The organism is Methylobacterium sp. NPDC080182, assembly GCF_050281105.1.
GTDB lineage: Bacteria > Pseudomonadota > Alphaproteobacteria > Rhizobiales > Beijerinckiaceae > Methylobacterium.
The window spans coordinates 164850-273868 of sequence record NZ_JBNNWO010000001.1 but is presented as its reverse complement, the minus strand read 5'-3'; the positions used below and the strand labels follow the sequence as shown (position 1 = coordinate 273868).

The 109019-nt window shown below is 72.2% G+C and carries 117 protein-coding genes and 1 pseudogene (2 of these 118 cut by a window edge); 50 read left to right on the top strand and 68 right to left on the bottom strand.

What is annotated here, in order from left to right:
- Positions 1–406, top strand: the final stretch of a protein-coding gene (locus ACQKQD_RS01410; protein WP_427507288.1) for an ABC transporter ATP-binding protein. Its footprint begins 518 nt before the window's first position; only the last 406 of its 924 coding nucleotides appear in the window; its start codon lies beyond the left edge, outside the window; the stop codon is at positions 404–406.
- Between the two features lie 261 nt (positions 407–667).
- Positions 668–2269 (top strand): gamma-glutamyltransferase, encoded by a 1602-nt coding sequence (gene ggt / locus ACQKQD_RS01405; RefSeq protein ID WP_427507287.1) that lies wholly within the window; start codon positions 668–670, stop codon positions 2267–2269.
- Positions 2270–2449: 180 nt separating this feature from the next.
- On the opposite strand, the gene prfB is transcribed toward ggt, so the two are convergent.
- Positions 2450–3578, bottom strand: a protein-coding gene (gene prfB / locus ACQKQD_RS01400) for a peptide chain release factor 2 (RefSeq protein WP_100250568.1) whose coding sequence is annotated in 2 segments (ribosomal slippage) — positions 2450–3508 and positions 3510–3578 — 1128 coding nt in all. Because the reading frame shifts where the segments join, the coding sequence is not laid out codon by codon here.
- A gap of 211 nt (positions 3579–3789) precedes the next feature.
- Here prfB and ACQKQD_RS01395 point away from each other — a divergent pair.
- Entirely contained in the window at positions 3790–4125 is a 336-nt protein-coding gene (locus tag ACQKQD_RS01395; protein ID WP_100250567.1) for a DUF3140 domain-containing protein, read from the top strand.
- A 21-nt stretch (positions 4126–4146) separates the two neighbouring features.
- Here ACQKQD_RS01395 and ACQKQD_RS01390 read toward each other — a convergent pair whose 3' ends face one another.
- The 4 genes from ACQKQD_RS01390 to ACQKQD_RS01375 all read right to left on the bottom strand — a co-directional run bounded on the left by ACQKQD_RS01390 (position 4147) and on the right by ACQKQD_RS01375 (position 6681).
- The gene (locus tag ACQKQD_RS01390) at positions 4147–4506 is read right to left on the bottom strand and encodes a hypothetical protein (protein WP_020090817.1); all 360 of its coding nucleotides are present in this window, start codon (positions 4504–4506) and stop codon (positions 4147–4149) included.
- A gap of 113 nt (positions 4507–4619) precedes the next feature.
- Positions 4620–4832 (bottom strand): hypothetical protein, encoded by a 213-nt coding sequence (locus tag ACQKQD_RS01385; RefSeq protein WP_020090818.1) that lies wholly within the window; start codon positions 4830–4832, stop codon positions 4620–4622.
- 134 nt (positions 4833–4966) lie between these two features.
- On the bottom strand, positions 4967–6184 hold the full coding sequence (locus tag ACQKQD_RS01380; protein WP_026604561.1) for an LL-diaminopimelate aminotransferase: 1218 nt from the start codon (positions 6182–6184) through the stop codon (positions 4967–4969).
- Between the two features lie 110 nt (positions 6185–6294).
- The gene (locus ACQKQD_RS01375) at positions 6295–6681 is read right to left on the bottom strand and encodes a hypothetical protein (RefSeq protein WP_427507286.1); all 387 of its coding nucleotides are present in this window, start codon (positions 6679–6681) and stop codon (positions 6295–6297) included.
- Positions 6682–6897: 216 nt separating this feature from the next.
- Between ACQKQD_RS01375 and ACQKQD_RS01370 the strand changes: the two genes are divergently transcribed.
- Positions 6898–8679: a PHA/PHB synthase family protein gene (locus ACQKQD_RS01370; RefSeq protein WP_427507463.1), complete on the top strand. Its 1782-nt coding sequence runs from the start codon at positions 6898–6900 to the stop codon at positions 8677–8679.
- Between the two features lie 181 nt (positions 8680–8860).
- On the opposite strand, the gene ACQKQD_RS01365 is transcribed toward ACQKQD_RS01370, so the two are convergent.
- A complete protein-coding gene (locus tag ACQKQD_RS01365) occupies positions 8861–10180 on the bottom strand; it encodes an OmpP1/FadL family transporter (protein ID WP_427507285.1) in 1320 nt (439 codons plus the stop codon).
- Positions 10181–10593: 413 nt separating this feature from the next.
- On the opposite strand from ACQKQD_RS01365, the gene ACQKQD_RS01360 reads away from it, so the two are divergent.
- The 3 genes from ACQKQD_RS01360 (at position 10594) to bioB (ending at position 13867) form a co-directional block, all read left to right on the top strand.
- The gene (locus ACQKQD_RS01360; RefSeq protein WP_132368103.1) at positions 10594–11478 is read left to right on the top strand and encodes a fumarylacetoacetate hydrolase family protein; all 885 of its coding nucleotides are present in this window, start codon (positions 10594–10596) and stop codon (positions 11476–11478) included.
- 228 nt (positions 11479–11706) lie between these two features.
- A complete protein-coding gene (locus tag ACQKQD_RS01355; RefSeq protein ID WP_427507284.1) occupies positions 11707–12822 on the top strand; it encodes a methyl-accepting chemotaxis protein in 1116 nt (371 codons plus the stop codon).
- A gap of 31 nt (positions 12823–12853) precedes the next feature.
- Complete coding sequence (gene bioB / locus ACQKQD_RS01350) at positions 12854–13867, top strand: biotin synthase BioB (protein ID WP_020090825.1); 1014 nt, start codon at positions 12854–12856, stop codon at positions 13865–13867.
- 35 nt (positions 13868–13902) lie between these two features.
- Here the strand turns inward: bioB and ACQKQD_RS01345 are convergent, their stop codons facing one another.
- From ACQKQD_RS01345 to mnmA, 4 genes are all read right to left on the bottom strand, one after another.
- Positions 13903–15390, bottom strand: a complete 1488-nt coding sequence (locus ACQKQD_RS01345) for a sensor histidine kinase (protein ID WP_020090826.1) — start codon at positions 15388–15390, stop codon at positions 13903–13905.
- A 210-nt stretch (positions 15391–15600) separates the two neighbouring features.
- The gene (locus tag ACQKQD_RS01340) at positions 15601–16404 is read right to left on the bottom strand and encodes a TVP38/TMEM64 family protein (protein ID WP_020090827.1); all 804 of its coding nucleotides are present in this window, start codon (positions 16402–16404) and stop codon (positions 15601–15603) included.
- Positions 16401–17054 (bottom strand): class I SAM-dependent methyltransferase, encoded by a 654-nt coding sequence (locus tag ACQKQD_RS01335; RefSeq protein ID WP_056531444.1) that lies wholly within the window; start codon positions 17052–17054, stop codon positions 16401–16403. The genes ACQKQD_RS01340 and ACQKQD_RS01335 overlap by 4 nt, the downstream gene beginning before the upstream one ends.
- A gap of 25 nt (positions 17055–17079) precedes the next feature.
- Positions 17080–18234: a tRNA 2-thiouridine(34) synthase MnmA gene (mnmA, locus tag ACQKQD_RS01330; protein ID WP_020090829.1), complete on the bottom strand. Its 1155-nt coding sequence runs from the start codon at positions 18232–18234 to the stop codon at positions 17080–17082.
- Positions 18235–18569: 335 nt separating this feature from the next.
- Between mnmA and ACQKQD_RS01325 the strand changes: the two genes are divergently transcribed.
- The 8 genes from ACQKQD_RS01325 to ACQKQD_RS01290 all read left to right on the top strand — a co-directional run bounded on the left by ACQKQD_RS01325 (position 18570) and on the right by ACQKQD_RS01290 (position 26628).
- Positions 18570–20030 (top strand): flagellar hook-length control protein FliK, encoded by a 1461-nt coding sequence (locus ACQKQD_RS01325; protein WP_427507283.1) that lies wholly within the window; start codon positions 18570–18572, stop codon positions 20028–20030.
- Between the two features lie 89 nt (positions 20031–20119).
- Positions 20120–20806: a flagellar hook assembly protein FlgD gene (locus ACQKQD_RS01320; RefSeq protein ID WP_020090831.1), complete on the top strand. Its 687-nt coding sequence runs from the start codon at positions 20120–20122 to the stop codon at positions 20804–20806.
- Positions 20807–20897: 91 nt separating this feature from the next.
- Positions 20898–21173, top strand: coding sequence for a DUF1153 domain-containing protein (locus ACQKQD_RS01315; RefSeq protein WP_007569077.1), 276 nt, complete (start codon positions 20898–20900; stop codon positions 21171–21173).
- 369 nt (positions 21174–21542) lie between these two features.
- Positions 21543–23174, top strand: a complete 1632-nt coding sequence (gene fliF / locus ACQKQD_RS01310) for a flagellar basal-body MS-ring/collar protein FliF (protein ID WP_427507282.1) — start codon at positions 21543–21545, stop codon at positions 23172–23174.
- Positions 23175–23199: 25 nt separating this feature from the next.
- On the top strand, positions 23200–24258 hold the full coding sequence (gene fliG / locus ACQKQD_RS01305; protein WP_020090834.1) for a flagellar motor switch protein FliG: 1059 nt from the start codon (positions 23200–23202) through the stop codon (positions 24256–24258).
- Positions 24255–24866 (top strand): FliH/SctL family protein, encoded by a 612-nt coding sequence (locus tag ACQKQD_RS01300; RefSeq protein WP_427507281.1) that lies wholly within the window; start codon positions 24255–24257, stop codon positions 24864–24866. The genes fliG and ACQKQD_RS01300 overlap by 4 nt, the downstream gene beginning before the upstream one ends.
- A 10-nt stretch (positions 24867–24876) precedes the next feature.
- A complete protein-coding gene (gene fliN / locus ACQKQD_RS01295; RefSeq protein WP_012321962.1) occupies positions 24877–25209 on the top strand; it encodes a flagellar motor switch protein FliN in 333 nt (110 codons plus the stop codon).
- A 57-nt stretch (positions 25210–25266) separates the two neighbouring features.
- The gene (locus tag ACQKQD_RS01290; RefSeq protein ID WP_020090836.1) at positions 25267–26628 is read left to right on the top strand and encodes a sigma-54 interaction domain-containing protein; all 1362 of its coding nucleotides are present in this window, start codon (positions 25267–25269) and stop codon (positions 26626–26628) included.
- A gap of 112 nt (positions 26629–26740) precedes the next feature.
- On the opposite strand, the gene ACQKQD_RS01285 is transcribed toward ACQKQD_RS01290, so the two are convergent.
- Positions 26741–27025, bottom strand: coding sequence for a hypothetical protein (locus tag ACQKQD_RS01285; RefSeq protein WP_427507280.1), 285 nt, complete (start codon positions 27023–27025; stop codon positions 26741–26743).
- Between the two features lie 103 nt (positions 27026–27128).
- Positions 27129–28439, bottom strand: coding sequence for a capsule polysaccharide transporter (locus ACQKQD_RS01280; RefSeq protein WP_020090838.1), 1311 nt, complete (start codon positions 28437–28439; stop codon positions 27129–27131).
- A gap of 446 nt (positions 28440–28885) precedes the next feature.
- On the opposite strand from ACQKQD_RS01280, the gene ACQKQD_RS01275 reads away from it, so the two are divergent.
- Genes ACQKQD_RS01275 through fliP form a run of 3 tightly spaced genes read left to right on the top strand, consistent with a single transcriptional unit; the run spans position 28886 to position 30982 of the window.
- The gene (locus ACQKQD_RS01275; protein WP_427507279.1) at positions 28886–29071 is read left to right on the top strand and encodes a hypothetical protein; all 186 of its coding nucleotides are present in this window, start codon (positions 28886–28888) and stop codon (positions 29069–29071) included.
- Between the two features lie 55 nt (positions 29072–29126).
- Positions 29127–30194: a lysylphosphatidylglycerol synthase domain-containing protein gene (locus ACQKQD_RS01270; protein ID WP_056531434.1), complete on the top strand. Its 1068-nt coding sequence runs from the start codon at positions 29127–29129 to the stop codon at positions 30192–30194.
- 29 nt (positions 30195–30223) lie between these two features.
- Positions 30224–30982, top strand: a complete 759-nt coding sequence (gene fliP, locus ACQKQD_RS01265; RefSeq protein ID WP_427507462.1) for a flagellar type III secretion system pore protein FliP — start codon at positions 30224–30226, stop codon at positions 30980–30982.
- A gap of 19 nt (positions 30983–31001) precedes the next feature.
- On the opposite strand, the gene ACQKQD_RS01260 is transcribed toward fliP, so the two are convergent.
- From ACQKQD_RS01260 to ACQKQD_RS01245, 4 genes are all read right to left on the bottom strand, one after another.
- A complete protein-coding gene (locus tag ACQKQD_RS01260; RefSeq protein ID WP_427507278.1) occupies positions 31002–31481 on the bottom strand; it encodes an AAA family ATPase in 480 nt (159 codons plus the stop codon).
- Positions 31478–34909, bottom strand: coding sequence for a hypothetical protein (locus ACQKQD_RS01255; RefSeq protein WP_427507277.1), 3432 nt, complete (start codon positions 34907–34909; stop codon positions 31478–31480). The genes ACQKQD_RS01260 and ACQKQD_RS01255 overlap by 4 nt, the downstream gene beginning before the upstream one ends.
- Before the next feature lie 137 nt (positions 34910–35046).
- On the bottom strand, positions 35047–35736 hold the full coding sequence (locus tag ACQKQD_RS01250; RefSeq protein ID WP_056531428.1) for an invasion associated locus B family protein: 690 nt from the start codon (positions 35734–35736) through the stop codon (positions 35047–35049).
- Between the two features lie 102 nt (positions 35737–35838).
- Positions 35839–36015 (bottom strand): hypothetical protein, encoded by a 177-nt coding sequence (locus ACQKQD_RS01245; RefSeq protein WP_427507276.1) that lies wholly within the window; start codon positions 36013–36015, stop codon positions 35839–35841.
- 375 nt (positions 36016–36390) lie between these two features.
- On the opposite strand from ACQKQD_RS01245, the gene ACQKQD_RS01240 reads away from it, so the two are divergent.
- Positions 36391–37836, top strand: coding sequence for a homospermidine synthase (locus tag ACQKQD_RS01240; protein WP_427507275.1), 1446 nt, complete (start codon positions 36391–36393; stop codon positions 37834–37836).
- 181 nt (positions 37837–38017) lie between these two features.
- Here the strand turns inward: ACQKQD_RS01240 and ACQKQD_RS01235 are convergent, their stop codons facing one another.
- The 3 genes from ACQKQD_RS01235 to ACQKQD_RS01225 all read right to left on the bottom strand — a co-directional run bounded on the left by ACQKQD_RS01235 (position 38018) and on the right by ACQKQD_RS01225 (position 40542).
- Positions 38018–38911, bottom strand: coding sequence for a transporter (locus tag ACQKQD_RS01235; RefSeq protein ID WP_427507274.1), 894 nt, complete (start codon positions 38909–38911; stop codon positions 38018–38020).
- 141 nt (positions 38912–39052) lie between these two features.
- Entirely contained in the window at positions 39053–39904 is an 852-nt protein-coding gene (locus ACQKQD_RS01230) for a metallophosphoesterase (protein ID WP_427507273.1), read from the bottom strand.
- Between the two features lie 32 nt (positions 39905–39936).
- Complete coding sequence (locus tag ACQKQD_RS01225; RefSeq protein ID WP_091676268.1) at positions 39937–40542, bottom strand: cation transporter; 606 nt, start codon at positions 40540–40542, stop codon at positions 39937–39939.
- 189 nt (positions 40543–40731) lie between these two features.
- Between ACQKQD_RS01225 and croR the strand changes: the two genes are divergently transcribed.
- From croR to ACQKQD_RS01190, 7 genes are all read left to right on the top strand, one after another.
- On the top strand, positions 40732–41205 hold the full coding sequence (gene croR, locus ACQKQD_RS01220; RefSeq protein ID WP_020090850.1) for a 3-hydroxybutyryl-CoA dehydratase: 474 nt from the start codon (positions 40732–40734) through the stop codon (positions 41203–41205).
- Between the two features lies 1 nt (position 41206).
- Complete coding sequence (locus tag ACQKQD_RS01215) at positions 41207–42034, top strand: TrmH family RNA methyltransferase (protein WP_427507272.1); 828 nt, start codon at positions 41207–41209, stop codon at positions 42032–42034.
- A 186-nt stretch (positions 42035–42220) separates the two neighbouring features.
- Positions 42221–43222 (top strand): helix-turn-helix domain-containing protein, encoded by a 1002-nt coding sequence (locus ACQKQD_RS01210; RefSeq protein WP_427507271.1) that lies wholly within the window; start codon positions 42221–42223, stop codon positions 43220–43222.
- Positions 43223–43454: 232 nt separating this feature from the next.
- On the top strand, positions 43455–45044 hold the full coding sequence (gene crtI / locus ACQKQD_RS01205; protein ID WP_427507270.1) for a phytoene desaturase family protein: 1590 nt from the start codon (positions 43455–43457) through the stop codon (positions 45042–45044).
- 44 nt (positions 45045–45088) lie between these two features.
- Positions 45089–45508, top strand: coding sequence for a DUF2141 domain-containing protein (locus ACQKQD_RS01200; protein ID WP_427507269.1), 420 nt, complete (start codon positions 45089–45091; stop codon positions 45506–45508).
- 4 nt (positions 45509–45512) lie between these two features.
- Positions 45513–46490, top strand: coding sequence for an ABC transporter ATP-binding protein (locus tag ACQKQD_RS01195; protein WP_427507268.1), 978 nt, complete (start codon positions 45513–45515; stop codon positions 46488–46490).
- Entirely contained in the window at positions 46487–47695 is a 1209-nt protein-coding gene (locus ACQKQD_RS01190; protein WP_091926493.1) for an ABC transporter permease, read from the top strand. The genes ACQKQD_RS01195 and ACQKQD_RS01190 overlap by 4 nt, the downstream gene beginning before the upstream one ends.
- 26 nt (positions 47696–47721) lie before the next feature.
- Here the strand turns inward: ACQKQD_RS01190 and ACQKQD_RS01185 are convergent, their stop codons facing one another.
- The gene (locus ACQKQD_RS01185) at positions 47722–48222 is read right to left on the bottom strand and encodes a cache domain-containing protein (RefSeq protein ID WP_427507267.1); all 501 of its coding nucleotides are present in this window, start codon (positions 48220–48222) and stop codon (positions 47722–47724) included.
- A gap of 55 nt (positions 48223–48277) precedes the next feature.
- Positions 48278–48592, bottom strand: a complete 315-nt coding sequence (locus tag ACQKQD_RS01180; protein WP_427507266.1) for a hypothetical protein — start codon at positions 48590–48592, stop codon at positions 48278–48280.
- Positions 48593–48789: 197 nt separating this feature from the next.
- On the opposite strand from ACQKQD_RS01180, the gene ACQKQD_RS01175 reads away from it, so the two are divergent.
- From ACQKQD_RS01175 to ACQKQD_RS01160, 4 genes are all read left to right on the top strand, one after another.
- Positions 48790–49638 (top strand): type 1 glutamine amidotransferase, encoded by an 849-nt coding sequence (locus ACQKQD_RS01175; RefSeq protein WP_427507265.1) that lies wholly within the window; start codon positions 48790–48792, stop codon positions 49636–49638.
- Positions 49639–49735: 97 nt separating this feature from the next.
- Positions 49736–51265: a phytoene desaturase family protein gene (locus tag ACQKQD_RS01170; RefSeq protein ID WP_427507264.1), complete on the top strand. Its 1530-nt coding sequence runs from the start codon at positions 49736–49738 to the stop codon at positions 51263–51265.
- Positions 51266–51360: 95 nt separating this feature from the next.
- Complete coding sequence (locus tag ACQKQD_RS01165) at positions 51361–52119, top strand: lysophospholipid acyltransferase family protein (protein ID WP_091926490.1); 759 nt, start codon at positions 51361–51363, stop codon at positions 52117–52119.
- Positions 52120–52186: 67 nt separating this feature from the next.
- Positions 52187–53323, top strand: a complete 1137-nt coding sequence (locus ACQKQD_RS01160) for a glycosyltransferase (RefSeq protein ID WP_427507263.1) — start codon at positions 52187–52189, stop codon at positions 53321–53323.
- A 45-nt stretch (positions 53324–53368) separates the two neighbouring features.
- Here the strand turns inward: ACQKQD_RS01160 and ACQKQD_RS01155 are convergent, their stop codons facing one another.
- Together ACQKQD_RS01155 and cutA are read right to left on the bottom strand one after the other, a co-directional pair.
- A complete protein-coding gene (locus ACQKQD_RS01155; protein ID WP_244435367.1) occupies positions 53369–53947 on the bottom strand; it encodes a hypothetical protein in 579 nt (192 codons plus the stop codon).
- 364 nt (positions 53948–54311) lie between these two features.
- Positions 54312–54665, bottom strand: coding sequence for a divalent-cation tolerance protein CutA (cutA, locus tag ACQKQD_RS01150; RefSeq protein ID WP_091926487.1), 354 nt, complete (start codon positions 54663–54665; stop codon positions 54312–54314).
- Positions 54666–54808: 143 nt separating this feature from the next.
- Here cutA and ACQKQD_RS01145 point away from each other — a divergent pair, with 143 nt between their 5' ends.
- Together ACQKQD_RS01145 and ACQKQD_RS01140 are read left to right on the top strand one after the other, a co-directional pair.
- Entirely contained in the window at positions 54809–55576 is a 768-nt protein-coding gene (locus tag ACQKQD_RS01145; protein ID WP_020090865.1) for an NAD kinase, read from the top strand.
- Positions 55577–55578: 2 nt separating this feature from the next.
- Positions 55579–56061, top strand: a complete 483-nt coding sequence (locus ACQKQD_RS01140) for a GNAT family N-acetyltransferase (protein ID WP_026604573.1) — start codon at positions 55579–55581, stop codon at positions 56059–56061.
- A gap of 10 nt (positions 56062–56071) precedes the next feature.
- Here ACQKQD_RS01140 and ACQKQD_RS01135 read toward each other — a convergent pair whose 3' ends face one another.
- The 6 genes from ACQKQD_RS01135 to ACQKQD_RS01110 form a co-directional block, all read right to left on the bottom strand.
- On the bottom strand, positions 56072–56272 hold the full coding sequence (locus tag ACQKQD_RS01135; protein WP_026604574.1) for a hypothetical protein: 201 nt from the start codon (positions 56270–56272) through the stop codon (positions 56072–56074).
- A gap of 37 nt (positions 56273–56309) precedes the next feature.
- Positions 56310–56678 (bottom strand): DUF6481 family protein, encoded by a 369-nt coding sequence (locus ACQKQD_RS01130; RefSeq protein ID WP_026604575.1) that lies wholly within the window; start codon positions 56676–56678, stop codon positions 56310–56312.
- A 124-nt stretch (positions 56679–56802) separates the two neighbouring features.
- Positions 56803–57012: a cold-shock protein gene (locus ACQKQD_RS01125; RefSeq protein WP_020090869.1), complete on the bottom strand. Its 210-nt coding sequence runs from the start codon at positions 57010–57012 to the stop codon at positions 56803–56805.
- A gap of 371 nt (positions 57013–57383) precedes the next feature.
- Positions 57384–58523 carry a beta-ketoacyl-ACP synthase gene (locus ACQKQD_RS01120; protein ID WP_427507262.1) on the bottom strand — a complete coding sequence of 380 codons (1140 nt, stop codon included), beginning with the start codon at positions 58521–58523 and terminating at the stop codon, positions 57384–57386.
- A gap of 7 nt (positions 58524–58530) precedes the next feature.
- Entirely contained in the window at positions 58531–59010 is a 480-nt protein-coding gene (locus tag ACQKQD_RS01115; protein ID WP_056527639.1) for a 3-hydroxyacyl-ACP dehydratase FabZ family protein, read from the bottom strand.
- A gap of 22 nt (positions 59011–59032) precedes the next feature.
- Positions 59033–59341, bottom strand: coding sequence for an acyl carrier protein (locus tag ACQKQD_RS01110; protein WP_010683687.1), 309 nt, complete (start codon positions 59339–59341; stop codon positions 59033–59035).
- Between the two features lie 278 nt (positions 59342–59619).
- On the opposite strand from ACQKQD_RS01110, the gene ACQKQD_RS01105 reads away from it, so the two are divergent.
- A complete protein-coding gene (locus ACQKQD_RS01105; protein WP_427507261.1) occupies positions 59620–60738 on the top strand; it encodes an AI-2E family transporter in 1119 nt (372 codons plus the stop codon).
- A gap of 13 nt (positions 60739–60751) precedes the next feature.
- Here the strand turns inward: ACQKQD_RS01105 and ACQKQD_RS01100 are convergent, their stop codons facing one another.
- Positions 60752–61243 carry a thermonuclease family protein gene (locus ACQKQD_RS01100; protein WP_020090874.1) on the bottom strand — a complete coding sequence of 164 codons (492 nt, stop codon included), beginning with the start codon at positions 61241–61243 and terminating at the stop codon, positions 60752–60754.
- A gap of 223 nt (positions 61244–61466) precedes the next feature.
- On the opposite strand from ACQKQD_RS01100, the gene ACQKQD_RS01095 reads away from it, so the two are divergent.
- Entirely contained in the window at positions 61467–61760 is a 294-nt protein-coding gene (locus ACQKQD_RS01095; RefSeq protein ID WP_020090875.1) for a hypothetical protein, read from the top strand.
- Positions 61761–61787: 27 nt separating this feature from the next.
- Here the strand turns inward: ACQKQD_RS01095 and ACQKQD_RS01090 are convergent, their stop codons facing one another.
- Positions 61788–62468 carry a L,D-transpeptidase gene (locus ACQKQD_RS01090; RefSeq protein WP_020090876.1) on the bottom strand — a complete coding sequence of 227 codons (681 nt, stop codon included), beginning with the start codon at positions 62466–62468 and terminating at the stop codon, positions 61788–61790.
- 171 nt (positions 62469–62639) lie between these two features.
- Between ACQKQD_RS01090 and ACQKQD_RS01085 the strand changes: the two genes are divergently transcribed.
- Positions 62640–63080, top strand: coding sequence for a VOC family protein (locus tag ACQKQD_RS01085; protein WP_020090877.1), 441 nt, complete (start codon positions 62640–62642; stop codon positions 63078–63080).
- Here the strand turns inward: ACQKQD_RS01085 and ACQKQD_RS01080 are convergent, their stop codons facing one another.
- Positions 63081–63524 carry a cyclic nucleotide-binding domain-containing protein gene (locus tag ACQKQD_RS01080; RefSeq protein WP_020090878.1) on the bottom strand — a complete coding sequence of 148 codons (444 nt, stop codon included), beginning with the start codon at positions 63522–63524 and terminating at the stop codon, positions 63081–63083.
- A gap of 61 nt (positions 63525–63585) precedes the next feature.
- Here ACQKQD_RS01080 and ACQKQD_RS01075 point away from each other — a divergent pair, with 61 nt between their 5' ends.
- Entirely contained in the window at positions 63586–64419 is an 834-nt protein-coding gene (locus ACQKQD_RS01075; RefSeq protein ID WP_100250539.1) for an electron transporter, read from the top strand.
- A 17-nt stretch (positions 64420–64436) separates the two neighbouring features.
- On the opposite strand, the gene ACQKQD_RS01070 is transcribed toward ACQKQD_RS01075, so the two are convergent.
- Positions 64437–64643, bottom strand: a complete 207-nt coding sequence (locus ACQKQD_RS01070; RefSeq protein ID WP_020090880.1) for a hypothetical protein — start codon at positions 64641–64643, stop codon at positions 64437–64439.
- A 240-nt stretch (positions 64644–64883) separates the two neighbouring features.
- Between ACQKQD_RS01070 and ACQKQD_RS01065 the strand changes: the two genes are divergently transcribed.
- Positions 64884–65072, top strand: a complete 189-nt coding sequence (locus ACQKQD_RS01065; RefSeq protein WP_010683678.1) for a general stress protein — start codon at positions 64884–64886, stop codon at positions 65070–65072.
- 164 nt (positions 65073–65236) lie between these two features.
- Here the strand turns inward: ACQKQD_RS01065 and ACQKQD_RS01060 are convergent, their stop codons facing one another.
- A complete protein-coding gene (locus tag ACQKQD_RS01060) occupies positions 65237–65500 on the bottom strand; it encodes a hypothetical protein (protein WP_020090882.1) in 264 nt (87 codons plus the stop codon).
- 576 nt (positions 65501–66076) lie between these two features.
- The gene (locus ACQKQD_RS01055; protein WP_012321915.1) at positions 66077–66880 is read right to left on the bottom strand and encodes a response regulator; all 804 of its coding nucleotides are present in this window, start codon (positions 66878–66880) and stop codon (positions 66077–66079) included.
- A gap of 174 nt (positions 66881–67054) precedes the next feature.
- Here ACQKQD_RS01055 and ACQKQD_RS01050 point away from each other — a divergent pair, with 174 nt between their 5' ends.
- The gene (locus ACQKQD_RS01050) at positions 67055–67393 is read left to right on the top strand and encodes a NepR family anti-sigma factor (protein ID WP_244435369.1); all 339 of its coding nucleotides are present in this window, start codon (positions 67055–67057) and stop codon (positions 67391–67393) included.
- A 150-nt stretch (positions 67394–67543) separates the two neighbouring features.
- Here ACQKQD_RS01050 and ACQKQD_RS01045 read toward each other — a convergent pair whose 3' ends face one another.
- A complete protein-coding gene (locus ACQKQD_RS01045) occupies positions 67544–67720 on the bottom strand; it encodes a DUF1328 domain-containing protein (protein ID WP_007568853.1) in 177 nt (58 codons plus the stop codon).
- A 205-nt stretch (positions 67721–67925) separates the two neighbouring features.
- Here ACQKQD_RS01045 and ACQKQD_RS01040 point away from each other — a divergent pair, with 205 nt between their 5' ends.
- The gene (locus tag ACQKQD_RS01040) at positions 67926–68102 is read left to right on the top strand and encodes a hypothetical protein (protein ID WP_170855067.1); all 177 of its coding nucleotides are present in this window, start codon (positions 67926–67928) and stop codon (positions 68100–68102) included.
- A 270-nt stretch (positions 68103–68372) separates the two neighbouring features.
- On the top strand, positions 68373–69251 hold the full coding sequence (locus ACQKQD_RS01035) for an MBL fold metallo-hydrolase (protein WP_427507461.1): 879 nt from the start codon (positions 68373–68375) through the stop codon (positions 69249–69251).
- 13 nt (positions 69252–69264) lie between these two features.
- On the opposite strand, the gene ACQKQD_RS01030 is transcribed toward ACQKQD_RS01035, so the two are convergent.
- Entirely contained in the window at positions 69265–70044 is a 780-nt protein-coding gene (locus ACQKQD_RS01030; protein ID WP_427507260.1) for a DUF1499 domain-containing protein, read from the bottom strand.
- Between the two features lie 67 nt (positions 70045–70111).
- Positions 70112–71947, bottom strand: a complete 1836-nt coding sequence (locus tag ACQKQD_RS01025) for an AsmA family protein (RefSeq protein ID WP_427507259.1) — start codon at positions 71945–71947, stop codon at positions 70112–70114.
- Positions 71948–72251: 304 nt separating this feature from the next.
- On the opposite strand from ACQKQD_RS01025, the gene ACQKQD_RS01020 reads away from it, so the two are divergent.
- Positions 72252–72992 (top strand): CoA transferase subunit A, encoded by a 741-nt coding sequence (locus ACQKQD_RS01020; RefSeq protein ID WP_020090888.1) that lies wholly within the window; start codon positions 72252–72254, stop codon positions 72990–72992.
- Between the two features lie 24 nt (positions 72993–73016).
- Positions 73017–73679 carry a 3-oxoacid CoA-transferase subunit B gene (locus tag ACQKQD_RS01015; RefSeq protein ID WP_042671934.1) on the top strand — a complete coding sequence of 221 codons (663 nt, stop codon included), beginning with the start codon at positions 73017–73019 and terminating at the stop codon, positions 73677–73679.
- A 361-nt stretch (positions 73680–74040) separates the two neighbouring features.
- On the opposite strand, the gene ACQKQD_RS01010 is transcribed toward ACQKQD_RS01015, so the two are convergent.
- The 17 genes from ACQKQD_RS01010 to ACQKQD_RS00930 all read right to left on the bottom strand — a co-directional run bounded on the left by ACQKQD_RS01010 (position 74041) and on the right by ACQKQD_RS00930 (position 90884).
- Positions 74041–74334: a formate dehydrogenase subunit delta gene (locus ACQKQD_RS01010; protein WP_056527622.1), complete on the bottom strand. Its 294-nt coding sequence runs from the start codon at positions 74332–74334 to the stop codon at positions 74041–74043.
- 9 nt (positions 74335–74343) lie between these two features.
- Positions 74344–77205 carry a formate dehydrogenase subunit alpha gene (fdhF, locus tag ACQKQD_RS01005; protein WP_427507258.1) on the bottom strand — a complete coding sequence of 954 codons (2862 nt, stop codon included), beginning with the start codon at positions 77203–77205 and terminating at the stop codon, positions 74344–74346.
- Positions 77206–77215: 10 nt separating this feature from the next.
- Positions 77216–78775 (bottom strand): formate dehydrogenase beta subunit, encoded by a 1560-nt coding sequence (locus tag ACQKQD_RS01000; RefSeq protein ID WP_427507257.1) that lies wholly within the window; start codon positions 78773–78775, stop codon positions 77216–77218.
- On the bottom strand, positions 78772–79245 hold the full coding sequence (locus ACQKQD_RS00995; protein WP_010684574.1) for a formate dehydrogenase subunit gamma: 474 nt from the start codon (positions 79243–79245) through the stop codon (positions 78772–78774). The genes ACQKQD_RS01000 and ACQKQD_RS00995 overlap by 4 nt, the downstream gene beginning before the upstream one ends.
- Positions 79246–79645: 400 nt before the next feature.
- A complete protein-coding gene (locus tag ACQKQD_RS00990; RefSeq protein ID WP_020090894.1) occupies positions 79646–80302 on the bottom strand; it encodes a glutathione S-transferase family protein in 657 nt (218 codons plus the stop codon).
- 96 nt (positions 80303–80398) lie between these two features.
- On the bottom strand, positions 80399–80863 hold the full coding sequence (locus tag ACQKQD_RS00985; RefSeq protein ID WP_020090895.1) for a cytochrome c-type biogenesis protein: 465 nt from the start codon (positions 80861–80863) through the stop codon (positions 80399–80401).
- A complete protein-coding gene (locus ACQKQD_RS00980; protein WP_427507256.1) occupies positions 80863–82863 on the bottom strand; it encodes a heme lyase CcmF/NrfE family subunit in 2001 nt (666 codons plus the stop codon). The genes ACQKQD_RS00985 and ACQKQD_RS00980 overlap by 1 nt, the downstream gene beginning before the upstream one ends.
- 10 nt (positions 82864–82873) lie before the next feature.
- Positions 82874–83386 (bottom strand): cytochrome c maturation protein CcmE, encoded by a 513-nt coding sequence (gene ccmE, locus ACQKQD_RS00975; RefSeq protein ID WP_020090897.1) that lies wholly within the window; start codon positions 83384–83386, stop codon positions 82874–82876.
- 198 nt (positions 83387–83584) lie between these two features.
- A complete protein-coding gene (gene ccmI, locus ACQKQD_RS00970; RefSeq protein WP_234081931.1) occupies positions 83585–85072 on the bottom strand; it encodes a c-type cytochrome biogenesis protein CcmI in 1488 nt (495 codons plus the stop codon).
- A gap of 219 nt (positions 85073–85291) precedes the next feature.
- Complete coding sequence (locus ACQKQD_RS00965) at positions 85292–86710, bottom strand: ATP-binding protein (protein ID WP_020090899.1); 1419 nt, start codon at positions 86708–86710, stop codon at positions 85292–85294.
- 15 nt (positions 86711–86725) lie between these two features.
- Positions 86726–87886: a 2-methylaconitate cis-trans isomerase PrpF family protein gene (locus ACQKQD_RS00960; protein ID WP_427507255.1), complete on the bottom strand. Its 1161-nt coding sequence runs from the start codon at positions 87884–87886 to the stop codon at positions 86726–86728.
- Positions 87883–88560, bottom strand: a complete 678-nt coding sequence (locus ACQKQD_RS00955; RefSeq protein WP_012321897.1) for a response regulator transcription factor — start codon at positions 88558–88560, stop codon at positions 87883–87885. Before ACQKQD_RS00955 ends, ACQKQD_RS00960 begins: the two co-directional genes overlap by 4 nt.
- Positions 88561–88595: 35 nt before the next feature.
- Positions 88596–88967 carry a PepSY domain-containing protein gene (locus ACQKQD_RS00950; protein WP_020090901.1) on the bottom strand — a complete coding sequence of 124 codons (372 nt, stop codon included), beginning with the start codon at positions 88965–88967 and terminating at the stop codon, positions 88596–88598.
- A 197-nt stretch (positions 88968–89164) separates the two neighbouring features.
- A complete protein-coding gene (locus ACQKQD_RS00945) occupies positions 89165–89383 on the bottom strand; it encodes a hypothetical protein (protein WP_427507254.1) in 219 nt (72 codons plus the stop codon).
- A 1-nt stretch (position 89384) separates the two neighbouring features.
- Positions 89385–89729 carry a hypothetical protein gene (locus ACQKQD_RS00940; RefSeq protein WP_427507253.1) on the bottom strand — a complete coding sequence of 115 codons (345 nt, stop codon included), beginning with the start codon at positions 89727–89729 and terminating at the stop codon, positions 89385–89387.
- 54 nt (positions 89730–89783) lie between these two features.
- Positions 89784–90317 carry a hypothetical protein gene (locus ACQKQD_RS00935; protein WP_427507252.1) on the bottom strand — a complete coding sequence of 178 codons (534 nt, stop codon included), beginning with the start codon at positions 90315–90317 and terminating at the stop codon, positions 89784–89786.
- Between the two features lie 60 nt (positions 90318–90377).
- Positions 90378–90884, bottom strand: coding sequence for a phage tail tip lysozyme (locus ACQKQD_RS00930; protein WP_427507251.1), 507 nt, complete (start codon positions 90882–90884; stop codon positions 90378–90380).
- A 79-nt stretch (positions 90885–90963) separates the two neighbouring features.
- Between ACQKQD_RS00930 and ACQKQD_RS00925 the strand changes: the two genes are divergently transcribed.
- Positions 90964–91524, top strand: a complete 561-nt coding sequence (locus ACQKQD_RS00925; RefSeq protein WP_427507250.1) for a GDSL-type esterase/lipase family protein — start codon at positions 90964–90966, stop codon at positions 91522–91524.
- A gap of 37 nt (positions 91525–91561) precedes the next feature.
- Here ACQKQD_RS00925 and ACQKQD_RS00920 read toward each other — a convergent pair whose 3' ends face one another.
- Entirely contained in the window at positions 91562–92818 is a 1257-nt protein-coding gene (locus tag ACQKQD_RS00920) for a DUF2793 domain-containing protein (protein WP_427507249.1), read from the bottom strand.
- Between the two features lie 31 nt (positions 92819–92849).
- Complete coding sequence (locus tag ACQKQD_RS00915; RefSeq protein WP_427507247.1) at positions 92850–96758, bottom strand: baseplate multidomain protein megatron; 3909 nt, start codon at positions 96756–96758, stop codon at positions 92850–92852.
- A gap of 75 nt (positions 96759–96833) precedes the next feature.
- On the opposite strand from ACQKQD_RS00915, the gene ACQKQD_RS00910 reads away from it, so the two are divergent.
- Positions 96834–97136 carry a type II toxin-antitoxin system RelE/ParE family toxin gene (locus tag ACQKQD_RS00910; protein ID WP_427507246.1) on the top strand — a complete coding sequence of 101 codons (303 nt, stop codon included), beginning with the start codon at positions 96834–96836 and terminating at the stop codon, positions 97134–97136.
- Positions 97136–97420 carry an addiction module antidote protein gene (locus ACQKQD_RS00905; RefSeq protein ID WP_056527585.1) on the top strand — a complete coding sequence of 95 codons (285 nt, stop codon included), beginning with the start codon at positions 97136–97138 and terminating at the stop codon, positions 97418–97420. The genes ACQKQD_RS00910 and ACQKQD_RS00905 overlap by 1 nt, the downstream gene beginning before the upstream one ends.
- Here the strand turns inward: ACQKQD_RS00905 and ACQKQD_RS00900 are convergent.
- Genes ACQKQD_RS00900 through ACQKQD_RS00890 form a run of 3 tightly spaced genes read right to left on the bottom strand, consistent with a single transcriptional unit; the run spans position 97351 to position 99427 of the window.
- Positions 97351–97899 (bottom strand): NlpC/P60 family protein, encoded by a 549-nt coding sequence (locus tag ACQKQD_RS00900; protein WP_427507245.1) that lies wholly within the window; start codon positions 97897–97899, stop codon positions 97351–97353. The two genes, ACQKQD_RS00905 and ACQKQD_RS00900, sit on opposite strands and share 70 nt — an antisense overlap.
- Complete coding sequence (locus ACQKQD_RS00895; protein ID WP_427507244.1) at positions 97896–98771, bottom strand: DUF2163 domain-containing protein; 876 nt, start codon at positions 98769–98771, stop codon at positions 97896–97898. The genes ACQKQD_RS00900 and ACQKQD_RS00895 overlap by 4 nt, the downstream gene beginning before the upstream one ends.
- A 14-nt stretch (positions 98772–98785) precedes the next feature.
- Positions 98786–99427, bottom strand: a complete 642-nt coding sequence (locus tag ACQKQD_RS00890; protein WP_427507243.1) for a phage distal tail protein, Rcc01695 family — start codon at positions 99425–99427, stop codon at positions 98786–98788.
- A 390-nt stretch (positions 99428–99817) separates the two neighbouring features.
- On the opposite strand from ACQKQD_RS00890, the gene ACQKQD_RS00885 reads away from it, so the two are divergent.
- Positions 99818–100735 carry a TauD/TfdA dioxygenase family protein gene (locus tag ACQKQD_RS00885; protein ID WP_427507242.1) on the top strand — a complete coding sequence of 306 codons (918 nt, stop codon included), beginning with the start codon at positions 99818–99820 and terminating at the stop codon, positions 100733–100735.
- An 18-nt stretch (positions 100736–100753) separates the two neighbouring features.
- Here the strand turns inward: ACQKQD_RS00885 and ACQKQD_RS00880 are convergent, their stop codons facing one another.
- From ACQKQD_RS00880 to ACQKQD_RS00850, 7 genes and pseudogenes are all read right to left on the bottom strand, one after another.
- Positions 100754–101332 (bottom strand): phage tail tape measure protein, encoded by a 579-nt coding sequence (locus tag ACQKQD_RS00880; RefSeq protein ID WP_100250518.1) that lies wholly within the window; start codon positions 101330–101332, stop codon positions 100754–100756.
- A 9-nt stretch (positions 101333–101341) separates the two neighbouring features.
- Positions 101342–101506 (bottom strand): annotated as a pseudogene (locus ACQKQD_RS00875) (phage tail assembly chaperone); the annotation flags it as partial.
- 53 nt (positions 101507–101559) lie between these two features.
- Positions 101560–101907, bottom strand: coding sequence for a gene transfer agent family protein (locus ACQKQD_RS00870; protein WP_056527568.1), 348 nt, complete (start codon positions 101905–101907; stop codon positions 101560–101562).
- Positions 101908–101912: 5 nt separating this feature from the next.
- Positions 101913–102323: a phage major tail protein, TP901-1 family gene (locus tag ACQKQD_RS00865; RefSeq protein ID WP_020090917.1), complete on the bottom strand. Its 411-nt coding sequence runs from the start codon at positions 102321–102323 to the stop codon at positions 101913–101915.
- Positions 102324–102334: 11 nt separating this feature from the next.
- Positions 102335–102763, bottom strand: a complete 429-nt coding sequence (locus ACQKQD_RS00860) for a DUF3168 domain-containing protein (protein ID WP_427507241.1) — start codon at positions 102761–102763, stop codon at positions 102335–102337.
- Complete coding sequence (locus ACQKQD_RS00855) at positions 102760–103113, bottom strand: head-tail adaptor protein (RefSeq protein WP_091926462.1); 354 nt, start codon at positions 103111–103113, stop codon at positions 102760–102762. The genes ACQKQD_RS00860 and ACQKQD_RS00855 overlap by 4 nt, the downstream gene beginning before the upstream one ends.
- Positions 103114–103136: 23 nt before the next feature.
- Positions 103137–103700, bottom strand: coding sequence for a head-tail connector protein (locus ACQKQD_RS00850; RefSeq protein ID WP_427507240.1), 564 nt, complete (start codon positions 103698–103700; stop codon positions 103137–103139).
- A 25-nt stretch (positions 103701–103725) separates the two neighbouring features.
- Between ACQKQD_RS00850 and ACQKQD_RS00845 the strand changes: the two genes are divergently transcribed.
- From ACQKQD_RS00845 to dps, 3 genes are all read left to right on the top strand, one after another.
- A complete protein-coding gene (locus ACQKQD_RS00845; RefSeq protein WP_427507239.1) occupies positions 103726–104487 on the top strand; it encodes a S1 family peptidase in 762 nt (253 codons plus the stop codon).
- A gap of 149 nt (positions 104488–104636) precedes the next feature.
- Positions 104637–105548, top strand: a complete 912-nt coding sequence (locus tag ACQKQD_RS00840) for a S1 family peptidase (protein WP_427507238.1) — start codon at positions 104637–104639, stop codon at positions 105546–105548.
- A gap of 126 nt (positions 105549–105674) precedes the next feature.
- Positions 105675–106220, top strand: coding sequence for a DNA starvation/stationary phase protection protein Dps (dps, locus tag ACQKQD_RS00835; RefSeq protein WP_012321876.1), 546 nt, complete (start codon positions 105675–105677; stop codon positions 106218–106220).
- 149 nt (positions 106221–106369) lie between these two features.
- On the opposite strand, the gene ACQKQD_RS00830 is transcribed toward dps, so the two are convergent.
- Positions 106370–108025 carry a porin gene (locus ACQKQD_RS00830; RefSeq protein WP_427507237.1) on the bottom strand — a complete coding sequence of 552 codons (1656 nt, stop codon included), beginning with the start codon at positions 108023–108025 and terminating at the stop codon, positions 106370–106372.
- A 702-nt stretch (positions 108026–108727) separates the two neighbouring features.
- Here ACQKQD_RS00830 and ACQKQD_RS00825 point away from each other — a divergent pair.
- Positions 108728–109019: the 5' portion of a hypothetical protein gene (locus ACQKQD_RS00825; RefSeq protein WP_056532261.1), read on the top strand. The gene runs 281 nt beyond the window's last position; the window shows 292 of its 573 coding nt (coding positions 1–292); the start codon lies at positions 108728–108730; its stop codon lies beyond the right edge, outside the window.

Below are 109019 nucleotides of genomic sequence, written 5' to 3'. Positions count from 1 at the left end.
CGCCCTGAAGCCCAGCTTCATCGTCGCCGACGAGCCGATCGCGGCGCTCGACGTCTCGATCCAGGCGCAGGTGGTGAACCTGCTGCAGGACCTGCAGGACGAGATGGGCCTGTCCTACCTGTTCATCTCGCACGACCTGCGGATGGTGCGCTACCTCTGCCACCGGGTCGCGGTGCTCTGGCGCGGGCGGATCGTCGAGCTCGCCGAGGCCGACGCGCTCTACGAGGATCCGCGCCACCCCTACACGCGCCGCCTGCTCGCCGCGGTGCCGGTGCCGCACCCGGCCGAGGAGCGCGCCCGCCTCGCCGCGCGCGACCTCGCCAGCCACGACCAGCCGCCCGACGGGCCGCTCACCGAGGTGGCGCCTGGGCACTGGGTGGCGCTGCCGAGAGGGCAGCACGCGTGATCGTCCAGGCGATCCTCGATCGGAACAACCGGTCAGCCCGGCCTCCGCCGTCATCACGAGCGCAGCGAAGTGACCCAGGGCAGCGCGAGGTTGCTCAGCGTTGCGCCGACTGGATTGCTTCGCTGCGCTCGCAGAGACGAGGCGGCGAAGCCATCCGTCATGGACGAGGCCGCGCCGTCATCTCCGTCACCGCCTCATCCCGAGGTGGCGATATGCATCAAGCGGTGATTCTTTAAGTCGCCCAGCAGAGCAGGACATCCCGTGAGAGACTTCTCCGCCCCCGGCCGCTCCCCGGTCTACGCCGCCAACGCCGCGGTCGCGACCTCGCACCCGCTCTCGACGCTCGCCGCCATCGAGGTTCTGCGCTCCGGCGGCAACGCCATCGATGCCGGCATCGCGGCGGTCGCCGTGCAGTGCGTAGTCGATCCGCTCATGACCGGCATCGGCGGCGACTGCTTCGCCCTCTACGCCCCCGCGGGCGCCACGAAGCCCATCGCCCTCGACGGTTCGGGCCGGGCGCCCGCCGCCGCCATGCCCGACTGGTACGCCGAGCACGGCGTCACCATCACGCCGACCTCGCCACACGCCGTGACGGTGCCCGGCGCGGTCGCGGCCTGGGATCTACTCGTGCGCGAGCACGGCACCCGGTCCCTCGGCGAGCTGCTCCAGCCGGCGATCCGCTACGCGGAGGACGGGTTCGTCGTGCAGCAGCGGGTCGGCTGGGACTGGCTGCGCGGCGCCGAGCGCGTCGCCACGGATCCGTACGCCGCCGAGACCTACCTGCCCGGCGGCGAGGTGCCGGCGATCGGCAGCGTCGTCCGCCTGCCGAAGCTGGCGGCGACGCTCCGGACGATCGCCGAGGCAGGCGCGCGCGCCTTCTACACGGGGCCCGTCGCCGAGGACATGGTGAGCCGGCTGAACGCCCTCGGCGGCCTGCACACGCTGGACGACTTCGCCGCCGCGCGGCCCGACGTGGTCGCACCGGTCTCGACCCGCTACCGCGGCTACGACGTCTACGAGTGCCCGCCCGCCGGCCAGGGTCTGGCGGCGCTGATGATGCTGAACGTGCTGTCGCACTACGACGTCGGCGCGCTCTCCGACCTCGACCGGCTCCACCTCTTCGCCGAGGTCTGCAAGCAGGGCTACCATCACCGCGACGTGCTGTTCGGCGACGCGGCCCTCGCCAACGTGCCGGTCGAGCACCTGCTCTCCGACGCCTGGAAGGCCGCCGCCCACGGCGCGATCGACATGGGCCGGGCCCGCGAGCCGGAGATCTATCCCGAGATCGCCCGCGAGATGGCCGAGGGCCGCGCCCATAAGGACACGGTCTACCTCTGCGTGGTCGACCGGGACGGCAACGCGCTGTCGCTGATCAACTCGATCTTCCAGGGCTTCGGCTCCGGCATCCTGGCGCCCGAGAGCGGCGTGCTGCTGCACAATCGCGGCCTGTCGTTCCGCACCGAGGGCGGCCACCCGAACAGCGTCGGGCCGGGCAAGCGGCCGATGCACACGATCATCCCCGGCATGCTGATGAAGGACGGGCAGGCGGTCGCGCCGTTCGGCGTCATGGGCGGCCATTACCAAGCCATGGGCCATGTCGAGCTGCTGTCGGGCCTGCTCGACCGGGGCCTCGACGTGCAGGAGGCCCTCGATGCCCCGCGCAGCTTCGCCTACGGCGGCAGCCTGGAGGTCGAGGGCGGGATCTCCGACGCCGTGATGACGGGGCTGGTCGAGCGCGGCCACCCGGCGATCCGCGCGCCGCTGCCGCTCGGCGGGGGGCAGGTCATCTGGATCGACCGCAAGGCCGGCACGCTGGCGGCCGGATCCGACCCGCGCAAGGACGGGGCGGCGCTGGGGTATTGAGAGGCGTGGGAGGATGGGCGCCCCGGCGCTCATCCTTTGGCCTCAACGGCGCTCTCTGTCAGCACCGCCGTCATTGCGAGCGGAGCGAAGCGATCCAGGGTCGCGCCACGCTGATCGATCGCGCGCCGCCCTGGGTCACTTCGCTGCGCTCGTGATGACGGGGAGGCAGCTCACGCCGCCTCAGTCGATATCCTCGACCGCCTCAACGCCGCCGTAGACCCGCTGCGCGAGCGAGGCCTCCATGAACGGGTCGAGGTCGCCGTCGAGCACCTCGTCCGGATCGGTGGACTGGGTGCCGGTGCGCAGGTCCTTCACCAGCTGATACGGCTGCAGCACGTAGGACCGGATCTGGTGGCCCCAGCCGATATCCGTCTTGGCGGCGGCCTCGGCGTTGGCCTTCTCCTCGCGCTTCTTCAGCTCCAGCTCGTACAGGCGGGCGCGCAGCATGTTCCAGGCGGTTGCCCGGTTCTTGTGCTGCGAGCGCTCCTGCTGGCACGCGACCACGATCCCGGTGGGGTTGTGGGTGATGCGCACCGCCGAGTCGGTGGTGTTGACGTGCTGGCCGCCGGCGCCGGACGACCGGTAGGTGTCGATCCGGCAGTCGGATTCCTTGATCTCGATCTCGATCCGGTCGTCGATCACCGGGTAGACCCAGACGCTGGCGAAGCTGGTGTGCCGCCGGGCGCTGGAATCGTAGGGCGAGATCCGGACCAGACGGTGCACGCCGGACTCGGTCTTGAGCCAGCCGTAGGCGTTGTGGCCCTTGATCAGGAGCGTGGCGCCCTTGATCCCGGCCTCCTCGCCGTCGGTCATCTCGACGACCTCGACCTTGTACTTCCGGCGCTCGGCCCAGCGGGCATACATGCGCTGGAGCATGTTGGCCCAGTCCTGGCTCTCGGTGCCGCCGGCCCCGGCATGGACCTCGAGATAGGTGTCGAAGCCGTCGGCCTCGCCCGACAGAAGCGTCTCGACCTGCCGGCTCGCGGCCTCCTTCTCGACGGCCAGGATCGCCGCCTCGCCCTCGCGGATCGAGGATTCGTCACCCTCCATCTCGCCGAGCTCGATCAGCGTGGCGCCGTCCTCAAGGTCGCGCTCGAGCTTCTTGATCGCCGTGACGGCCTCGTCGAGCTGCTGGCGCTCGCGCATGACCTTCTGGGCGGCCTCGGCGTCGTTCCAGAGGTCGGGGTCCTCGGAAGCCGCGTTCAGCTCCGCGAGGCGTTTATCGACTGTATCCCAGTCAAAGATGCCTCCTCAGCAGCCCTATAGACTGCTTGGCGGCATCCGAGGCTTGCTCGATCTCGGCGCGCATCTGGCTTTTCGGGAATGGGGTGTGGGGAGAGAATGGAAGCTCGTCGGGTCGGGGTGATACCCCCCGGGACCCGGCCTGTAAACGCTTCCCCGCCACGTCGCCCGCCACGTCGCCCGTTGCCCGTGCGGCGCCCGACCGCAGGGATGGCGGCGAGCCGGCGAGCCTCGGGCGCGTTGTCGGGGACGAGCGACACGGCCCGGGAGGCAGGCGGATGGCGGACGATCACGCGGCGACGTGGAAGGACTTCAACGAGGCCGTCAACATGACGCCGGCGGCGCTGAAGAAGCACCTCGACAGCGCGGCGAGCCGGGAGGTCGGCCAGAAGAAGGACGGCGGCGAGTCGACCGGGCACGAGATGGGCCGGCGGATCCTGGCGATCAAGGACACCAAGAAGGCCGACCTGACGGACGACGACTACGCCGCCATGCGCAAGGTCGTGGGCTACGTCCACCGCCATCTCAAGCAGGGCGGCGAGGCCCGGAAGGACCCCGACTCCCCGTGGCGGATGTCGCTGATGAACTGGGGCCACGATCCGCAGAAGGATTGAGGCCCCGGAACGCCCGGCGGCTCAGTAGCGCGGCGGCACGATGTAGGACGGAGCGATCACGTACTCCCGCGGCCGCTTGCGCGCGCCGAACCGCCCCTCGGTGATCTGGTCGTTGTAGTAGTCGAACCCGGTGTAGCCGAAGCCGCCGCCGTTCATCACCTCGGCCACCGGCACGGCGGGCTGGGCGAGATCGGGCCGGCCCGGCGGCACCACCACCTGGCAGCAGCCCTCGGTCTGCAGGACCGTCGGGCCGTTCGGGGCGGTGAACACGAAGGCTCGGGGCTGGTAGGGCGCCGGCGGGTATGCGGCGTCGGAGGCCGAGGCGCCCTGCCCCGCCAGGAGGGCGAGCAATCCGGCGGCGATCAGGGTCTTGGTGCTCACGCGATGCTCCGTCAGGGGGCCGGGCGGGCCGGCATCTGGCCTACAGTCTAGCTGATCGCGGGCGGCTTGTCCGGCCCGTCCGAATCGACCGGTTACCGAAATTCCGGGCGGGTTCAGCCCCGCGCGCGCAGCACGACCTGCGGGCTCGCCGGGACGGGGCGGCAATCGGTCGTGAAGGCGTTGACCGGTAACGGCTTCGAGTCGCACGCGTACACGTCCGCCGGCCCTGGCGCAGGGATCGGGTCCCGGGCGATGATCGGGTTCGGCGCGCAGGCCGAGGCCGCGGCGGCGAGCAGCAGGGCGGCGATGAGGTTCAGGCGGCGCATGCGAGACTCGGGACGCGGGAAGACCCCCGCACCTGACCCTGGCCATCGCGCCCCGCGCTGACAAGCGCCGGCGCGGGGCGCCGACACCTTTGACGGCGTCTGTCGCCCCGCGGCAACAATTTGCGCGGGCCGGTCTAGCCGGTCCGGGCCATCGGCAGGACGTTGTGCAGCGTCTTGTCGGTGCCGTCGAAGAACCGGCGGATATTGCGCGCCGCCTGCCGGATGCGCTGCTCGTTCTCCACGAGCGCGATGCGGACGTACTCGTCACCGAACTCGCCGAAGCCGATGCCGGGCGCGACCGCCACGTCGGACTTCTCCAGGAGCAGCTTGGAGAATTCGAGGCTGCCCAGTTCCCGGTACCGCTCGGGGATCGGCACCCAGGCGAACATCGACGAAGCGGGCGACGGGATGGTCCAGCCGGCCTTGCCGAAGGACTCCACCAGCGCGTCGCGACGCTTCCTGTAGATGCTGCGCATCTCGTGGATGCAATCGTCCGGGCCGTTGAGGGCGGCCGTCGCGGCGACCTGGATCGGCGTGAAGGCGCCGTAATCGAGGTAGGATTTCACCCGGGTGAGCGCCGCGAGCAGGCGCTCGTTGCCCACCGCGAAGCCCATCCGCCAGCCGGCCATCGAGTAGGTCTTCGACAGCGAGGTGAACTCCACCGTGCAGTCGATGGCGCCGGGCACCTGCAGCACCGAGGGCGGCGGGTTGTTGTCGAAATAGACTTCCGCGTAGGCGAGGTCCGACAGCAGGATCAGCTCGTGCTGCTTCGCGAAGGCCACGAGGTCGCGGTAGAAGTCGAGGCTCGCCACGTAGGCGGTCGGGTTCGACGGGTAGCAGACGACCAGCGCCACCGGCTTCGGGATCGAGTGGCGCATGGCCCGCTCCAGGGCGGGGAACATCGCCGGCGTCGGCTCGGCCGGCACGGAGCGGATGACGCCACCGGCCATCAGGAAGCCGAAGGCGTGGATCGGGTAGCTCGGGTTCGGCACCAGCACGACGTCGCCCGGCGCGGTGATCGCTTGGGCCATGTTGGCGAACCCTTCCTTGGACCCGAGTGTCGCCACCACCTGGGTGTCGGGGTTCAGGGTCACGCCGAAGCGCCGCTGGTAATAGCCCGCCTGCGCCTTGCGCAGGCCGGCGATGCCCTTGGAGGCCGAGTAGCGATCCGTGCGCGGCCGCCCGGCCGTCTCGCACAGCTTGGCGATGACGTGCTTCGGCGCGTCCAGATCCGGGTTGCCCATGCCGAGATCGATGATGTCGGCGCCCTGCGCGCGGGCGGCAGCCTTGATCCGGTTGACCTGCTCGAAGACGTAAGGCGGCAGTCGCTTGATGCGGTGGAAGTCGGTCATGGGCGTGTCCATCGGCGCGTCCCGGATCCGGCGTCTCTCGTCTGGGCCGGTCGGGCGAACCACGTGCTCTAGCAGAGTTGCGGGCCGCCGCCGACCCTGAAAAAGGGCCGCTACTGCGACGCCGCCGAAGCCGGCTTGACGGTGGCGGCCGCGCCCCGCCCGGCGCTCTCGGCGGCCCGCCCCCGGGCCTCGTTGCGGCCGCGGGCACCCTCCAGCTCCGCCTCCAGGGCCTTCTGGCCCGTGACCGACTTGGCCCGGACCGGCCGCTTCGGCGCGTCGACGCCCACCGGCATGAAGTCGGGCTGCGCCTTGCTGCGGGTGTCCGTGACGAAATCCGGGGCCGCGACGACCCGCGGCCCGTAGCCTGCATCGGAGGCCAGCGAGCGGACGACGTCGCCCGAGCAGGCCCCGAGCGCGCCGACCAGCACGCCCAGGCCGGCCGCGCGCGTCAGGCGGCGCAGCGGACCGGCGCGATGCGGGCGGATAGCGGGGTTCAAAATGGCACGATCCATCGTCACATGCGTATGAAAAGATCGGCCGGATGTTTCGGCGACGTCCTGAGCCGGGCTGGCGAAAACTCTGGCTCGCTCCTTATTTTGTCGGAAACGAGGCCCGCGCCATCGGGTCAACAGATGAAGCACAGGGAGGCACGTTTGACGAGCCCGCAGGCGCCGGATCGGACCGCCCCTCCGAAGTCGGTCTCGAACGGCGCGATGCCGGACGGCACGGTCGCCCCGATGCCGGATTTCGAGGCGATTTCCCGCAATGCCGGTCAGTTCGTCGAGGCGATGGGGCGCAACGTCGCCCGCCTCCTCGGGCCCGAGGGCCAGGCGGCCGCACCCGGCAGCGAGATGAACGAGGCGGCCAAGGTGCTCGGTCAGGTGGCCGAGACCTGGCTCGCCGATCCGAACCGCAGCGCCGAGGCTCAGGCGCGCCTGTCGCAGGCGTTCCTGTCGCTCTGGGGCTCGACCTACCTGCGCCTGCAGGGCCAGCCCGCCGATCCGGTGGCGCTGCCCGAGCCCCGGGACGCGCGCTTCGCCCACGCCGAGTGGACGACCAACCCGTATTTCGACTTCCTCAAGCAGGCCTACCTGCTCGCCACCCGCTGGGCGGAGAGCCTCGTCGATGAGGCCGAGGGGCTCGACGCGCACACGCGTCACAAGGCACAGTTCTACCTGCGCCAAGTGACCAGCATGCTGTCGCCCTCGAACTTCCTGCCGACCAACCCGGAGCTGATCCGCCACACCCTGCAGGAGAGTGGCGCCAACCTCGTCCGCGGCCTCAAGATGTACGAGGAGGATCTGCAGGCCGGCGGCGGGCAGCTGCGGGTGCGCCAGACCGATCCGAGCGGGTTCGAGGTCGGCCGCAACATGGCGGTCACCCCCGGCGAGGTGGTGTTCCGCAACGACCTGATCGAGCTGATCCAGTACGCGCCGACCACCGAGACCGTGCTGCGGCGCCCGTTCCTGATGGTCCCGCCCTGGATCAACAAGTTCTACATCCTCGACCTCAACCCCCAGAAGAGCTTCTTCAAGTGGATGGTCGATCAGGGGCTGACGGTCTTCTGCATCTCCTGGGTGAACCCGGATACGCGCCACGCCGACAAGGACTTCGAGTCCTACATGCGCGAGGGGATCGAGGCGGCCATCGACGCGATCGGCGTCGCCACCGGCGAGAACGAGGTCACGGCCGCGGGCTACTGCGTCGGCGGCACGCTGCTCGCCGTGACGCTCGCCATGCAGGCCGCGACCGGCAACCGCCGGATCAAGAGCGCGACGCTGCTCACCACGCAGGTCGACTTCACCCATGCGGGCGACCTGAAGGTCTTCGCCGACGAGGAGCAGATCCGCCAGGTCGAGGCGCGCATGGCCGAGCAGGGCTATCTCGAGGGCGCCCGGATGGCGAACGCCTTCAACATGCTCCGGCCGAACGACCTGATCTGGCCCTATGTCGTGAACAACTACATCAAGGGCAAGGCGCCCTCGGCCTTCGACCTGCTGTACTGGAATTCCGACGCCACCCGGATGCCGGCGGCCAATCATTCCTTCTACCTGCGCAACTGCTACCTCGACAACACGCTGGCGCAGGGCCGGATGGTGCTGGGCAACGTCCGCCTCGACCTCAGGAAGGTGCAGGTTCCGATCTTCAACCTCGCCACCCGCGAGGACCACATCGCGCCGGCGCTGTCGGTCTTCGAGGGCTCCAAGGTGTTCGGCGGCAAGGTCGATTTCGTGCTCGCGGGCTCGGGCCACATCGCCGGCGTGATCAACCCGCCGTCCAAGCCGAAATACGGCTACTGGACCGGCGGCCCCGTGAAGGGGACGCTGGAAGAGTGGATCAGGGCCGCGGTCGAGACCAAGGGCTCGTGGTGGCCCTACTGGTTCCAGTGGATCGAGGCGCAGGCGCCGGAGCGGGTGCCTGCCCGTCAGCCGGGCGGCGACGCGCTCCAGTCCCTGGGCCCGGCGCCCGGCACCTACGTGCGGATGCGCGCCTGAGGCGCGCGACGCGCTCGGATCGATGGGTGATGGGCCGCGACGATCACGGCGCCGCCCCGTCATCACGAGCGGAGCGACGTGACCCAGGGCGGTTCGACATCTGTCAGCGTGGCGCCGTCCCGGATTGCTTCGCTGCGCTCGCAAAGACGGCGGCAGCGAAGCAACCAAACAGAGCGGGCCGTCAGTACTTCCGCACGAGCGGGGCCGGGGCGGGGGCCGGGGCCGGCGGGGCGCCGAACACGTAGCGGAAGCCGACCGAGACGATGTCGGCGCTGGAATCCACCACGCCCGCGAAGGCGATATTGCTGATGTTGTAGTCGCGTCCGACGCCCGCGAGGATCCGCGACCGGTCCAGGAAGAAGTGCGAGTAGGCGAGGTTCAGCGTCAGCTGCTGGCTCCAGCGGTAGCTCGCGCCGACCGAGACGTTGTACCGGTCGCCGTCCGGCAGGCGCACCGATCGGTTCCGGAAGTCGATGGGCGAGGTCTCGTAGGCGAAGCCGGTCCGCAGCGTCAGGTTCGGCGAGGCGTCGTACTCGGCGCCGATCGCGTAGGTGAACCCGTCCTTGTAGTTCAGCGGCAGGTTGTTCACCGGCAGCCCGATCGTCTTCGACACGATGCCGATCGTGCCGAGCCTCGACCAGTTATCCCACTCGAAGCCGAGATTCACCCGCGCCACCGGCGAGACCGCCTGGGTCAGGCCGACGCTCAGCTTGTCGGGGGTGTTCAGCCGCGCGCGGACCTGACCGGCGAGCGGCGCCAGGGCGACGAGCGGCACGCCGATCGAGCCGTCGATGTCGTGGTGCACCGAGGAGCGGTACCCGATGCCCAGCACGGTCCCGTCGCGGGGCGTCAGCGTGGCGCCGGCGGTGAAGCCCGCCCCCCAGGATTCACCCTTGAGGAAGGAGCTCGGATACGCGGTCGGCAGGATGCCGGGGATCGGCAGCGCCTGCCGCAGCGTCAGGCGGAAATACTCGATGTTCGGGCCGGCCGCGATCGAGAGCCACTCGTTGACCTTGAAGCCGATGACCGGATTGATCGCCAGCGAGAAGATCCGCGACGAGCGTCCGTAGACCTCGCCGGCCCACACGTCCCGCGGCTTGGTCACGAGGCCGAACGGGGCTCCGGTGGAGAGGCCGAGCCAGAGGCGGTCGTTGAGCTGGTAGGAGGTGGCGCCCGCCGGCACGACCGCGCCCTGACCGATCTCGCCGGAGCCGCCCAGCCGCGCGAAGCCCGGATTTGTGCCGGCCTCCGGGCGGATCGTGGAGGACAGACCGATATAGGTGAAGTTCTGCTCCGCGACGAAGCCCGGGTTCATCGTGATCGTCGCGGGATTCCAGAAGATCGACGAGACGCCGCCCGATCCCGAGGCCGCGCCCGCGAAGGCCAGCCCCTGGGCCTCGGTGCTCTGCTCCCGGATCCCGAACGCTCCCGCCTGCACCTGCCCGGCGCCGAGGATCACCGCCGTCGCCGCCAGCATCGCAGCGCGAACCGTCCCGCCCATCTCTTCCCCCAAGCCTTCTCGTTCTGCTGGGCGCCGTCGATTATTCGAGACCCGTTATGCGGCGACCTTTCGTGCATGGTGCCGGTTTAAGGGGCAGAACCGCAATGACCCCGATCATTTTCGGTGCCGAATGGAATAGCAGTAGAGCAGCAGAGGTAAACGGTGCCTTCACGCGCGAAAGCGCGTGGTCAGCGGAGCTTTTCAGTTTTGATCTGAACTGTTCTTCCGAGACGGCGACAGGAACAATAAATCCATACGTCGCTGACCCTGCACTTTTCCGCCGTCCTGTGGCCCGGCTGCGACACCCGACGGGCGGACGCGTAGCCCCGTCCGGCCTTGCACCCGGGTCGAGGCCCGGCCATGGTCCCGGCGTCCGGCGCAGACCGGTTCAGGGAAGGATGAGGAGTGCGGCCATGAAGCTCTTCCGGCACGGCCCGAGCGGCGACGAGAAGCCCGGCCTCGTGGATGCCAGCGGGGGGCTGCGCGACCTGTCGGGCATCGTGCGCGACATCGCCGGGCCGGCCCTCGCGCCCGACTCGCTGGCGCGGCTGCGCGCCCTGGATCCCGAGACCCTGCCGAAGCTGTCCCCGGACGTGCGGCTCGGCCCCTGCGTCGGCGGCACCCGGAACGTCGTCGCCATCGGCCTGAACTTCGCCGACCACGCCGCCGAGACCGGCTCGCCGATCCCCGCGGAGCCGATCATCTTCAACAAGGCCCCGTCCAGCCTGTGCGGGCCGAACGACACGGTCATCATTCCCAAGGGGTCGCACAGCACCGACTGGGAGGTGGAGCTCGCCGTGGTGATCGGGCGGCGCGCCAGCTACGTCCACGCCAACGAGGCGCTGAGCTACGTTGCGGGCGCCTGCATCTGCAACGACGTCTCCGAGCGCGAGTGGCAGATGAACCGCGGTCCGACCTGGACCAAGGGCAAGAGCGCGCCGACCTTCGGCCCCCTCGGGCCCTGGCTGGTGACCCTCGACGAGATTCCGGACCTGAAGAACCTCGCCATGAGCCTCGACGTGAACGGCGAGCGCCGTCAGACCGGCTCGACCGCAACGATGATCTTCGACGTTCCCCAACTCGTCGCCTACGCGTCGCACTTCATGCTGCTGGAGCCGGGCGACGTGATCACCACCGGCACGCCGCCGGGCGTCGGCCTCGGCATGAAGCCGCCGCGCTACCTCAAGGCCGGGGACGAGATGGTCCTGCGCATCGACCGGCTCGGCGAGCAGCGGCAGAAGGTCATCGCCTTCGACGACTGGACCGCCAAGGTCTCGGCCGGCGAGCCGACGCACTGACAGACGGGCTGACAGACGGGCTGCCGCCCGCGTCCGGGCGGCGGCCCCGCGTCCAGGCAACGTCATCGATATTGGCGAGCGCCCGGCACCCGCGACCGACGGGATTTATATACTCTCGATTGAATTATGGATTGATTTTAGTATTGTAATTTATATCGCGGACCTTGATCGGTTAAGACTGTATTATATTATAGCTGCAAAATGCCCGCCTCGTCGATCGGGCCCGGCATGACTGCGAAAACTGATTTCCCCAATGACCGGACCTCCGGATCGGAGTCCGAGCCGCCGACCCTCAGGTCGATCGAGATCCTGGCCGATGCCGTCAAGCAGGCGGCGCAGGAGAAGACCGGCCGGATCCGGCGGATCACGGCGCAGACCAAGATCCTCGCCCTCAACGCGCTCATCGAGGCCGCGCGCGCCGGAGATGAGGGACGCGGCTTCGCGGTCGTCGCCCAGGAAGTGCGCGCCCTCGGCGAGTCCGTGGACGTCATCGCCGGCGAGCTGGAGCTTCACCTGTCCGGCCGCATCGTCGAGCTGCAGCGCACCGTCGAGACGATGGCGGGCCGCGTCCAGGGAGAACGCCTGGTCGATCTCGCGCTCAACGCGGTCGAACTGATCGATCGCAACCTCTACGAGCGGACCTGCGACGTGCGCTGGTGGGCGACCGACGCCGCCGTCGTCGCCTGCGCGGCCGATCCCGGCCCGGCCGCGGCGGCCTTCGCGGGCGACCGCCTCGGCATCATCCTCTCGGCCTACACGGTCTATCTCGATCTCTGGATCTGCGGCCTGGACGGCCGCATCCTCGCGACCGGCCGCGCCGATCGCTACCCGGGACTGCAGGGCCGGAGCGTCGCGGGCGAAGCGTGGTTCCGGGAGGCGCTCGCCCTGGAGAGCGGCGACGCCTTCGTCTGCGCCGACGTGCGGCAGGAGGATGCGCTGGGCGGCGCGCAGGTCGCCACCTACGCGGCGAGCGTGCGGGCGGGCGGTCAGGCGACCGGCGCACCGCTCGGCGTCCTGGCGATCCACTTCGACTGGGCGCCGCAGGCCCACGCCATCGTTTCGGGGATCCGGGTCGCGCCGGAAGATCGAGGGCGCACCCGCGCCCTGCTGGTCGATGCCGGCGGCCGGGTGCTGGCCGCCTCGGATCAGGTCGGTCTCCTGACCGAGCGGGTCTCCTGCCGGATGGACGGCGAGACGAGCGGAGTCGTGCGGGATCCGCGGTCGGGCACGGTCACGGCGTACCATCGGACACCGGGATACGAGACCTATTGCGGGCTGGGCTGGTACGGCATGATCGTCCAGACCGACCCCTCGGTGGGAGGTTCGGGCGCGAGGCCCGCTTGATTTCTGTCCGCCGATCCGGCTCAAACACCGCATGAGCGCGACTTCCCTCCCCGGTTCCCAGCAGCCCGACCTCGGCGACATCCGCCACGACTGGAGCGTGGCGGAGATCCGCGCGATCCACGACCTGCCGCTGATGGACCTCGTGTTCCGGGCCGCGCAGGTGCACCGCCGGCACAACGACCCCGCCGACATCCAGCGGGCGTCTCTCCTGTCGATCAAGACCGGCGGCTGCCCGGAGGATTGCGCCTACTGCCCGCAATCGGCCCATCACAAGGGCGCGGGCGTCGCGCGCGAGCGGCTGATGCCGGTGGAGACGGTGCTGGCCGAGGCGGCCGCCGCCAAGGCCGCCGGCGCCCAGCGCTTCTGCATGGGCGCCGCGTGGCGCCAGCCGAAGGACGGCCCGGAATTCGACGCGGTGCTCGCCATGGTGCGCGGCGTGCGCGGCCTCGGCATGGAGGCCTGCGTGACGCTCGGCATGCTCACGCCCTCGCAGGCCGGACGCCTCGCCGAGGCCGGGCTGACCTCCTACAACCACAACCTCGATACCGGGCCGGATTTCTACGAGGACATCATCTCCACCCGCACCTACGACGAGCGCCTGCAGACCCTCGCGAACGTCCGCGAGGCCGGGATCGGCGTGTGCTGCGGCGGTATCGTCGGGATGGGCGAAGGTGTCACCGACCGCGCCGCGATGCTCCAGGTTCTGTCCAACCACGCCCCCCATCCGGAAAGCGTGCCGATCAACGCCCTCGTGGCGGTGCCCGGCACCCCGCTGGAGGACCAGCCGGCGGTCGACCCGTTCGATCTGGTGCGCATGTGCGCCACGGCGCGGATCGTGATGCCGCGCTCCCGCGTGCGGCTCAGCGCCGGCCGCAAGAGCCTCACCCGCGAGGCCCAGGTGCTGTGCTTCCTCGCCGGCGCCAACTCGATCTTCTACGGCGAGCGGCTGCTCACCACCGCCAATAACGGGCAGGACGACGACGCGGCGCTGCTGGCCGATCTCGGCATCCGGGTCGGGGAGCCCGTCAGGGCCGCGGCCGAGTAGCGGCAGCGGGGCACCGTCTCGCGGGTCCGGTCCCGTCAGCCCTCCGGCAGCACGATCCGGAAGCGCGCGCCGCTCAGCCCCTCGGCCTCGCAATCGTCGAGGGTGAGGGTGCCGCCGTTGATCCCGATCAGCTCGGCGGCGATCGGCAGCCCGAGGCCCGTGCCACCGGACCGCATGGATCCCTGGAACGGCGCGAACAGGTTCTCCCGCGCGCGCGCCGGGAGACCGGGACCGTTATCGGCGACCAGGATCGTGACCCGGCCCGGTGCCGCGCGGGCGGCGACCACGCTCACGGCGGCCTCCGGCACGGCCGCCCCGTCCAGCGCCTGCACGGCATTGCGCACGAGGTTGGCCAGCGCCCGCCCGAGCTGCTCCGGATCGGCCTGCACGGAGAGATCGCCCGCCGCGACCTGGACGCTGACCGGATGCGCCGCCAGCGCGGCGAGATCCGGAAGCTCCGCGAAGACCGGTGCCAGCGGCGTGCTGGTGAGGAGCGGCGCCCGCTCGGAGACGCGCCCGTAGGCGAGGGTCGCCTCGCAGAAGCGGATCGCGCGGGCCAGCGTCCCGACGAGGCGGGGGGCCACGCGCTGCACGGTCGGATCCTCGGTCCCCTCCAGGCGGTCGCCCAGGAGCTGCGCGCCGGTCAGCAGGTTGCGCAGTTCGTGGCTGATCTTGCTGACCGCCAAGCCCAGTTCGGCGAGTCGCCGCTTCTGCCGGAGCTGGTCGGCGAGGCTGCGCTGCATCCGCCCGAGCGCCCGCTCGGCCTGGCCGATCTCGTCGCTGCGGCGGGACGGCGCGATGATCCGCCCGGCATCCTCCGGATCATCCGCGAAGGCCGTGATGCTGGTGGCGAGCCGCCGCACGGGGCGCACGATCAGCACCTGCAGCACCACGAAGACGAGACCGGCGGCGGCCGCCGCGATGATCAGCGAGGAGACCAGCAGGCGCAGCGCGTAGTCGATCATGGCGGTGCGCAGCGGCGCCTCGTCGAGCAGGATCTCGACCCGGTCGAAGCCGATGCCGCCCTCCCCGACCACGCGGATCGGCTCGTGGACCGGCGCCACGAGGGTGCGCCACGCGCCCCGGATCGCCGACAGGGCCGTGACGTCGCGCAGGTCGACGGTGTCGGCGACCTGCTCGGGCATGGGCTCGATGGCCAGCAGACGCTGGGCGCCGCCGCCGCGGACGGCGATGGCGCGGGCGTTCACGCCGGCCAGGAGCCGGCTCTCGAGCGGCTCGGAGACCGGCTCGCCGGTCCGCCCGTCGAGCACCAGAGCGGCGACTTGCGCGGCCGCCAGGCGGTCGGACATCCATTCGATCCGGTAATTGGCCACCGCCGGCACGTAGGTCAGCACCTCGGCCACCACCACGAACGCGACGGTGACGAGGAACAGGCGCCCGGACAGGCCGAGGCGCGCGGTGCGCCGCTCGGGGACGTCGCGGGCCGGTGCGGGCGCCGGCGTCGCCGGTGCCGCGGCCTGATGGGACTCGAGGGACACGCCGGTCACGCTCCGCGCCGGCATCGCGGATGAGGATCGGCGGAGAGAGGATTGAGAAAGCTCGAGCCGGGTTCGGCCTTCGCGGGATACATGTTCGCAAGCCACAGATTCGCAGGCGGGAATACAGGCTCCCGGCGGCGAGCACTATACGATATCCCCCTCCAAGCGGTTGCACGCGCCCTCAGACACCGAAAAACACAGCCGGCGGCGGATCGCGCGTCTCGGCTGCGCATCTCAGCCGCGTCGGGCGCGGCGGCTCAGCAGCATGCTGACCAGGGCGAAGACGGCCAGCATCGCGAGACCTGCAACCATCTTGGGCGTGACCAGGGCGCGCAGGGTCAGGGCCTGGTCGCAGCCGCCCGCCCCAGTCGCTAGGCAGGCGGCCCTGGCGGCCTCGTGGGCGGCGACGACGTCCTCGATGCCCGCGCCCGTGGTGGCGTACACGACCGCGCCCGGCAGCAGCCCCAGGAACGTGGCGAGCACGAAGACCCGCATCTTCACCCCGAAGGCGGCGGGCGCGAGGTTGGTCACCCAGAACGGGAACAGCGGCAGGAGGCGGAGCACCGCGATGTAGCCGAAGGCGTCGCGCCGGAAGCCCTCGGCCAGCCCGGCCAGGCGCGTGCCGCCCATGCGCCGCAGCAGGTCGGCGCCGGGCCCGCGGCCGATCGCGAACACGATGGCCGCCCCGGTCGTGGCCGCACAGACCGCGGTGAGGGCCCCCGGCACGATGCCGAACAGGAAGCCGCAGACCATCGTGAGGATCAGCGTGGCCGGTACCGACACGACGACGGCCCCGACATAGAGGCAGTAGGCCGCGACCAGCGCGCGGAGATACCCGGCCTCGACGAAGCCGCGCAGCCAGAGGCGGGACGCGAGCAGGCGGTCGAGGCTGAGGAGTTGCGCGGCTCCCGAGACCAGGACCACCGCCGACACCGTCAGGAGCAGCGCCAGCGGGAGCCAGCGCCGCAGGCGCTTCCAGCGCCCCTCGCGGTTCTCGACGCGGCCTTCGGCGACGGGGGCGTTGCCAGTCTCGCTCACCCGGGCTTGCGCATCCGCAGGATCTTGAAGAACCCGCCCGGGAAGGTCGGCTTCAATCCCAGGACCTCGACGCCGTTGCGCCGCGCCCAGGCCTCGATCCGCGTCGCCTTGAAGTCCGACGACCAACCGATCTTCGTGCAGAGCGGCGCCACGACTTCCTCGACCCGGGCCAGAGGGCCGTCGCTCTGGCCGAAATGGTTGGCGAGGACGATGCCGCCGCCCGGGCGCACCACCCGCAGGAACTCCGACATCGCGGCCTCGGGATCGGGCACCAGGGTGATCAGGAACTGGGCCACGACGGCGTCGAAGCTCGCGTCGGCGTAGCCGAGGTGGCAGACGTCCATCACCTGGAGGCCCTTCACGTGGGCCAGGTTCCGGCGCCGGACCTTGGCGCGGGCGCGCTTGAGCATGTCCTCGGAGAGGTCGACGCCGCAGACGAAGCTGGCCTTCGGATAGTAGCCCAGCGCCAGCCCGGTGCCGACGCCGGCCTCTAGGATCCGCGGCCCGTGCTCGGCCGCCGCCTCGACGGCGGCGCGGGCCGCGGGCTCGGTGAGCTTGTCGTAGACCACGTCGTAGACGGGGGCCCAGCGGGCATAGGCCTTGCGCATCAGGGCCGTGCTCGGCCCGGCCATCTGCGGCTCGCTCAGCATCGTTCGAAGGTTCCAGAGGTTGAGATCAGGCGGCCTCGCGGGGCCGGGCCGACAACGCGTCGACACGCCGGATGGTGCCGCCGCCCAGGACCCGGGCCCGGGGGCCGTCATCCGCGTAGATCGCGCAGGCCTGGCCCGGCGACACGCCGTCCTCGGGCTCGGCGAGCACGACCTCGGCCGCGCCGTCCGGCCCGACCGTCAGCGTCGCCGGGCGCGGCGGACGGGTCGAGCGCACGCGGACCGCCACCGGCAGGTCGCGCACGGCCGCCACCGGCCCCTCGCCGAGCCAGTTGAGGTCCGAGAGGCGGATCCGGGTCGTGGCCAGCGCCGTGCGCGGCCCGACCACAACGCGGGCCGAGTCCGGCTCCAGCCGCACGACGTAGAGCGGCTCGGGCCCGGACAGGCCGAGGCCCTTCCGCTGGCCCACCGTGTAATGCACGATCCCGTCGTGCCGGCCGAGGACGTGGCCGGCGAGGTCGACGATCTCGCCGGGCCGCGCCGCGTCGGGGCGCAGACGCGCGATCACGTCGCTGTAGCGGCCCTGCGGCACGAAGCAGATGTCCTGGCTGTCCGGCTTCTCGGCGAGGGACAGGCCGAGATCCTTCGCGAGCGCGCGGGTCTCGGTCTTCTCCATCTCGCCCAGGGGGAAGCGCAGGAAGTCCAGCTGCTCCGCCGTGGTCGCGTAGAGGAAGTAGCTCTGGTCACGGGCGGGATCGAGGGCGCGGTGGAGCGCGCGGCCGCCGCCCGGGAGCGCCCGGCTGGCCACGTAGTGGCCGGTGGCGAGCGCGTCGGCGTCGAGGTCGCGGGCGAGGCCCAGCAGGTCGCGGAACTTCACCGTGCGGTTGCACTCGACACAGGGGATCGGCGTCTCGCCCGCGAGGTAGCTCTCGGCGAACTTCTCGATGACTTCGTCGCGGAAGCGATCCTCGTAATCGAGGACGTAGTGCGGGATGCCGAGATGCTCCGCCGCCGCCCGGGCGTCGTGGATGTCCTGGCCGGCGCAGCACGCGCCCTTGCGGTGGCTCGCCGCGCCGTGGTCGTAGAGCTGGAGCGTGACGCCGACCACGTCGAAGCCCTGCCGCTTCAGCAGGCCCGCGACCACGGAGGAATCGACGCCGCCCGACATGGCGACGACGACGCGCGTCTCGTGGGGGGCTTTGGGAAGATCGAGGGCGTTCATCGTGAGGGTCCGCAGCCGCCGGCCCGGAAGCTCCCTGGCTGCACGGGCCGTCTATAGCGGGACTTCGCCCGGCTTTCCAGGGCAGCGAGATCGGACACTCGGCAGATCCTGCCGGGCGGGCGGCAGCTTCGATCAGGTCCGACCCGCGTGCTGCAAGCAGAGAACGAGATTTTTCAGAGACTTATCCGGCCGGCACGGTGGCGCGCGCCTTGCTGCTGTGCGGCCCAGAGGAGTCCGGAATGGCGAGCGGCGCGGCGGATCGTTTGGATGTCACCACTTGGATTCCGTCCGCGCGGAACGCGCAGGCGCAGCGTTCGGGCTGGGAGGCCGCGGGCGTGGCGGCCCGCGCCGGCAATTCCGCGCAGGACCGCTTCGGCGCCGCCCTGAGCGCGGCCCAGGCCCGCGACGACGCCGCGACGGCGCGGGCCCGCGCCGCCGATCAGCGCGACGTCGCCGCCTCGGCCCGCGCCCGTCAGGCCGACCTGCGCGATCAGGCCGACGCCGCGCGGCTGGCCGGCGACCGCGCCCGGGATGCGGCGCTTCAGACCGAGGCCCGGGTCGCGGACAAGAGGGTCAGCCTCGCCAAGCCGGCGGATGCGCCGGCCTCGGCCGCGCAGGCCGAGGGACCGCCCTCCGCCGCGGGCGCGCGCGCCGAGGCTCCGAAGGCGGGCGCGGCGCACACCGCCGAGACCGGCCGGGCGGGAGCCGCCGCGCAGCAGGGTTCCGAGGCCGTCGCGGCCGGGCAGGATCCGGCCGCCGAGGCGGCCGGCACCGCAGGCCCCGAGGCCGACGCGGCGGTGCCGCCGCAGAAGGCCGAGGCCCCCGCGCAACCCGCGGCCTCGGGGCCGTCCGCCTCCCTTCTGGCCCTCATCGCCGCGCTGTCCGAGGGGGGCGGCGCAACCGGGACGGTCAAGACCGAGGCCGAGGCTGAGACGGATGCGGGTACCGGCACGGCACCAGCGCAGGACGGCTCGGCGGCTCTCTCCGGAACCGGCGCAGCCGCGGGCCCTTCCGGCACGAACACTCAGGGCGGCGGCCGCGCGGCCGGAACCGTCCCCAGCATCGCCGGGACCGCCACGGCGTCGGCAGGCGCCGGTCACGAACCCGGCAAAGTCGGACCGGGCAGCGTCCCGGTCGACGGCCTGACGGCCGGCGGCGCGGCGGCCGCGACGTCCGATGCGGCGGCCCAGGATTTCCTCACCGCCCTGACCGACGTTGGCCAGGGCGCAGGTCCGCTTCAGACGCTGCCCGCGGCGGCGCAGGGTGGTCCGGCGCCGCCCGCGACATCCGGCCAGGCCGTGGACACGACGCGCGCCGCCCAGGAGACCGCCGCGCCGACGCAGACCGCGTCGCTCCAGACCGACCCACCCATCCCGATCGGCCAGGTGCCGATGACCATCGGCCTGAGGTCGCTGCGCGGATCCAACGAGTTCCAGATCCGGCTCGATCCGGCCGAGCTCGGGCGCATCGACGTCAAGCTGGAGATCGACAAGGCACACGGCCGCGTCATGACCCACCTCGTGGTCGACCGGCCCGAGACCCTCGCGCTGCTCCAGCGCGACGCCGGCCAGCTGCAGCAGGCGCTGACCCAGGCCGGCTTCGATCCCTCGGCCGGCGGGATCAACCTGTCGCTGCGGGGCGACGGAAGCGCCCAGAGCGGCGGCAGCGGCGGTCAGCCGGGCGATTCCCCGCGCGGGGGCGGCACGGGCTGGTCGCGCGATCAGGCGGAAGCCCCGCACGAGGTCGCCCCGATCCGCGTCCTGCGCGGCTACGGCGGCCTCGACATGAGGATCTAAGCGGTACGCGCGGCGCCCGCATCGCGGCCCCACACAGACACGACGCGCATCCGGCCCCTGCGCCAGGACGCGGCACAGGAGAGATCAGCATGACGAGCGGTATATCGAGCCTGACGAGCACGACGAACACGACGGGCTCGTCCACGAGCAGCAGCGGCAACGCCACCGAGATCGCCAGCAACTTCACGCAGTTCCTGACGCTGCTGACCACGCAGCTCAAGAACCAGAACCCCCTCGACCCGATGGACACCAACCAGTTCACGCAGCAGCTGGTGCAGTTCGCCGGCGTCGAGCAGCAGCTCAAGACCAACGACCGCCTCGACAGCATCCTGAGCGCCTCGCAATCGGCGAGCTCGGCCTCGGCCACGAGCTACATCGGGAAGACCGTGTCGGCCGACGGCAGCGCCTCGCAGCTGTCCGGCGGCTCCGCCTCCTGGACGCTGAACCCGGCCCGGGCCGCCTCGAAGGCGGTGATCACGGTCCTGGACTCGAAGAGCAACGTCGTGGCCACGCAGACCACCGCGCTCAATGCCGGCAGCCAGACCTACACGTGGAACGGCAAGACCTCGGCCGGCCTGACCGCGCCCGACGGGAACTACTCGATCAAGGTGGCGGCCACGGATGCCACCGGCTCGAGCGTTTCGGTCGATACGAGCCTCACGGGCACGGTCGACGAGGTCGATCTCAGCGGAACGTCGCCGGTGCTGGTGATCGGTTCGCAGCGCGTGCCGCTGTCCAGCGTCCAGACCATCGGGTTGTCCACAAGTGGCACTTAACGAATCACATCCGAGTGACTCGCTTCAACATCTCTTAAGCGGGCACAAGTACCTTCAATGCTCGACAGGTCAGTCGAGTGTAGAGCGTATCATGACCGAACCGAGCCGCCCGAGAGTGAAGTACGTGATCGGGCCCGACGGCAGCCCCCTGACGATCGCGGACCTTCCGCCCCCGAGCACCCGTCGCTGGGTGATCCGGCGCAAGGCCGAGGTCGTGGCCGCGGTGCGCGGCGGTCTCCTCAGCCTGGAGGAGGCGTGCAAGCGCTACACGCTGACCACAGAGGAATTCCTCAGCTGGCAGTTCTCCATCGACCAGCACGGCCTCGCCGGCCTGCGGACGACCCGGATCCAGCACTACCGTCACTGATCCGCGGCGCCTGTGCCGGGCGCCCCTATCCCGGGACGCCGCCGGCGCTTCCGGGTCTCATCGAGACCGCGGGTGCCGGACCCGGCGCGTCGCCGACTCTGGTCGAGGGACCCGCTTCGCGGCCCCGGACCGACGCGAAGGCCACCCGCCCGCAGCGACGACCTAAGACGGCGCCGAGGGGCTGGCCCGGTCGAATCCGAGGACTCACGAAGCCGCGTCCGGACCCCGGGCGCGGCTTCGGTCGTTCCGGCGCCCGCATCCGAGCCCGCGGGACGCCCCCGCATTAACGACCCGCTAACCACGACCTGGGCAATTTCTGCCGAGCGGGCCGCCGGGGTCCGCCAGCGTTAGAGTGCAGCGAATCCTCCCGTGAAGCCGGTTCTCGATCTCGTCACGAAGTTCGGACCGGCCCGAATCGCCGCCATGGCGGCGGTGACGCTGACGCTCATCGGCTTCTTCGCCTTCATCATCCTGCGGGTCTCGCGCCCCGACATGGGCGTGCTGTTCTCCGACCTGTCGATGCAGGACTCGGCCTCCGTGGTCCGGGAGCTGGACAGCCGCGGCATCCGCTACGAGACGCGGGGCGATGCCGGGCAGACGATCCTGGCCCCCCGCCCGGACCTCGCCAAGCTGCGCATGGACCTCGCCGGCAAGGGCCTGCCGACCCAGGGCGGCGTCGGCTACGAGATCTTCGACAAGGGCGACGCGTTCTCGTCCACCAACTTCGTCCAGAACGTGAACCACCTGCGTGCCCTGGAGGGCGAACTGGCGCGCTCGATCCGGGCGATCGGGCGGGTCCAGGCGGCCCGCGTCCATCTCGTGCTGCCGGAGCGCCGCCTGTTCGAGCGGGACCGGGAGAGCCCGAGCGCGGCGATCGTGCTGAAGCTGATGGGCGATCTCGATTCCGGGCAGGTCCGGGCGATCCGCCATCTCGTGGCCTCCGCGGTGGAGGGCCTCAAGCCCGAACGGATCTCGATCGTCGATGAGCGCGGCCGGCTTCTGGCCGACGGCGCCCGGGACGCCGCGGCCGACGTCGCCGGCGGGTTCGAGGACCGGCAGGTCGGCCTCGAACGGCGCCTGCGCGGCCAGATCGAGGACGTCGTCGCCGGCATCGTCGGCCCGGGCCGGGCCCGCGTCCAGGTCAACGCGGAACTCGACCTCAACCGGGTCGAGAGCCGCTCCGAGACCTTCGATCCCGAGAGCCGGGTCGTGCGCTCCGCCCAGACCCGCACCGAATCGGCGGTCACCGGCAATGCCGAGGGACAGGTCAGCGTCGGCAACGAGTTGCCCGGCGCCAATGGCGGCGACAAGACGCCGACGCCCAAGGACGCGACCAACAAGAACGAGGAAACCACCAACTACGAGATCTCGCGGGTCACCAAGACCGAGATCGCCGAGAGCGGCCGGATCAAGCGCCTGTCGGTCGCCGTGGTGCTCGACGGCGTCTACGCCACCGCCCCCGACGGCAAGCAGACTTACAGCCCGCGCACGCCCGCCGAGATCGAGAGGATCACCGCGCTGGTGCGCGGCGCCGTCGGCTTCGACAAGGCCCGCGGCGACCAGATCGAGGTGGTGAACCTGCGCTTCGCGGAGGCGCCGAGCGTACCGCAATTCACCGAGCCCACGCTGATCCAGTCGCTGCTCGCCCCCACCAAGGAGGACGTGCTGCGCATGGCCGAGCTCGCCGTCCTGGCGCTGCTGACGCTCATCGTCCTGCTCACGGTGGTCCGCCCCCTGGTGCGCCAGGTGCTCGCGCCGGTCCCGGATGCCCCGGTCCTGACGGCGTCCGGAATCGCGCTCTCCGGCGACGCCGCCGCGGTCGCGGGTCCGGGCCAGACCGTGACGGTCATCGACCGCGACAACCCGACCGCGCGGCTGATGGAGTTCGCCAAGATCAACGGCCAGGTCCAGGCCGAGACGGTCCAGCGCGTGGTCGACATGGTCCGGGCGAGCCCGTCCGAGACCGTCGAGGTGCTGCGCACCTGGATCCAGGAAGAGTGAAGCGTAGGGCGTCGAGGGCAACACGATGGCGGCAGGTGCGGCACTGGGTCTGGCCAACACGCTGGCGACGGCGGGCGGCGATTCGTTCGCGTCGATGCCCGGGCCGCAGCGCGCCGCCGCGCTCCTGCTGATGCTCGGGGAGGAGGAAGGCGCCCCGATCTGGCAGATGCTCGAGGAGGAGGAGATCAAGAAGGTCAGCGCCGCCATGGTCCAGCTCGGCACGCTGGAGGCGCAGACCGTCGAGAAGCTGATCATCGAGTTCGTGACCAAGCTCGGCAACAGTGGCGGCATCTCGTCGAACTTCGAGCGGACCGAGGCGCTGCTCCTCAAGATCTTCCCCAGCGATCAGGTCTCGCTGATCATGGCGGAGATCAAGGGCGCGTCGGGCAAGCGCGTCTGGGCCTCGATCGCCCAGGTCGACCCGGAGATCCTCGCGTCGTTCCTGCGCAACGAGTACCCGCAGACCGTGGCGGTGGTGCTGTCGCGGGTGCGCGCCGACTACGCGGCGAAGGTGCTCACCATCCTGCCGGAGGACTTCGCCATCGACGTCCTCAACCGGATGCTGCGCATGGAGACGGTGCAGAAGGAGGCGCTGCGCCACATCGAGGAGACGCTGCGGGTCGAGTTCGTGTCGACCATCGCCCAGACCCAGCGCCGCGACGCCCACGAGATGATGGCCGACGTGTTCAACGCCTTCGACCGGCAGACGGAGGGCCGCTTCCTCGCCGCCCTCGACCAGGCGAACCGCGGCTCGGCCAAGCGGATCCGCGAGCTGATGTTCACCTTCGAGGACCTGCTGAAACTCGATCCGGGCAGCGTCCAGACCCTGCTGCGCAGCATCGACAACGAGACCCTGTGCCGCGCGCTCAAGGGCGCCAACGAGCCGACCCGCGGCTTCTTCCTGAGGCAGATGTCGACCCGCGCGGCCAAGAACCTCACGGACGAGATGGCCTCGCTCGGGCCGGTCCGCCTCAAGGAGGTGGATGAGGCGCAGGCCAAGATGACCGAGATCGCCAAGGACCTCGCCGAGAAGGGCGAGATCATGATCGCCAAGAATAGCGCCGAGGAGGAGCTGGTCTATTGAGCGCCCAATCCGCCCGGAGCGCGAAGCCGTTCCTGTTCGAGACCGACTTCCGCAGCGGCCGCCCTAGCGCCGAGGCCCTGCGCGCCGCCGAGACCGCGCTCCGCGCCGAGGCCGAGGCGCATGCCCGCGGCCTGCAGGAGGGACGCGCCCAGGCCGAGGCGCAGGTCCAGGGGCGGCTCGCCGACGCCATGACCCGCCTGGCGCTCGCCGCCGCGGGCCTGATCGCCCAGGCCGACGCCCGCGACACCGAGCGCGAGGCGCAAGCGGTCGAGGTGGCCATGCTGATCGCCCGCAAGGTGGCGGGCGACGCTCTCGATGCCGCCCCGCTCGCCGGCATCGGCGAGGCGGCCCGGACGGCGCTCCAGCACCTGCGCGGCGTGCCGCACTTGGTGGTGCGGGTGCACGACGGCTTGGTCGAGGAGGCCGAGACCCTGGTGAAGCGCCTCGCGCGCGAGCGCGGCTACGAGGGCCGGCTCGTGGTGCTGGGCGACCCCGACATGGCGGCGGGCGACGCCCGCATCGAGTGGGCGGACGGCGGCATCGTTCGGGAGCGCGCCCGCATCGAGGCGGCGGTGCTCGACGCCCTCGGCCTGCCGACGGGCCCGTGAGGAGATCCTGATGTCCGACGATTTCAGCCTGCCCCAGCTCGGCGAGCACGACACCGACTACGCCGCGGGCTCGATCCGCGACGCGCCCACCACCCCGAAGACCGCGGCCGACCTGGAGCAGCTCTTCGACGTGCCCGTGATGGTCTCGGCGGTGCTCGGCTCCGCCCGGATGCCGATCGGCGACCTGCTCCGGCTCGCGCCCGGCGCGGTGCTCGAACTCGACCGGAAGGTCGGCGAGGCGATCGACGTGTTCGTCAACAACCGGCTGGTGGCCCGCGGCGAGGTCGTCCTCGTCGAGGACCGGCTCGGCGTGACGATGACCGAGATCGTCAAGGGTGAGTGAATTTCAGCCGCGGACGCCGGTGTGCTGTCCGCGCGCGGGTTTGGAGAGGGACGAACCATGCGGCTCCTGATGATCGGGCGGCTCAACGGCGAGCTGATCACCGCCTCGAAGATCGCGATGCAGCGCGGCGCCGCCGTCACGCAGGCCGACGCCGTGCCGCAGGGCCTCACCGTCCTGCGCGCGCGGGGCGCCGATCTCATCATGATCGACGTGGGTCTGCCGATCCGCGACCTCGTCACCGCGCTGGAGGGAGAGCGGATCCGCACGCCGGTGGTCGCCTGCGGCGTCTCTGCGGACGCCTCGGCCGCCGTGGCGGCGATCCGGGCGGGCGCCAAGGAGTACATCCCGCTCCCGCCCGATCCCGAGATGATCGCGGCGGTGCTGGAGGCGGTCGCCACCGACCGCGCCGCCTTCGTCTGGCGCGATCCGTCAATGGAGCGGGTGGTCAAGCTCGCCGAGCAGGTCGCCCGCTCCGAGGCCTCGGTGCTGATCACCGGCGAGAGCGGCACCGGCAAGGAGGTGCTGGCCCGGCACGTTCACCAGAAGTCCAATCGGGCGGGTAAGCCCTTCGTCTCGGTGAACTGCGCGGCGATCCCCGAGGCCCTGCTCGAATCCGAGCTGTTCGGCCACGAGAAGGGCGCGTTCACCGGCGCGGTCGCCCGGCGCATCGGCCGGTTCGAGGAGGCCAACGGCGGCACGCTGCTCCTCGACGAGATCTCCGAGATGGACGTGCGCCTGCAGGCGAAGCTGCTGCGCGCCCTGCAGGAGCGGGTCATTGACCGGGTCGGCGGGACCGCCCCGGTGCGGGTCGACATCCGCGTGCTCGCTACCTCGAACCGCAACCTCGCCGAGGAGGTCCGCAAGGGCACGTTCCGGGAGGACCTGCTCTACCGGCTCAACGTCGTCGGCCTGCGGCTCCCGCCGCTGCGCGAGCGCCCGGCCGACATCCTCGAACTCGCCACCCACTTCGCCCGCAAATACGCCGCGGTGAACGGGATGCCGGTCCGCCCGCTCTCCGCGGAGGCCCGGGCGCTCGTGCTGCGGAACCCGTGGCGCGGCAACGTGCGCGAGTTGGAGAACACCCTGCACCGGGCGGTGCTGCTCGCCTCGGGCGACGCGATCGGCCCGGAGGCGATCCTGTCGCCCGAGGGCGAGACCTTCGCGGTCGAGGGGCCGGCCGCGCGCGCCGCCCAGGTCGCCGAGGCCGCCACCCGCGGGCTGGTGGGCCGGACCGTGGCGCAGGTCGAGTGCGACCTGATCCTCGACACGCTGGATCACTGCCTCGGTAACCGGACCCACGCGGCCAAGATCCTCGGCATCTCGATCCGGACCCTGCGCAACAAGCTCAACGAGTACGTGTCGGCGGGCCTCGACGTGGCCGAGCCCGGCAGCGTCCGGGCGAGCGTCGCCTGCGGCTGACGCGCATCCACGGAGCGGCCCCGGCGCGGACGCGCCGGGCGACGGCGAACGTCACGGATGTGAAGGGCCGGGCGTACCCGTGCCGTGACGGGGGCGGACCGGCGATGACGCCCTAGAGCCGACCGCTCTGGGCCGCCTTGTGGGCTTCGGCCTGGGCCGCGAAAGCCGCGTCGAGCTTGCGCAGGGATTCGTAGCGGGCGACGTCGCCCTCGACGTCGCGGATCGTCTCCTCGACGAGGTGGCGCTGGAGGGCGACCCGCGGGTCGTCCGGCGGGAACGCCTCCCGCTCCTGCAACCGGAGCACGGCCTGCCGCACGACCGTGTAGACCGCCTCGCGCTCCTCACGGGTCATCGACGGCTGGATCGCCTTCGCGACGAGATCGGAGAAATCCGACATGGACCGTTAGACTTCGCTCATCCAGGTGCGCCCGGTTGGCCGGGCCGCCTCCCTCTACAGATCGCGCGGCCCGGGATCCAGATCCCGGGAGCCGCGGATGCCGCTACATCCTCTGGTCGCGGATGCCGGCGATCAGCAGCGCGGACGAGCTCCAGATCACCAGGAAGCAGAAGAACGACACCAGGAGGGAGTGGCCCCGCTCGGGATAGAGGCTGTCGGTCGGCAGGACCGGCGGCACGAACGTGGCCAGGAAGATGTGCTGCTTGCTCGCCGAGATGCGCGCCCGGTCGAGCAGGCTGTGGGCCGATTCCTCCAGCTTCTCGGCGATGGTCCGCTCGACCAGCAGGCCCTCGTACTGGAGCAGCGCCTCGGTCATGTTCTGGCCGCCGGCGGCGGCGTTGGCGCTCGTCAGCTCGTCCTGGAGCGACTTCATCTGCTGGTCGATGGCCGCGATGTTGGCCACCAGCGTCTGGATCGAGCGCGAGCGCTCGTCGAGGCTGGAGCCGCGCAGGACCTGCAGGTCGTTCTCGGCCTTGAGCTTGTCCTTCCGCAGCAGGGTCAGCGTGGTCAGCGTGCCCTCGGCGGTCTTGATCGGATCGATCACACCCCACTGATTGCGGAATGCCTGCAGCGCCACGTGCGCCTTGCGCAGCCGGTCCTGGGCGACCTTCGCGTCGGCCTCGGCCTGGGCGACCATGTCGGCCTGGGCGCGCTTGGAGATGTCGTTGATCAGCGCCTCGGAGCGCGACACCACCGCCTGGGCGATGGTCAGGGCGTCCTCGGGCGTAAAGGCGCGTACGGACAGACGGATCACACCCGAGATCGAGTCGATATGCGCCTCGACGTGCTTGCGCCAGTATTTGGTCAGGTCCTCGATCGGATCACTGGGGTCGAAGCGGGCCCAGAAATCCGCCTCGGACCGCGAGAACATCTTGGAGATGCCGATACTCTTCTCGAGCGCCTCGACAAGCGTCTGGCTGTTGATGTAGTCGCGGACGATGAAGCTGTCCTGGCTGTTGTGCTTCTGGATGAGGTTCGTGTACTGGCCGAGCGAGATGTTCTCCATCGGCTCGACGTTGCCGCGGACCGCGAACTGGGCTTCCGCAACGTACTGATTGGACGCGAACGCGAACAGGTACAGGCCGACCACCAGGGTCGGCAGGAGCACGAACAGGCCGACGCGGCGGATGATCCGCGCGCCGTAGGTCGAGGTGTCCTCCTCGCGGGGACGCAGGCCCGGCAGACGGCTCCAGTCGAGGCGCTGCCGCACGGTCGCCACGAGGGCCCGGGCGGTCCGCTTCTCCGGCACCGGCCGGATCGTCTCCGCGCTGCGCCGCAGCTCCGTCATGGTCGGAGCGGCGAACGTCACGATTTCGCCTTCGCGCGTGTCGTCCTTGACGTCGTCGAAGCTCATCCGCTCTTTGTTCCTGGGTCTGCGCCGGTTCCGCTGCCGCGGCGCCGGCCGAGGGGCGGCCCGTGCGCGGTTACCGGAATCCCGTTCTTTTAGGCCCTTTTTATGGCGCCCAGCCCGCCCGCCGCCCGGCTGCTGCACCGCGGCGACGGGCGCCGTAGCCCGGGGCCGGTATCGCGTCCTACAGTCTCTGAATGATGACAGAACCGCGTGCCGCGGCCCCGGATGGCTCCCCTGATGGCTGCCCGACCGGCCGCACGGCCAAGACCAAACTCTCCGAGATCGTCGTCGTCTGCTCGAAATGCGCGAATCGGCAGGGCCTGCGCGGGCGGGACCTCCGCGCGCTGCTGAAGAAGGCCGGGAAGCGGGCCGCCCGCGACGGCGGCGGACGCCGGCGGAAGTTGTGCATCGTGGAATCGGGCTGCCTCGGTCCCTGTCCGAAGCGCGCCGTGGCGGTCGCGACCGGCGCGAGCCTGGCCGAGGGCCGGGTCGTCCTGCTCGATCCCGCCGCCGGGCCCGCCGAGGCGCTTGCCGCGGTGCTCAATCCCGTCCTGCCACGTCGCAGGGTCCCCGAATTCGGCCCCAATACCGCTCTAGCGGCGATACCACCCGACGAATCGCCGCCGGTCCGCTGACCGGCACAACTTGGAGCGCGCTCTTGCCCGCCTCTCGACGCGAGGCCCGCACACCGTGACCGGCGACCCTGTTTCCCGGAAGCGGCGGGCGGCCCACGCCGTGCTGCGTCGCCTGCCGCTGTTCGGCACCCTGATCGGCCTCGGCCTCGCCGTCTGGCTCGTGGCGACCAACGATCTCGCCGCGGTGGCCGCGGCCTTCGGACGGATCGGCGTGGCGGGCTTCGCCGGCGTCACGCTGGTGCGGATCGTGGTGATCCTGCTCTGCGGACTCGCCTGGGCGCGCATTCTCGACGGGCTGGCGCCCGCGACGGCTTCGGCCTGCATGATCCTGCGCTTCGTCCGCGAAGGCATCAACGTGCTGCTGCCCGTGGCCTCGGTGGGCGGCGACGTGCTGGGCGCCCGCCTCCTCACCTTCTGGGGCGTCGCCGGCTCCCTGGCGGCCGCCTCCGTGCTGGCCGATATGCTGTTTCAGGTGGGAACGCTCGCCCTGTTCGCGGGCCTCGGCGCCGGCCTCCTGAGCCGGGTCGAGGGCGCCGAGGCGGCCGCCCTCGCCAGCTGGACGCTGCGGACGCTCGTCGTGGCCGGGCTGGCGGTGGCGGCCTTCTTCGCCTTCCAGCGGACCGGCATCGTGCGAGTGCTCGAGGATCGCCTCGCCGCCCTCGGCCGGCGCTTCGTGCGCGACGCCGAGGCGCGCCCCGAGCCGAACCGCCGGATCCAGGGCGCCCTCGACACGGTCTGGGCTCCGGGCCGCCGGGGACACCTCGCTCAATCGTTCGCGCTCCACGCCCTGGCCTGGCTGCTCGGCACGGTCGAGGTCGCGGTCGTCCTCGCCTGCATCGGCGTGGACCATGTCGGCTGGGCCGACATTCTGGTGATCGAGGCGCTGAGCCAGGCGATCAAGGCCGCCGCCTTCGTGGTCCCGAGCGGCCTCGGCGTCCAGGAGGGCGGACTGGTGCTGGTCTGCGGCCTGTTCGGCATCGATGCGGGGACCGCCCTCGCCCTGTCGCTCGCCCGTCGCGTGCCCGACGTGGTGCTCGGCCTGCCGGCCCTCCTCGTCTGGCAGAATCTCGAGGCGCGCCGCGCCGGCGTTCGCCCGGCCACACCCACCTGCGACCGTCCGTGACCCGAGACCTGCCCGTGCCGACACGCCCGATGCGCCAGGTCCCGAAGCTGCGCCTGTCGCCGGTCGCGCTCGTCGCACTGGTCGCGCTGGCCGGCGGAGTGCTCGCCGCCGGTCCGGCCCTCGCGCAGAGCGTCACCCTCGATCTCGGTGCCGGCGGCACCACCGAGCGCGCCCTCCAGCTCGTGGCGCTGATCACCGTCCTGGCGGTGGCCCCCTCGGTGCTGGTGATGGCCACGGCCTTCACCCGCATCGTCGTCGTGCTGTCGATCCTGCGGTCGGCGCTGGGCACCCAGACGGCGCCGCCGACAGCGGTGCTCGTCAGCCTCGCGCTGTTCCTGACCGCCTTCGTGATGGCCCCGACCGGCCGCGCCGCCTACAACGCCGGTATCGAGCCGCTGATCGCCGGCCGGATCACGCAGGCGCAGGCGTTCGAGCGCGCCTCGGCGCCGTTCAAGACCTTCATGCTGCGCAACGTCCGCGAGAAGGACCTGAAGCTGTTCCTCGACCTCGCCAAGGTGCCGACACCGAAGGGCCCCGAGGATGTCGGCCTGGAGATCGTCACGCCGGCCTTCATGATCTCGGAGCTGCGCCGCGCCTTCGAGATCGGCTTCCTGCTGTTCATCCCGTTCCTGATCATCGACCTCGTGGTCGCCTCGGTGCTGATGGCCGTCGGCATGATGATGGTCCCGCCGGCCACGGTCGCGCTGCCGTTCAAGCTGATCTTCTTCGTGCTGGTCGACGGCTGGACCTTGGTGGCCGGCTCCCTGGTCCAGAGCTACGGCGGCTGACGGCGGCCGTGCCGGGCCGTCAGCCGGCGCGGGACGTCGCGTCGACGATCCGGACCGCCGCGAAGCCCTCCGCGCGCGACGGCGGCTCGAACAGACGGTCGACGGAGCGGATGCTCTCTTCGGGAACCTGTCGGTCGGCGGCGCGCCGCCGGTTCCCCTCCAGGGCGACCGCGAGCGGCGCGCGGATCCAGACCGCCTCCGCGGCGACGCCGCAGGCTCTCGCGATGGCGAGGATCGGCGCACGGTGCCGCCGGCCGGGCAAGGCGGCGTCGAAGTAGACGCGGCCGAGCCGGGGCCGCTGCCGGGCGATCCAGGTGGACTTGCCGGCCCCCTGCAGCCCGCACACGACCACGAGCCGCTCGACCGAGTCCGCGGCGAGCGCCGCGCGCAGCGCCGCGAGGGCCAGCCGCCACGCCTCGGCGTTCCGTTCGGGCGTCCAGACGCGGCCGCGCTCGGTCTCGAGGAAGGCATCCGGGTCGATGACGACCGCCGCGCTCACCCGGGCGGCGCACCGGGTGTCCCGGCGCTGCTCTGCTGCTGTCCGCCCTGGGCACCGGCGGCGGGCGCCTCGCCGCCTGCACCCGGCGCCTCGGGTCGACCGCGCGCGGGCGCGGCGGCATCCGGATAGCGCTTGCGATACTCGGCGAGGAAGGCCGACAGCGTCTGGACCTTCGTGGCGCGCGCCGCGATGTCCCGGAAGCCCGGTGCCCGGGTCGGGTCGGTGCCGGTCAGGAGCGCGAAGGTGCGGGCGTCGGGGCTCGCCGCCATCCCCTCAGAGAATTTCGCCTTCAGCCGCTCCAGGCCCACGGCCTCGTGCGCGAGATCGTAGGCGATCGCGGCGCGCACGATGTCGGCGCGCGCCTGATCGTCCAGCGGCTGGCCGGACTGCCACGTATCGCCCAGCAGGGCCTCGTGGGCCTCCCCGGCCTCGCGCCAGCGGCGCGCGCCCCAGTAAATGTCGGCGCGAAGACGCTCGATATCCGGACCGCTCTCGTCCTCGATCGTTTCCAGCGCGAGGTCGGTGCGGGTCAGGTCCGACAGGGCCCTGGCGCGGACCAGCCCGCGGGCGCGCTTGAGTTCGCCCGGAAGCTCGGGCAGCTCGGTGGCGTCGAGGACCTTCAGGGCCTCCATCGGCTTGTCGTCCATCAGCCGGACCGTCGCGAGCCGCGCCGCCACCGCGGATCGCGCCGGGCCGGTGAGGCGGTTGTCGATCTGGTACTGCAGCAGGTCGGCGGCCGAATCGAGGAGGTCGAGGGTCACGAGGCGGTCGGCCAGACGGCGCACCACCTCGTCACCGCGCCGCCCGATCGGGCTCAGCTCACGGAAATCGAAGAAGAGCGACACGGCCTCGATCCCGGAGAGCTTGTCGCCCTTGTCGGTGAGGTAGAGGTTCTCGAAGGCCGTCTGCGCGTCCCGCGCCAGGGCCGCGGTCGCGGGGGCGTTCGGCGCGAAGACGTTGGCCCGGCGCACCACCGTGAAAGCGTCGCGCCACCGGCCGGCGGCGAGATAGAGGCGGGCGAGACCGGCGGTGATGCCGTCCTCGACCGGGCCGCCGTGCCAGGTCAGGGCGAGCCGCTCCAGCCGCTCGATGGCGGCATCGGGCGCGAGCTTGCCGGAGGCCTGCGCCAGGAGTGCCCCTCTCAGCGCGGCCTCGACCGAGACCGGGCGGACGGCCGAGCCGTCGAGGCGCGCGTAGGCGTCCAGGGCCGCCTCGGTCTGGCCGGTCGCCTCGGCCACGCGGGCGCGGACCATCGCCAGCCGGTCACGGATCCAGGGCGGCAGGTCGCGCTCGGCCTCGGCGCGCGCGGCAGCGGTCTCGGCATCGCCGTTCTCGATCGCCGATTCGGCGGCCCGGGCCCGGATCGTCTGCGCGACGTCCGCGGGATAGCCGTCGGCCAGCGGCAGCACCTTGAGGAAGCCCGTTTCCGCCGTCTTCCAGTCGCCGGCCCCGGCCGAGGCCATCGCGCGCCACAACGCGGCCTCGCGATCGTCGCTCAGGAGCGGGACGCTGAGGGCCTTCAGCGCCTCCGCGCTCCGGCCGATCCGCACCAGGGCGATGCCCCGCAGGACGGCGGTGTCGCGCTGGATGGCCAGCAGCGGATCGTCGGCGGCCGCGATCTCCAGTGCGGTGAGGCCCTCGTAATCGAGGCCGTTGGCGAGATCCGCGCGGGCCAGCGCCAGGCGGGCCGGCCCGCGCTCGGTCGGCGTCGCCGCGACGGCCGCGTCGAAGAGGCCGCGCAGGGTCGCGCGGACATTGCCCATCCTGGCGCGCTCCCAGGGCTCCTTCGCGATCGCGAGGGCCCCCGCGTCGACGAGCGCCACGTCCGGCTTGCGCGCCGCCATGGACGCGGCGAGTCCGCCCTCGCGGCCGATCGAGACGCCGTCGAGTTCGGGCCGCACCGCCAGATCGTCGGCGCCGGCGAGCACCGCGAGGCCGTGCCGGCTCGGCAGGATCTCGAAATCGACGAAGCGACGGTTCTTCGGATTGCCGACGGGGCGCTGCGCGGCCGACGTGACCACCGCGATCCGCTCATCGTCGAGGGCGAGCCACGTCGCCGATCCGGGATGCGGCAGCGTCAGGGTGACGGCGATGCGGCCGGACGGATCGGGCTTGCGGACGGGATCGATCGTGTCGCTCGGACTGAGCGCACTGCCCGCCGAGAGTTCCCAGGCCACGCCGGTCCCGGTGGTGACGGCGTTGAGATCGACGAGCCGACCCGGCGGAACCGGGAACCGCACGACCGTGAGCGGCCCCGTCCGGGCGGGTGCGCCCATCGGCGCGAGGCCCTGGCTCGCCGGCGGGACGACCACCGGCTCGGCGGTCTCGAAGGCCAGCGTCGCGATCCCGCCGCGCTCGAACAGGACCGCCGGCGGGAGGGTCTGAAACGGGAAGAGCAAGCCGCCGCCGGCCCGGCGCGTCGGCGGCGGCTCGGGGGGGCGCGGCGCGACCGCCGGCGCAGTGACTGGCGCAGCGACGGGCGCCGTGACTGGCGCAGTGACTGGCGCACCGGCCTGGGCCGGGCGCGACGCGACCGGCAGCGGCGGCGCCTGCTTCGCGGCGGCGGGACCCGGCACGTCGACGGCGGTCGCGGCCGGCTCCGGAGGCTTGGGGCGGACCACGTCCACGTACATGGCGCCGTCCTCGCGCTCGGTGCCGATCCTGAACCCGTCCTCGGGCGTGATCAGGAGACTCGCCGAGTTCGCGTCGGTCTCTGTCGCCAGCTTGGCGATTCCGGGGCGCGGACGGCCGCGGGTGCCGCTCGGATCGATCGTCCAGGCGCCGATCACCCGCACGCGCGTCACGGGTCCCTCGGCGGTCACCGTGGAGAGGGCCTCCGCGGGGAGGCGCAGCGACAGCCGCGTCAGGGTCGGAAGCAGCGCGAGCTCGAGCGACAGCGCCCGGCGCACCGGCTCCGGCGTGCGCGCCCTGAGCGCCTCCTCGGCCGCCCGGGCCCGGCGGGCGAGGTCGGCAATCACCTCGGCCGGCAGCGGCGGCATGAGGCCGGACCAACCCTCCGGAAGCAGGTCCACGAACACGCGCTCGCCGGCCGACTGGACGTTGGCCCGGTAAGGGCGCTGCAGGGCGAGGCGGAGCCCCGTGCCGTCGGGATCGCGGCGGACGCTGGCGATGAAGGCCGGCATCTCGTCCGTGAGGTGCTCGGGCCCGGGCGCCACCCGCTCGCCGTAGCTCAGGAGCAGGACGCCGCCGGCGAGCTTCGCCTTGACCGCGACCGGCTTGTCGAAGGTGAGCACGATCCGGCCGTAGCCGCCGGCCCCGGTGCCGACCTCGCTGCCCTTGGTGCTCACGAGCCGCGCGGCCAGCGCGGGCGCGATCCCTGCCAGAAGGGCGAGCAGCGCCAGCGCCGCGGTCAGCACCCGCGCGCCGCGTCCTCGACCGTTCCGGGGTCGCCCGCCCACCGATCCCATCGCCTCGCCGATCCGAACCCGGCGCGCGGCACCCGAGGGACCGCGGCGCGCGGCGCCACTTCTCGGCGGGATCCTGCTCGACCGCGGCTAACGCTGGCTTAACCGTAACCGGAAAAGGCCGCGGGCCGCCGCGCGGCTCAGCCGCCGAGGGCGACGGCGCGATCGAAGGCCTGCGAGAAGCCCGTCAGCGGCACCGTGACGGTGGCCGGCTCGGTGCCGCCCGCCTTCTCGCCGGTCACAGTGAGGGCCTTGGCGGTGCGCATGCCGTCGAGGGCGAGCGTCGGGAAGCTGATCGCCACGATGCAGCCCTCGGCGCTGCAGGTCGTGTAGGGGGCGCCCTTGCCGAGGGTCTGCTCGTCGAGCTTGAAGGTCACGCCCGGCTCGATGGCGAGCCCGAAGGGCATCAGCACGATCCCCTCGGCCCGGCCGTTCGCGGGCGTCTGCAGTTCGAAGCCGAACTTGCGCCGGCCGGTCCGCGAATCGCCCTGGGACTGGGCCACGATGCAGGTGACCTTGTCGCTCGGGCGCGTGCAGGTCATCGTCCAGTCGCCGTAGCTCTCGCTGACGGTGCTGGCGCCGGCGGGCCACACGGCGTGCGCCGCAGCGGCCGCCGGCGTCGCGGCCTCCTCGGGCTTCGCCGCCTCGGTAGGCTTGGCCGCCTTGTGGGGAGCCGGCTTCGGCCGCGGCTTGGGCTTCGGCTTCGCGGGCGCCTCGGCGGCCGGAGCGGCGTCGGGTTCGGCATCCTGCGCGCGCGCCGCCAGGTTCGGGACCGCCGCAAGCGACGTCGCGATCAGGCTGAGACGCAGAAGCGCACGAAATGTCGACATGGAATCACGATCCCCCGGAGAGCCATTGGGCGGCAGTGCCGCCTAATGCCCAAGCCGGGGCGACGCAATCGCCGGAGGCGGCGCCGGTGGGTTGCGCGCGTCTCAGAGAGGATTCGGGCCACCGATCGAGCGCGCGAGCGCGCAGCGGCGGGCGAAGGCGCTCTCCGCGCCGACGCGCAGCGTGCGGGCGACCGCGAAGACGAGGGTCAGGAAGCCGGGATCGCGATCGGCGCTCTCGACGGCGGGGCCGGGGATCCGGGCGGTGATGAGCGCGAGCATGACGGACTCCAGGTGCGAGGTCCCGGGCGTTTCGTCGCTCCCCAACTCTACGGCCCTCTGCGCGGCCTTGCTGCATTGCAATATGAGGCCCGCGCCAAGAGACTGCCACTGAGCAGATGATAGGGGACGCATGCGCTGGATTCATACTTCGCGCGACGTTTCGGTGAGGGCGCGTTAACGAAGGGTATTGGGCGCGCGGTTGACCGGCGACGGGCAAGCCGCCATTGAGCGCGTTTCCGGCGACTCGGGCCCTGGACCGCACCGGCACCGCTCCGGCGGCGCGGGCCTGTCGCCGCACTGTCACACGCGCGCCATAACCCGCCCGCGAGCAGATGAGCGGACGCGCCCGGCGTCCGCCAGACGAGGATATCCCGCATGACCGACCAGCCGACCCATCACCCGATCCATGGCCGGATCACCGGCCCCATCGTGATGATCGGCTTCGGCTCGATCGGCCGCGGCACCCTGCCGCTCATCGAGCGCCACTTCGAGTACGACCGCGCCCGCTTCACCGTGATCGACCCGGTCGACACGCACCGGCCGCTCGCCGAGAAGCACGGACTGCGCTTCGAGAAGGTGGCCCTGACGCCGGAGAACTACCGCGACGTGCTCACCCCGCTCCTCACCGAGGGCGGCGGCCAGGGCTTCTGCGTCAACCTGTCGGTCGACACCTCCTCGCGCGCCATCATGGAGCTCTGCCGCGAACTCGGCGCCCTCTACATCGACACCGTGGCCGAGCCCTGGCCGGGCTTCTACTTCGACAAGACCAAGAGCCAGGGCGACCGCACCAACTACGCGCTCCGCGAGAACATCCTCGACGCCCGCGCGCAGAAGCCCGGCGGCACCACGGCCGTGTCGTGCTGCGGCGCCAATCCCGGCATGGTCTCGTGGTTCGTCAAGCAGGCGCTCCTGAACATCGCCCAGGATACCGGCCTGCAGCGGCCCGAGCCGAAGACCAAGGCCGAGTGGGCCGCCCTGATGAAGGATCTGGGCGTGAAGGGCGTCCACATCGCCGAGCGGGACACGCAGCGCGCCAAGAATCCGAAGCCGCGGGGCGTCTTCGTGAACACGTGGTCGGTCGAGGGCTTCGTCTCCGAGGGCAACCAGCCGGCCGAGCTGGGCTGGGGGACGCACGAGACCTGGAAGCCCGCCAACGCCCGCGAGCAGGAGAAGGGGTCGCGCTGCGCGATCTACCTACTGCAGCCGGGCGCCGACACGCGGGTGCGCACCTGGGTGCCGACCGCCGGGTCGCAGTTCGGCTTCCTCGTCACCCACAACGAGGCGATCTCCATCTCCGACTACTACACGGTGCGCGAGGGCGATAAGCCGGTCTTCCGGCCGACCTGCCACTACGCCTACCACCCGGCCGACGACGCCGTGCTGTCGCTCCACGAGATGTTCGGCAAGGCGGCGCAGGTGCAGGAGCAGCACCACATCCTCGACGAGACCGAGATCGTCGACGGCATCGACGAGCTCGGCGTGCTCGTCTACGGCCACGCGAAGAACGCCTACTGGTACGGCTCGCAGCTCTCCATCGAGGAGACCCGCCGGGTTGCCCCGTACCAGAACGCCACCGGCCTGCAGGTGACCTCGGCGGTGCTCGCCGGCATGGTCTGGGCCCTGGAGAATCCGGAGGCCGGCATCGTCGAGGCCGACGAGATGGACTTCCGCCGCTGCCTGGAGGTCCAGACCCCGTATCTCGGCCCGGTCGTGGGCGTGTACACGGACTGGACGCCGCTCACCGACCGCCCGGGCCTGTTCCCGGAGGACATCGACACCAGCGATCCCTGGCAGTTCCGCAACGTGCTGGTGCACGGCTGAGGCTTCCGCCGCGCCCCGTCAGTCGGGGCGCGGATCCGCGCCGGATCGGCGGCGCCGTCCTGAACGCACGAAGGGGCCTCCGAGATGCGACGATCTCGGAGGCCCCTTTCGTAAGGCCCCCGCCCGGCTTCGCGGCCTATGCCCGGGATGACACCGGCCCCGACAGTTTCAGCCGGCTCGGCTACTCGGCCTGCCGCCGCGTCACGAGGGTGCGGCCCGGCTCGACTTCGTTCTTGTCCTGATACAGCGGCACGATCGCGCGCAGCCAGCCGCGGACCTCGCGGCCGCCGTAATTGCGCTCGACCACGTCGTGCGTGAGGTAGGCCTGCAGGTTCACGGGCCCGAAATTGTAGCCGACGAGACCGCCCACCGCGATCTGGCCCTGCGGACGGTAGCTCGCCACGCCGGTGGGAAGGTCCGTCGACCCGAAGGCCACCGCGCCGATCTGCCAGGAGCCGAATTTCTTCGTCATGGTCAGGTCGAGGTTCATGTAGTCCGGATAGAGGGTGCCGCTGGGCGAGCGCGTGTCGAGGAAGACGCCGTAGAGCAGGTTCGCCGTGAGGTTCCAGCCCTGGCCGGTGTAGCTCAGCGCGAAGCGGTGGGTCAGCGAGGCCGACTGCGTCAGGAACCGCGTCTGGATCGGCAGGTAGCCGCCGAACAGGTAGCTGAAGCCGACATCGCCGCCGAGGTCCCAGGCGAGCTGGGCCGCCAGCAGCTGCTGCCCGACGCCGCTCTGATAGGGTGCCCCCTGGCTGCTCGCCGCCGCGACCGGCTGGGTGAAGAAGAACTGCAGGCGCGCACCCGCGACATCCCAGAGCGTCGCCCACGCGAAAGTCGGCAGGTTGACGTTGGTCGACGAGTCGCGCGGGAGCGTGCCGCGCACGCCGAAGCTCGACAGGTTCACGAAATACAGGCCGACCGGCAGCTGGTCGCCCACCGGCAGGCCGACTGTCTGTCCCGGCTGCGCCGCGGACGCCGCCCGCGCGGTCGTGGCCGTCGACGCGGCGGCGATCGGGGCCGAGACGGCAAGAGCCGCCGCCGCGACCCAACGTGACCTCAGGCTAAATCCGGCCATGAAAACCCCGAACCTGAGCCCCGTCATTCGGGGCCGATCAGGGTTTGACGGGCGTTCACTCCGACAGCATCCCGCCGTTACGGCCAAGCCGTGCGCGATCGCACGGCGTCGACAGACCGTTCTCTTGGCGGGAGGACTAAATCACGGATCCTCGACTTCGACGACGAAGTCGCCGCGGTAGGTCGTGCCCTCCACCGGGTTCGAGATCCAGCGGCAACGGCCGACCCGCAGGTCGTGGCCGGCGTGGAAATGCCCGGAGATCCACAGCTCAGGCCGCTCGGCCTCCGCGAGGTCGTCGAGGGCCGTGCTGGCGTAGAAGGCCGGCACCCACCAGGGGACGCCGGGCGCGTCCCGGAACCGATCGGCCGCGAGCGGGCTCGCCGGGTGATGGGTCACCACCACGGTCGGTCCGTCGTGCGGGGTCCGGAGCGCCGCGTGCAGGGCCGCCCGCTCGATCCGGTGTTCCGCCATCGCGTCCGCCGGCAGCCAGGGGCTGCCGTCGGCCTTGCGGATCGAGCCGCGATATTCCCGGGAGCCCGTCACCGGGTCGGTCATGCGGGACGCCGCGTAGGCCACCGGATCGTCGGGCCGGTTCGGCGCGTCCGGTGCGAGCCAGCGCCCCGCGAGGGTCCAGTCGCTCCACAGGGTGGTGCCGACGAAGCGGACACCGTCGATGACGCAGCTCCGCGCGTGCTGGAGCAGATGGATCCGCGCGCCGAGCCCGTTGAGGCGGCCGACCTCGGCCTCGAGGGCGGCGATCAGCTCCGGCGCGGTCCGCCGGTCCCCGGTCGGCGCGTAGCGCTCGTGGTTGCCCGGCACCAGCACGATCGGCCGTCCCTGCGCGAGGTGCAGCAGCGCCGCGAGCCCCCGCTCGGGATGTCCCTCGTGGAGGTCGCCCGGGCAGGCGAGCAGGTCGAACGGCTCCGCGGGCGGCGCGATCCGGTCGAGGCGGCGCCGCTCCAGGTGCAGGTCCGAGATGGGGAAGATGCGCATGATGGTCGCTGCCGTGTCGCCGCTCGGGACCGCTACCGCGCGGCTCTGCGCTCGGCCGCGGCTGCCTTGAGGATGTCGGCGGCCGAGTCGGCGTTGAGGATCGCGATCCCGGCCGCCACGACGAGGTCCGGCCAGGGGGACGGGTGGAGGGCCGTCACCAGGCCGGCGGCGATGATCGCCAGGTTGGCGACGGCGTCGTTGCGCGCCGAGAGGTAGGCCGCCCGGGTCAGGCTGCCCGAGCCGGAGCGGTGCCGGGCGAGCATGAGCGCGCAGGTGAGGTTCACGGCGAGCGCGCCGAGCCCCGCGAGGGTCAGGGGCAGTGCCGCGGGGGCGGTGAAATCGGCGATCTTGCCGTAGGCCGCCCAGGCCCCCGCCAGCGCCGGCAGGAGCAGGATCCCCGCCATGGCGGTCCCGAGGCGGGCGCGGTTGCGCGCGCTCCAGCCGAGACCCGCGAAGATCAGCAGGTTGATCGCCGCGTCCTCGAGAAAATCGAGGCTGTCGGCGATCAGCGCCACCGAGCCGATGGCGAGCGCCACCGCGATCTCGATGCCGAAATAGCCGAGGTTGAGCGCCGCCACGCGGGCGACGACCGGGCGGAGGGCGGGCGGCGCGGGCCGGGGCGCATCATCGGCGATCACGGGACGCCTCTTCGCCGACGCGCGCGGCGCTGTCGAGCCGCTGTTGAGAAAAGCCTGTCCCCGGCTCAAGAAAGTTCGAGGCCGTTACGCCTTCGTCCGGGTGGATTCGCCGCCGGGATCGTGCGACGCCGTTGCCGGAGCCGGCTGCACGAGACGAATGACCGGCCGGAACCGGAGGTCTGCCGCGTCATGCTGCCCGAACTGCGCGTGCTCTATTTCGAGGATCTCGAGGTCGGCCTGTCGGAGACCCTCTCGAAGACCATCGCCTCCTCGGACGTGGTGGGCTTCGCCGAGATCACCGGCGACCGCAACCCGATCCACCTGTCCGAGCACTTCGCCGCGCGCACGCCGTTCGGCACCCGCATCGCCCACGGCCTCTACACGGCCGGGCTGATCTCGGCGGTGCTCGGCACCCGCCTGCCGGGGCCCGGCGCCGTCTACATCTCCCAGACCCTGAACTTCCGCGCCCCGGTGCGGATCGGCGACGTCGTCGACGTCACCGTGACGGTGGCCGAACTCATGCCTGAGCGGCGGCGCGCGCGCCTCGCCTGCAAGTGCTCGGTGGGCGGTGAGACGGTCCTCGACGGCGAGGCCCTGGTGAAGGTGCCGACCAAGGCCGAGGCCGACCCGCTGGCGAACCGCTCCGACCGGTCCCAGGGCTGAGGTGTCTCCGGTCCCGGAGCTCTTCGCCGACCCGGACGATCCCCGCCTCGAGCCCTACACCCGGATGCGCGAGCGCGACCTCGTGGGCCGCGCCGGGCGTTTCATCGTCGAGGGCGAGGTGACCCTGCGGCTGCTCCTCGGGCGCCGCAGCCGCTTCCGCGCCGAATCGATCCTCCTCGCGCCTGAGCGCTGGCCCGGACTCGCCGCCGAAATCGCCGCCGCCGCGGAGCCGCCGCCCGTGTTCGGCGCCTCGAAGGCGGTGATGAGCGCCGTGACGGGCTTCCCGATCCATCGCGGGGTCCTGGCGGTCGGCCTGCGCGGGCCGGAGCCCGGCGCGGCCGACCTCGTACCGCCGCCGCCCGCCCCCGCCCTCGTGGTCGGCCTCGCGGGCCTGACCAATCACGACAATGTCGGCGCCGCATTCCGCAACGCGGCGGCCTTCGGGGCCGACGCCGTGCTCCTCGACGGGGCGAGCTGCGACCCGCTCTACCGCAAGAGCATCCGCGTCTCCGCAGGGGCCGCCCTGATCCAGCCTTTCGCGCGGCTGCCGGAAGGGCAGGACTGGCTGCGGCTCGCCGAAACCCTCGATCTCCAGCCGCTGGCCTTCAGCCCGGGGGCGACCGAGACTCTGGACACGCTCGACGTCCCGGCGCGCGCGCTCCTGATCCTCGGCACCGAGGGACCCGGCCTCGATGCGGCGACGCTGGCCCGGGCGCGTCCGATCCGGATCCCGATGGCCGCCGGCTTCGACTCGCTCAACGTCGCCACCGCGGCGGGCGTCGCCCTCTACACCATCGCGCGCGGCCAGGGGCGCCTCGGCAGGCCGTGAACGCGCCGCGACGACAGCTCCCTTCGCCCGGGCCGGCCGTTTCCTGAACTCAGTATTCTCCGCGCGGACGCCGCCAAATAGGGCCGAGGCACAATCGTCCGCCTGCAACACATGGACATCTCGACGCCACGCGCGAGTGTGCGCAAGCTGAGATCTTAAGACTGTCACGACGCCGCGCCGGATCGCATGTCGAGTCTCCCGACGCTTCACTTCAACACCGATCCCCTCGAACCCGCGCAGGCCTTCGCGGCCTGGCGCGATCTGATGGCACCCATCGTTCGGATCGAGCAGATCAAAGGGGCTCCGGTGCCGCGCGGGAACCTGTCCTGCACGGTCCTGGGGGACATCCTCGCCAGCCGGATGGTCTTCTCGGCCCAGCACATGGTCCGCGATCGCCGCCACGCCGCGGCGACGCCGGATCACTTCACGTTCATGCTCTACGTGTCGGGTGGCCTGTCCGGGGACGTCGCGGGCAGCCCGGTAATGCAGCAGCGCAACCGGATCATGGCCGCCAATATGGGCCGGGAACTCGATGCCCGCGGGGTGAGCTCCAGCGCGATCGGGCTGACCATCCCGCGGCACCTGCTGGCCGACTGCGCGGTCGAGCGGATCCCGATCTTCCTCGACAGGGAGCGGAACCGTCTGCTCGTCGCCCGGCTGCACGCCCTGTACCGCCGGCTGCCGACGGCCACCGCCGACGACGAGCCGGCGATCGCGGGTGAGTTGACCGGTTTCGTCCGCCGCCTGTTCGATCCGTCCGCGGCCTCGGACGTGCTGCAGGGCCCGGAATTGGATGCCGGCTTCGTCGCCCTCGTCGAGCGCCTGATGGATCTCCACCTGGCCTCGCCCGACCTATCGCCGGACCGCCTCGCCGAGGGGGCGGGCGTCTCGCGGACCGTGCTGTACCGCGCGTTCCAGAACGTCGGCGGCGTCATGCACCGCGTCTGGGAGAAGCGGTTGGAGGCGATCCGGATCGCCCTGGAGGATCCGCTCGAGACGCGGGCGCTCGCGCGCCTGGCGAGCGAGCACGGCTTCAAGGATCCCGCACACCTGAGCCGCGCCTTCCGCGCTCGATTCGGGGTGACGCCGCGGGAATGGCGCCAGACGCGGAGGCCCCACGGCACCCGGACGTTCGAGCAGACGCCCGCCCAGGCCCACGCCTGGTACGAGCGTCTGGGCCAGCGCTGACGCGCCCGCTCCACCGAGGACGGCCCGACACGCGATCCGGCGCTGGCGAGGCCGCCGGTGAGGCCACGGGCGGTCCGCGACGCGGCTCGCCTCGAGAAACCTTGAGGATGTGTATCCACGGTATGATCGTATACAGCGTTGTGCGCGCGACAAACGGCTGCAATTGCCGCGCGATGATGCGAAGCTAGCTTGGCTGCACGGGGTATCGGGATTCTGTGAGGAGTCGGGGACGTTGCTTCAGTCTGGGGATGGGTTGCGGGCGCTGACCGGACGCCGGGTGGCCGTGGTCGGGGCCGGACCGGGCGGACTGGCCGCCGCCCTGCTGCTCGCGCGGGCCGGGATCCACGTCACCATCTTCGAGAAGGACCCGCAGGTCGGGGGTCGGACGAAGACCGTCGAGGCTCCCGGCGGTTACCGATTCGATATCGGCCCGACGTTCTTCCTCTATCCACAGATTCTTGCGGATATTTTCGCGAGCTGCGGCGAGCGGCTGGAAGACCACGTCAAGCTCGAGCGGCTCGACCCGCAGTACCACCTTGTGTTCGAGGGCGCGGAGGGGATCTCGGGAACGATCCGCGCGACCGGCGACGTCGAGCGCCTGGAGCGCGAGATCGCCCGCCTCGCGCCGGACGACGCCAAGAACGTCAAGGCCTTCTTCTCCGAGAACCGGACCAAGCTGAACTACTTCAAGCCGGTCCTGGAACAGGCCTTCCACACCCTGCGCAGCATGGCGAGCCCGGCCATGCTGGCCGCCCTGCCCTACCTGCATCCGGGCCGGAGCGTGGACCGAGACCTCAAGCGCCACTTCGCCGACCCGCGGGTGCGCCTCGCCTTCTCGTTCCAGACCAAGTATCTCGGCATGTCGCCGTTCCGGTGCCCGAGCCTGTTCACCATCCTGTCGTTCCTCGAATACGAGCACGGGGTCTATCACCCGGTGGGCGGCTGCGGCGCCGTCTCCGAGGCGATGGCGGGCTTGGCCGGCCGCATGGGCGTGGACCTCCGGCTCAACAGCAACGTCGAGGAGGTGCTGTTCGACGGCAAGCGCGCCACCGGTTTGGTAGCGGACGGCGAGACTTTCAACGCCGACGCGGTGCTGATCAACGGTGACTTCGCGAAGGTCGTGCGCGCCCTCGTCCCGGAGCGGCACCGGCCGCGCTGGCGCGACGCCAAGATCCGGAAGGCTCGGCTCTCCTGCTCGACCTTCATGCTGTATCTCGGCCTCGAGGGGAAAATGCCCGACAGCCTCGGGCATCATACGATCCTCTTGGCCGACGGCTACGAGAAGAACATCCGCGAGATCACGGAGGGCACGCTGCCGATGCAGCCGTCCCTGTACGTGCAGCACGCGGGCTACACGGATGGCGGGATGGCGCCGCCCAGACACACGGCTCTCTACGTGCTGGTGCCGGTGCCCAACCTGAAGGCGGGGATCGACTGGGCGGCGATGCGGGAGACCTACCGCGCCCTGATCCTGGAACGGCTGAAGCTCCTCGGAATCGACGATCTCGAGTCCCGCATCCGTTACGAGCGGATCATCGACCCGACCCAGTGGGAGGAGGATTTTGCCGTCCACGAAGGCGCCACCTTCAACCTCGCCCACGACCTGATGCAGATGCTGTATTTCCGGCCGCACAATCGTTTCGGACCGGGGCTCTACATCGTCGGTGGTGGCACCCATCCGGGCTCCGGCCTGCCGGTGATCTACGAGGGAGCCCGCATCTCGGCCCGGCTGCTGATCGAGGAGCTTGCCGGTGCCCGCGCCGCCGCCGCGGCCGGCATCCCCGACACCGCCCCGCTGGCCACCTCCAGCGAGGCCTCGTGAGCGCGGCGACCGACCGGAGCCTTCTCCGGAGGCCGAGAGGACGCGTGACGGTTGCCGTGGCGGCCTGGTTCTGCGCCGTGACCCTGCCCGCCTGGGCCGCCGCGGTGCAGGTCGAGGTCGACGGCATCGAGCCCAGGGGCGGCCAGGTGCGCGTCGCGCTCTGTCAGGGCGGTCTCTCGGAGACGTCGTGTCTCCGGGGGGACGACGCGCCGGCCACCGCTGACCGGGCGCGGTTCACCTTCCGGGATGTCCCGCCGGGAACCTACGCGGTGGCGGCCTACCAGGACGCCAACGGCAACGGGCGCCTCGACCGCACCGGCCTCGGCCTGCCGCTCGAGCCCTACGGCTTCTCGGGGGCCGTCGGGCGGCGGGCGCGACCCGACTTCGCCGAGGCGGCCTTCGCCCTCCGGGAGCCCGGCGCCGCCGTACGGGTGCGCCTCGGCCGTGCCCTGCCGGGTCGGTGAACCGATGGACGCCCCCCTCGTCCGGCTCGCGGGCGTGGGCCTCGACCTCCGCGGCCGACGGGTGCTGGATCAGGTCGATCTCGACCTCGGCACTGGCGATACCCTGGCGCTGCTCGGACCGAACGGGGCCGGTAAGTCCTCGCTGATGCGCCTCGTGGCGGGGCGCCTCGCTCCGAGTGGGGGATCGGTGCGCGTGGCCGGAGCGGACCCGTACCGCGCGGGACAGGCCCGCCGCGCCATCGGATGGGTGCCGCAGGAGATCGCCCTCTACCCGCGGCTGACGGTGTCGGAAAATCTCGGCGTGTTCGGGCAGCTGGCGGGGGTTTCCCGCCGCGACCGGAAGGCGGCCGTGGAGGCCGCCCTGGCCATGGCCGACATCGGCGATGTGGCTCGGCGCCCGGTCGGCGTCCTGTCGGGCGGGTACCGGCGCCGGGTGAACATCGCCGCGAGCCTGATGAACCGGCCCCGGCTGGTGCTCCTCGACGAGCCGACCAGCGGCGTCGACCTCGCCGCGCGGGCCGCGATCCACGCGGTGCTCGACCGCCTGAAGGCCGCCGGCACCGCGATCCTGATTGCCACCCACGATTTCGCCGAGGCGGAACGCCTCGCCTCCCGGGTCGCGTTCCTGGCCCAGGGCCGGGTCGTGCGCGCCGGCCGTCTCGCCGACCTGCTCGCGCAGTTGCGCACGGGCGCACCCGAGCGGGAGCTGAGCCTCACCGGCCCGGTGACGGGACAGGCAGAGGGCGTGCTGCGCCGGGCCGGCTTCGTGCCCGCCGAGGCTGGCGGCCTCGTCTGGCGGTCGGTCGAACGGGCCGGCCTCGACGGCGCGGCACTGCTCGGCGCCCTGCGCGCCCAGAACGTTCCGGTGGCCGAGATCCGGGTGCGGGCGCCGCGGCTGGAGACGCTCTATCTCGACGCCCTCCGCCCGCGGGAACTGACGGATCCCGAAGCCACCCCGCTCCGGGTCGGGGCCGCCGGATGATCGCTGCCGCCTTCCGGGTGATGCTCCTGACCCTCCTGCGCGACCGGGCCGCGCTGGTGATGGCTTTCGTGCTGCCGACCGTGATCTTCTCGATCTTCGCGGCGATCTTCTCCGGTGCGATCGGCGACCGGATCCGCATCCATCTCGGCTTGGCCGACCTCGTCCACACCGCGGCGACACAGCGCCTCGCCGACGCGCTCGCGGCCGATCCCTCGCTCCGGGTGACGCGGCTGCCCGCGACCGACATCGACGCCGTGGCGCAGGCGGTGCGGGCCGGCGAGGTCGACGTGGCGCTGGTCCTGCGTGGAGACCTGATCGCCGCCCCTGCTGAGGCCGCGCCCGGTTCCGCGGACCAGCCGGTGGTGCTGGTCGAGAACCCCGCCAAGGCGCTGGCGACACCGATCGCCCTCGGCCAGCTCCAGCGGGTCCTGAACGAGGCGCTGCCCGACGTGGTCCTGTCGCGGGTCGTCGCCGACGTCGAGCGCACGGGCAAGATCGGTCCAGACGAGCGCCGGTTCCTCGACGAGGCCTTCGCCGAGCAGCGTGCCAAGAAGGAACCGTTCAGCTTCGCCTCCCTAGTGGAGCGCCGCAGCACCGCGTCCGGGACCGCCAATGCCCGGGTGAGCTACTACGCCGGCGCGATCACCGCGGTGTTCCTGCTCTTCGCCGCCATGCAGGGCGCCATGTCCCTGGTCGAGGAGCGCGAGACGGGCCTCACCGAGCGGCTGATGGCCGGGCCGGGTGGATTGCCCGTCGTGGTGCTCGGAAAGTTCGCCTTCCTGACGCTGCAGGGGCTCGTCCAGGCCGGACTGATCTTCCTGGCCGCCGCGCTTCTCTATGGCGTCGAGATCGGTCCGCACTGGCCGGCCTTCCTGGCCGCCTGCCTGCTGGTCTCCGCGATGGCGGCCGGTCTGGCGCTCGCGGCCTGCGCGCTCGCGGCCTCGCGCCAGCAGGCGCATCTCGCCTCGACCTTCGGGGTGCTGCTGCTCTCGGCGGTCGGAGGCTCGATGGTCCCGCGGTTCCTGATGCCGCCCTGGCTGCAGCAGGCCGGATGGCTCACCCCGAACGCCTGGGCGATCGAGGCCTACCAGAGCGCCCTGGGCGAGGGCTTCTCCGCCGCGGCCCCGGCCCTGGGCGTCCTGGCGGCGCTGACCCTGGCCGGTCTCGCGTTCGCCCTCGCGTTGGCGGCGCGGCGGACGGCCTAGGTCCCGGCGTCCCGACCCGGACGGCGCTACTCCACGTAGACGCCGGCACCGACCAGCGCCTCCACGCCGGCCACGCGCGTCGCGCAGACGTAGCTCCATTTCACGCTCGGCGCCGACTGGCCGGGCTTCGGGAACATGTAGTCGACCCATCCGGACCCGAACCGCGTGACGGCGTCGATGAGATCGAGGTGGAACTGCTTCCCGTCGGCGTCGCGCTCGTGGAGCAGGTCGTGGCCCTCGCGGTTCGGATGGGCGGCGTTGAAGAGGACGATCCCCCGCAGGTCGACGACGAACAGGTAGACGTCCCCGTATCGCCAGGTGCTCCCCTTGCGCCGGAACGCGTCGAACGCCCGCGCGCCCTCGGCCTCCAGCATGTCGGCCGCCCTGTTGACCAGGGCCTCGATCTCGGCCGCCTGGTGCAACGGCGGGGGTGATCGCCGGGCGGTGACCGGGATGGCCAACCCCAGGACGAGCAGCACGACCCCGACCAGCAGGGTTCTCGACAGGCCGTCGCACCGCCGCGTCACCGACAGGCGGGGATCTGCGCGCCTCGCGTGGCTCGCCCGATCCTCCGGGGAAGCCTTAGGAATGCGCCTCGATGCCATGGCCCGCGTACCCGCCGCGCCGCCGGAGGAAGAGCAGCCAGTTCCGCTTCCGCGGAGGGGACGGAGGTGGGGACGGGCCGACCGCGTTGGGCAGGGCCAGGAACGCCAGCCGCCTGCGGTGCCGCTCGATGATGCGGTCGAGGTTCCGCAGCGCCGCGAGGCCCTGGTTCGCCATCAGGCAGTGCCCCTCGCAGGCACCTCTCCGGTCCAGGTCGGCAACGATGTTCTCCGCGTGAGCGAGGATATCCCGGGCTTCCGCGCAGTAGTGCTCCACCTCGGCGAGATCTGGCATCCTGTCCTCCGCGCTGATCGTTCCTCGGAGTCCGAGACGGCAGGGGTAAACCCGGCCTCGCGGGGCGCATCACCCGTTTGGAGGAGTCGGGCCCGATTTCAGCGCCCGCCTCCCGCGACGATCCGCGCCGTTCCTGCGACGCGGTGCGCACCGACATAGAGGCGCCTCCGCTACGGCCGCGCTCCCCGGTATCCCGCATGCTCCGCCTGCTCATCGCCGACGGCAACGATCGCGCTGCCCGCGATCTCCACGTCGCGGCCACCGGACGAACCTCGGCCGAGTCCTACGCGGCGGTGGTGCGGGACCTCGCGCCGGGCTCCGTCTGCCGGCACGTCAACGCCGCCGACGCCGACGCGGCCCTGCCGGCGGGTCTCGCGGAGTTCGATGGCCTGATCTTCACCGGCTCGACCCTCAAGGTCTCGGAGGGCACGCCGGCCGTGAACCGGCAGCTCGACCTGATGCGCGCGGCCTTCGAGGCCGGGCGCGCGGTCTTCGGCTCGTGCTGGGGCGTGCAGGTCGCCGCCACGGTGGCGGGCGGGCGCGCCGCCGAGAATCCCCGCGGGCCGGAATACGGGTTCGCTCGGGCGATCACCCCGACCGAGGAAGGCCGGACTCACGCTCTGCTGGCCGGCCGTCCGGCGACCTGGGATGCCCCGGCGATCCACTCTGACGCCGTCCTAGAGCCGCCCCCGGGCGCCCGCGTGCTCGCCGGCAACCGCGTTCTCGGCATCCAGGCCCTCGAGATCCGCCGGGATCGCGGCTGGTTCTGGGGGACGCAGTATCATCCCGAGCTCGACCTCGACGAGCTGGCCGCGATGCTGCGCCTCTGCGACACCGCCATCGTCGAGGCGGGACTCGCCGAGAACTCGCGGGCCGTGGCCGCCTATGCCGACGAAGTCGCGACGCTCCAGGGCCACGACCCGGAGACCGCGCGCCGCCTGGCCTGGCGTCACGGCGTCGGGCCCGAGGTGCTGGAGGCCGGGCTCCGCCGGCGGGAGATCGGAAACTTCCTGGCGCGCCTGTCCACAGGCGAGCGCCGCCACTAGGCGACCGCGACCGGGTGGCGCGTTGACCCGCCCGGCCCCAGGTCTAGCTTCGCTCTGCGGGCCACGCCTTCCTCGGCCCGGGGAGCCAGCCAGCAGGATGAGCCAGGATTCCACGGTCGCCGTCATCGGCAGCGGGCTCGGCGGACTCGCCGCCGCGTGCGTCGCCGCCGCGCGGGGCCACCGCGTGACGGTCTACGACAAGAACGGCTGGCTCGGCGGAAAGGCGGCGGTGCTCCACGAGGGCGGCTTCCGCTTCGATATGGGGCCGACGATCCTGACCGTGCCCCGGGTGCTGGAGCGGATCTTCGCGGAGTCCGGCCGCTCGGTCCACGACTACATGGACCTGCGCCGCCTGGACCCGCAGTGGCGCTGCTTCTTCGACGACGGCACGCATATCGACCTGATACAGGACGTCGAGCGGATGGCCGGCGACATGGAGCGCTTCGCCCCCGGTACCGGCGAGGGCTACAAGAAGTTCATCGCCATCTCCGAGCATCTTCACGGCGTGTCCGAGAAGTTCTTCTTCTGGAAGCCCGTCGAGGACCTGTTCGACACGATCAACATCCGCGCCAACATGAACCCGGGCACGCTGCGCGACGTACTGTCGCTGCGCATGCACGCCTCGGTGGCCTCGACGATCCGCGGCAAGGTCAAGGACGCGCGGCTCGCGCAGATGCTCGACCACTTCGTGCAGTATGTCGGCTCCTCGCCCTACGGCGCGCCGGCAGTGCTCTGCGCCATCGCCCACATGCAGACGGCCGACGGCGTCTGGTACCCGATGGGCGGCACCCGCGCCGTCGCCGAGGGGCTGGCGAAGCTCGCCCAGGAACTCGGCGCCACGTGCAAGACCGACACCGAGGTGACCGGGATCGAGACCGCCAACGGCGCGGTCCGGGGCGTGCGGACGGCCGCGGGGGTCACGCCCTACGACGCCGTGATCTCCAACATGGACTCGGTCCGCACCTACCGGGAGCTCGTGGGCGGCGAGGCCGCCAAGGCCTACGCCAAGAAGAATCCCGAACCGGCCTGCTCGGGCGTGGTGCTCTATCTCGGCCTGAACAAGCGCTACGAGCACCTCAACCACCACGACTTCGTCTTCTCCCGCGACCCGGAGGAGGAGTTCGACTACATCTACAACAAGGGCGAGCCGGCCCCGGACCCCACCGCCTATCTGGCAGCTCCCTCCTCCACCGATCCGAGCGTGGCGCCCGAGGGCGGCGAGGCGCTCTACGTCCTCGTGCACACGCCGTATCTGCGGCCGCACCACGACTGGCGTCCGGACGGGCCGCTGTTCCAGAACTACCGCCGCACGATCCTCGACAAGCTCAAGCGCACCGCCGGCATGCCGGATCTCGAAGAGCGTATCGTCGTCGAGCGCCACCTCACGCCGCAAGACATCCACGAGCGCTACAAGGTCCTGAACGGCGCGATCTACGGCCTCGCCTCCCACGGGCGCGTGATGGGGGCGTTCAAGCCCGGCAACCGGTCGCGGCAGGTGCGCGGCCTCTACCTCGCGGGCGGCGCCGCCCATCCGGGGCCCGGCATGCCGATGGTGATGATGTCGGGCTGGATCGCCGCCGACGCGCATGACCAGGACGCGCGCGGCGCCCTGCGCGCCTCGGCGTGACCGCGACGCCGCCATCTCCGCCCCCCGGTACGGGGGGCGCGAGAGGCGCGCACGGCGCCCCCCTGCCCTCGGTCTCGCCCCGGATCCGCGCCTTTATGGTGGCGTGGTTCGAGCGATACCTGCACCGCCACCTCGACGCCCTGCGGCTGCCCCTCTGGAGCACGCCGCCTGACGCGAACCATCCCGGCGCGATCGTGGTCTACTGCAACCATCCGGCCTGGTGGGACGCCGCGCTGATCATCGTGCTGGGCGGCCGGCTCTATCCGGAGCGGGCGAGCCGCGCGCCGTTCGACGCCGCGATGCTGGCGCGCTACCGCATCTTCGAGCGGATCGGGGCCTTCGGCGTCGACCTCGACAGCCCGCGCGGGGCGGCACAGTTCCTGGCAGCCGCACGGTCGATCCTCGGAGCCCCCGACGGCATGCTCTGGATCACCGCGCAGGGCCGCTTCGCCGATGCCCGCGCGCGGCCGCTGGCCCTGCGTCCCGGCGTCGCGCGGCTCGCCGAGATCGCCCCCGACGCGCTCTTCGTCCCGCTCGCCGTCGAGTACACCTTCTGGGACGAGCGCGGCGCGGGAGCCTTCGCGGCCTTCGGGCCGGGGATCGCCGGATCCGAACTCGCCGCGCTCGCGCGCGATCAGCGCCTCGCGCGCCTGGAATCCGAACTGACCCGAACCCTCGACCGCCTGAGCGCCGACGTGATCAGCCGGGAGCCCGGACGCTTCCGCACGCTGGTTTCCGGCCGGAAGGGCGTCGGCGGCCTCTACGACCTGTGGCGGCGCCTGTCGGCCCGCCTCTCCGGCCGCCGGTTCGATCCGGCGCACCGCGCCGCGGGCGGTCAGGATCGCGCCGGATGAGACCGCCCGCGCGCGCCAGATCCCGCCCGATCCCCTATCGTGGCGCGCTCCCCTGCCGGCGCAGACGATGACCGACTCGATCCTCACAGCCCTGGCGTACCTCTGCCTCGCCACCGCCCTCCTGCCGGCCATCCTGGCGGCGGTGAATCTCGCGGTCCTGCGCCGGCCCGCGGTGGAGACCGGGGCCGGTCTCGTCTCGATCCTGATCCCGGCGCGCAACGAGGCCGGCAACATCGACGCCACCGTGCGGGCGGCGCTCGCCAGCGCCGCGGTCCCGGTGGAGGTGATCGTCGGCGACGACCATTCCACCGACGCGACCGCCGAGATCGTGCGCGCCGTCGGCGACCCGCGCCTGCGTCTCGTCCCGGTGCCGGCCCTGCCCGACGGATGGACGGGCAAGAACCACGCCTGCAGCCACATGGCCGGGCTCGCCCGCGGCGACCACCTGCTGTTCATCGACGCCGATGTGCGCCTCGAGGCAGGGGCAGCCGCCGCCCTCGCGGCGCAGGCTCGCCGCACCGGCGCGGCCCTCGTCAGCGGCGTGCCCCGGCAGCGGACCGACACGGTGGGTGAGATGCTGACGGTGCCGATGATCGACTTCCTGCTCCTCGGCTTCCTGCCCGTGCCGCTGATGCGCCGCCTGTCCGACCCGTTGCTCGGCGCGGCCTGCGGTCAACTGATCCTGATGGATCGGGGGGCCTACGCGGCCACCGGTGGCCACGGCGCGATCCGCACCTCCCTGCACGACGGAGTCCGCCTGCCCCGCTTGTTCCGGGCCGCGGGCTACCGGACGGATCTCGTGGCCGCCGCCGCGCTGGCCACCTGCCGGATGTACGACGGCTTCGCGCAGGCCTGGGCCGGCTTCTCCAAGAACGCCCACGAGGGCATGGCCACGCCCCGCGCCCTTCCGATCTGGACCTTCCTCCTCGGCTGCGGCCAGATCCTGCCGCCGCTCCTCGTCCTGGCCGGGCTGCTCGGGCTGCTGCCGAACTCCGCCCTGACCCCGGCCGTGCTGGCCCTCGGCCTGTCCCTGGCGACCCGGACGGCCGTCACCGTGGCGGTCCGGGCCCCGTGGGCGACGATCCCGCTCCATCCCGCGGCGGTCGCGGTGGCCCTGGCGATCCAGTGGAACGTGCTCCTGCGTCGTGAACGGGCCGGCGCAGCGACCTGGAAGGGCCGCAGCTATCCGGTGAGCGGCGGCTGACCCGCACGGGCCGGCGGAACGAGCGTCGCCGGCCCGCGCCGTGCTTCACGGCTGGGACGGCTGGCACGGATCGGTGGAGCGGGCCTTTCCGACCTGCGGCTTCAGCGAGACGATGAGCTGCACGTTCGGCACGTCGCCGACCTGTCGGGTCAGGTGTCCGACATGGCCCTCAGGCCCCTGCGGTGTCGATCCCATATCGGCGTTGAATTCCACCTCGCCGGGGCCCTGCTCCAGCACCGACCCGTCCGTAGCCTCCACGGACCAGCGGCCCGACAGGGTGATCACCCATTGGGGACCCGGCGCCGTGTGCCACGTGCCGACATAGCCGACCGGCAGGACCGCGTACTTGATCGACGTCACCTCACCCGGCGGAAAGCCGACATATTGCGGCGCTGCCGGAGGCGCGTAGCTCTTGAAGATGAAGTTCTTCAGGTCGCAATACTGGACATGGCTGTGGCCCTTGTCGTCGGCATAGAGGACACCGTACCGCAAGGCGGGCGGATCGGCCGATGCGAGGCCGGCGGGACCGGACGGCGCCGGCGCGACGGTCATCAGCGGCTCGCTCTTCGGCGCCCCGGCCGCTTGCGCATGCACGGCGCCCGCGACTGCGGCGAGCAGGACCAACCCCAACCGTCCTGCATTCCTGAAACGTCCCATGATTTTCCTCCGCGTCGCATCGCGTGCGGTGTACGCACGGAGGTTTTCTAGCCAAGCACACCAGATGAATTCAATCTTCTACTCCAATCGCTCAGTATAAATTCTCGTTCCATAATTCAACATCGGATATCTTTCGCATAGATTCGTATATTTATGTCTTTTTAATTCGACTCCACGACTACGCCAATGGCACCAGTGTCTGACGAGCCATTGTGGCGCCCGCACCGACGGCAAAGCGCGCTTGTCCACAGCCGTCTGGACCCTGTCCGGCACACTGCCGGAACCGGCCGGAAGGGTCAGGGTGGGAAGCAGCGCGGCGCAGTCTGCCGGATCAGTCCGCCTGGGTCCCGTTCTCGAACGGCTCACCGGGCTGCGTCTCCGCCAGGATCCAGGCGGCCGTGTCGGCGTCCGCTCCGGCGACCGGCAGATGCAGGATGATCGGCGTGTCGTAGGGGTGGCGGGCCTTCAGCGCGACCGCCAGCGCGTCGGCCAGACCTTCGCGGCTCTTGAGGATGGCGGCGACCTCGGCACCGCGCTCCACCGCACCCTTCCAGCTGTAGACGGACTGCATGCCCGGTAGCACGTTGATGCAGGCGATGAGTCGCTCGCGGACCAGCGCCTCGCCGATGTTCAGCGCCGAGGCGAGGTCGGGAAAGGTGGTGTAGACGAGGAGCGGACGCTCCATGCTATGCCTCCAATTGCGCGTGTGCTCGCGGAGTGAGGCGCATGCCGGGCAAGGACGTCAACCGGGCGGTTCGCTCGTCAGACTGGAGCCGTGACGTGAACCCTGAGGCGATCCCGACGCGCCTGCGCGGCTGCGCCTGATCCATGCCGCGTTTCCAGAAGATCGCCTTCGTGGCGAGCCCGACCGGCTACGCCCGCGAGGCCGCGGCCGCCCTGATGCGGCGCTACGACCACGTCCCGCCCGAGGAGGCCGACGTCGTCGTGGCCCTGGGCGGTGACGGCCTGATGCTCCAGGTGCTGCACCGCTTCATGGACCACCCGAAGCCGATCTACGGGATGAACCGCGGCACGGTCGGCTTCCTGATGAACGAGTTCCGCGACGACGACCTCTTGGAGCATCTGGAGAACGCCCAGCGCAGCGTCATCCACCCGCTCGTGATGGACGTGCTCGACACGGAGGGCCGATCCCACCGGGCGCGGGCGATCAACGAGGTCTACCTGCTGCGCCAGACCCACCAGACCGCCAAGCTGAAGATCGCCGTCGACGGCAATGTCCGGCTCGACCTGCTGATCGCCGACGGCGTGCTCGTCGCCACCGCGGCGGGCTCCACGGCCTACAACCTGTCGGTCGGGGGACCGATCCTACCGCTCGACGCCAAGCTTCTGGCGCTGACACCGATCTCGGCCTTCCGCCCCCGGCGCTGGCGCGGCGCACTTCTGCCGGACTACGCCCGGATCCGGATCGACGTCCTCGACGCCCCCCACCGCCCGGTCGCGGCGGTGGCCGACCACACGGAGTTCCGCCGGGTCTGCACGGTGGAGACGTCCCTCGACCGCGCCACCGAGCTCGTGCTGCTGCACGATCCCGGCCACAGCCTCGACGAGCGCATCCTGCGGGAGCAATTCGGGTGAGTCTGCACATCCGGGCCGCGCAGGCGGCCGACCACGCGGCCATCACCGGCATCATCGTGCCGACCATCCGGGCCGGTGAGACCTACGCGCTGGACCGCGACCTCGGCGAGGCCGAGGCCCTCGCGTACTGGACCGGCCCCGACCGCGAGACCTTCGTGGCCGAGGAGGCAGGGACGGTGCTCGGCACGTACTACCTGCGCGCGAACCAGGCTGGCGGAGGCGCCCATGTCGCCAATTGCGGCTTCATGACGGGAGCGGCCGCCCTCGGCCGCGGGGTTGCGCGGGCCATGTGCGCGCACGCCCTCGATCGGGCGCGGGCGCGGGGCTTCGCGGCGATGCAGTTCAACTTCGTGGTGAGCACCAACGCCCGGGCCGTCCGGCTCTGGGAGAGCTTCGGCTTCGACGTGGTCGGCCGGCTGCCGGGCGCCTTCCGGCACCCGACGCTCGGGCCGGTCGACGCGCTGGTGATGTTCCGGACGCTCTGAGGCGCCCGGATCAGGCCTGCGGGGCCGCGACGAGGTCACCCTCACGGATCGCCCGCTCGCCGGTCTTCGTCCGGATCCGATAGCTCGGCTCGCCAGTCTGATCCGCCGGCATCAGCCGCAGGATCTCGAACACCTCGGCCTCGCCCGTCTCGCCCGGGATGCCCAGGCGGGACCGGCAGACGCGCTCGCCGACCTTGAACTTGTGGGACATGCCGAGCTCCTGGACGGGCATCGCTGCGGAACGCGCCTCAGCGCTTCTTCTGGGCCTTCGCCTTGCGGGCGAGATAGCGCGCGTCGCGCTGGGCCTTCTGCTCGGCCTGCAGGGCCTTGGCGCGCTCCTGGGCGGCCAGCTGCTCGGCGTGCTTGCGCTCGATCTCGGCGAGGCGTTCCGCCTCGGCGAGGGCCGCGGCGCGCTCGATCTCGGCCTGACGCTGGGCGGCGCGCTCGGCAGCGCGGACTTCGCGGGCATCGACCACAGCGCGGCGGGCGGATTGGCGGGCGAGGACGGCCGGGTCGTCGGCGGACGGGCGGGCCCGGAACCGGGCCAGCATCTCGGAGCGCGCCTTGGCGGCGGTCTCGAGGCGATCGGCGACACCCTGCTTGTTCAAAAAGCTCACAGACACTCCTGGATCGGGTGCGGCGAAGGCCGTCACCCGCAGAGGGGGGGTTAGAAACACGATGGCAGATACGAAGAAGCCGCTCCCAGAGGAGCGGCTTCCGGAGAAACGCTGAGGACGGCGATCAGGCCGTCTGGAGCTGACCGGCGGACTGCTTGCCGCTGCGACGGTCGGTCTCCAGCTCGTACGTGACCTTCTGGCCCTCGTTCAGGCCGCGCAGGCCGGCGCGCTCGACGGCCGAGATGTGGACGAACACGTCCTTGCCGCCGTCATCCGGCTGGATGAAGCCGTAGCCCTTGGTCTCGTTGAACCACTTGACGGTTCCGGTGCTCATGGAAGTCCTTGATCTTCGCAGGCATAGTGAGAGATGGCACCCGCCCGAACGAGGGGGCGCCGGCATCGACCGATAGCGATAGGAAAGTCAGAACCGCCCTGCGAAGGCGTAACGGTCCAAGATATCCGGACACGTGCCGATGCGGTAGAAGTAGACCGCCGGCGGTTCTTTGGCAAGCGCAGAGAAATATTTCCCTCGGCCAGCGCCGCAGCGATGCGGGAAACTCTTTCCGGAAATTCCGGTTGAGCGGCGCCGGAACGGTCGCTTGAACAACGGGATAAGGGATTTCAATACGGCGCAGCCGCGCGAAAGCTGTGCTGCCGACCGGACGATCGGACGCGGCCGACATGCGCCCCGTGACGCGGGTTCGCTCAGGCCGGGACGAGGCGCAGGATCCCTTCGCCGCGCCGGTGGCCGACGGCCGTCACGGCGACCTCGCGCGCACCGCCGGCGGCGACGAGGGCGGCGGCGAGGGCCGCCCCGAACGGCGCCGCCACTTCGAGTCCGTGCCCGATCACGTCCCCGAGGGCGCGCAGGCGCGCGCCCGGTGCGAGCCGCGCCAGCGCGCCGCGCTCCTCCGCGGTGATCGGGGCCACGCCGGTAGCGCCGGACAGGACGGTGTCGGGAGCCGAGAGGCCGGCCTGCCGCCAGAGCGTCTCGAGGCTGCCGGCGACACTGCCCGGCGCGCGCCGGGTCCGATCGCTCGCCACCGGCTCCAGCCGGGCCAGGGCGCGGGCGCCGCGCGCCGCGGCGTGGGCGGCGGATTCGAGCATCAGGAAGGCCGCGCAACTCCCGAGGATGAACCCGCCCGCCCCGCCACCGGACTCGCCCCGCGCGAAGACCGGGCAGTAGGCGTCGCGGGCGAGGTAGCCGCCCATCTCGTGGATCACCAGAACGTCCGGCCGCTCGGCGCTGTAGGAGCCGCCGACCAGGATCGCGTCGATCTGGCCCGACGCCACCCGCGCCTGGGCGATCCGCAGGGCGTCGACCCCGGCGGATTCCTCACCCATGAACGTGCGCGAGGCGCCCGTCACCCCGTGTACGATAGCGATGTTGCCGGCGAGCAGGTTCGAGAGCTGGGCGAGGAACAGGGTCGGGCGGAGATCGTTCTGGAGCCGCTCATTCAGGTAGGCGCCCGGATCGGCGGCGTCGCGCAGGCCGGTCAGGATCGCTCCGTCCGCCGCGTAGTCGCGCTCGCCGCCGCCCGCGGCCACGACGAGGTGGAGCGCCTGCTTGAAGGCGGCGTCGTCCTTCACGCCCGCCGCGTCGAGCGCGAGGCCGGCGGCGTAGACGCCGAGCCGCTGCCACGCCTCCATCTGCCGCTGGTCGCTGCGCTTGGGGATCTGGCCGTCCCAGACGATCGCCGGGGCCGGATGGACCGGATAGGGCGCGAAGGTCTCGCTGTCGGTGCGCGGGGCCGCCTCCCCGGCGAGGGCGGCCAGGTGGGCGTCGACGCCCTCGCCCGCGCAGGAGACGAGGCCGAGACCGGTGACGACGACGGGGCGGCTCATGGCTAGCTCATGGCTCGCGTTCGGCCGGAGCCGGATCGGGGAACAGGCCGATGGTCCGCGCGCGCTCGCGCATCGGCGCGTCGAGTCCGTCCGGGAACGGCATGGTGCGGAAGCGGAGTTCCGCGTCGCACAGCGCCTTGCCGTCGTGACTGATCGCCGCCTTGGTCACCGCGTAGCCCGAGCCGTCGTGCTCGAGGGTGGCCGTGACGAGGAGGTCCGCGCCGGGCCCGACGAAGGACCGGAAGCGCGCCTTGTCGACCCCGGTGAGGAACGGCATCCGGGCGAAGTCGAGATGGGCGAGCACGAGGTACCCGGAGGCCTGGGCCATCGTCTCGGTCAGGAGCACACCCGGCACGAGGGGGTGGCCGGGGAAGTGGCCCTCGAAGACCGGGCTCGCCATCGGCACCCGGGCGAGCGCCTCGATGCGGCCGGCGGCCCTGTCGAGGAGCCGCACGGAGTCGATCATCTCGAAGTATTCGAGGCGCATGACGGGTCGGATCGGCCTCGGTTCAGACCTTGGCGGCCTTCTCGGCCACGAGGCCGTCGATGCGCGCGCACAGGTTCTTGAGGACGAAGTACTCCTCGGCCGGGACCTTGCCCTCGTTGACCTCCTGGGTCCACCGCTCGAGTGGCAGCTTGATCCCGAAGGCCTTGTCGACCGCGAAGGCGATGTCGAGGAAGGCGAGGCTGTCGATGCCGAGGTCGTCGATGGCGTGACTCTCGGGCGTGATCTTGTCCCGCGGGATGTCGGCGGTCTCGGCAATGATGTCGGCCACGCGCTCGAAGGTGGCGCTGCCGTGGGCGGGCTCGTCGGACATGTCTTCTCGCGGGCTGTTCGAGTTCCGGATCGGTCGTGCGGGAGCCCCCTCGCCGCCCGGGCGGCCGCCCGACGCGTGGACGGGGCCTGGAACGCGGCCCGGTCGAATGGCGGCGACCTCTACACGAGGGTGTCAGAAGCGGCAACCGCGGCGCTTCCCCGGCGTTTCAGCGCCTGTCCACAGGCGTGCGCCGCCGGGTGCGGGGACGCGCGTACGCTCCGGACGCTCCGGCCCTAGCTTGACGGCGAGACGAGGCGCGTCCTCAGGAGACCAGACGGATGCCACCGATCACCAAGCCCGCCGCCCCGCCGGCGCGCGTCGAGACGCCGCCCCTGCCGCCGCAGGAGCGCGCGCGCTCCCAGGGAGCGGCCCGGGTCCTGCTGGTCCTGACCCTGACGGCGCTCGGCCTCTGGATCCTGCACGAGTTCCTGCCGGCGCTCGTCTGGGCGGTGGTCCTGGCGATCGCCCTCTGGCCTGTCTACCAGCGGCTCGAGCACCGTTTCCCGCCGGGCAAGCACAACATCCTCCTGCCCACGCTGATGACCGCGGCCGTGGCGCTGGTCTTCCTGGCGCCGCTCGCGATCCTCGGCATCCAGGCCGCCCGCGAGGCCCACGACGTGGCCGAGTTCGTTCGGAACGCCGAGGCGAACGGGGTGCCGGCGCCGGAATTCCTGCAGCACCTGCCCTACGGCGCCCCACAGGCGACCGCGTGGTGGAACGACAATCTCGGCCACGCGCAGGCGGGCTCCGACCTGCTGCGCCGGTTCGAGAACCACTCGGTGCTCGGGGCCTCCCGCAACGTCGGCCGCGAGGTGCTGCACCGCATCGTCCTGTTCGGCTTCAGCCTCGTGGCGCTGTTCTTCCTGTTCCGCGACTGGCGGACGGTGCGGGACCAGTCGCTCACCGCCTGCCACCGGCTGTTCGGGCCGCGCGGCGAGCGCGTCGCCCGCCAGATGGTGGCCTCCGTGCACGGCACGGTCGACGGGCTGGTGCTGGTCGGCCTCGGCGAGGGCTTCGTGCTCGGGATCGTCTACCACTTCGCGGGCGTGCCCCACCCGGTCCTGCTCGGCGCCTTCACGGCGGTGGCGGCGATGATCCCGTTCGGCGCCGCCGTGGCCATCGCGATCGCGGCGCTCCTCCTGGTGGCGGCCGGGTCGGTGACGGCGGCTCTCGTGGTGGCGGCGGCGGGCCTCGTCGTGACTTTCGTGGCCGACCACTTCATCCGCCCGGCGCTGATCGGCGGCACGACCAAGCTGCCCTTCCTGTGGGTGCTCCTCGGCATCCTCGGCGGCGTCGAGACCTTCGGGCTCCTCGGCCTGTTCCTCGGGCCGGCCGTGATGGCCGCCCTGGTCCTCCTCTGGCGGGAATTCACCGAGGGACAGGACGCGACGGCCTGAGGCGCCGGAGCGGCTAGTCGGCCGCGCTCGTGCCGGCCGCGGCCTCGACTCGGCGCCGGTCCTGGCGCCAGTCGGCCGGCTTCTCGAAGGTGCCGGCCCAGATGCCGCGGCGGGTCGCCCAGGCGTGGCCCTCCTGGCGGATATAGGGAGCCGTCACTTGACGGTTGGCCAGCGCCAGGCCCTGTCCGACCATCCAGGCGGACAGGTCCTCGCCGTGGACGTGGCAGATCCCGGTGACGCGACCGGGCACGCCGCCCTCCCGCCGCTCGCACGTGACCGCGCCGCCGCCGATCCGCGCGCGCAGGGCCTGCGCGGCCTTGCTGCCGCAGCGATACTCCTGGCCATTGGCGGTCTCGCAGCGCTGCGCGGTCTCGGGAGCGTCGATACCGTAGAGGTTGATACGCGTGCCCTGCACCTCGATCGTGTCACCGTCGATCACGGTCGCGGGGCCGCTGACCGTCCCGGCCGCGGCCGCGGGGCCGCAGAGGAGGAGCAGGGCGAGCATCGGTCTGATCATAGCGGGAATGTCCACGCGCGTGGCGAGTCAGCTGGTGACGGGGGCGTCGAGGCCGCGACCGTGCCCGGCCAATGTGGCGAATTTGCCGGGCGACCGAATCGGCCTCGCGAGCGCGATGCCGAGTTTCGACCGCCGTGGTTGCCAAAGCGTTCCGCCCGTCGGAGTGAAGCTTGGCAACGGAACGACGGCCCGGAGCCGCTCGTTATGAAACATGACCTTTCTCAAGACCCTGCTGGCCAGCCTGGCCCTGTGCGCGGCTCTCCTCGTCTGGGCCGGCCTCTCGATCGGCCCAGAGCGGCCGACGGACCGGACCAGTCCGGGCCTGACCACCGCCGCGGTGCTGGCCAGCGACGGCATGGGGCCGGACGGTCGACCGGGCGAGCCGGCCGCGGCCCCCGGCGGCCCGGATCGGGGTGATCTGGATCGAGCGGCTCTGGACCGGCTCGCAAAGCGGGTCTCCGGCGAGGTCCGCGACGCGTCCGCCGCGGGGACGCCGGCCGGCTGACCGGCCAGGAATCCGCAGGTCGCCCAATCAGGTCCTGTACTTGCCGTTGCGCTTGATCAGCACGCGGGTGCCCACCGGCACGCGCTCATACAGGTCGGCGATATCCTCGTTCAGCATCCGGACGCAGCCCGACGACATCTGCTCGCCGATGCTCCAGGGCTCGTTGGTGCCGTGGATGCGGAACAGGATGTCGCGGTTGCCCTGGTAGAGGTAGAGGGCGCGCGCGCCGAGGGGATTGTCGAGGCCGCCCTTGCGGGTGCGCGGCAGGTCGGGATGCAGCGAGACCATCGTGACGGTCGGGCTCCAGTCCGGCCAGACGCCCTTGCGCCCGACCCGAGCCTCGCCCTTCCAGGAGAAGCCGGCCTTGCCGACGCCGACACCGTACTGCATCGCCGTGCCGTCGGCCTGGACGAGGACCAGCTGACGCTTGTCGATGTCGACCACGATCGTCCCGGGCTGCTCGGGGCCGTTGTAGCTCACCTGCTGGCGGCGGTACTTCGGATCGAGGCGCTGGGTGTCGACCAGCGGAATGTCGAAGGGCTTGTCGGGCTTGCTGCCGACGTACCACGCCGCCTCGTCGTCCTGGGCGACCTGGACCGGACGGGTCTGGCAGGCCGCGAGGGGCGCGATTGCCACGACGGCGAGGAGGATTCGCGAGAGAACGATCCGGCGCAGGCGGCTCCAGGCCGAGGGAAGCGTGGCGATCATAGGTCCTGTCGTGCGGGATACGGTCGTCGCGCCATGCCTACCGCCTCTGCGCTTGTGACGATGTAGCTTTTGCGCCGCAGCCGGCCGTGCGCGGGCCGCTCCCACGGCCACGGTTGTGCCCTAATTCTGAATCGCAGCGGTGCTCTACTGCGCCCGGAGCGGAGGTGAACGATGGCCGAGACCGAAACTCTTCCCACCGAGGCGACGGTCGCTCCCGATGTCCCGCTCAGCCCGGCGATACACCTCGATCACTGCGTGATCCACGTGAGCGACTGGGCACGCTCGAACGCCTTCTACCGCGACGTGGTGGGTGCCGAGATCCTCGAGCGCGGTCCCGGCTTCGCCTACCGGTTCGGCGGCGTCCAGCTCAATTGCCACGGGCCGGGCGTCGAGCCGGTACCGGTCGCGGCGAAACCCGTCCAGCCGGGCAACAGCGACCTGTGCTTCCGCTGGTCGGGCGCGATCGAGACCGCCATCGCGCATCTCGAGGCCGCCGGGGTCCCGGTGGAACTCGGCCCGGTGGAGCGGCACGGCGCCGCGGGCGCGGGGATCAGCGTCTACTTCCGGGATCCCGACGGCTCGCTCCTGGAATTCATCACCTACGCGGGATGATCAGCCCCGGCTCTCGGCCAGCGCCTGGTTGGTCTGCTCCAGCCGCAGCGCCAGCACGCGCATCAGGGCGATGCTGATCTGTGGAAACTGGGCCAGCAGTTCCAGGAACACCCCGCGGTCGATACGCAGGGCGGTCACCGCGGATTGCGCCGTCACGGTGGCGGAGCGGGGCTGCTCGGCCAGGATGCCCATCTCACCGACGAGGGCGTCCTGGCCGAGGAGCGCCAGCCGCACCGGACCGGCGGGACCGTCGATGCTGACGTCCGCCGTACCCGAGAGGATCACGTAGGCCGCATCCGCGACGTCGCCGCGGGCGAAGAAGCGTTGCCCCGGCTCGAAATGCACCCGCTCGCTGGTGAAGGCCAGGAGCTTCAGGCGCGCCGGTTCCACCTCGCGGAACAGCGGCACCTGCTTCAGGGAGGAAACCTCGGTGTCGAGGGTCATTCGGGGGCTCCGCGACGGGTCTCACGCCCAGGACGGCGGGGCCGGACGGGCCCGCTTATCCATGCGGTTCGTCAGGCACTTGTCCAGCCCCGCGCCTTACGCAACCTGTCGGTGTGGTCTCGGCGCCCTCCTGGCACTGTGCCTCGTCCTGTCGCCGGAGCCGGCAGCGGCCCGCCTCGTCCAGGCCGACCTCGCCCGCGTCGCGGTCGCGCCGCCCCCGGGTGCCCGGGCCCCGCTCGACCTCGCCGCCACCGACGCGCGCACCGATCGGCCGACCACCCTCGGGCAGGCCCTGGGCGGCCGCGCGGCCCTTCTGCTGCCGGTGGATTACACCTGCGGGAATGTCTGCGACCCCATGCTGTCCCTGTCGGTGGACGCGCTGGCGGCCACCGGCCTGCCGATCGACGACTACGCCCTCGTGCTGGTCGGGATCGATCCCCGCGACGACGCCGCAGCCGCCCGGCGCATGCTGGCGGAGACGCTCGGGGATCGGGCGGGATCCGTCCGGCCCCGGGCGCTCATCGTGTCGGACGCCGCGCTCGCGCGCCTCACCGGCGCGCTGGGCTATGAAGCTGTCTACGATGCCGGGACCGACAGCTTCGCGCATCCCGCGGCGGCGCTTCTCCTCACCGCCGACGGCCGGGTAGCCCGTGTGCTGTCGCCCCTGGCGCTGACCGGGCGCGACCTGCGCCTCGCCCTGACGGAAGCCGGCGAGGGCCGGGTCGGCAGCATCGCCGACCGGCTCACCCTGCTCTGCTACGGCTACGATGCCGCGCGCGGCGTCTACACGCCCCTCATCCAGCGGATCCTGACGGTGGCCGGGATCGTCACGATCCTGGCGATCGCCCTTCTCGTCGCGGGCCTGACGCGCCTCGCGCACCGGCGCCGGACCTGAGAACGCCCTCGCCCGGCTCAGCGCTTCGTCGAGAGCCCCTGTCCCCCGGGAGGGGGCGCGTCGCGCTTGAGACTGGCATTCAGGTGCGGCGAATCCGTCGGCTCCTCGCGGGTGGTCGGGGTGGCGGAATCTTCCGGCGCCGGCATCGGCGGCAGCGGCGGCGTGTTGGGCTGCGTGGCCTGTGCCCCCGGAGCGGCATCCTTGACCATGTTGCGGTTCGTCATGCGCGAAAACCCTTCTCTCGTGCCGTGAGGCCGCGCCGTCCGCCCGGGACGAGTCGCCGGGCCTCCGGGCCTGTCGGACCCGACGCGGACTTCAACCAAGGTCGAATGTCGACCAACGCGGCACACAAGTCGGGGTTGCTGCCAAGCTTAGCTGTCGGAAGCTTGAGCAGGTCTCGGGACAGGAACCTTGGTTATTGCTGAAGGTTGTTGCGGGGTGAAGCGAAGCCTGAGGAGGAACTGATGGCGTCCGGAAATTCGACCTCGAAGCGAGGCTTTGCCTCGATGGACCTGGAGCGGCAGCGCGAGATCGCCAGCAAGGGCGGCCGCAGCGTTCCGGCCGAGAAGCGCTCCTTCTCGCAGGATCGTGAGCTCGCCTCGTCCGCCGGCCGCAAGGGCGGTCAGTCCACGGGGACCGGCCGGGCCGAGTGAGGCCGCTGCCGTTCCGTACCGCGTAGCGGCGCCGCGTCCCTCGGGACGGGCGCCGTTTTCGTTTCAAGTTTAGGCCGCGGATCGCGATCTAGGGCCGATCCACACAGCAGAAGGCCCCGCCGAGACGGCGGGGCCTTCTGATTTCCGGTCCTTGTCGGCGCCGATCAGGAAATGCAGCGGCCGGGGGTCATGCGGCGCGCCTCGGGACCGACCAGGGAGCTCAGCGCCGCCTCGCACCCCTCGCGCATGCGCCGCGGCGGCTGCCGCAGGATCGGCTTGATCTCCAGATCCTGCGCCTCGCCGGCCACCGGGGCGTTCCGGCTGTCGAGGCGCTGCACCCCCGCCACCCGCGTCGGGCTGATCGACAGCGACACGGGTCGCATCCCGGGCAGCGGCGCCGAAATGGTCTGCGCGGTCGGGACCGGCATCGTCCACCGATCCGCCGTGTCGCGAACCACCGGCTGGACCAGAACGGTGAGAAGAGCCGCAGGAGCACTCACGCCCAGGATGAAACCAGACCGCAGCATCGCCCCGACCTCATTGCGAGAGCTTGACAGGATGTTCGTACAACGCGCCCTGCAATCGCAGGTTCCTAGACTGTCTCGCGTCTACGAAGCCTGAGTATTCGAACGCAGCTCGGCTGTTGGTGCGGCGGCGCACGCCCGCTATCCACAGCCCCGGTTCGTTGCACAAAAGGCACGCCCCACGAAAAAGCGCCCCTTCTGGAACCTCCCGCTCCGGCACCCGTTCTCTGTGCACCCGGCCACCTGGTCCTCCCCGCATTCCCCTTGTGCATCGGCCGGAACCTTCGCGACGGGCTGGAGCTCTCTCCGGCCCGTTTTTTTGTGCGCGGCGACCGACGAGGGCGTGCGGACCGACAACGAAAAAGCCCCGGCGTGAGCCGGGGCTTTTTCGTTGTCGCCACTCTCGGTCGCGGGCGCCCCGGGTCAATTCCCGGGGCGAACCGCCAAGCCTGACCTCAGGCCGGATCTCAGGCCGTCAGCTCAGGCCGTCTTGGCTTCCCGCCGACGGGCGGTCTGCTGGAAGAACAGCGCCTGGCTGATCACCGCCGAGACGTTTGCGGGCTGGAACGGCTTGGCGATCAGGAACGCCGGCTCGGGCCGCTCACCGGTGAGGAAGCGCTCGGGATAGGCGGTGATGAAGATCACCGGCACCTCGAAGGATTTCAGGAGGTCGTTCACGGCGTCGAGGCCGGAGGAACCGTCGGCGAGCTGGATGTCGGCCAGGATCAGGCCGGGGCGCTTGCCCTCGCCGGCGATCTTGATCGCCTCGGTGCGGGTGCGGGCGACGCCGATGACGTTGTGGCCGAGACCCTCGACCAGCGCCTCCAGATCCATCGCGATCAGGGGCTCGTCCTCGATGATGAGGATCTCGGTCGCCATGTCGGCGGCGAGCTCCCGACCGGCCTCGTCCACGAGGTCGCGAACCTCGGACACGTCGACGCCCAGAATGATCGCCGCGTCCTCCTCGGAGAAGCCCTCGAGGCAGGAGAGCAGGAAGGCCTGGCGCGGCAGCGGGGTGATCTGGCCGAGGCGGACCTCCGCCGGCAGGTCGTGCTGGACCTGCTCGCTGCGGCCGTTGACCGAGAGCGAGTTCCAGATCCGCGTGAAGACGCGGAACAGGTCGGCCTTGATGTTGGTGCTGCGACCGAGCGTGTCCGGCTCGTTGACGAGGGTCTCCAGGGTGGCGGCGACGTACGCGTCACCCGCCACTTGGCTACCCGTGAGCGCGCGCGCGTAGCGGCGCAGGTACGGCAGGTGCTGTACCACGAGTTGCGATGTCGACATTCGATCCCCTGTGCCTCGCCGTGTTGCCCGGCCGCGAACGCCTCGATCCGTCACCGAGGGCCTGCCGGGGCCGGCTTTCTGTCCTGCGCAGCCTACCGCCCAACGCGGAGGCCCGCACTCCGTTCCACCCCCCAGCGGAACCGATGCCGGCGCGCAGGCGTTGCCGGCGCAGCCATGGCGTATGTCGAGCCGCAGCACAATGCGGCCGGGCCGACTTCGGCAACAAGGGGCGTGTTGATGGTGGACCAGGGAAAGGAGGCCGGTCTTCGCGCGCGCGATCCGCACGTCGAGACCGCTTCGGATCGCTTGTCGGAGTCCGAGAACAGCTCCGGCGGTACGGCCGCCTCCGACCCGTCCGACCGCGCCAGGAGCAAGGGCGGCCTCAGCGATCAGACCCGGAACCGCATCGCCGCGCAGCTGCGCGCGATGTACGACACGGTCACGCAACAGCCCGTACCCGACCGCTTCGCCGAACTGATCGCCAAGCTCGACAGCGCCGACCGCAAGGCCTGAAACCGCTCGTCCCGTGACCGGGCCAATCCACCCCTGCAACCGCGTGCGATGGCAGCGCCGCGATGGAAAAAGCCGCCGCCCTGCGGCGACGGCTCTTCCGTGGGTCCGTGCGCCGGCCCGCTGAACGGGGCCGGCCGCTCCGGCCCTCGGTCAAAGTGTCGGCGAACGGCCCCGCATCAGGCCGACGACGGCTGAGATGGCGAACAGGACGATCGCTACGAAGAAGACCAGCTTGGCCGCCTCCATGGCGGTGCCGGCGATGCCGCCGAACCCAAGCAGAGCGGCCACGAGAGCGACGACGAGAAAAGTTACGGCCCAACCGAGCATGGTTCGTATCCTTAGAAAGTACCAACGCGGGCGGGCCGCGTCGTTCTGAACACGAAAACGCCAAGGTTTCGCTCCGGTTCCGCCCCCATCGCGAAGTCCTGTGAGTCCCCGCGGGCGCGAGCGCCGGCCGCGACATGGGGTGACGGAACGAGACAGGGGCGCTAGCGTTCGAAGATAGGTCTTAAGGCTCGATCCGGGATTTGCGATGCTGCAATCTGCCAAGAGTGCCGTTCGATCGAAGGCCGCCGCGATGGCGGCGCGGGTGACCGAGATCGTCGACAGGGCCGGCGACGCCCTGCGCGCGGCCGCGCTCGGTCTCATGCCGGCACCGGCGCCCGTACCGGTCCGCGTGCGCGCACGGCAACCGCGCCGGCAGGACTGATCGCGGGACGCGCGCGACCCCGGAGCGGACACGACCCCTTCCGCGTCCCTCCACAGGCGCCGGACGGCCTCACCCCTGCGTCAGGATCACCGGCAGGACAGCGGGCAGGTCCTGCCGCCATCCCAGAATGCCTCGCACCGCGGCCTCGCATCCCCTAGGCCTCGAGGGCGATTGCCACGCGGCCGCGAACCGTCCAAGGAACTGCCGTATCGATCGCACGGGATCGCGATGGCGGACACCGACGAGACCACCCTGACCTTCGATCCGTCGATGCCTCCGGCCGGCCGGCTGGACCGGGTCGCGCCACTGATCCGCCGGCGGGTCGCGCCGAACGGAGGCCCGTTCACGGCGAGCGGCACCTGCACCTACGTGGTGGGCCAGGATCGCGTCGCGGTGATCGATCCGGGCCCGGACGATCCGGCCCATGTCGACGCGCTGCTTCGGGATCTCGGCACCGAGCGGGTCGAGGCCATCGTGGTCTCCCACACCCATCGGGATCACTCGCCCGGAGCAAGGCTGCTCGCCGCGCGCACCGGCGCGCCGATCGTCGGATGCGCGCCGCACAGGGCCGCGCGGGCCCTGTCGGAAGCGGAGACCCCGATGCTCGACGCGAGCGCCGACCGGGCGCACGCGCCGGAACGGATCATGGTGGAGGGCGACGCCGTGTCCGGCCCGGGCTGGACCCTCGTGGCCGTCGAGACCCCCGGGCACACGATGAACCATCTCGCCTTCGCGCTGCCGGAGGCGCGGGTGCTGTTCTCGGGCGACCACGTCATGGCGTGGTCGACCACGATCGTGGCGCCGCCCGACGGCGCGATGCGGGCCTACATGGACTCCCTCGACAAGCTGCGCGGGCGCGACGAGACGGTCTACTGGCCGGGCCATGGCGGACCGGTGCGCGAGCCCGCCCGGTTCCTCCGCGGGCTCGCCGGGCATCGCCGCCAGCGCGAGGCGGCGATCCGCGCGCGGCTGGCCGCCGGCGACGGGCGGATCGCCGACATCGTCGCTGCGATCTACCAGGGGCTCGATCCCCGGCTCCGCGGCGCGGCGGCGCTGTCGGTCTTCGCCCACCTGGAGGATCTGGTCGGACGCGGGGTCGCGTCCTGCGACGGTGCCCCCCGCCTCGACGGCACCTACGCGCCGGCCTGAGAGGCGCGGCGGCTCACTTCACCGCGAGGGCGAGGTTGGCGACGTCGTCGAGATAGGCCCGGATCCGGTCGGCATTGCTGCCGAAATCGCGGCCGCCGAGCCGCGAGGCCGAGCGCACGTCGATCCGCGCCCCGTCGGCGCGGGGGCGGATGCGCACGGTGACATCGTCCGGCAGGTTGAGGATCAGCCCCCGCGCCACGGCCTCGATCCGGCCGTTGCCGGTCCGGCCGCCCGGCCGGATCGCCTCGACGATCTGCCAGTGCCGCTTCAGGGCGGCCTGCCGGGCGAGTTCGAAGGCCTCGTCGGCGCCGATATCGAGGGTCAGCGGCGCGATCTGCGGGTAGGCGCCGCGCTGGCTCTCGCGCGCAGCCGGGCTCGGGTCCGCCGGGTAGCGTCCGCCGCGGGCCGCGAAGGCCGCCCGCGAGCGCGAGAAGGCCGGCGGATTGTCGATGTCGGTGGTGATGTCCGACAGGGCGGGAAGACGCAGGCCGCGCAGGCCCAGGAAGGCGGGGTAGCCGAGAACCGCCAGCGCCAGGATCAATCCGGCGAGGGCGGCCCCGAAACCGCGGGCGCCCTCGCGCCAGACCCGCACGAAGGCGAAGATCGCGGCCGCGGCCGCCAGCAGCGCGACGCCGAGCCCGGCCACGAGCGCCACGAGGGCGGCGTCCGTGTCGGAGCGCGGATCCCGGACGAGGACCAGGGCGATCCCGGTGGCGATGACGGAGAACACGGCGAGCCGCCGGGCCAGCGGCCCCGCGCGGGTCACGGGTTCCTCGATGAGCAGGCGGCGCATGGGGATCATGAAGGCGTTCGAGGCCCGATCTTAGAGCTTGGCCGGAGCCGGCGCCATGGCGCCGCGGTCACGGCGCGTACGCGCGGGCGTTGCCGGGCAGGCCGAGCGTGGCGGGCAGTTTGAGCGGGTCGGGGAGCATCGCGCCCCCGTACCGGCCGACCGGGTCGGGGATCTCGCTGTGCGCGACCGTCTGAGCCGTCAGGGCGCTCCAGGGGCCCGTCACCGCGAACAGGATCCCGCGGGAGGAATCGCCGGGCGGACGCAGGACGAGGTCGCCCCTGGCATCGAGCCGACGCTCCGGCAGCGAGACTTGGCCGTGCAGGGTCGCCCCGACGCTCGGCCCCAGGAGACCCGACTCGGCGATCTCGCCCACGCCGTCGGCGAAGCGCAGCGTCACCACGGCCCGTTCGAAGGCCGTCCGGCCGTTGCGGCGCGCCAGGGCGCCGGACGCCACCGCGCCGTTGCGGTGGATGACGTCGGCGAGGTCGAGGCCCGCGATGGCACCACCGTCCATGGCGAGCGTGGCCCGGCCATTCAGGTGCGCCAGCAATCCGACCGTGTCCCGGGCGCTGGATTCGAGGGCGAAATGCCCCTGCACGGGCCCCACCACCCAGCGGGCCGCGCCGATCTCGCCGAGCAGCGCGCCGAGGTCGACGCGGTCGAGGCTTCCCTGCGTGCGCAGTTCGGTCGCGGCCGGATCGGACCCGCTCGTCAGATTGACGCGCCCCTTGAACGTGCCGTCCTGGATCCGGGCCCGGTTCACCGCGACCTCCAGGGCGGCCTCCCGCACCAGGACACTCGCCGCCAGATCCTGCACCCGGACGGCGCCGGCGCGCCCCTCGGCCGCCGACAGGCGCAGGTCGAGGTCGCCGCGGGTGAAGGGCGCCAGGGCGATCGACGCGGGCGCGGGGTCGAGGAGCCGCGACAGATCCGCGACGAGAGGCGTGAGATCGAGCGTCTCGGCCGCCAGGGTCGCCTGCACCGAGAGGCGCGGCGCCTTGCCGGGCCCGAACGCGACGGCGCCGGCCCCCTCGAGCACGTTCTGACCCAGGCCGATGCGCAGGCTCGGCCACGAGGCGGACCGCTCGCCCGTCTCGAACCGACCGTCGACCGAGAAGGCGCCGGCGAGCGGCGCCAGCGGCATATCGCGGCCGATCCAGGCCAAGCTCTCCGGCAGGGATCGCGTCTCGAACCGGACCTGCCCGGACATGACGGGCAGCGCGCTCCCCTCCGCCGGCGGCGCCACCGTTCCGTCCGCCGCGAGGCGGCCGTCCGGCCACGTGATCTCCACGGTGAACGGGCTCCCGCGGCGCTGGGCCATCTCGGCCGGACGCAGGTGGCTGAGGGCGATCCGGGTCGGCACGCCGCGCCAGATGAGGCTGGCGCGGCCCTCGGCGGCCTTGCCCCAGAGCGGCCACGCGATTTCGAGGTCGATGTCCCGGGCCGTGTCGCCGGCGGCGAGGCGCGCGTCGCGCACGACGATCCGGCGCGGCCGGGCCGTCTCGCCGGACCGGGCCTGCTCGGCGAGGCGCGCGAGGGGGGCGTCCCAGCCGGCGGGGTCGTCCGACAGCCGCGCGCCCTCCAGGCGGAGGCCGCTCACCGCGGCGCGGCCGCCGAGGAGGCTCAGCGGGTCGAGATCGATGGTCAGACGGCCCTCATCCGCCAGGACCGGGCCGTCGGAAGCGGCAGCGAGCCGGACGCGGTCGAGGGTCAGGCGCGGCCAGGGCAGCACCGCGAGGCGCGCGGGCCCCTTCAGCGTCAGCCCGAGTCCGTAGGCGTCGAAGGCGCGGCGGGCGAAGGCCGTGGCCCGGCCATCCTCCAGGGGCCAGTCGCGCAGGCCGAGGCCGGCCGCGATCAGGCTCCCGAGAGCGAGGATGAAGATCGGGCGGCGCAGCGACATCATGCTCCGAGAGGGCGGCGGCTGTGGCCGGAAGCCGGGCGCCGCGCCGGCCCCTCGGGCTGCCACGGCCCGGCAGGGTCTGCACGTCGAGTGGGCAACTTAGCGTCCCCGGCCGGTTTTGTCTGCCGCGCCCGCGCAGGGCCGCCCTGCCCTCCCCAGCGCAGTGCCGGTTACGGATCGCCCGGGACCGCGCCGGCCGGTGCGGTGCACCACTGGATTTCGCGCGCGGAATCGGGAAGAGCAGGCGCGAGGACACGCGCGTCCCGAGGTTTCGGCCGGTCGGGTCCGGCGGGAAAAGGACGGTTCGATGAAGAAGGTCTACACGGATGCCGCCGCGGCCCTGGCCGGCCTCCTGCGCGACGACATGATGGTGATGTGCGGCGGCTTCGGCCTCTGCGGCATCCCCGACGAGCTGATCGAGGCGGTGCGCCTCTCCGGCGTCAAGGGCCTCACCGTCGTGTCGAACAATGCCGGCATCGACGGGGTCGGTCTCGGCAAGCTCCTGGACACCCGCCAGGTCGCCAAGATGATCTCGTCCTACGTGGGCGAGAACAAGGAGTTCGCCCGGCAGTACCTCGGCGGTGAGCTGGAGATCGAGTTCAACCCGCAGGGCACGCTGGCCGAGCGGATCCGCGCCGGCGGCGCCGGCATCCCGGCCTTCTTCACCAAGACCGGCGTCGGCACCAAGGTCGCCGAGGGCAAGGAAGTCCGCGAGTTCGACGGCGAGCAATACGTCATGGAGCGCGGCCTGTTCGCCGACCTCGCCCTGGTCCACGCCCACACGGGCGACACCGAGGGGAACCTGCGCTACCGGATGACCGCGCGCAACTTCAACCCGATGATGGCGACTGCCGCCAAGATGACCGTGGCGCAGGTCGAGCACCTCGTGAAGCCGGGCGAGATCGATCCGGACACGATCCACACGCCCGGCATCTTCGTGAAGCGCATCATCGACGTCGGGCAGCGCGACAAGCGCATCGAGCAGCGCACCACGCGCAAGCGCGGCGACAGCACCCCGGCCGCGGCGGCCGGCGGCGGCACGCACTGATCGGACGGGAAGGGAGCGAGAACGATGGCCTGGACCCGCGAGCAGATGGCGGCGCGCGCCGCCAAGGAGCTGGAGGACGGCTTCTACGTGAATCTCGGCATCGGCATCCCGACGCTGGTGTCGAACTACATCCCCGAGGGCATGTCGGTGCAGCTCCAGTCGGAGAACGGCATGCTGGGCATGGGCCCCTTCCCCTACGAGGGTGAGGAGGACCCGGACCTGATCAACGCCGGCAAGCAGACGATCACCGCTCTGCCGACGACGAGCTACTTCTCCTCGGCGGATTCCTTCGGGATGATCCGCGGCGGTCACATCAACCTGTCGATCCTCGGCGCCATGCAGGTGGCCGGCAACGGCGACCTCGCCAACTGGATGATCCCCGGCAAGATGGTGAAGGGGATGGGCGGCGCCATGGACCTCGTGGCCGGCGTGAAGCGCGTGGTCGTGGTGATGGAGCACGTCGCCAAGAACAAGGACGGCACCGAGAGCCCGAAGCTGCTCAAGGCCTGCGACCTGCCGCTCACCGGCACGCAGGTGGTCGACCTGGTGATCACCGATCTCGGCGTGTTCGAGATCGACAAGAAGGGCGACGGCGGCATGAGGCTCATCGAGCTCGCCGACGGCGTCACCGAGGACGAGATCCGCGGGAAGACCGAGGCCGACTTCACCGTCGCCCTGAAGAACTGACGTCTCGGGGCCCGGCGGCCGGCGTCGCCGGGTCCGCCGGGCGGGAGACGGCCGGGCACCCGACCATCCCGCGGTGCCGCCGCCCAACGCCTTTCCACATCGGCTCAGGCGGTTCTCGGTTCAGACGGCGTGCTCCGTCATCGCGAGCGCAGCGAAGTGACCCAGGGTCGCGCCATCGTGCAGAGCGGGGCGCTGCTGGATTGATTCGCTCCGCTCGCGAGGACGGCGGAACCGGTCGGTGACCCGGAAACCGCATCGAACGCCAGGCACCCCCGCTCCCAGTCGGGACAGGGGTGCTTCGCGTGATCGCCTGCCGGCCAGGCGTGGCGCGGGCTGAGGGTCCAGCCCGGCCTCGGGCGGATCAGCCGGCGTCGCTGGCGCCCGCGCCCGCGAGTTGCGGATTCCGGGTCGCGGGCCGCACCGGGCTGTCGGCCGCCGGCTCCTCACCCCGCAACGCCCGCCGCACGTAGCCGTCGACCCGGTCGCCCTGCTCCGGCAGGGCGGCCTCGAGATGCGCGATCATCTTGGGCGTCCAGAACGCCTTGATGTGCTTCTGGATCCCGGCCACCGCCTCCTCCTCCGGGTAGGACCGGAAGAAGGTCGCGATCTGGTTGGCCATGCGGACGAGCTTGTCCGCCTGCGTCACGGCGCTCATCGGAAACTCTTACTCTGCCGCGTCGAGGGTCTGGGCGATCCGGGTCAGGGAGAAGTCCTCCTCGTAGAACTTCGCCTGCCAGTCGGAGGGCCGGTTGGTCCGCCGGACCTGCACCGCCGTCACCTTGTACTCGGGGCAGTTGGTCGCCCAGTCCGAGTAGTCGGTGGTGATGACGTTGGCGCCGGTCTTGGCGTGGTGGAAGGTCGTGTAGACCACGCCGGGCTGCATCCGCTCCGAGATCCTGGCCTTCAGGGCGATGTCGCCCGAGCGGCTCTCCAGGGCGACGAGGTCGCCGTCGACGATGCCGCGCAGCTCCGCGTCGAACGGGTGGATCTCCAGCACGTCCTCCTCGTGCCAGCGCGAGTTCTCGGTGCGCCGGGTCTGCGCGCCGACATTGTACTGGGACAGGATCCGGCCCGTGGTCAGGATCAGCGGGAACTTCGCCCCCGTCCGCTCCTCGGTGGCCACGAACTCGGTGATCATGAACCGGCCCTTGCCGCGGACGAACCGGTCCACGTGCATCATCGGCGTGCCGAGCGGCGCCTTCTCGTTGCAGGGCCACTGCACCGAGCCGAGCTCGTCGAGCTTGGCGTAGGACACGCCGGTGAAGCTCGGGGTGAGCGAGGCGATCTCGTCCATGATCTCGGACGGGTGGCTGTACTCCATCTTGTAGCCCAGCGCGTTGGAGAGCAGCACCGTGCCCTCCCAGTCGCCGTAGCCGCCCATCGGGGCCATGACCTTGCGGACCCGCGAGATGCGGCGCTCGGCGTTGGTGAAGGTCCCGTCCTTCTCCAGGAACGAGGCGCCCGGCAGGAAGACGTGGGCGTACTTCGCGGTCTCGTTCAGGAACAGGTCCTGGACGACGATGCACTCCATCGCCATCAGGCCCGAGGTCACGTGGTGCGTGTCGGGGTCGGACTGCGCGATGTCCTCGCCCTGGATGTACATGCCCTTGAACGTGCCCTCGACGGCCTCGTCGAGCATGTTGGTGATGCGCAGGCCCGGAGCGTTGTCGAGCTTGGCGCCCCAGAGGGCCTCGAAGCTCTCGCGGGTCGCGTCGTCGGAGACGTGGCGGTAGCCGGCGAGCTCGTGCGGGAACGAGCCCATGTCGCAGGAGCCCTGCACGTTGTTCTGGCCGCGCAGCGGGTTCACGCCGGCACCGAGCTTGCCGATGTTGCCGGTGGCCATGGCGATGTTGGCCATGCCCATGACCATCGTCGAGCCCTGGCTGTGCTCGGTGACGCCCAGCCCGTAGTAGATGCCCGCCGCGCCGCCCTTGGCGTAGAGCCGGGCCGCCCCGCGGACCTGCTCGGGGTCGAGGCCGGTGAAGGACTGCTGGTTCTCCGGGGAATGGCGCTCCTCGGCGATGAACCGGGCCCAGGACTCGAACTCGGCGAGGTCGCAGCGCTCGCGGACATAGGCCTCGTCGATCAGCCCCTCGGTGACGATCACGTGCGCCAGCGAGTTGATGAAGGCGACGTTGGAGCCGGGCTTCAGCGGCAGGTGATAGTCGGCCTTGATGTGGGGCGACTTCACGAGGTCGATCTTGCGCGGATCGGCGACGATCAGCTTGGCGCCCTCGCGCAGCCGCTTCTTCATGCGCGAGCCGAAGACCGGGTGGCCGTCCGTCGGGTTCGCGCCGATCACCAGGATCACGTCGGACTTCTCGACCGACTTGAAGTCCTGGGTGCCGGCCGAGGTGCCGAGCGTCGACATCAGGCCGTAGCCGGTCGGCGAGTGGCAGACGCGGGCGCAGGTGTCGACGTTGTTGTTGCCGAAGGCGGCGCGCACGAGCTTCTGGACGAGGTAGGCCTCCTCGTTGGTGCAGCGCGACGAGGTGATGCCGCCGACCGAATCCTTGCCGTACTTGGCCTGGATCCGCTTGAACTCGGAAGCCGCGCGGTCGATCGCCTCCTCCCAGGACACTTCGCGCCAAGGATCCGTGATCTTCTCGCGGATCATCGGCTTGGTGATGCGGTCCTTGTGGGTGGCGTAGCCGTAGGCGAAGCGGCCCTTCACGCAGCTATGGCCCTCGTTGGCCTTGCCGCCCTTGTAGGGGACCATGCGGACGACGCGCTCGCCCTGCATCTCGGCCTTGAACGAGCAGCCGACGCCGCAATACGCGCAGGTCGTCACCTCCGCGTGCTCGGGCTGGCCGTACGCGTGGATCGATTTTTCCTGCAACGTGGCCGTCGGACACGCCTGGACGCAGGCGCCGCAGGAGACGCACTCGGACTCGAAGAAGTTGGTCGGGCCGGCCGCCACGCGGCTGTCGAAGCCGCGGCCCGCGATGGTCAGCGCGAAGGTGCCCTGCACCTCCTCGCACGCCCGGACGCAACGGTTGCAGACGATGCACTTCGACGGGTCGTAGGTGAAGTACGGGTTCGACTCGTCCTTCGGCAGGTACTTCTCGGAGCTCGGCCGGACGTGGTTGTCGCCCTCGTAGCCGTAGCGCACGTCGCGCAGGCCGACGACGCCCGCCTGGGTCTGCAGCTCGCAGTCACCGTTCGCCGCGCAGGTCAGGCAGTCGAGGGGATGGTCGGAGATGTAGAGCTCCATCACGCCCTTGCGGAGCTTGGCGAGCTTCTCGTTCTGCGTGTGCACCACCATGCCGTTCTCGGCCGGGGTCGTGCAGGAGGCCGGGGTGCCGCGCCGGCCCTCGATCTCCACGAGACAGAGGCGGCAGGAGCCGAACGGCTCCAGCGAGTCGGTGGCGCAGAGCTTCGGGATCTGCGTCCCGGCCTGCATCGCCGCCGCCATCACCGAGGTGCCGGCCGGCACCGTCACCGACATGCCGTCGATCGTCAGCGTCACCGTCTGCTCGCTGACGCGGATCGGCGTGCCGTAGTCGATCTCCTTGATCAGGCCCATCGACGCCTCCTTACTCGGCCGCGGCCGGCAGATCGCCGGCGCGCCTGAAATCCTCGGGGAAGTGGGTGATCGCGCTCATGACGGGCATCGGGGTGAGCCCGCCCATGGCGCAGAGCGACCCGTCGGTCATGACCTCGCAGAGGTCCTCGACCAGCTTGAGATTCGCGTCCGGCCGGATGCCGGCGATGACCTTGTCCATGGTCTCGACGCCGCGGGTGGCGCCGATGCGGCAGGGGGTGCACTTGCCGCAGGACTCGGTGGCACAGAACTCGAAGGCGAAGCGGGCCTGGGCCGCCATGTCGACGGTGTCGTCGAACACCACAATGCCGCCGTGGCCCACGAGGCCCTTCTTAGCCGCCATCGCCTCGTAATCGAGGGGCGTGTCGAGGAGATGGTCGGGGAAGTAGGCCCCGAGCGGTCCGCCGACCTGCACGGCGCGGACCGGCCGGCCCGAACGGGTGCCGCCGCCGAAATCCTCGATCACCTGCCGGAGGGTGATGCCGAAGGCCATCTCGATGAGGCCGCCGTGCTTGATGTTGCCGGCGAGCTGGATCGGCAGCGTGCCGAGCGAGCGGCCCATGCCGTAATCGGCATAGGCCCTGGCGCCGTTCTCCAGGATCCACGGCACGGCCGTGAAGGTCATGACGTTGTTGACCAGCGTCGGCTTGCCCAGGAAGCCCTTGAGCGCCGGGATCGGCGGCTTGGCCCGCACGATGCCGCGCTTGCCCTCCAGGCTCTCGAGCAGGGAGGTTTCCTCACCGCAGATATAGGCGCCGGCGCCGAGGCGCACTTCCAGGTGGAAGCTCTTGTCGGAGCCCAGGATGTTGTCGCCGAGCACGCCGGCCGTCACGCCGTTGGCGATCGCCTCCTTCAGGGTGGCGAAGGCCTGGGGGTACTCGGAGCGGAGGTAGATATAACCGCGGGTGGCGCCGGTCGCGACGCCCGCGATGGTCATGCCCTCGATGAGGTTGAAGGGGTCGCCCTCCATCATCATCCGGTCGGCGAAAGTGCCGGAATCGCCCTCGTCGGCGTTGCAGACCACGTATTTCTGGTCCGCCTTGGCGAGCATCACGGTGTTCCACTTGATGCCGGCCGGGAAGCCGGCACCGCCCCGGCCGCGCAGGCCGGAATCGCGTACCGCCGCCACGATACCCTCTGCATCGAGCTTCAGGGCGGCCTCGAGGCCGCGGTAGCCGCCATGGGCCCGGTAATCGTCCACGGAGACTGGGTCGACCACGCCGCAGCGGTGGAAGGTCAGGCGCTGCTGCCGGGCGAGGTAGGGGATCTTCTCCGGATCGCCGAGGCGCAGGGCGTGATCGCCGCCCGCGGTCAGGCCGGCATCCAGCAGGGCATCGACGTCCTTGACCGTCACCGGCCCGTAGGCGACGCGCCCCTCGGGGGTGCCGACCTCGACCATCGGCTCCAGCCAGAACAGGCCGCGGGAGCCGGTGCGGACGATGGTGACGTCCAGGCCGCGGCGCTCGGCGCCGGCGAAGAGGGCGCGGGCAACCTTGTTGGCGCCGAGCCCGAGGGCGACGGCGTCGCGCGGAACGTAGAGCGTGACGCTCACTGGCGCACCTCCGTCAGGGCAGCTTCGAGGGCGTCGGCGGTCAGGTGCGCGACGGGCTCACCGTCCACCAGCGCGGCGGGGCCGTTGGCGCAGAGGCCGAGACAGTAGACCGGCTCGACCGTGGCGCTGCCGTCGGCGGTGGTCTCGTGCCAGCCGCAGCCGAGGCGGCCCAGGATCTCGCGGTGCAGCTTGTCCGAGCCCATGGCCTGGCAGGCCTCGGCCCGGCACAGCTTCACCTCGTGGCGGCCGGCGGGGTGCGCCCGGAAGTCGTGGTAGAAGGTGATGCAGCCGTGGACTTCGGCGCGCGACAGGTTCAGCGCGTCCGCGATCAGCGGCACGGCACCGGAATCCACGTAGCCGAAGGTTTCCTGCAGCGCGTGCAGGATCGGCAGCGTGGCCCCCTCGAGATGGGTGTGCTCGGCGATGATCCCGGATGCGCGCTCCGCGCTCCAGGGCTCGTGACGCGCCATGGTTTCCAGCCCAGTCTGTTCCTGTTCTAATGCGAAGAGGAACAGAAATGCCGAATGGCATCAATCGCGCTGTCCGGTCGGGCGACAAAGGACGTTTGTCGAGCTGTAACGCGCCGGCCCGAGGAGCGGATCCAATTCGTTAACCTGTTGCCGCAGCGCGATTTTTCAAATCCGATCGGCAGTCAGGATTTGTTGCGTGCGTCGCAACATAAATTTGTGCCCTGCAAGAAATTGCATTCCGCCACGTCGGGTCCGGAACGTCCGGTTAGAGCACTCCGTCCTTGCGGGCGGAGCGGAGCAATCCAGGGCAGCGCGACCTCGGCAAGCGTGGCGCGACTGGATTGCTTCGCTCCGCTCGCAAGGACGGTGGCGGGGCTCCAAGACGACAGCCTCGGCCGCGTCAGAACTCCATCTCGAGTTCCTCGATCTCGTCCGGCTCATCGGCGGCGGCCTCCGCCCACTCGACCATCAGCGGCCAGTGCAGGATCGTGTCGCGGTAAGCGGCGGCGCGGGGCGGCAGCGCGACGTCGTAGGTGCGGAAGCGGGTGCAGACCGGGGCGAACATCGCGTCGGCGAGGCACGGCCGCGCGCCGAACAGGTACGGCCCCTCGTAGCGGTCCAGGCAATCGTCGAAGATCGTGACGATGCGCTCGATATCGGCCTTGGCACCGTTGAACACGCGGAAATCGGGGTGGAAGGCGCGCAGGTTCATCGGCAGCGCCGAGCGCAGATTGACGAAGCCGGAATGCATCTCCCCCGAGATCGACCGGCAATGGGCGCGCTCCGCCACGTTGCCGGGCAGGAAGCCGGCCTCCGGGAAAGTCTCGGCGAGATACTCGGCGATCGCCAGCGTGTCCCAGACGACCACGTCACCGTGGCGCAGGCGGGGCACCAGGAACGAGGGCGACAGGTGCAGCAGCTCCGCCCGGGTGGTGGCGTCGGTGCCGGACAAAACCTCCGTCCGGAAGTCGAGCCCGGCCATCCGGCAGATCAGCCAGCCCCGCAGGGACCACGAGGAGTAGTTGCGGCTCGAGATGGTGAGCGTAGCGGCCGTCATCGTCCTGCCCCGGGCGCGTCGCCGATCGTGCGGTCTGCGAGGCCCGATCCAAGACTCGTGCCGAACGGGGCGGGCGAATCGCTTCCGGCGGCGATTCTACTCCCGTCGCAGCAGCGCCGCGACCTCCGCCTGCTCGGCGGCCGACAGGTTCCGGGCCGGCGCGGGCGGGCGGCGGCGCGCGAGGCGCCAGATGCCGAGCCCGCCGAGCAGGACCGCGAGCACCGGGGTCAGCCACAGCAGCAGGGTGTGCAGCGCGAAGACCGGGCGCAGCAGCACGAACTCGCCGTAGCGGGCCACGACGTAGTCGAGCACCGCCGTGTCGCTGTCGCCCTTCTCCAGCCGCTCGCGGACGATCAGGCGCAGGTCCTTGGCGAGCGGCGCGTCGGAATCGTCGATCGACTGGTTCTGGCAGACGAGGCAGCGCAGTTCGGCCGAGATCTCCCGGGCGCGGTGCTCCAGCGCGGGATCCTTCAGCACCTCGTCGGGCTGCACCGCCAGGGCCGGCAGTGACGCCAGCAGGGCGAGCGCGGCCAGCGCCGGGCGGAGCGAACGGCGCGCCATCACTCGGCCGGCACCGCGACCGAGAGCGGCCGCGCCTTCGCCTTGGCGGGGACGCCCACGCGCATCCGCCGGTCCGTGAGCGACAGGCCGCCGCCCAGCGCCATCACCACCGCTCCGAGCCAGATCAGCAGGACCAGCGGCTTGTAGTAGAGGCGCAGGCCGACGCCGCCGTCCTGCCCGATCTCCCCGAGGCTCGCGTAGACCTGGCTGACACCGTTGGTCAGCAGCCCCGATTCCGTCACGGCCATCTTGCGGCTCGGGTAGAAGCGCTTGCCGGTCTCGACCTTCCCGACCTCGTCGCCACCGCGGGTGCGGATCGTCAGGTAGGCGGCGGCCTCCTCGTAGTTCGGGCCCTTGCGCGGCGCGACCCGGTCGAGCGTGGCCACGTAGGGCCCCGTCGCGAGACTCTCCCCGGGCTTGAGGGTCGCCAGCCCCTCGGTGGCCCAGCCCTGCGCGGCGATGCCCAGCACCACCACGCCGACGCCGGCATGGGCGATGGCGGTGCCCCAGGCCGAGCGCGGCAGACCGACGGCGCGGCGGCCGATCTGTCCGAGGGACCGGGCGCGGCTCGCCCCGTAGCCGCGGGCGCGGGTGACGATCTCCAGGGCGGACCCGATCAGCAGGTAGGCGCCGAGGCCGATCCCGACCGGCGCCAGGACCGGCCCGCCCCAGGTCAGCGCCAGCACCGCGAAGCCGACCACCAGGGCGACCGCAAGCGCGGCGAACAGGCGCTGGGCGGCGGCGAGCACGTCGCCGCGCTTCCAGGCCAGCGCCTGCCCCATGGGCACGATCAGCAGCAGCGGGATCGCCAGCGGCACGAAGGTGGAATTGAAGAAGGGCGGACCGACCGTGATCTTCTCGCCCGTCAGCATCTCGAGCACCAGCGGGTAGAGCGTGCCGACCAGCACGGTGGCGCAGGCCGCCACCAGGAACAGGTTGTTGAGGACGAGCGAGCCCTCGCGGGAGATCGGCGCGAACAAGCCCCCCTGCCGCAGCAGCGGCGCCCGCCACGCGAACAGCGTCAGCGAGCCGCCGATGAACAGGATCAGGATCGCCAGGATGAAGACGCCGCGGGTCGGGTCGGTGGCGAAGGAATGCACCGAGGTGATCACGCCCGAGCGGACCAGGAAGGTGCCGATCAGCGACAGCGAGAAGGTCAGGATGGCGAGCAGCACAGTCCAGACCTTCAGGGCGTCGCGCTTCTCCATCACCACGGTGGAGTGCAGCAGCGCCGTGCCGGCGATCCACGGCATCAGGGAGGCGTTCTCGACCGGGTCCCAGAACCACCAGCCGCCCCAGCCGAGCTCGTAATAGGCCCAGTAGGAGCCCATCGCGATCCCGAGCGTCAGGAAGCACCACGCGGCGAGGGTCCAGGGCCGCACAGCCCGCGCCCAGACGGCGTCGATCCGCCCGTCGATCAGCGCGGCCACCGCGAAGGCGAAGCTGATCGAGAAGCCGACATAGCCGACGTAGAGCAGTGGCGGGTGGACCGCGAGACCCGGATCCTGCAGCAGCGGGTTGAGGTCGTTGCCCTCGAGCGGGGCCGGGATCACCCGGGTGAACGGGTTCGAGGTCGTGATGATGAACAGCACGAACACGAAGGTGATCAGCCCCTGCACGGCCAGGGTGTTGGCCCGCAGCCGCGGCGGCACCGAGTTCTTGGCCGCCGCCACGCAGGCGCCGAACAGGGTGAGGATCAGGACCCAGAGGAGCATCGAGCCCTCGTGGTTCCCCCAGACGCCGGAGATCTTGTAGATCAGCGGCTTCTGCGTGTGCGAATTCTCGACGACGTTCTGGACCGAGAAGTCCGAGGTGACGTGCGCGTAGGTGAGCGCCGCGAAGGCGAAGAGCACGCAGGCGAAGGCGCCGAGCGCCGCCTGCGAGGCGGTCTGGCGCAGGGCCGGATCGCCCGAGCGGGCGGCCCAGATCGGCATCACCACCTGGACGAGGGAGATCGCCAGCGCGAGCGCGAGGGCGAAGTGGCCGGTCTCGACGATCATGCGGGTTCCCTCACCGCTCGCTGCGGGGACCGAGGGTGCTGTCCGCCGCCGCGGTGGCGGGCTTCGGCGCCGGGCCGCCCTTGTTCGGGCCGCCCTCCTGCCAGCGCCCCTGCGCCTTCAGCGCGTCGGCCACCTCGCGGGGCATGTAGGATTCGTCGTGCTTGGCCAGCACCGTGTCGGCGCGGAACTGCCCGCCCGGCTCCAGCACGCCCTCGGCGACCACGCCCTGCCCTTCCCGGAACAGGTCCGGCAGCAGGCCCTTGTAGTGGACCTCGACGGTCTCGTTCGTGTCGGTGACGGCGAAATCGACCGTCTGGTCGGGGCCGCGCCTGAGCGAGCCGTCCTTCACCAGCCCGCCGAGCCGCAGGCGCGTGCCCGGGGCGATGGCCTGCTTGGCGATGTCGGTGGGCGAGCGGAAGAACACGATCGAGCCGCTCATGGCGTACAGCATCAGCCCCACGGCGAGCGCCAGGACGCTGCCGCAGGCGGCGATCAGGATCAGGCGGCGTTTCTTACGCGTCACGATACTTCCACCCCGCGGTCCGGCGCACGGAGACCCGCGTCGACCGGAACCGTTCTCATTCTAGTCTTGAGGGTGTCGGCTCCAGGCGCCCGCGGGTCAAGGGCGGGCGTCGGGACCGATTGTCGTACGGACCGCTCCACGGAGGCGGGCTCGCGATTTCGTGGCGCCGGGGAACGGGCGCGCCAGGGGTTCGGTGCGTCAGGGGTTCGGCTTGGCGGGGAGCTCCAGCTCCCGGGCGAGACCGTCGAGCCGCGCCACCGCCTCGCTGTTGGCGGCCAGCGCCATGCGGGCGCGGTCGAGGGCCTTCACCGCCTGGTCGCGCTCGCCCAGCGCGCTGTAGGAGCGCACGAGCCGCATCCACTCGTCCGGCGTGCCGCCCCGCGCGGCGAGGCGCCGGTCGAGTCCCTCGACCATCCCGCGAATCGCCGCCTGCTGCTCCGCCTGCGGCATGGCGCGCACGGCCGCCATCGCGGCCTCCTTCTCGGCCTGGACGCCTGGTCCCGCCCGGCCCGATTCGGCCGGCGCGGGCGCCGCGCCCTCGGCGCCGAGACCCACGGCGCGGGCGCCCTGCTCGACCTGGGCGAGACCCTGCGGGTCGCCCGCGAGGGCCGTGCGCGCGCGGGCCAGGGCGTCGGTCGCCTGCGCGCGCTCGCCGAGGACCATCCGGGACCGGACGAGCCGCAGCCACTCGTCGGGGGTGCCGCCGCCGGTCTTGAGGCGGGCGTCGAGCCCGTCGACCATGCCGCGAATCGCCGCCTGCTGCTCGGCCGGGATCTCGGGGGCGGCCTGGGGCGTCGCGGGCGGGGGCGGCTCGCCCTTGAGGCGGGCGAGGCTCTGCTTGACGATCCCGAGCCACGGGGCGTTCGGCGGGCTGCTGGCCTCGAGCTCGGTGAGCTGGCGGATCGCCTCGCCGGTGTCGCCGGCCTGCTCGGCCGCGCGGGCGAGGTAGAAGCGCGGCTTGGGCGCGTTCGGCTCCTTGGCCTGCGCCTTCTCGAACAGCGCCTTGGCCTCGGGCGACACGGTGCCGTCGCCGGCCGCCGTGAGCGCCTCGCCCTGGTCGGCCAGGAGGTCGGCGGTCTCGCCCTTGATCCGCGCGAGGTGGCCGTAGGCGCGGGCGGCGTCGTCGAATCGGCCGGTGCGCATGTAGACCGGGGCGAGCACGGCCCAGCCGCGGGCATCGTTCGGGTCCCGGGCGAGGCGCGCCTCGATCTGCCCGACCGCCTTCATCAGCTCGTCGGCGCCGCCGCGGGCGGCCTGCCGGTCGGCCTCGGTCTGCGCCGGCACCTCGGGCGAGCCGTAGAGCCCGTAGGCGATCAGCGCCACGAGAGGGATGGTGGAGAGCGCGAAGGCCGAGGCGGCGCGCCGGCGGCGCAGGCGCGGCTCGGCCGGGCGCGCGGCCTCGGCGATGCCGGAATCCTCGGCCTCGCGCTGCGCCTCGCGGCTCGACCGGAGCAGGCGGCGCGCCGCCTCGGCCTTGGCGGTCTCGGCCTCGTCGGGGGCGATCAGGCCGCGCTCGAGGTCGCGGTCGATCTCGGCGATCTGATCCTCGTAGAACGCCGTCTCGGTCGCGAGCCCGCTGCCGCCGGCCTCGCCGGTCGGCACGGCGGCGCGCCGCGACATGGGCCAGAGCAGGCCGAGCACGGCCGCCGCGGTCATGGCCGCCAGGATGAACCAGATCGCCGTCATGGACCTTATCGCCAACGGGCCGCACCGGCCCGCCCCTCCCCACGCCCTGTGGAGCCGGCGGCGTGATGCCACGACGCCTCCCGGCGGCGGCTCGGTGTCACGCAACTCTGTTGCGATGACAAGGCCCCGGGCGGGAGCCATGAGGCCGCGCGCCGCCTCCCGGCCCGTACCCGGACGCGGCCGGACGCGCCCGGATTTGCCCGGGCGCGTCCGACGGCCTCAGTGGGCGGCCGTGCCGACCGGCAGGTCCCCCGGCACCTCCAGCACCGCGCGCAGGCCGCCGAGCGCCGCCTGCTCCAGGGTGAAGCGCCCCCGGTACAGGGCGGCGAGGTCGGCCACGATCGACAGGCCGAGTCCCGAGCCGGGCTTCGATTCGTCGAGGCGGCGCCCCCGGCCGAGCACGGCCTGCCGGGCCTCCGGCGGCAGGCCCGGACCGTCATCCTCGATGGCGACGACGAGGTGGGGATAATCGTCCTTGCTCACCGCCTCGGCCCGGATCGCCACCCGCCCGTGGGCCCACTTGGACGCGTTGTCGACGAGGTTGCCGACCATCTCCTCGAAATCCTGGCGCTCGCCGCGGAAGCGCAGGCCCGGCGGTACGTGGACGTCGTAGGCGATGTCCTTGTCCCGGTAGATCTTCCCGAAGGTGCGCACGAGGCCGGCGAGCGCCGGCTCGACCTCCGTGGAGGTGCCGAGCGTGCCGGCGAGCGCCGCGGCGCGGGCCCGGTCGAGGTGATAATTGACCTGATCGCGCATCACCGCGGCCTGCTCGCGGATCTTCTGCGCGAGTTCCTCGGGGGCGTCGGAGGCCCCGACCTCGTTGACGATGATCGAGAGCGGCGTCTTCAGGGCGTGGGCGAGGTTGCCCACCTGGGTGCGGGCGCGCTCCAGGATCTCGCGGTTGGTCTCGATCAGGAGGTTCACCTCGCCGGTGAGCGGCGCGATGTCGCGGGGATAGGTGCCGGTGATCCGGTCGGCCTCGCCCCGGCGGACGGCACCGAGCGCGGCGCGCATCTTCTTGAGGGGCGCGAGGCCGAAGCGGATCTGCAGCAGCGTGGTGATCGCAAGCGACAGGCCGAGCAGGCCGAAGGTGATGGTCAGCGAGTTCCGGAACCGGTCGACGTCGTTGACGATCTCGTCGGCGGGGCCCGCGACCCGGACCGTGTAGCGGCCCTCCTCGCCGAGATCGACGTCGCGCTCCATGATGCGCAGGAGGCGTCCGTCCTGCCCCTTGCCGTAGCCCTGGCGGATCTGCCCGACCCCGACTTTCCCGTCGGAATCGGTCGCGGCCGGCAGCGGCACGCCCACGAGGGAGCGCGAGGTGCGCACGTCGCGCGGCTTCGCGTCGGGCTTGCCGACCTGCCAGTACCAGCCGGACAGGGGCAGGTCGAAGCGCGGGTCGCCGAGCGAGAAGGTCCGGCTCTCGGGGTCGTTGGGCGAGACGAGGTCGGTGGCGAGATTGTTGGCGAAGACGAGGAGCCGGCTGTCGAAGGAGCGCTCGGTGTTCTCGCGGTAGAGGGTCGTGAGGATCCAGGCCGCGATCAGCAGGATCGCGGAGCTCGAGAGGAACGCCGACACGGCGAGCCGCACCGCGATGGAGCGGCGGCGCAGGGAGAAGAGGCCGATGAGGTCGATCATGGATGCGTCGGTCGCTCAGACGGGCGGCGGCGCATCGTAGAACACCGCGCCGCGCATCAGCGGGCGCGCCGTGCGGAAGAAGGCGCCGCGCTCGGCCCGCCAGCCGTCGGCCCCGCGGGTCACGGCGGCGTCAGCGGTGAGGATGCCCGACGGCATGCCGACCCGCAGGACCGCTTCGGTGGAGCGCGCGGCCTCGTGGACGAGGCTGCCTTCGAGCCGGGCGGCGACCGCGAGGCACAGGGTGGCGGTGAGCGGCAGCGCCTGGTGCGGCACGCCGTTCGAGATGACCCGGGCGGTCAGGTCGGTCTCGGCGGCGCGGATCGTGGCGCCGGAGAGGCTGCCGGAATCCTGCGGCGGCGCCGCGAGGCCGACGAAGGGCACGTGGACGACGCGCGCCGCCGCCTCGAGATCGGGCGCGATGCCCATCGCCACGGAGCCGGCCCGGCGGATCCGCGCCAGCCGGTCGAGGAGGCCCGGCACGGCCTCCAGGGCGGCGGGCAGCTCGGTGCCGGCGAGGCCGAGATCGGCGGCGCGGACGAACACGCAGGCATTGGCGGCGTCGATCAGCGAGGCCTCGATCGCGCCGAGGCCCGGCACGTCGAGCCACTGACGGACGGCGCCGGTCGGGAGCAGCCGGCCGGTCGTGGCGCCGCCCGGATCCAGGAAGTCGAGCTGGATCGGCGCGCCCGTGCCGGTGACGCCGGGGATCGCGAGGTCGCCGCGGTAGACGCTGCGGCCGCCCGCGGCCGCGAAGCCCGCCACGATCAGCTTGCGCGTGTTGGTGTTGAAGATCCGCAGCCGCACCGGGCCGTCCGGGACGTCGACGAGCCCCTCGTCGACCGCGAACGGCCCCACGGCGGCGAGCATGTTGCCGCAATTGCCCGAGAGGTCGATGCGGCCGTCCCGGACCACGACCTGCACGAAGGTGTAGTCGATGTCGGCGTCCGGCCGCGCGGAGCGCTCCACCACGCAGATCTTCGACACCGACGAGACGCCCCCGCCCATGCCGTTGAGCTGCCGCCCGAACGGGTCGGGGCTGTCCATGGCGGAGAGGAAGGCCGGCTCCCAGGCGGCGAGATCCCCCGGCACGTCCCGGCGGTGCAGCATCAGCGCCTTGCTGGTGCCGCCGCGCATGAAGACGGCCGGCAGCGTGCCGGAACGCGCGGCCGCGCTCACATCCGGGCCGGCGGCTGGTTGGGATCCACGAGGTAGCCGAGGCCGCGGACGGTCTGGATCAGGTCCACCGCGAGCTTCTTGCGCAGGCGGCCCACGAACACCTCGATCGTGTTCGAGTCGCGGTCGAAATCCTGGTCGTAGAGGTGCTCGGTCAGTTCGGCGCGGGAGACCACCCGGCCGGTATGGTGCATCAGGTAGGAGAGCAGCCGGTACTCGTGGCTCGTCAGCTTCACCTGGGCGCCGTCGACGAACACCTTGCCGGAGCGGGTGTCGAGGGTCACCGGCCCGCAGGCGATCTGGCTGGTGGCGTGGCCGGCGGCGCGGCGCAGCAGGGCGCGCACCCGGGCCATCAGCTCCTCCATGTGGAAGGGCTTGGTGACGTAGTCGTCGGCGCCGGCGTCGAAGCCGTCGACCTTGTCGGACCAGCGGTCCCGGGCCGTGAGGATGATCACCGGGGTCTTCACGCCCGCCCGGCGCCACTTCTGCAGCACGGTGACGCCGTCGGCCTTGGGCAGGCCCATGTCGAGGATGATGGCGTCGTAGGGCTCGCTCTCGCCGAGATAGCCGCCCTCCTCGCCGTCATAGGCCTTGTCGGCGACGTAGCCGGCCTCCTCCAGCGCGGCCACGACCTGCCGGTTGATGTCCTTGTCATCCTCCACGACCAGCAGACGCACGGCTCACTCCCCTCCGAAACGGTATCCGCGCCCGCTCAATACTGTCCCGCCACGGTGCCGGTGCGCGCGTCGACGATCACGTGCACGAAATGCCCGTCGCGGCGCAAGGCGGTGAGCATGTAGACGAGGCCGTCCGCGTGACGGCAGAGGCTCGCCCGCTGGATCTCGGCGCGGGGGATCACCGTCCGGGCCGCGCGGATCGCCGCGACCGGCGGGATCACCCGGCGCTCGCCGACCTCCTCGCGCAGGTCCGCGGGGGACAGGCAGCTCTCGATCCGCAGCGGCGGCTGGCTCGACACCGCGCCCGTCTGAGGGGCCGGCCCGTCGTCGGCCATGGAGCCGAGGCCGCCCGCGGCGAGGGCCGCGGCGGTCAGGCTGATGGCGACGAGGGCGATGGCGTAGCGCATTGGCAGACGATGTGAGCCCAGGGCACTGAATGCGTCCTGAATACGTGGCCGTGCGTCGCCCCCGGCGGTCGTCGGCGGCGGTCCGGACAGTCCCTTCGCGGTCGATTCGGTGGCGGGCGGCATCGTGCGGACATGACGGCCGAGGCGGCGCCCGGTTCCACGCCGCGCGCCGCTTCCCACAGGCGCCGCGGCCGGTCTCACGGTGACGGCGCCGGGGCGGGACCGCAGGCCGCGGCGCGGGCCGGCGGGACGGCCCGGCCGCCCCCCGCCGGCGCGGCCTGCGCGGCGCCGCCGGACCCCAGCGTCCAGGCAAGCCGGCCAACCGCCGCACCCTCGTGGACGGCGACCGTCACCGCCGCGGCGGCCGCCAGACCGAGCCACGCCCGGTCGAGAACCCTGTCCCAGCGCAGGCGCATCTCACCCTCCCGTCAGCAGCTTCCAGAGGGCCCGCAGGGCCGGGATATGCGCGGCGAGCCACCCGACCTGGTCGGAGAACCAGTGCGCGGCCGCCGCCGCGGCGACGAAGGCGAGCACCGTCGCGTGCTTGAGCCGGCGCAGGTAGCGGCGCAGCGCGCGGCGCTCGAGATGCGCGTCGACCAGCTCGTCGAGGGCGGCGAGGCGCGGCTCGGACTGCCGGGCGAACCACGCGTGCCAGACGGGCGGGAAGCGGATCGTCCGGGGCCGCCCGCCGAGGGCGACACCCGCGCCCTCGGCGTCCTGGGGGGGCGCGGATTGCCGTGCCTCGGTGCGGAGGGGCTTCATGGTGACGATCCCTGTTTCACGGCCCCCGCGCCGCCGAAGCGGCGAGGCCCGGCCTCAGGCCGGGTGCTTGTCCGCCCCGCGCAGCTGCGCGAGCGCCGGGGCGAGGACGTTCGCGGCGCTCGCCTGCGGTTCGAGGGGCAGCGCCCGGAAGATCCGCGCGGCCACGCCCTCGGGGCCGCCCGCCTTCCGCACGTCGTGCGCGGGGGCGGTGGCGAGCACGTGCCGGGCGCCGGCGGCAACCACCGCGGCGCCGAGCTCGGCGCTGACGGTCCGGCCCCGGGCGGCCCCGGCCACGGCGTTCTGGCCGAACTCGGCCCCGGCGCGGATCGCAGCCTCGATCCGGTCGCGGGTGAGCACCGAGGCGGCCCAGGGCGCGACCCGGGCGATGCCGGCGGTGACGGCGGCGGCGGCGAGCGGCACGAGCGCGGCCGTCACCGGCTGGAGCAGGCCGGAGAGCCAGTCGCCCCAAGGCAGCAGGCCGGCGACGGGAGTAACGGCGGGCGCAGCACCGCCGGCCGGCGCGGCGAGGGCGGCGAGCGGCAGGCCGGTGACGGCCAGGGCGACGGCCGCCCGGATCGGGTGCATCATCGTGGAACTCCTTCTCAGCGCGCGGCGGACCCGGCCGGCTCGGGATCGGGTGACGACGGGTCAGGGCCGGCCCGGCGGCTGAGCCGGCATCGCGGCGGGACCGTCGCGCAGGGCGGCGAGGGCCCGGCGCGCCCAGGCGAGGCGGCGCGCGGGCGCGACGACGCCGGGCCGCTCGTAGCGGCGCCAGACCGCCTCGGTGGCGGCAGCGAGGGTGATGGTGGCCCGCAGGGCCGCGAGGGCCGGCGCCTCGGGACCGCGCAGCTCGGCGCAGAGGTAGCCGTAGCCCGCCTCGGGGTCGGCGGGATCGCGGCCGCGTGCCCGGCACCACGCCTCCATGGCGGCGCGCCGGGGCCCGGTCCACTGGGCGAGCCCCCAGCCGCCGCGGGAGCCCGGCACCGCGGGGGCGACCTCCTGGAGGTGGCGGAACCCGCCGGTCTCGTGGCCGAGATTGCCGAGCAGGCCGGCGGCCTGGACGTCGCTCAGGCCGAGATCGCGCATCAGCCGCGGGCCGAGCCGGCGGCAGGCCGCGGCGAAGGGCTCCCGCGCGGCGGGGTCGGATGGCGGCATGGGCTTGCTCCGGAAACTGGCCTCCCCGGGCGCGCCGGGCTAAGGCGGCCCGCGCCGTGGGCGGCGCCGAGGGGGAAGCGTGGGACGCGGACAGGACCGGCCGCTCGTGTTCATCGGCGACTCGATCACCGCCGCCTGGGGCGCGGTGCGGGCCGAGACCTTCGCGCGCCACGGCTTCGTCGCCCGGGGCGTCCCGGGCGAGACGAGCGGGCAGATCCGGGCGCGCTTCCTGCGGGATACGGCCGGCGCCCGGGCCGTGCACCTGATGTGCGGGATCAACGACATCGCGGAGATCGGCGGCCCGGTCTCGGACCGGGCGATCGCCGGGAACATCCTGGCCATGGGGCGGATGGCCTTCGCGGCCGGGCTGCCGCTCACGATCGGCACCGTGATGCCGAGCGACTTCTGGGGCTGGCGCCCCGAGCTGCGGCCGGTGGCGCGGATCCGCGCCCTGAACGGGTGGCTGCGCGCCTACTGCGCGGCGGGCCCGGCCCGCCTCGTCGATTACGGGCCGCCGCTCGCCACGGAGGCGGGCGCGCTCCGGCGGGACTTCACCGACGACGGCATCCACCTCAACGGCGCGGGCTACGCGGCGGTGGAGCCGGCGATGCTGCGGGCCCTCGACGCCGTTCCGGACTGAGAGCGGCCGCGAGGCGCCGCCTGCGGATCCGCGGCGCTCACGCGCCCAGCGCCAGCCAGTAGGTCGGCACCGACCCGACCCCCGCCACCGCGCCGGGCGTCGCGCGGCGGGTGCGGAGCGTGAACCCGCTGGCCGCCACGTCGCTGACCTGCGCGGCGTGGAGCGCGTCGCCGGCGCCGGCGACCGGCTGCGCCCAGACGCCGAGGCAGCTCCCCGGGAAGGCGATGCCGAACGCCACCGCGACATCGGCGTCGGCGGCGGTGACGAGCCCCCATTGCGCGATCAGGCCGCCCGGGAGCCGCACCGACCCGTTGGCGCCGAGCACCTGCGCGCCGGTCGCGAGCGGCGTCCCGTCGGCGCGCTGGTAGTGGCGCACGCGCCAGCGGCCCGCCGCGTCCGAGGTGGCGATGCAGGTGTCGTCGGCGGCCGTCACGAGATCGGCGCGGGTCGGCAGCACCAGCGCCTCGGGATCGTGGACCAGGGTCGCGGCGCCCGAGAAGCGCACGAACCGCTCCCGGTCGGCGGCGGCGCCGAAGCTCGCGATCCGGGCCGCGCCGGTGACGAGCACCCGCCGGGTGCCGGCCGCGCCGAGGTCGGTGGTGGGGGCGGCCGCGAGGGCGGTCTCGGCCGAGGCGAAGTCGATCCCGCCGGTCCGGGCCGAGGCGGTGAGCGCCGTGGCGAAGGCGGCCCCGTCGGGCGAGACCTTCAGGGTGAAGTCGTCGCTCCCGAGGGTGCCCAGCAGGGCCCGCGCCGCGTAGCCGGTCTCGAAGACCAGGGCGGCGTCGCGGGCGGCGGATTTCCGGTTGACGAAGACCCGCATGTCGCCGGTGCCCGGCGTTGCGTCGTCCCAGGTCAGGAGCGCGGAGTCGGACTTCACCGCGAGGCGGTTGGTGGCGTCGGCCGCCGTGTTGATCCCGAGGCGGCCGACGCTCTGGAGCGCGGTCAGCGCGCGGCGGAGGCTCGTCCAGGCCGCGCCGTCGAAGACGTAGAGGTCGGCCTCGTCGATCAGCCAGGCGAGCCAGCCGGCCCGCGGCGCGGCGCCGGTCCAGACCCCGTCGGCGTAGCGCACCACCTGGCCCGCGAGCCCCGCCCAGGCGCCCCCGGGCTCGGCGGCGGCCACGAGGTAGCGGTCGCCCTCCGCGGGGCCCGGCGGCGGTGCGGCGAGATCCTTGTCCAGGCAGGCGAGCTGGACGAGCGCGTCGAGCAGGCCGAGCGCCTCGTTGTGGGTCACGTGCTTCTGCGCCTGGTTGGCGGCGATCAGCGGCAGGCCGAGATGGGGCGTGGCGTCGGACATGGGGCGGCTCCCGGGCGGTCAGGTCGAGCGGTCAGGCCGAGTGGACGGGGATACGGGCGCGGCGGGCGGGTCCGGGGCCGGCGACGAGACCGATCTGCGCCACCGCGACGTCGAGATGCGTCTGGGCGTCGCCGAAATCGGCCGCCTCGTCCGCGTAGAGACAGTGCTGGGCCTCGGCCCGGAGCGTGCGCAGGGCCGTGCCGGCGGCCGAGAACACCGTCACGGCGTAGGTTTCCGGCTCGTCGAGCGGGATCTCGGCCGGCTCCCAGGCGTCGCCGTCGCGGCGGGCCCGCCGGATCCAAGAGAGCCGCACCCCGTACACCGCACGCCGCGCCCGCAGGTGGACCGGCCGCAGCGGCGTCAGCGCCGCGAGGCCGGCCGTGGCGGTGATCTCGGCGAAGGCCGGGTCGGCCGGATCGCGATCCGCCGGCCCGATCCGGTAGCGGAACGCGCGGCCGACCTCGTCCAGCCGGTCGACCAGGGGCGTCACGGCGCCGTCGTCGAGGCGCACGATCAGGCTCCCCGCCGGGGAGACCCGCCCCGCCGCCGCCTCGCTGCCCGCGAGCCCGCGCAGGAAGCCGGACAGCCGGTAGGTGTCGGGCCCGGTCAGGACCGCGGACGCGGCGCCGAGCAGTTCCACGGTCCCGTCCGCACCGAGCAGGGCGAACAGGTTGCCCCCGGCCAGCATCGCGCCCGCCCCGATCGAGGCCAGCGTCGCGCCGCGCCGCAGGGCGACGTCGAGATGCGCGCCCCGCTGGATGCGCCAGAGCGGGCCGGCCGGCAGCGCCGACAGGGTGCGCCCGAGGCAGGCCGGGTAGTCGACGAGGCGGTGCAGGGCGAGCGGCCCGTCACCAGCTGCGCGCCAGATCGCGACCGCGCCGGGCCAGGGCTCGGCCGCCACCGCGCAGGACTGAAGGACCGTGGGGTCGCCGCGGTCGACCGGCAGGTCGAGGGCGACGGCGAGCGGCGGTCCGGGAAAGGCGGGCGGCGCCACCGCCGCCTGGGCCATCGCGCGGGGCAGCCCGCGCCCGGGCCCCGCCCGGGGCGGCACCCCGCTCGCCTCGATCCGGCGGCCCGTGGGCGCGTCGTCGATCCGGTCGATCCGGCGCAGGACCGCGCCGCCGGGCACGTCGGCCGGGACCGCCAGGAGGTCGCCGGGCTCCAGCTCGACCCGGCGCGGGCTCAGCGTGAACACCGCGTTGTCGCGGGCCGCGATCAGCCGGTCGAGCAGCGCCTCGGCCAAGCCGTCGGCGATCTCCCGGCGGGTGACGATCGCCGCCTCGATCCGGGTCTCGCGCCGCCGCAGGCCGGCGGGCCGCACGGCCGAGGCCGCGGCGCGCCGGTAATCCGGGCTCTCGGCATCGGTGATCGCGAGGTCCACGGAGCGCGGCAGGGCACTCTCCTCGGCCCGGACCTGGTGCAGGACCGGCCGCTCCTCCGACAGCCGGACGAGGTCGGTCTCGGCCAGGATCACGGGCCGGTCGCGCCGGGGACCGCGCAGCCGCAGGGTCCCGGCCACCGCCGAGACGTCGAGGCCGTAGACCTCCGCCAGGGTCTCCAGGGCGCCGCGCGCCGTGAGCGGCCGGTCGATCACGTAGCCGTCGAGATAGGCGGCGGCCTCCACGGAGACCGGCGCGTCGAACCCGAAATCCGCGAGGATCCGCTGGACCAGCAGGTCGAGGTCGCAGCCCTCGATCCGGCCGGTGATCCAGTGGCCGACCCGCCAGTTGGCGGCGTCGGCCCAGACGCCGCGCACCGTCGGGAAGGCCGGGAAGGGCCGCGCGTCCCAGGCCCAGACGAAGATCCCGTCGGGATCGACCATGCGGCCGCCGTAGACCGGCGAGACCGGGTTGTCGGCTTCCCGGAAGCCCGGCACGGCCGGGTCGAACCGCGCGATCACGGCCTCCAGCCCGCGGAGCTGGATCAGCTCGTCGCGCAGGGCGCGGGATTCCGGCGGGAAGGCGCTCTCGGACGATTTCGGGTCCGGGAAGACGTTGGGGCCGTTGGTGCCCTTGTCCACCGCCGGAACGCCGATCTCGGTGAGCCAGATCGGCTTGCCGGCCGGCACCCAGGCGGTGGTGCGGGTCTCGACGCCGCCGTCGCGCTCCACGTGCGGGCTCGACCACCACGCGACGAGGTCCTTGGCCCGGTAGATCCAGGGCTTGCCGGCGGCGCCGTCGGTGATCGGCCGGCGGGCCTGGGCGGCGCGGTCGGCCGCGTCGGCGTAGTACCAGTCGAAGGCCTCGCCGGACGCGCCCCGGGCCTTCAGATAGGCCCGGTCGGCGATGTCGCCCGTCACCGCGAGGTCGGCGTGGTCCGGGTCGTCGCGCCAGTCGGAGACGGGCGGGTACCAGTCGATCCCGACGGCGCCGATATGCGGGTCGGCGAACAGGTCGTCGAGGGGGAAGCGGACGGTGGCGCCGCCGTCGCCCACATGGGCGCCGTACTCGGTCCAGTCCGCCGCGTAGACCAGGGTGACGGCCGGGCCGAGGCGGTCGCGGAGCGCGGCGGCGAGGTCGCGCAGGGCCCGCACTGCCGGGTAGCCGGCCGCGCCGCGCACCCGGGTCAGGCCGACGAGCTCGCTGCCGATCACGAAGGCCGCGAGGGGCGCGCCCGAGGCCGCCCAGCCGGCCGCGAGGTCTGCGTAGTGCAGGACCGCGTCGCGGTAGCCACCCGCGAAGAAGGCCGCGACCTGCGCGTCGGCCGCGGCGGTCCCGTCCGGGCTCCCCGGAAGGCCCGGGGCCGGATCGCAGGTGATGCGGCCGCGCCAGGGATAGGCGGGCTGCACGGCGCCGGGGGCGTGCGGATCGGGGAGCGCGTTGCCGGCCGGCACGTCCATCATGACGAACGGGTAGAGCGACACCGCCAGCCCCCGGCGCGCCAGCTCGGCGATCAGCCGGGTCAGGCCCGCATCCGCCGGCGTGCCGCCGTAGGCCGGGCTGCCGTCCGGCAGGGTCGAGACCGTCTCGGCCCGGTCGCGGGCGATCCCGGCGACGCGCCAATCCTCCGGCCGGGCGCGCTTGTCGGCGGCCTCGACCTTGGGCACGACCCGGCAGGATCCCGCCCGCAGGTCGGTGCCGAACCACGTCGCCACCACGGCGACCCGGCGCAGATTCGGGCAGAGCGCCTGGAGCGCGTCGAGGGAGGCGATCACGTCGGTGCCGCGCTGGAGCTGGTGCCGGTTGGCGGCCTCGGTGCGGCCGAGCCCGAGATCGACCGTGACGCGGTCCGGATCGAGGCCGAACTCGCTGGCGCCGGGGATCAGGTCGACGGCGCGCACGCGGTCGAACAGGCCGTTGACCGGGCGGATCACCTCGAAGGCGAATTGCGGGACGCGGTTGCCGAAGGCCGCGAGGGCGAGGTTCTCGAACACCGCGTAGGCGAGGCCGCGATAGGCGGGCGCATTCTCGGCGTCCTCCTTGGCGACGATCAGCGGGTCCGGCTCCTGGCCGGGGCCGCCGGTATGGACCCGCAGGGTCAGGCCGGCCTGGTCGATCTCCCGCCCGTCCGCCCAGATCCGGCGGACGCAGGCGATCTCGCCCTCGCACAGCCCGACCGCGAGGTTGGCGAAGTAGCTGTAGCGGGTGGTGACGGTCCTCGGGCCGCCCGCGAGCCCGCCCAGGCTCTTGGCGGGCGCGGCCGCGCGGGCGACGGTGGTGTTGGCGACCTCCAGCGGTCGGGTCGCCCAGATCAGGGTGCCGCCGATCCGCGCCCGCCCGTAGACCCGCGGGATCGGATCGCCCTCGGTGGAGGTGAGCCCGGCGACGTCGGCGAGCCGCGGCCCCTCGACGAAGCGCGCGTGCCGCCCGGACCCCGACAGGGCGCCGCCGAGGGCCGCGCCCGCGACGGAGCCGAGCGCGCGCCCGACCAGGCCGCCGATCGGGCCTCCGAGGGCGGTGCCGACCGCCGCGCCGGCCGAGGACAGGATCAGCGTCGCCATGGCGGGGCTCCGGATCTGATGGCGGTATCGCGTGGACGGGTTGCCGGTCCGTATCCGATCGGATACGTTCGACCGGTGACGACGATCCTGCTGTCCGACACCGTCCGGACTTGGCTCACGGGCCTGAAGGATCACCGCGCCGGGGCGCGCATCGCGGCACGTATCCGCAGCGCGGGGCTCGGCAATTTCGGGGATGCCGAACCGGTCGGGGCAGGTGTGTTCGAGATGCGGATCCCGTATGGCCCGGGCTTTCGCGTGTACTATGTCCGACGCGGCGAGGTAACGTACCTGCTCCTGTGCGGCGGCGATAAGTCCAGCCAGACCCGGGACATTCAGAGGGCCAAATCCATGGCCGCCTCTCTCGACGGAATCACCTGATGCGTTTCACACCGTTCGACGCCTCGGAATTCCTCGACAGTGAGGAGGCGATTGCCGAATACCTGGCGGCGGCGCTCGACGACCCCGACCCCGAGCTGTTCATCGCGGCCCTGGGCGATGTCGCGAAGGCACGCGGCATGGCGCAGATCGCCCGGGAAGCGGGTGTCGGTCGGGAGAGCCTCTACAAGGCGCTGACGCCGGGCTCGAAGCTCCGCTACGAGACGGTCCGCAAGATCATGGACGTGCTCGGCGTCAAGCTCACCGTATCGACGCGTTCCTCGTAGGCGCCGCAGCGCGCCGGAAACCGGAACACCCCCGTCGCGTGCCGCCGCCACCATCCGGTGAGCGCGACCTCGGTGACGGCGGCCCCGTCGTGGGCGTGGATCATCGCGCCGGCGCCGGTGGCGATGGCGCAGTGGCGGGCCGGCAGGTGGCGGCGGAAGGCGAAGAGCAGGACGTCGCCCGGCCGCGGCGCCAGGTCCGCCAGGGGTCCGGGCACCGGCACGAGGTGGCGGGCGGCCGCCTCGGTGAGCGGGTCGGTCCCGGGCGCGGCCGATTCCGCCCAGGTGCCGGAATAGGGCGGCGGCACCTCCGGCTCGGCGCCGTAGAGCCCGCGCCAGACCCCGCGCAGCAGGCCCAGGCAGTCGCAGCCCACGCCGCGCAGCGACGCCTGGTGGCGGTAGGGCGTGCCCAGCCAGAGCCGCGCCTCGCCGAGCGCCGCAACACCGATATCTCGGCCGATCTCGCGCCGCAGCGCGCTCATCGGTAGAGACTCCCGCCGTCGAGGATGGGGTCCGAGCCGGGGACCGCCCGCATGACCGCGTCGTTGCCGGGCATGTGCGGGAAGCCCTGGAAATTGACCGCGTTGGCGAAGCGGTCGCGGCAGGTGGCGAGGCGCTTGTCGCACCCGGCCGTCAGGCTGAACCCGTCGCCGGCGGCGACCGGCCGGGGCGGCACCGTCCAGAGCTCGATCAGCGGCCCGAGCTGGAGGCGCACGTCCGCCGCGAGCCCGGCATTGGCGCCCGTCGTCCAGGTCAGGCGCCCGCCGGTGAACAGGCCGTCCGCGAAGGACCCGGCGAGCGCCGCCGCGAGCGTGGCCGGCTCCGGGACGCCGCTCACCCGGCCGGCCTTCGTCCACGCGGCGCGGTCCACCCGGCATCGGGCATCGCCGAGATCGGCGCCGCAGGTCGCCCGGTAGGTGCGGCCCCGCTCGGCGCCGAGCCGGTGCGCGAGGCCGCGCAGCTCCGCCACGAAGGCGTCGCCGTCCCGGCGCACCTCGCCGATCGTGGCGAGGTCGAGGAGGAGCCGGGTCTCGGGGCTGCTCCAGTCGACCAGCCAGGTCTCCACGGCGGCGCCGTCGTAGAGGCCGCCGGCGATGTCCGCCTCGGTGAGCCCGAGGCCGCTGAGCGCTCCCGCCACGTCGCCGCCCGAGACCGCGAAGCCGAGCTCGGCACTGGCCTCGGCCGCCTCCAGCCCGGTGCGGGCGGCGTGGACGAGGCCCGCGACGGTCAGGTCGCGGTCGTGGTCAGTGAAGCCGAGGGCGAGCCCGTCCCGCCGCCGCAGGGACCAGCAGCGGCACAGGGTGGTCACCCCGCCGGCGAGATGGGCCGCGAAGGCCTCCGGGATGTCGCGCATGGCGTCACGCCTCCTCAGGGCACGATCTCGACGAGCGGCACCTTCGGGATCTCCCCGGCCGTGAAGGCAGCGAGGTCGATGGTCAGCGCGTCGGTGTCGAACCGGACCGGCACGTCGAAGGCGAAGCCCGCCGTCACGGCGGCGCCGGGCGGCGGGACGCGGCCCGCCGCGAAGGTGACGAGGCCGGTCGTCGGGTCGCACGCGAAGGCGCCGGGCTCGACCTCCCGGCCCGCCACCGCCACACGGACGCTGCCGGCCACCGGCTTGGCGATCCGGCGGCGATAGGGCGCGAAGCCGGACCCGTAGGTCTTGACCAGCGGGAAGGACGCGGTGGCGCCGTCGCCGGTGCCGAGCGGCTGGTCGAAGGGACCCGTCGGCCGGCCGGGCGGCCCGGAGCGGTCGTCGACCCGGTCGCGGAACCGGAATCCGTAGAGCCGCCCGCGCCGCTCCTCGAAGAAGGCCAGCACGGCGTGCAGGGCGTCGAGGCCGCGCATCCCGAACCCGGCCTCGTAGCGGCGGCGAGAATCGGCCCAGCGGCCGTTCCGGTGCTCCCGGCCCGAGGCCAGGGTCACGATCTCGGTGAGCCGCTGCGGACCCCCGCCGGCGCGCAGGGAAACGTCGAGTGGGAACAGCACCTCGTGGAAGTCGTCGGCCATGACGGGCCTCTCCGGTTCGGGTGGCGACAGGGCCGCGCCGGTCTTCCGGGGCGTCACCGTCATCGCGAGCGCAGCGACGCGACCCCGGGCAGCGCGACATCCGTAACCGTGGCGCTCCGGGATCGCTTCGCTCCGCCCGCGAGGACGGAGGCCGGGCCGCAGATCCCGCGCGGCGCCCGGGGAACGGGATCGCTGCCGGATCGGAGCAGCTGAAAAAAGTCTTCCGAGAGGCGCCGGAAAATCAAAAGCGCCGTTCATCGACACGGGACGGCAGGTGATCGAAGATCGCCGCACCGAAGCGGATGTTTTCCGAAGTCCTCTCAATCCGCACATCTCGGTTCACCGCGCGATCCGCACGACGCGGCGCCGTTCTGCCAGGGAAACCTTCCGATGAGCGCCACCCCCCAGCCCCTGCACGCATCCGCCCCCGCCCTCGACATCCGCCGCGTCGCCGGCCGCATCGGCGCGGAGATCCGCGGCGTCGCCCTCTCGGGAGACTTGGACGACGGGACGGTCGCGGCGATCCGGCAGGCGCTGAACACCCACAAGGTGGTGTTCTTCCGCGACCAGGACCTCGACGAGACCGGGCAGGAGGCCTTCGGCCGGCGCCTCGGCGACCTCGTCCCGCATCCGACCGTGCCCTCCCTCGCCGGCACGGCGGGAATCCTCGACATCGACGGCAGCCGGGGCGAGCGGGCGAGTTCCTGGCACACCGACGTGACCTTCGTGCCGGCCTACCCGGCGCTCTCGATCCTGCGGGCCGTGACGCTGCCGCCCCACGGCGGCGACACGCTCTGGGCCAACACGGCGGCGGCCTACGCGGACCTGCCCGAGCCCCTGCGCGACCTCGCCGACAAGCTCTGGGCGCTGCACTCGAACGTCTACGACTATGTCGGCGGCCGGGTGAACGTGTCGGAGGCCGGGCGGCGGCGCTACGACGAGGTGTTCACCAGGACCGTGTTCGAGACCGAGCACCCGCTGGTCCACGTCCACCCGGAGACCGGGGAGCGCTCGCTGATCGTCGGCCACTTCATCCAGCGGATTCTGGGCCTGACCACCGCGGATTCGCAGCACCTGCTGGCGATCTTCCACGACCACGCGACCCGGCCCGAGAACACCGTGCGCTGGTCGTGGCGGACGGGCGACGTGGCGATCTGGGACAACCGCGCCACGGTCCACCGGGCGGTGGACGATTACGGCGAGGCGCCCCGCGTGGTCCGCCGCGTGACGATCCAGGGCGTCGCGCCGGTGAGCGTCGACGGCCGCACCAGCCGGGCGCGGGAGACGGAGGCGCGCAGGGCGGCATGAGCTGTGGCCGCGCGCGCCTCAGGTCGCCCGCTGGCCGCGCGCCACCGCCCGGGCGAGGCTCGCGGTCACCTGCGCCTCGGAGCGGCGGAACGCCCCCGGATCGGGGGTCGCGATGTTGACCGTCACGGAGACCGGCCGCGCCGCGGCGCCGCCCGCGGCCACGCCGAGGCGGCCGTCCGGCCCGCGGCCGAGGGGGAGGATCGCCTCGGGGCCGGCCTCGCCCATGAGGCCGGCGCCGCCCGCCATGGGGAAGTAGGTCGGCGCGGCCACGACGCCGCCGGCGGCGAAGGGCTGGACGCGGCCGCCCCGGAACACGCCCCCGCGGGCGAAGCCCGTCTCCGCGCCGGAGCCCAGCATCGCGCCGATCAGGCCCGTGAGGCCCGCCTGAATCGGCCCGGCCGCCGCCCGCGCCGCCACGCCGGCGAGGCGCGCCCCGATGGTGCCGAGCACGCCGTCGAGGCTGCGGCCGGACGCGGCCCCGCGGGTCAGGGCGGTGTCGAGGCTGCGGCCGAAGCTCTGCGCCAGCCGGTCCAGGGTCTCGAGCTGCCGGATCCGGTCGTCGGACAGCGGGTCCCCCTGCGGGTCGGTCTCGGCCATGGCGGTGCCTCAGGGTGGGTCGGGATGCGCGGCGAGGAGCCGCGCGAAGGCGGCGCGGGACAGCGGCTCCGAGCCGGCGCGCCGGCCGAGCGCCGCGGCGAACTCCCGCGGCGTCGCCGACCAGAAATCGCGGGGCCGCCAGCCCAGCGCGCCGAGGCCGAGGGAGAGGGCGTCGTCCCAGGGGAAGCGGCCCGGGGCCGGACGCGGCGGCGGGGCCGCGTCCGGCCCTAGGGAGGGTTTGCCGGGCCCGGTGCCTCCCCGCCCGGCGCTTCCCCGAAGGCCGCCGCCAGGACGTCGCCCAGGGCGGCCGAGACGGCGTCGAGCCCGCCCGCCAGCGGCAGCCGCGCCACCGCCGCGTCGTCGAGGTCGTGGCCGCCGCCCCGCAGGGCGACTCCCAGGAGGGCGATCAGGTCGCGGGCCGAGACGCGCCCGCCGGCGAAGCGCGCGGCGAGGCCCGCGAGGTCGCCGGCCTGGAGCGCGGTCTCCAGCTCGGCGAGCGCGCCGAGGGTGAGGCAGAGCGTGTAGCGCCGCCCGCCGAGGGTGAGCGGCACCTCGCCGCGGATCCGGTTGGCCACGGCGCTCAGACCGCCGCGAAGGCGAGCGCGCCGCCGGATTCGAGGCTCATGTCGAAGGTGACCTCGCCGGCATGGTCGCCCCGGTACTCCAGGCTCGCGATCTGGAACGGCCCCTCCAGGATCCCGAAGGCCGGGATCACGATCTGGAACACCTCGACCGCGCCCTCGAAGAACAGCAGGCGCAGGCGCGCGTCCGAGGCCTGGTCGCGGAACACGCCCGAGCCGGCGATCGCGGCCCGCCGCACCCCGGCCCCGGCGAGCAGCTCGCGCCAGCGCCCGGCGGAATCGGCGTTGGTGACGTCGACGGTCTCGGCGTTGAGGGTGATCTGGCGGCTGCGCAGGCCCGCCACCGCCACGAAGCCGCCCGCACCGTCGCCGGCCCGGATCAGCAGGTCCTTGCCCTTCTGCGCGCCCATCGGCACCCTCCTCACATGTTCTCGGTGACGGCCTCGACCGTCAGGGTCGCCCTGGCCTCGCCGGTCCGGGCGTCGCGCCGGGTGCGGACGGCCCGCACCCGGAGGGTCACGAGCCGGCAGCCGGCCAGCGGCAGGACGAGGGGCGTCGGGGCGTCCCGGAGGAGCGCCGCCATGCGCGAAGCGGCGTCGAGGGCGGTACGCACCGAGCCCGCCTGGGCGATCACCGCGATCGCGTGGCTGTGCCGGTGGCGCTCGGCGCCGTCGACGGATTCGTCCGCGATCTCGGCGTCGCCGAACAGCGCGTAGACCGGGAGCGTGCCCCGCGGCGGCTCGTCGTAGAGCCGGACGCGTCCGCCCAGCAGGGCGGCCAGGGCGGCGTCGGCGGCGAAGCGGGCGATCAGGCCGGCGCGGAGCGCCAGGAGCGGGCCGGGATCGCTCACGACCGGCCCTCCCCGGGCAGTTCCTCGACGTGGCAGATCAGGTCGCGGCCCCGCGCGTCGGGCTCGGCGACGGCGCGGATCGCGAAGCGGCGCGGCCCGGCGGCGAGCCGCATGGTCGGGTCGAGCGCGGCTCGGCCCCGCAGGGTGACGCGGTAGGCGGGCCGCGTGTCGGTGCGGCCGCCGGCCGTTCGGTCGGCGAGTCCCGCCGGGGCGATCGCGCCCCACAGGACCGGGCCGGCCACGTAACGGCGCAGCACGCCCCCGAACCCGTCGGGCTCCTCCAGGGGCCGCTCGAGCACGAAGCGGCGCCGCCGCGCGCCGAGGGGCGGGCGTTGGAACGAGGTCGCCATCGGGGCAGCTCCGGGTGCGAGGATCACAGCCGCAGGCGCCGGAACGGCGCGCCGAGCGCGGCGGCGTCGGTGCGGGCGGCGTCGGGCTCGTCGCCGCGACGCTCGTAGCGGGCGGCGGCGAGGCGCAGGATCGCGAGGCGCAGGGGCTCGGGGAGCGGCGGCCCGTCGCCGCCGTACCCGGCCGCGACCTCGATCAGGATGGTGCGGCCGGCGGGATCCGGCGCGGCCGGATCCACCTGCAGGGACGGTGCCCCGTCCGGGTCGGGGCCGAGGCGCACCAGCCCGGCGTCGAGGTCGGTGACGCCTCCGGACGGGTCCGCGAGGCCGGCGCGGAGGATCGCGACCAGCGGGCTCAGGGGCAGCGGCACCTGCCCGTCCGGCGGCCAGGCCGTCAGGGCGATCCGGTACCGGACCGGGACCAGGATCCGCCGGGTCTCGATCTCCAGGCTCGCGCGGGCCGCCGCGATCAGGGCCTGGAGCAGGCCGTCCTCGTCGGCGCCCGCGTCGGAGTCGACGCGCAGGTAGGCGCGCAGGTCGGGCACGCCCACCGGCTCGACGGCGGCGGCGGCGATGCGTAACGGGATCATCGCGCGTCTCTCTGCAGGTGGTCCGATGCCGATCCCGAAGTGCCACCCGGCGGCCCGCGCCGCGCGGGTAGCGACCGTCACGGCGATCCTGATGGCGATCCCGGCGCTCGCGGCCGTCCCGGCGCGGGCGGTGGTCGGCGGCACCGAGGCGCCGGCCGGCGGGGCCGTGATGATCCTGTCGTCGAAGGGCGGCGTCTGCACCGGCGTGGTGCTCGCCCCCGACACGATGCTGACCGCCGGCCACTGCCTCGCCGACGCCAAGGAGCACCGCGTCCATTTCCGCGACGCCGCCGGTGCGCCGGTGCTCGTCGACGTCACCGCCCAGGCGGTCCATCCGGGCTACGACGCCGGCGCGGCCGCTTCCCGGCGGCGCTCCGTCGATCTCGCGCTGCTGCGCACCGAGACGCCGCTGCCGCCGCGCTTCGCGCCCGTGACCCTGAGCGCCGCCCCGGCGCGGGCGGGCGAGACCCTGACCCTGTCGGGCTACGGCGCGGCCAAGCCCGGCGACCCGCGCTCCACCGGCACCTACCGCAGCCTCGGCCTGCCGGTGATCGAGCCCTACGGGCCGAGCCGCATCCTGGTCTGGCTGAAAGGCGCGGGCGGCGGCGCCTGCCAGGGCGATTCCGGCGGCCCGATCGCGGGACCGGACGGGGCGGTGCTGGCCCTGTCGGCCTGGATCGGGGGCGCCTGCGGCGGCCTCACCCAGGGCGTCCTGGTGGGGCCGCAACGGGGCTGGATCGACCGCGTGCTCGACGGCTGGGACCGGACGGCGCGCTGGGCGCAGTAGCGGCGCGGCGCCGCGTGCGCAGGGAACCTCAGCTTGGCCGGGCTATTGCCTTGCTCTAGGCTCACTCGATCTGGGGCCCCTCGCCCCAGGCTCCCTCGGCGCCGCCTCCGGCGTCCCCCACCCGCGCCCGCGCGCGCCCGGAGTTCCCGATGTCCCCTCGCCCGATCCGGAAGGCCGGCCCCCGCGAGCGCAGCCTGCGCGGCGGCCTGTGGGGCGGGCTCCTGGGCCTGTCGCTGCTCGGCGCCCTCGGCGGCCTGCTGCCCACGCCCGCCGCGGCGGTGATCAACGGCACGACGACGCGGGACCCGAACGGGGCGCGCAGCTTCGTGGTGCGGATCGAGAGCACCGAGGGCGAGATCTGCTCGGGGACCCTGATCGCCCCGGACCTCGTGCTGAGCGCGGCCCACTGCGTGATGCGGCCGGCCGGCTACACGGTGATCAGCGTCGACCGGAACTTCCGCCAGCACCGGACCGCGGTGATCACCGCCTCCATGCACCCCGACTTCGTGCCCGGGACGACCCCCGAGGACCAGCCCGGCGTCGACCTGGCGCTGCTCAAGCTCGAGCGCCCGCTCGGCGACGACTACGTGCCCCTCGATCCCCGGGGCGCGGGCTCGATCACCGACGGGCAGCCCGTGGACATCGCGGGCTTCGGCGTGGTGGCCGAGAACCGGCGGAACTCGGCGCGCATCCTGCGGCTCGCCCACCTCGTGTCGATCGGCTCGCTCCAGGTCGCCAACAGGGTCACCGTCGTCACCGATCGGCGGCGCATGGCCGAGACCTCGGGCGCCGGCGCCTGCCTGGGCGATTCCGGCGGCCCGATCCTGACCGGCGGCCCCGGCGGCTACCGGATCGTCGGCGTGGTGAGCTGGTCGAGCGGCGCCCTGCAGCAGGGCGCGCGCCGGACCGCCTGCGGCGGCTTCACCGCCGTGACCCCGGTGGCCGAGCATGCCGGCTGGATCGCCGCGCGCACGGCGGAACTGTCGCGCATCCAGGTCGGCGACGCCCTGCCCCGCGGCAACCGGTCCGACTGGATGGCCCGCCCAGGCCGCCGCCGCTGAGGGGCCTGACCGCGGCCCGACCGCGGCAAAGCCGCTGCCCGCCCTCGGATCCTTCGCGCCTGCGGGAACCCGGAGGCCGATCGGCACTTTTCGCATCCGAACCTTCCCGGCTCACGGAGCGAGAGCATGGCCGACACCGGCACCAGCAACACCCCGCGGACGCACAAGACCCGCAACAACACCGACTCGAACGCCAAGAAGGTCTCGATCGAGGCGCTCAACGCCCGGCTCGCGGACGGCATCGACCTCGCGCTGGCGATCAAGCAGGCCCACTGGAACCTTAAGGGGCCGCAGTTCATCGGCGTCCACGAGATGCTCGACGGGTTCCGCACCCAGCTCGACGAGCTGAACGACAGCGTCGCCGAGCGCGCGGTCCAGCTCGGCGCCACGGCCTTCGGCTCGACCCAGGCGGTCGCCGAGCGCACCAAGCTGCCGGCCTACCCGACCGGCATCTACGCCATCGCCGACCACATCGCCGCGCTGATCGACAGCTACGCCGCCTACGCCAACGCGGTCCGGCAGAACATCGACGAGACCGACGAGGCGGGCGACCCCGACACGGCCGACCTGTTCACCGAGATCTCGCGGGCGGTCGACAAGCACCTCTGGTTCCTCGAGGCGCACGTGCAGGAGCCGACCGGCACCCTGCGCGACGGCAACGCGGGCCGCTGAGCGCGGCGCCCCGCCTTCGGGCGGGGCGCGACCCGACGCGATCGGGGATACGAAAATGCCCGGCCGCGAGGCCGGGCTCAGTGGGGTCCCTTTGCACGGGGACATCAGAACCGGGAAGCTTTGGAGAGCGAACCGGTCCCGATCGGGGATCAGAAGTCGCGCTGGACGCGGAAGCGGAAGGTGGAGACGCTGTCCGCTGTCGTGGTCCGCGGCACGAAGGTGCCGTTGTTGATGCCGGCGACGTTCGCGTAGGCCGTCGGGCTCTTGTCGCGGTCGATCACGCGGCCGTTCTTGACGCCGATCTGGGTGTAGAAGCCCTCGACACCGATATCGAGGTCCTTGACCGGCGACCAGATGATGCTGCCGCCCGCCACGAACTGGTAGGTGTCGCGCAGCGCCTCGCTGAGCTGGTAGAACCGGCTGCCCGGCACGCCGACGCCGTTCACGCCGAAGGAGTTGGCACCGGCCGGATTGGACAGCGCGAAGGCCGCGCCCTGGGCCAGACGGGCGCCGCTGCTGTAGCTCATCTCACCGTACGACCCGAAGAAGGCCGAGCGCCACTCCGGCGTCCAGTAGTGGAGGTACGAGGCCGTCGCGGTGAAGCTGGTCGACTGCTCCAGCTGACCCGTGAACGGGTTGAGCGTCGCGTCGTTGAAGTACTGCGCGAACTTCTGGCCCTGGATGGTCGTCGGGTTCTGCGAGTAGCAGCCGCTGAACGCGCAGTAGCCGGTGTACATCTGCGAGCCGGAGCCGTAGGCGCCCTGCAGGTAGAGGGCGTCGCCCGGCGCGATGAACGGCGTGTTGATCTTCAGGCCGCCCTGCACCGCCCAGCCGTACGAGTTGCTGGTGTGGGGGATGCTGATGTTCGAGCCGGTGCCGGTGCCGGCGCCGTTGGCCACGTTGCCGACGTTCAGCTCGTGGACGGCCGCCGACAGCTGCGCCGAACCCCAGGCCTGGTCGAGGCGCAGGGCGCCGACGACGTCGGGCATGCGCGAGCGCTGGATCACGTCGACGAAGCTGTACCGGGTCGGCACGCCGTTGGTGTAGCCGATGAACACCTCGGCCGGAGCGTTCGTCTGAGCGAAATTGACGATGTTGGAGTTGTTCGTCACGCCGGCCGGATTGTTGGTCTGCGAGAAGATCGGGCTGCGGCGGAAGACCGGGTCTTCCGCCGAGATCGTGGCGGACAGGCCGTTGCCGAGCGTGGCCGTGTAGGCGAGCAGGTTGGTCGAGGCGATGTCGGAGCCGAGCGTGGCGCCGGCGAACTCGAAGTCGTGGGCGTAGAAGTCGAAGAACGACGAGGCGCGACCGGCGGTCATGCCGGCGAACTGGATGAAGGCCTTGTCGACGTTCACGAACTGCGAGGCGCGGCCGAACTGGTCGATGCCGAGAGCCGGGAAGGCCTGGCCGATGCGCTGCTGGGTGCCCGACTGGCCGACGCCGGAATAGCCGGTGCGGGATCCGGCATCGAGGCGCACGAAGGCGCGCAGGGTGCCGTAGGCGGTCTGGGTGCGGGCATCGAGGTTGATGCGCATCCGGCCCTGGTAGCCCGACGTATCACCGACGTTCGAGCCGTTCTGCCGCGAGTAGCTGGTCATGTAGCCGCCCTCGAACCGGGCGCGGCCGGAGAGACGTAGGCAAGTGTCGGTGCCGGGGATGTAGAAGAAGCCGGCGCCGTACGCGCCGCAGACGCGGACGTACTCGATCGGGACAGCCTTCTTGACCGGCAGATCAGCCGCCTGCGCTGCGCTCGCCGCGGACAGAGCCGCGGCGGAACAGAGGAGCGTGTGCTTCAAGATCCTCATCGATTTCCCCAAAACGTCGAGACCCATATTGGAGACAGCATTCAGCCACGCAGGCCGCGCTGCTATTATTTGTTTCGGCCGAATTGATTCGTCTTGCCGATGAGCTCTGGTTCTTTCGAGCTCTTGTTCGAATAAGTTCCCGCAAATGGCCGCAGCCATCAATCCCAAATCGGAACGGCCACCCGTGCCGATGTATTCGGTGGCCACGCGGCCACATAAAAATGATCTTGTTTGTCCGACGGAAACAGACACAGCACGAGCGTTTCGGCTGGAAAGCGTACTAACAGACCATGTTTCTAGCAGAAACACTGTACTTCCCTGACAGATCGTATTGATCTACCGGAAACGAAGGGGTATTCGGCCGTCGAGCCCTCACGGGCCGGCTCGGACGCGGATCCGATCGCCCTGCAGGATGGCGCCGCGCCGGGCGGTGCGCGGGCCCCGCAGCGACGGACGTCTGCCGACGGGACCGGACCCGGACGGCTCGGTATCGAGAGGCGGAGCCGGGGTCCCGGTCCCCTCTCACCCCATCGGGTCGACCGGCACGGCCGGTCGGCCCTAGGCGAGCCGCCCATGCGCAGCGCTTCGTTTCATCCCGTCCCACGCCCGAGTCGTCCGCGTACCGTTTCAGCGTTTCCATGATTTCCGCGCGTCCGCCCGAGCGGATCCGCGTCATGCAGCCCTTGAAATTGTGAGACGTCAGTGGAAATCGATCTTGAGACATATTATCAGGCGGCCAGAACCGGCAGTCTGGCCTGTATTCGCTCGCTCGACCCGATCTACGGCGAGCGCTTCTTCTTCCTGCGCGTCCGCGAGGTGCGGAACGGCCGCATCGCCACCGCGCGCGGGATCTTCTGGGCGGTCAACGGCGAGAAATGCGATCCGGGCTGGGGCGGGGACGCGCACGCGCTGGTCGTCCCGACCCTGGCGCTCCTCGAGATGATCGAGCCGAACCTGGAGCGGATGGCGCAGTTCGGCGTCGACCGGCGGTTCG

Coding starts and splice junctions, on each gene's coding strand:
- ACQKQD_RS01320 (WP_020090831.1), top strand. CDS start 20,120: ATGACGAGCGGTATATCGAGCCTGACGAGCACGACGAACACGACGGGC.
- ACQKQD_RS01055 (WP_012321915.1), bottom strand. CDS start 66,880: ATGTCGACATCGCAACTCGTGGTACAGCACCTGCCGTACCTGCGCCGC.
- ACQKQD_RS00890 (WP_427507243.1), bottom strand. CDS start 99,427: ATGGCCGACGACTTCCACGAGGTGCTGTTCCCACTCGACGTTTCCCTG.
- ACQKQD_RS00935 (WP_427507252.1), bottom strand. CDS start 90,317: ATGATGCACCCGATCCGGGCGGCCGTCGCCCTGGCCGTCACCGGCCTG.
- ACQKQD_RS00940 (WP_427507253.1), bottom strand. CDS start 89,729: ATGAAGCCCCTCCGCACCGAGGCACGGCAATCCGCGCCCCCCCAGGAC.
- ACQKQD_RS01170 (WP_427507264.1), top strand. CDS start 49,736: ATGAGCCAGGATTCCACGGTCGCCGTCATCGGCAGCGGGCTCGGCGGA.
- ACQKQD_RS01040 (WP_170855067.1), top strand. CDS start 67,926: ATGCTGCAATCTGCCAAGAGTGCCGTTCGATCGAAGGCCGCCGCGATG.
- ACQKQD_RS01195 (WP_427507268.1), top strand. CDS start 45,513: ATGGACGCCCCCCTCGTCCGGCTCGCGGGCGTGGGCCTCGACCTCCGC.
- ACQKQD_RS01035 (WP_427507461.1), top strand. CDS start 68,373: ATGCCTCCGGCCGGCCGGCTGGACCGGGTCGCGCCACTGATCCGCCGG.
- ACQKQD_RS00950 (WP_020090901.1), bottom strand. CDS start 88,967: ATGCGCTACGCCATCGCCCTCGTCGCCATCAGCCTGACCGCCGCGGCC.
- ACQKQD_RS01250 (WP_056531428.1), bottom strand. CDS start 35,736: ATGTCGACATTTCGTGCGCTTCTGCGTCTCAGCCTGATCGCGACGTCG.
- ACQKQD_RS00880 (WP_100250518.1), bottom strand. CDS start 101,332: ATGGCCGAGACCGACCCGCAGGGGGACCCGCTGTCCGACGACCGGATC.
- ACQKQD_RS01280 (WP_020090838.1), bottom strand. CDS start 28,439: ATGAGCTTCGACGACGTCAAGGACGACACGCGCGAAGGCGAAATCGTG.
- ACQKQD_RS00840 (WP_427507238.1), top strand. CDS start 104,637: ATGTCCCCTCGCCCGATCCGGAAGGCCGGCCCCCGCGAGCGCAGCCTG.
- ACQKQD_RS01285 (WP_427507280.1), bottom strand. CDS start 27,025: ATGTCGGATTTCTCCGATCTCGTCGCGAAGGCGATCCAGCCGTCGATG.
- ACQKQD_RS00905 (WP_056527585.1), top strand. CDS start 97,136: ATGCGTTTCACACCGTTCGACGCCTCGGAATTCCTCGACAGTGAGGAG.
- ACQKQD_RS01060 (WP_020090882.1), bottom strand. CDS start 65,500: ATGCCGGTCCCGACCGCGCAGACCATTTCGGCGCCGCTGCCCGGGATG.
- ACQKQD_RS00855 (WP_091926462.1), bottom strand. CDS start 103,113: ATGGCGACCTCGTTCCAACGCCCGCCCCTCGGCGCGCGGCGGCGCCGC.
- ACQKQD_RS01360 (WP_132368103.1), top strand. CDS start 10,594: ATGAAGCTCTTCCGGCACGGCCCGAGCGGCGACGAGAAGCCCGGCCTC.
- ACQKQD_RS01030 (WP_427507260.1), bottom strand. CDS start 70,044: ATGCGCCGCCTGCTCATCGAGGAACCCGTGACCCGCGCGGGGCCGCTG.
- ACQKQD_RS01045 (WP_007568853.1), bottom strand. CDS start 67,720: ATGCTCGGTTGGGCCGTAACTTTTCTCGTCGTCGCTCTCGTGGCCGCT.
- ACQKQD_RS01255 (WP_427507277.1), bottom strand. CDS start 34,909: ATGGGATCGGTGGGCGGGCGACCCCGGAACGGTCGAGGACGCGGCGCG.
- dps (WP_012321876.1), top strand. CDS start 105,675: ATGGCCGACACCGGCACCAGCAACACCCCGCGGACGCACAAGACCCGC.
- ACQKQD_RS01245 (WP_427507276.1), bottom strand. CDS start 36,015: ATGCTCGCGCTCATCACCGCCCGGATCCCCGGCCCCGCCGTCGAGAGC.
- ACQKQD_RS01165 (WP_091926490.1), top strand. CDS start 51,361: ATGGTGGCGTGGTTCGAGCGATACCTGCACCGCCACCTCGACGCCCTG.
- bioB (WP_020090825.1), top strand. CDS start 12,854: ATGAGCGCGACTTCCCTCCCCGGTTCCCAGCAGCCCGACCTCGGCGAC.
- ACQKQD_RS00865 (WP_020090917.1), bottom strand. CDS start 102,323: ATGGGCGCGCAGAAGGGCAAGGACCTGCTGATCCGGGCCGGCGACGGT.
- ACQKQD_RS01120 (WP_427507262.1), bottom strand. CDS start 58,523: ATGAGCCGCCCCGTCGTCGTCACCGGTCTCGGCCTCGTCTCCTGCGCG.
- ACQKQD_RS01085 (WP_020090877.1), top strand. CDS start 62,640: ATGGCCGAGACCGAAACTCTTCCCACCGAGGCGACGGTCGCTCCCGAT.
- ACQKQD_RS00985 (WP_020090895.1), bottom strand. CDS start 80,863: ATGGCGCGCCGTTCGCTCCGCCCGGCGCTGGCCGCGCTCGCCCTGCTG.
- ACQKQD_RS01240 (WP_427507275.1), top strand. CDS start 36,391: ATGACCGACCAGCCGACCCATCACCCGATCCATGGCCGGATCACCGGC.
- ACQKQD_RS00990 (WP_020090894.1), bottom strand. CDS start 80,302: ATGACGGCCGCTACGCTCACCATCTCGAGCCGCAACTACTCCTCGTGG.
- ACQKQD_RS01290 (WP_020090836.1), top strand. CDS start 25,267: ATGCGGCTCCTGATGATCGGGCGGCTCAACGGCGAGCTGATCACCGCC.
- ACQKQD_RS01370 (WP_427507463.1), top strand. CDS start 6,898: ATGCCGGACGGCACGGTCGCCCCGATGCCGGATTTCGAGGCGATTTCC.
- ACQKQD_RS01145 (WP_020090865.1), top strand. CDS start 54,809: ATGCCGCGTTTCCAGAAGATCGCCTTCGTGGCGAGCCCGACCGGCTAC.
- fliP (WP_427507462.1), top strand. CDS start 30,224: ATGCGCCAGGTCCCGAAGCTGCGCCTGTCGCCGGTCGCGCTCGTCGCA.
- ACQKQD_RS01175 (WP_427507265.1), top strand. CDS start 48,790: ATGCTCCGCCTGCTCATCGCCGACGGCAACGATCGCGCTGCCCGCGAT.
- ACQKQD_RS01395 (WP_100250567.1), top strand. CDS start 3,790: ATGGCGGACGATCACGCGGCGACGTGGAAGGACTTCAACGAGGCCGTC.
- fliN (WP_012321962.1), top strand. CDS start 24,877: ATGTCCGACGATTTCAGCCTGCCCCAGCTCGGCGAGCACGACACCGAC.
- ACQKQD_RS01020 (WP_020090888.1), top strand. CDS start 72,252: ATGAAGAAGGTCTACACGGATGCCGCCGCGGCCCTGGCCGGCCTCCTG.
- ACQKQD_RS01230 (WP_427507273.1), bottom strand. CDS start 39,904: ATGCGCATCTTCCCCATCTCGGACCTGCACCTGGAGCGGCGCCGCCTC.
- fdhF (WP_427507258.1), bottom strand. CDS start 77,205: ATGGGCCTGATCAAGGAGATCGACTACGGCACGCCGATCCGCGTCAGC.
- ACQKQD_RS01315 (WP_007569077.1), top strand. CDS start 20,898: ATGACCGAACCGAGCCGCCCGAGAGTGAAGTACGTGATCGGGCCCGAC.
- ACQKQD_RS01100 (WP_020090874.1), bottom strand. CDS start 61,243: ATGCTCGCCCTGCTCCTCCTCTGCGGCCCCGCGGCCGCGGCCGGGACG.
- ACQKQD_RS01365 (WP_427507285.1), bottom strand. CDS start 10,180: ATGGGCGGGACGGTTCGCGCTGCGATGCTGGCGGCGACGGCGGTGATC.
- mnmA (WP_020090829.1), bottom strand. CDS start 18,234: ATGAACGCCCTCGATCTTCCCAAAGCCCCCCACGAGACGCGCGTCGTC.
- ACQKQD_RS00845 (WP_427507239.1), top strand. CDS start 103,726: ATGCCGATCCCGAAGTGCCACCCGGCGGCCCGCGCCGCGCGGGTAGCG.
- ACQKQD_RS01180 (WP_427507266.1), bottom strand. CDS start 48,592: ATGCCAGATCTCGCCGAGGTGGAGCACTACTGCGCGGAAGCCCGGGAT.
- ACQKQD_RS01115 (WP_056527639.1), bottom strand. CDS start 59,010: ATGCGCCTCGAATACTTCGAGATGATCGACTCCGTGCGGCTCCTCGAC.
- ACQKQD_RS01065 (WP_010683678.1), top strand. CDS start 64,884: ATGGCGTCCGGAAATTCGACCTCGAAGCGAGGCTTTGCCTCGATGGAC.
- ACQKQD_RS00930 (WP_427507251.1), bottom strand. CDS start 90,884: ATGCCGCCATCCGACCCCGCCGCGCGGGAGCCCTTCGCCGCGGCCTGC.
- ACQKQD_RS00995 (WP_010684574.1), bottom strand. CDS start 79,245: ATGGCGCGTCACGAGCCCTGGAGCGCGGAGCGCGCATCCGGGATCATC.
- croR (WP_020090850.1), top strand. CDS start 40,732: ATGCTGCCCGAACTGCGCGTGCTCTATTTCGAGGATCTCGAGGTCGGC.
- ACQKQD_RS01210 (WP_427507271.1), top strand. CDS start 42,221: ATGTCGAGTCTCCCGACGCTTCACTTCAACACCGATCCCCTCGAACCC.
- ACQKQD_RS01335 (WP_056531444.1), bottom strand. CDS start 17,054: ATGCTGAGCGAGCCGCAGATGGCCGGGCCGAGCACGGCCCTGATGCGC.
- ACQKQD_RS00980 (WP_427507256.1), bottom strand. CDS start 82,863: ATGATCGTCGAGACCGGCCACTTCGCCCTCGCGCTCGCGCTGGCGATC.
- ACQKQD_RS01090 (WP_020090876.1), bottom strand. CDS start 62,468: ATGATCGCCACGCTTCCCTCGGCCTGGAGCCGCCTGCGCCGGATCGTT.
- ACQKQD_RS01190 (WP_091926493.1), top strand. CDS start 46,487: ATGATCGCTGCCGCCTTCCGGGTGATGCTCCTGACCCTCCTGCGCGAC.
- ACQKQD_RS01050 (WP_244435369.1), top strand. CDS start 67,055: ATGGCGTATGTCGAGCCGCAGCACAATGCGGCCGGGCCGACTTCGGCA.
- ACQKQD_RS01125 (WP_020090869.1), bottom strand. CDS start 57,012: ATGAGCACCGGAACCGTCAAGTGGTTCAACGAGACCAAGGGCTACGGC.
- ACQKQD_RS00965 (WP_020090899.1), bottom strand. CDS start 86,710: ATGATCGACCTCATCGGCCTCTTCTCCCTGCGCCGCCGCTCCATCGCG.
- ACQKQD_RS00830 (WP_427507237.1), bottom strand. CDS start 108,025: ATGAGGATCTTGAAGCACACGCTCCTCTGTTCCGCCGCGGCTCTGTCC.
- ACQKQD_RS01080 (WP_020090878.1), bottom strand. CDS start 63,524: ATGACCCTCGACACCGAGGTTTCCTCCCTGAAGCAGGTGCCGCTGTTC.
- ACQKQD_RS01010 (WP_056527622.1), bottom strand. CDS start 74,334: ATGAGCGCCGTGACGCAGGCGGACAAGCTCGTCCGCATGGCCAACCAG.
- cutA (WP_091926487.1), bottom strand. CDS start 54,665: ATGGAGCGTCCGCTCCTCGTCTACACCACCTTTCCCGACCTCGCCTCG.
- ACQKQD_RS01025 (WP_427507259.1), bottom strand. CDS start 71,947: ATGATGTCGCTGCGCCGCCCGATCTTCATCCTCGCTCTCGGGAGCCTG.
- ACQKQD_RS01385 (WP_020090818.1), bottom strand. CDS start 4,832: ATGCGCCGCCTGAACCTCATCGCCGCCCTGCTGCTCGCCGCCGCGGCC.
- ACQKQD_RS00915 (WP_427507247.1), bottom strand. CDS start 96,758: ATGGCGACGCTGATCCTGTCCTCGGCCGGCGCGGCGGTCGGCACCGCC.
- ACQKQD_RS00895 (WP_427507244.1), bottom strand. CDS start 98,771: ATGCGCGACATCCCGGAGGCCTTCGCGGCCCATCTCGCCGGCGGGGTG.
- ACQKQD_RS00900 (WP_427507245.1), bottom strand. CDS start 97,899: ATGAGCGCGCTGCGGCGCGAGATCGGCCGAGATATCGGTGTTGCGGCG.
- ACQKQD_RS00850 (WP_427507240.1), bottom strand. CDS start 103,700: ATGATCCCGTTACGCATCGCCGCCGCCGCCGTCGAGCCGGTGGGCGTG.
- ACQKQD_RS00920 (WP_427507249.1), bottom strand. CDS start 92,818: ATGTCCGACGCCACGCCCCATCTCGGCCTGCCGCTGATCGCCGCCAAC.
- ACQKQD_RS01110 (WP_010683687.1), bottom strand. CDS start 59,341: ATGTCCGACGAGCCCGCCCACGGCAGCGCCACCTTCGAGCGCGTGGCC.
- ACQKQD_RS01355 (WP_427507284.1), top strand. CDS start 11,707: ATGACTGCGAAAACTGATTTCCCCAATGACCGGACCTCCGGATCGGAG.
- ACQKQD_RS01070 (WP_020090880.1), bottom strand. CDS start 64,643: ATGACGAACCGCAACATGGTCAAGGATGCCGCTCCGGGGGCACAGGCC.
- ACQKQD_RS00945 (WP_427507254.1), bottom strand. CDS start 89,383: ATGCGCCTGCGCTGGGACAGGGTTCTCGACCGGGCGTGGCTCGGTCTG.
- ACQKQD_RS01095 (WP_020090875.1), top strand. CDS start 61,467: ATGACCTTTCTCAAGACCCTGCTGGCCAGCCTGGCCCTGTGCGCGGCT.
- ACQKQD_RS01345 (WP_020090826.1), bottom strand. CDS start 15,390: ATGCCGGCGCGGAGCGTGACCGGCGTGTCCCTCGAGTCCCATCAGGCC.
- ACQKQD_RS01015 (WP_042671934.1), top strand. CDS start 73,017: ATGGCCTGGACCCGCGAGCAGATGGCGGCGCGCGCCGCCAAGGAGCTG.
- ACQKQD_RS01105 (WP_427507261.1), top strand. CDS start 59,620: ATGCCACCGATCACCAAGCCCGCCGCCCCGCCGGCGCGCGTCGAGACG.
- ACQKQD_RS01135 (WP_026604574.1), bottom strand. CDS start 56,272: ATGTCCCACAAGTTCAAGGTCGGCGAGCGCGTCTGCCGGTCCCGCCTG.
- fliG (WP_020090834.1), top strand. CDS start 23,200: ATGGCGGCAGGTGCGGCACTGGGTCTGGCCAACACGCTGGCGACGGCG.
- ACQKQD_RS00885 (WP_427507242.1), top strand. CDS start 99,818: ATGAGCGCCACCCCCCAGCCCCTGCACGCATCCGCCCCCGCCCTCGAC.
- ACQKQD_RS01380 (WP_026604561.1), bottom strand. CDS start 6,184: ATGACCGACTTCCACCGCATCAAGCGACTGCCGCCTTACGTCTTCGAG.
- ccmI (WP_234081931.1), bottom strand. CDS start 85,072: ATGACGGCGATCTGGTTCATCCTGGCGGCCATGACCGCGGCGGCCGTG.
- ACQKQD_RS01075 (WP_100250539.1), top strand. CDS start 63,586: ATGCGGTTCGTCAGGCACTTGTCCAGCCCCGCGCCTTACGCAACCTGT.
- ACQKQD_RS01160 (WP_427507263.1), top strand. CDS start 52,187: ATGACCGACTCGATCCTCACAGCCCTGGCGTACCTCTGCCTCGCCACC.
- ACQKQD_RS01235 (WP_427507274.1), bottom strand. CDS start 38,911: ATGGCCGGATTTAGCCTGAGGTCACGTTGGGTCGCGGCGGCGGCTCTT.